The organism is Leifsonia shinshuensis (assembly GCF_013410375.1).
GTDB lineage: Bacteria > Actinomycetota > Actinomycetes > Actinomycetales > Microbacteriaceae > Leifsonia > Leifsonia shinshuensis.
Genome location: NZ_JACCFL010000001.1, coordinates 3201816 through 3315156, shown reverse-complemented (window position 1 = coordinate 3315156; position 113341 = coordinate 3201816). Strand labels below are relative to the sequence as shown.

The 113341-nt window shown below is 69.9% G+C and carries 107 protein-coding genes, 1 tRNA gene and 1 pseudogene (2 of these 109 only partly in view); 75 read left to right on the top strand and 34 right to left on the bottom strand.

The window, feature by feature from the left end:
* The 10 genes from HNR13_RS16100 to HNR13_RS16055 form a co-directional block, all read left to right on the top strand.
* Positions 1-602, top strand: the 3' portion of a protein-coding gene (locus HNR13_RS16100) for an AAA family ATPase (RefSeq protein ID WP_179607401.1). 298 nt of this gene lie to the left of the window's left edge; 602 of the gene's 900 nt are visible here — the last part of the coding sequence; the start codon falls outside the window, past its left edge; the stop codon is at positions 600-602.
* On the top strand, positions 586-1413 hold the full coding sequence (locus HNR13_RS16095) for a segregation/condensation protein A (protein ID WP_179607399.1): 828 nt from the start codon (positions 586-588) through the stop codon (positions 1411-1413). The genes HNR13_RS16100 and HNR13_RS16095 overlap by 17 nt, the downstream gene beginning before the upstream one ends.
* The gene (scpB, locus tag HNR13_RS16090) at positions 1403-2017 is read left to right on the top strand and encodes an SMC-Scp complex subunit ScpB (protein WP_179607397.1); all 615 of its coding nucleotides are present in this window, start codon (positions 1403-1405) and stop codon (positions 2015-2017) included. The genes HNR13_RS16095 and scpB overlap by 11 nt, the downstream gene beginning before the upstream one ends.
* Positions 2007-2771: a pseudouridine synthase gene (locus tag HNR13_RS16085; protein ID WP_179607395.1), complete on the top strand. Its 765-nt coding sequence runs from the start codon at positions 2007-2009 to the stop codon at positions 2769-2771. The genes scpB and HNR13_RS16085 overlap by 11 nt, the downstream gene beginning before the upstream one ends.
* A 115-nt stretch (positions 2772-2886) precedes the next feature.
* Positions 2887-3975 (top strand): prephenate dehydrogenase, encoded by a 1089-nt coding sequence (locus HNR13_RS16080; protein ID WP_179607393.1) that lies wholly within the window; start codon positions 2887-2889, stop codon positions 3973-3975.
* On the top strand, positions 3972-4685 hold the full coding sequence (cmk, locus tag HNR13_RS16075; RefSeq protein WP_179607391.1) for a (d)CMP kinase: 714 nt from the start codon (positions 3972-3974) through the stop codon (positions 4683-4685). Before HNR13_RS16080 ends, cmk begins: the two co-directional genes overlap by 4 nt.
* Positions 4678-6183, top strand: coding sequence for a ribosome biogenesis GTPase Der (gene der, locus HNR13_RS16070; RefSeq protein ID WP_179607389.1), 1506 nt, complete (start codon positions 4678-4680; stop codon positions 6181-6183). The genes cmk and der overlap by 8 nt, the downstream gene beginning before the upstream one ends.
* Positions 6184-6438: 255 nt before the next feature.
* Complete coding sequence (locus HNR13_RS16065) at positions 6439-8772, top strand: glycosyltransferase family 2 protein (RefSeq protein WP_179607387.1); 2334 nt, start codon at positions 6439-6441, stop codon at positions 8770-8772.
* Positions 8772-10403, top strand: coding sequence for a chitinase (locus HNR13_RS16060; RefSeq protein ID WP_179607385.1), 1632 nt, complete (start codon positions 8772-8774; stop codon positions 10401-10403). The genes HNR13_RS16065 and HNR13_RS16060 overlap by 1 nt, the downstream gene beginning before the upstream one ends.
* A gap of 234 nt (positions 10404-10637) precedes the next feature.
* A tRNA-Pro gene (locus HNR13_RS16055) sits at positions 10638-10711 on the top strand.
* 1081 nt (positions 10712-11792) lie between these two features.
* Here HNR13_RS16055 and HNR13_RS16050 read toward each other — a convergent pair.
* Entirely contained in the window at positions 11793-12194 is a 402-nt protein-coding gene (locus HNR13_RS16050; protein WP_179607383.1) for an SCO4402 family protein, read from the bottom strand.
* 679 nt (positions 12195-12873) lie between these two features.
* On the opposite strand from HNR13_RS16050, the gene istA (HNR13_RS16045) reads away from it, so the two are divergent.
* Together istA (HNR13_RS16045) and HNR13_RS16040 are read left to right on the top strand one after the other, a co-directional pair.
* Positions 12874-14439 (top strand): IS21 family transposase, encoded by a 1566-nt coding sequence (gene istA / locus HNR13_RS16045; protein WP_179606604.1) that lies wholly within the window; start codon positions 12874-12876, stop codon positions 14437-14439.
* Positions 14436-15185 carry an ATP-binding protein gene (locus HNR13_RS16040; RefSeq protein ID WP_179606606.1) on the top strand — a complete coding sequence of 250 codons (750 nt, stop codon included), beginning with the start codon at positions 14436-14438 and terminating at the stop codon, positions 15183-15185. Before istA (HNR13_RS16045) ends, HNR13_RS16040 begins: the two co-directional genes overlap by 4 nt.
* A 96-nt stretch (positions 15186-15281) precedes the next feature.
* Here HNR13_RS16040 and HNR13_RS16035 read toward each other — a convergent pair whose 3' ends face one another.
* The gene (locus tag HNR13_RS16035) at positions 15282-16163 is read right to left on the bottom strand and encodes a hypothetical protein (protein WP_179607381.1); all 882 of its coding nucleotides are present in this window, start codon (positions 16161-16163) and stop codon (positions 15282-15284) included.
* Between the two features lie 467 nt (positions 16164-16630).
* On the opposite strand from HNR13_RS16035, the gene HNR13_RS16030 reads away from it, so the two are divergent.
* The 3 genes from HNR13_RS16030 (at position 16631) to HNR13_RS16020 (ending at position 18907) form a co-directional block, all read left to right on the top strand.
* Positions 16631-18034, top strand: a complete 1404-nt coding sequence (locus tag HNR13_RS16030) for an SIR2 family protein (RefSeq protein ID WP_179607379.1) — start codon at positions 16631-16633, stop codon at positions 18032-18034.
* A 221-nt stretch (positions 18035-18255) separates the two neighbouring features.
* Positions 18256-18543 (top strand): hypothetical protein, encoded by a 288-nt coding sequence (locus tag HNR13_RS16025; RefSeq protein ID WP_179607377.1) that lies wholly within the window; start codon positions 18256-18258, stop codon positions 18541-18543.
* A 4-nt stretch (positions 18544-18547) separates the two neighbouring features.
* Entirely contained in the window at positions 18548-18907 is a 360-nt protein-coding gene (locus tag HNR13_RS16020) for a hypothetical protein (RefSeq protein WP_179607375.1), read from the top strand.
* Positions 18908-19146: 239 nt separating this feature from the next.
* On the opposite strand, the gene HNR13_RS16015 is transcribed toward HNR13_RS16020, so the two are convergent.
* A complete protein-coding gene (locus HNR13_RS16015; RefSeq protein WP_179607373.1) occupies positions 19147-19341 on the bottom strand; it encodes a hypothetical protein in 195 nt (64 codons plus the stop codon).
* Positions 19342-19526: 185 nt separating this feature from the next.
* Here HNR13_RS16015 and HNR13_RS16010 point away from each other — a divergent pair, with 185 nt between their 5' ends.
* Positions 19527-20021, top strand: coding sequence for a peptidoglycan-binding domain-containing protein (locus HNR13_RS16010; RefSeq protein ID WP_179607371.1), 495 nt, complete (start codon positions 19527-19529; stop codon positions 20019-20021).
* A gap of 111 nt (positions 20022-20132) precedes the next feature.
* On the opposite strand, the gene HNR13_RS16005 is transcribed toward HNR13_RS16010, so the two are convergent.
* The gene (locus HNR13_RS16005) at positions 20133-21302 is read right to left on the bottom strand and encodes an ROK family protein (protein ID WP_179607369.1); all 1170 of its coding nucleotides are present in this window, start codon (positions 21300-21302) and stop codon (positions 20133-20135) included.
* 163 nt (positions 21303-21465) lie between these two features.
* Between HNR13_RS16005 and HNR13_RS16000 the strand changes: the two genes are divergently transcribed.
* The 6 genes from HNR13_RS16000 to HNR13_RS21900 are packed head-to-tail and all read left to right on the top strand — an operon-like array spanning position 21466 to position 27680.
* Entirely contained in the window at positions 21466-22608 is a 1143-nt protein-coding gene (locus tag HNR13_RS16000) for a Gfo/Idh/MocA family protein (protein WP_179607367.1), read from the top strand.
* Positions 22605-23567 carry a sugar phosphate isomerase/epimerase family protein gene (locus HNR13_RS15995; RefSeq protein ID WP_179607365.1) on the top strand — a complete coding sequence of 321 codons (963 nt, stop codon included), beginning with the start codon at positions 22605-22607 and terminating at the stop codon, positions 23565-23567. Before HNR13_RS16000 ends, HNR13_RS15995 begins: the two co-directional genes overlap by 4 nt.
* A 54-nt stretch (positions 23568-23621) precedes the next feature.
* The gene (locus tag HNR13_RS15990; protein ID WP_179607363.1) at positions 23622-24752 is read left to right on the top strand and encodes an extracellular solute-binding protein; all 1131 of its coding nucleotides are present in this window, start codon (positions 23622-23624) and stop codon (positions 24750-24752) included.
* On the top strand, positions 24752-25798 hold the full coding sequence (locus tag HNR13_RS15985; RefSeq protein WP_179607361.1) for an ABC transporter permease: 1047 nt from the start codon (positions 24752-24754) through the stop codon (positions 25796-25798). The genes HNR13_RS15990 and HNR13_RS15985 overlap by 1 nt, the downstream gene beginning before the upstream one ends.
* Positions 25795-26607 carry an ABC transporter permease gene (locus tag HNR13_RS15980; RefSeq protein ID WP_179607359.1) on the top strand — a complete coding sequence of 271 codons (813 nt, stop codon included), beginning with the start codon at positions 25795-25797 and terminating at the stop codon, positions 26605-26607. Before HNR13_RS15985 ends, HNR13_RS15980 begins: the two co-directional genes overlap by 4 nt.
* Positions 26607-27680 carry an ABC transporter ATP-binding protein gene (locus HNR13_RS21900; RefSeq protein WP_179607357.1) on the top strand — a complete coding sequence of 358 codons (1074 nt, stop codon included), beginning with the start codon at positions 26607-26609 and terminating at the stop codon, positions 27678-27680. The genes HNR13_RS15980 and HNR13_RS21900 overlap by 1 nt, the downstream gene beginning before the upstream one ends.
* Positions 27681-27772: 92 nt before the next feature.
* Here HNR13_RS21900 and HNR13_RS15970 read toward each other — a convergent pair whose 3' ends face one another.
* On the bottom strand, positions 27773-29185 hold the full coding sequence (locus HNR13_RS15970; RefSeq protein ID WP_179607355.1) for an MFS transporter: 1413 nt from the start codon (positions 29183-29185) through the stop codon (positions 27773-27775).
* Between the two features lie 24 nt (positions 29186-29209).
* On the opposite strand from HNR13_RS15970, the gene soxR reads away from it, so the two are divergent.
* From soxR to HNR13_RS15955, 3 genes are all read left to right on the top strand, one after another.
* On the top strand, positions 29210-29686 hold the full coding sequence (gene soxR / locus HNR13_RS15965; RefSeq protein ID WP_179607353.1) for a redox-sensitive transcriptional activator SoxR: 477 nt from the start codon (positions 29210-29212) through the stop codon (positions 29684-29686).
* Between the two features lie 129 nt (positions 29687-29815).
* Entirely contained in the window at positions 29816-30199 is a 384-nt protein-coding gene (locus HNR13_RS15960; RefSeq protein WP_179607351.1) for a hypothetical protein, read from the top strand.
* Between the two features lie 37 nt (positions 30200-30236).
* Positions 30237-30542: a DUF4190 domain-containing protein gene (locus tag HNR13_RS15955; protein ID WP_179607349.1), complete on the top strand. Its 306-nt coding sequence runs from the start codon at positions 30237-30239 to the stop codon at positions 30540-30542.
* 189 nt (positions 30543-30731) lie between these two features.
* On the opposite strand, the gene HNR13_RS15950 is transcribed toward HNR13_RS15955, so the two are convergent.
* Positions 30732-32369 (bottom strand): amidohydrolase, encoded by a 1638-nt coding sequence (locus tag HNR13_RS15950; protein WP_179607347.1) that lies wholly within the window; start codon positions 32367-32369, stop codon positions 30732-30734.
* A 140-nt stretch (positions 32370-32509) separates the two neighbouring features.
* Complete coding sequence (locus HNR13_RS15945) at positions 32510-33445, bottom strand: LysR family transcriptional regulator (protein ID WP_179607345.1); 936 nt, start codon at positions 33443-33445, stop codon at positions 32510-32512.
* 159 nt (positions 33446-33604) lie between these two features.
* Here HNR13_RS15945 and HNR13_RS15940 point away from each other — a divergent pair, with 159 nt between their 5' ends.
* Together HNR13_RS15940 and HNR13_RS15935 are read left to right on the top strand one after the other, a co-directional pair.
* Positions 33605-35029, top strand: a complete 1425-nt coding sequence (locus HNR13_RS15940) for a purine-cytosine permease family protein (RefSeq protein WP_179607343.1) — start codon at positions 33605-33607, stop codon at positions 35027-35029.
* Positions 35026-36582 (top strand): GMC family oxidoreductase, encoded by a 1557-nt coding sequence (locus tag HNR13_RS15935; RefSeq protein WP_179607341.1) that lies wholly within the window; start codon positions 35026-35028, stop codon positions 36580-36582. The genes HNR13_RS15940 and HNR13_RS15935 overlap by 4 nt, the downstream gene beginning before the upstream one ends.
* An 861-nt stretch (positions 36583-37443) precedes the next feature.
* Here the strand turns inward: HNR13_RS15935 and HNR13_RS15930 are convergent.
* From HNR13_RS15930 to HNR13_RS15920, 3 genes are read right to left on the bottom strand one after another with little or no spacing between them, the layout of a single operon-like run.
* Positions 37444-38952, bottom strand: a complete 1509-nt coding sequence (locus tag HNR13_RS15930) for an APC family permease (RefSeq protein WP_179607340.1) — start codon at positions 38950-38952, stop codon at positions 37444-37446.
* Positions 38953-38998: 46 nt separating this feature from the next.
* Positions 38999-39847 (bottom strand): HpcH/HpaI aldolase/citrate lyase family protein, encoded by an 849-nt coding sequence (locus tag HNR13_RS15925; protein ID WP_246312791.1) that lies wholly within the window; start codon positions 39845-39847, stop codon positions 38999-39001.
* A 10-nt stretch (positions 39848-39857) separates the two neighbouring features.
* Entirely contained in the window at positions 39858-41384 is a 1527-nt protein-coding gene (locus HNR13_RS15920; RefSeq protein ID WP_179607338.1) for an aldehyde dehydrogenase family protein, read from the bottom strand.
* A 313-nt stretch (positions 41385-41697) separates the two neighbouring features.
* Between HNR13_RS15920 and HNR13_RS15915 the strand changes: the two genes are divergently transcribed.
* From HNR13_RS15915 to HNR13_RS15895, 5 genes are read left to right on the top strand one after another with little or no spacing between them, the layout of a single operon-like run.
* Positions 41698-42975: a flavin-containing monooxygenase gene (locus HNR13_RS15915; protein ID WP_179607336.1), complete on the top strand. Its 1278-nt coding sequence runs from the start codon at positions 41698-41700 to the stop codon at positions 42973-42975.
* A complete protein-coding gene (locus HNR13_RS15910) occupies positions 42975-43415 on the top strand; it encodes a RidA family protein (RefSeq protein WP_179607334.1) in 441 nt (146 codons plus the stop codon). The genes HNR13_RS15915 and HNR13_RS15910 overlap by 1 nt, the downstream gene beginning before the upstream one ends.
* On the top strand, positions 43412-44083 hold the full coding sequence (locus HNR13_RS15905; protein ID WP_179607332.1) for a DUF1028 domain-containing protein: 672 nt from the start codon (positions 43412-43414) through the stop codon (positions 44081-44083). The genes HNR13_RS15910 and HNR13_RS15905 overlap by 4 nt, the downstream gene beginning before the upstream one ends.
* Positions 44076-45221, top strand: a complete 1146-nt coding sequence (locus HNR13_RS15900) for a M20 family metallopeptidase (RefSeq protein WP_179607330.1) — start codon at positions 44076-44078, stop codon at positions 45219-45221. The genes HNR13_RS15905 and HNR13_RS15900 overlap by 8 nt, the downstream gene beginning before the upstream one ends.
* Positions 45218-46612 (top strand): aspartate ammonia-lyase, encoded by a 1395-nt coding sequence (locus HNR13_RS15895; protein WP_179607328.1) that lies wholly within the window; start codon positions 45218-45220, stop codon positions 46610-46612. The genes HNR13_RS15900 and HNR13_RS15895 overlap by 4 nt, the downstream gene beginning before the upstream one ends.
* Positions 46613-46688: 76 nt before the next feature.
* On the opposite strand, the gene HNR13_RS15890 is transcribed toward HNR13_RS15895, so the two are convergent.
* Entirely contained in the window at positions 46689-47321 is a 633-nt protein-coding gene (locus HNR13_RS15890) for a TetR family transcriptional regulator (protein ID WP_179607326.1), read from the bottom strand.
* A 103-nt stretch (positions 47322-47424) separates the two neighbouring features.
* Between HNR13_RS15890 and HNR13_RS15885 the strand changes: the two genes are divergently transcribed.
* Both HNR13_RS15885 and HNR13_RS15880 read left to right on the top strand, forming a co-directional pair.
* Positions 47425-49425 carry a primary-amine oxidase gene (locus tag HNR13_RS15885; RefSeq protein ID WP_179607324.1) on the top strand — a complete coding sequence of 667 codons (2001 nt, stop codon included), beginning with the start codon at positions 47425-47427 and terminating at the stop codon, positions 49423-49425.
* 11 nt (positions 49426-49436) lie between these two features.
* Positions 49437-49973 carry a hypothetical protein gene (locus HNR13_RS15880; protein WP_179607321.1) on the top strand — a complete coding sequence of 179 codons (537 nt, stop codon included), beginning with the start codon at positions 49437-49439 and terminating at the stop codon, positions 49971-49973.
* Between the two features lie 3 nt (positions 49974-49976).
* Here HNR13_RS15880 and HNR13_RS15875 read toward each other — a convergent pair whose 3' ends face one another.
* Positions 49977-50222, bottom strand: coding sequence for a DUF6457 domain-containing protein (locus tag HNR13_RS15875; protein WP_179607319.1), 246 nt, complete (start codon positions 50220-50222; stop codon positions 49977-49979).
* Positions 50222-50794 carry an NTP transferase domain-containing protein gene (gene mobA, locus HNR13_RS15870; RefSeq protein WP_179607317.1) on the bottom strand — a complete coding sequence of 191 codons (573 nt, stop codon included), beginning with the start codon at positions 50792-50794 and terminating at the stop codon, positions 50222-50224. The genes HNR13_RS15875 and mobA overlap by 1 nt, the downstream gene beginning before the upstream one ends.
* Before the next feature lie 80 nt (positions 50795-50874).
* On the opposite strand from mobA, the gene HNR13_RS15865 reads away from it, so the two are divergent.
* Both HNR13_RS15865 and HNR13_RS15860 read left to right on the top strand, forming a co-directional pair.
* Entirely contained in the window at positions 50875-51111 is a 237-nt protein-coding gene (locus tag HNR13_RS15865; RefSeq protein ID WP_179607315.1) for a PLDc N-terminal domain-containing protein, read from the top strand.
* A 503-nt stretch (positions 51112-51614) separates the two neighbouring features.
* Positions 51615-52130, top strand: coding sequence for a phosphoribosylamine--glycine ligase (locus HNR13_RS15860; RefSeq protein WP_179607313.1), 516 nt, complete (start codon positions 51615-51617; stop codon positions 52128-52130).
* A gap of 110 nt (positions 52131-52240) precedes the next feature.
* On the opposite strand, the gene HNR13_RS15855 is transcribed toward HNR13_RS15860, so the two are convergent.
* The 4 genes and pseudogenes from HNR13_RS15855 to HNR13_RS15840 all read right to left on the bottom strand — a co-directional run.
* Entirely contained in the window at positions 52241-52687 is a 447-nt protein-coding gene (locus HNR13_RS15855; RefSeq protein ID WP_179607311.1) for a hypothetical protein, read from the bottom strand.
* Entirely contained in the window at positions 52684-53130 is a 447-nt protein-coding gene (locus HNR13_RS15850; RefSeq protein ID WP_179607309.1) for a helix-turn-helix domain-containing protein, read from the bottom strand. Before HNR13_RS15850 ends, HNR13_RS15855 begins: the two co-directional genes overlap by 4 nt.
* Before the next feature lie 58 nt (positions 53131-53188).
* On the bottom strand, positions 53189-53548 hold the full coding sequence (locus HNR13_RS15845; protein ID WP_179607307.1) for a type II toxin-antitoxin system RelE/ParE family toxin: 360 nt from the start codon (positions 53546-53548) through the stop codon (positions 53189-53191).
* A gap of 181 nt (positions 53549-53729) precedes the next feature.
* Positions 53730-53942, bottom strand: a pseudogene (locus HNR13_RS15840) (tyrosine-type recombinase/integrase); the annotation flags it as partial.
* A 625-nt stretch (positions 53943-54567) separates the two neighbouring features.
* Here HNR13_RS15840 and HNR13_RS15835 point away from each other — a divergent pair.
* The 12 genes from HNR13_RS15835 to HNR13_RS15785 all read left to right on the top strand — a co-directional run bounded on the left by HNR13_RS15835 (position 54568) and on the right by HNR13_RS15785 (position 66286).
* On the top strand, positions 54568-55179 hold the full coding sequence (locus HNR13_RS15835) for a hypothetical protein (RefSeq protein ID WP_179607305.1): 612 nt from the start codon (positions 54568-54570) through the stop codon (positions 55177-55179).
* A gap of 152 nt (positions 55180-55331) precedes the next feature.
* Complete coding sequence (locus HNR13_RS15830) at positions 55332-55691, top strand: hypothetical protein (RefSeq protein WP_179607303.1); 360 nt, start codon at positions 55332-55334, stop codon at positions 55689-55691.
* 891 nt (positions 55692-56582) lie between these two features.
* On the top strand, positions 56583-57266 hold the full coding sequence (locus tag HNR13_RS21315) for a type I restriction enzyme HsdR N-terminal domain-containing protein (RefSeq protein WP_218881244.1): 684 nt from the start codon (positions 56583-56585) through the stop codon (positions 57264-57266).
* Positions 57233-57796, top strand: coding sequence for an N-6 DNA methylase (locus tag HNR13_RS21310; RefSeq protein ID WP_218881243.1), 564 nt, complete (start codon positions 57233-57235; stop codon positions 57794-57796). Before HNR13_RS21315 ends, HNR13_RS21310 begins: the two co-directional genes overlap by 34 nt.
* A 120-nt stretch (positions 57797-57916) precedes the next feature.
* Positions 57917-59482, top strand: a complete 1566-nt coding sequence (istA, locus tag HNR13_RS15820; protein ID WP_179606604.1) for an IS21 family transposase — start codon at positions 57917-57919, stop codon at positions 59480-59482.
* Positions 59479-60228, top strand: coding sequence for an ATP-binding protein (locus tag HNR13_RS15815; protein ID WP_179606606.1), 750 nt, complete (start codon positions 59479-59481; stop codon positions 60226-60228). The genes istA (HNR13_RS15820) and HNR13_RS15815 overlap by 4 nt, the downstream gene beginning before the upstream one ends.
* Before the next feature lie 99 nt (positions 60229-60327).
* Complete coding sequence (locus tag HNR13_RS15810; protein ID WP_179607301.1) at positions 60328-61209, top strand: N-6 DNA methylase; 882 nt, start codon at positions 60328-60330, stop codon at positions 61207-61209.
* Between the two features lie 182 nt (positions 61210-61391).
* Entirely contained in the window at positions 61392-62669 is a 1278-nt protein-coding gene (locus HNR13_RS15805) for a restriction endonuclease subunit S domain-containing protein (RefSeq protein ID WP_179607299.1), read from the top strand.
* 71 nt (positions 62670-62740) lie between these two features.
* Positions 62741-63055: a hypothetical protein gene (locus HNR13_RS15800; protein WP_179607297.1), complete on the top strand. Its 315-nt coding sequence runs from the start codon at positions 62741-62743 to the stop codon at positions 63053-63055.
* Between the two features lie 279 nt (positions 63056-63334).
* The gene (locus HNR13_RS15795) at positions 63335-63757 is read left to right on the top strand and encodes a hypothetical protein (protein WP_179607295.1); all 423 of its coding nucleotides are present in this window, start codon (positions 63335-63337) and stop codon (positions 63755-63757) included.
* A 161-nt stretch (positions 63758-63918) separates the two neighbouring features.
* A complete protein-coding gene (locus HNR13_RS15790; protein ID WP_179607293.1) occupies positions 63919-64515 on the top strand; it encodes a PadR family transcriptional regulator in 597 nt (198 codons plus the stop codon).
* Positions 64516-64519: 4 nt separating this feature from the next.
* Complete coding sequence (locus tag HNR13_RS15785) at positions 64520-66286, top strand: AarF/UbiB family protein (RefSeq protein WP_179607291.1); 1767 nt, start codon at positions 64520-64522, stop codon at positions 66284-66286.
* Positions 66287-66317: 31 nt separating this feature from the next.
* On the opposite strand, the gene HNR13_RS15780 is transcribed toward HNR13_RS15785, so the two are convergent.
* The gene (locus HNR13_RS15780; protein WP_343063583.1) at positions 66318-67163 is read right to left on the bottom strand and encodes an SDR family NAD(P)-dependent oxidoreductase; all 846 of its coding nucleotides are present in this window, start codon (positions 67161-67163) and stop codon (positions 66318-66320) included.
* A 106-nt stretch (positions 67164-67269) separates the two neighbouring features.
* On the opposite strand from HNR13_RS15780, the gene HNR13_RS15775 reads away from it, so the two are divergent.
* Entirely contained in the window at positions 67270-69603 is a 2334-nt protein-coding gene (locus HNR13_RS15775; protein WP_179607288.1) for a glycoside hydrolase family 5 protein, read from the top strand.
* A 24-nt stretch (positions 69604-69627) separates the two neighbouring features.
* Here HNR13_RS15775 and HNR13_RS15770 read toward each other — a convergent pair whose 3' ends face one another.
* Complete coding sequence (locus tag HNR13_RS15770) at positions 69628-69936, bottom strand: hypothetical protein (RefSeq protein ID WP_179607286.1); 309 nt, start codon at positions 69934-69936, stop codon at positions 69628-69630.
* Between the two features lie 302 nt (positions 69937-70238).
* On the opposite strand from HNR13_RS15770, the gene HNR13_RS15765 reads away from it, so the two are divergent.
* A complete protein-coding gene (locus HNR13_RS15765; RefSeq protein ID WP_246312788.1) occupies positions 70239-70496 on the top strand; it encodes a hypothetical protein in 258 nt (85 codons plus the stop codon).
* A gap of 56 nt (positions 70497-70552) precedes the next feature.
* Here the strand turns inward: HNR13_RS15765 and HNR13_RS15760 are convergent, their stop codons facing one another.
* Genes HNR13_RS15760 through HNR13_RS15745 form a run of 4 tightly spaced genes read right to left on the bottom strand, consistent with a single transcriptional unit; the run spans position 70553 to position 74034 of the window.
* Positions 70553-70846 (bottom strand): hypothetical protein, encoded by a 294-nt coding sequence (locus tag HNR13_RS15760; protein ID WP_179607284.1) that lies wholly within the window; start codon positions 70844-70846, stop codon positions 70553-70555.
* 38 nt (positions 70847-70884) lie between these two features.
* Positions 70885-71121: a hypothetical protein gene (locus tag HNR13_RS15755; RefSeq protein WP_179607282.1), complete on the bottom strand. Its 237-nt coding sequence runs from the start codon at positions 71119-71121 to the stop codon at positions 70885-70887.
* A gap of 27 nt (positions 71122-71148) precedes the next feature.
* The gene (locus HNR13_RS15750; RefSeq protein WP_179607281.1) at positions 71149-72501 is read right to left on the bottom strand and encodes a M20/M25/M40 family metallo-hydrolase; all 1353 of its coding nucleotides are present in this window, start codon (positions 72499-72501) and stop codon (positions 71149-71151) included.
* A 42-nt stretch (positions 72502-72543) separates the two neighbouring features.
* On the bottom strand, positions 72544-74034 hold the full coding sequence (locus tag HNR13_RS15745) for an anaerobic C4-dicarboxylate transporter family protein (protein WP_179607279.1): 1491 nt from the start codon (positions 74032-74034) through the stop codon (positions 72544-72546).
* A 198-nt stretch (positions 74035-74232) separates the two neighbouring features.
* Between HNR13_RS15745 and HNR13_RS15740 the strand changes: the two genes are divergently transcribed.
* Together HNR13_RS15740 and HNR13_RS15735 are read left to right on the top strand one after the other, a co-directional pair.
* Positions 74233-74613, top strand: coding sequence for an SHOCT domain-containing protein (locus tag HNR13_RS15740; protein ID WP_179607277.1), 381 nt, complete (start codon positions 74233-74235; stop codon positions 74611-74613).
* A gap of 180 nt (positions 74614-74793) precedes the next feature.
* The gene (locus HNR13_RS15735) at positions 74794-76086 is read left to right on the top strand and encodes an APC family permease (protein WP_179607275.1); all 1293 of its coding nucleotides are present in this window, start codon (positions 74794-74796) and stop codon (positions 76084-76086) included.
* A gap of 106 nt (positions 76087-76192) precedes the next feature.
* Here HNR13_RS15735 and HNR13_RS15730 read toward each other — a convergent pair whose 3' ends face one another.
* Entirely contained in the window at positions 76193-76867 is a 675-nt protein-coding gene (locus HNR13_RS15730; RefSeq protein WP_179607273.1) for a TetR/AcrR family transcriptional regulator C-terminal domain-containing protein, read from the bottom strand.
* An 86-nt stretch (positions 76868-76953) separates the two neighbouring features.
* On the opposite strand from HNR13_RS15730, the gene HNR13_RS15725 reads away from it, so the two are divergent.
* The 9 genes from HNR13_RS15725 to HNR13_RS15685 all read left to right on the top strand — a co-directional run bounded on the left by HNR13_RS15725 (position 76954) and on the right by HNR13_RS15685 (position 89794).
* The gene (locus tag HNR13_RS15725; protein ID WP_246312787.1) at positions 76954-78696 is read left to right on the top strand and encodes an amidohydrolase; all 1743 of its coding nucleotides are present in this window, start codon (positions 76954-76956) and stop codon (positions 78694-78696) included.
* Positions 78697-78734: 38 nt separating this feature from the next.
* The gene (locus HNR13_RS15720) at positions 78735-80384 is read left to right on the top strand and encodes an ABC transporter substrate-binding protein (protein WP_179607271.1); all 1650 of its coding nucleotides are present in this window, start codon (positions 78735-78737) and stop codon (positions 80382-80384) included.
* Entirely contained in the window at positions 80371-81339 is a 969-nt protein-coding gene (locus tag HNR13_RS15715; RefSeq protein ID WP_179607269.1) for an ABC transporter permease, read from the top strand. The genes HNR13_RS15720 and HNR13_RS15715 overlap by 14 nt, the downstream gene beginning before the upstream one ends.
* On the top strand, positions 81336-82202 hold the full coding sequence (locus HNR13_RS15710) for an ABC transporter permease (protein WP_179607267.1): 867 nt from the start codon (positions 81336-81338) through the stop codon (positions 82200-82202). The genes HNR13_RS15715 and HNR13_RS15710 overlap by 4 nt, the downstream gene beginning before the upstream one ends.
* Positions 82199-83821, top strand: a complete 1623-nt coding sequence (locus HNR13_RS15705; protein ID WP_179607265.1) for a dipeptide ABC transporter ATP-binding protein — start codon at positions 82199-82201, stop codon at positions 83819-83821. Before HNR13_RS15710 ends, HNR13_RS15705 begins: the two co-directional genes overlap by 4 nt.
* Before the next feature lie 41 nt (positions 83822-83862).
* A complete protein-coding gene (locus HNR13_RS15700; RefSeq protein WP_179607263.1) occupies positions 83863-85284 on the top strand; it encodes an NAD(P)/FAD-dependent oxidoreductase in 1422 nt (473 codons plus the stop codon).
* Between the two features lie 95 nt (positions 85285-85379).
* Positions 85380-86747, top strand: coding sequence for an NAD-dependent succinate-semialdehyde dehydrogenase (locus HNR13_RS15695; protein ID WP_179607261.1), 1368 nt, complete (start codon positions 85380-85382; stop codon positions 86745-86747).
* 113 nt (positions 86748-86860) lie between these two features.
* Positions 86861-88798 carry an alpha/beta hydrolase gene (locus tag HNR13_RS15690; protein ID WP_179607259.1) on the top strand — a complete coding sequence of 646 codons (1938 nt, stop codon included), beginning with the start codon at positions 86861-86863 and terminating at the stop codon, positions 88796-88798.
* 33 nt (positions 88799-88831) lie between these two features.
* Entirely contained in the window at positions 88832-89794 is a 963-nt protein-coding gene (locus HNR13_RS15685; RefSeq protein ID WP_179607257.1) for a PrsW family intramembrane metalloprotease, read from the top strand.
* Positions 89795-89843: 49 nt separating this feature from the next.
* Here HNR13_RS15685 and HNR13_RS15680 read toward each other — a convergent pair whose 3' ends face one another.
* From HNR13_RS15680 to HNR13_RS15665, 4 genes are all read right to left on the bottom strand, one after another.
* Positions 89844-90059, bottom strand: coding sequence for a hypothetical protein (locus HNR13_RS15680; protein ID WP_179607255.1), 216 nt, complete (start codon positions 90057-90059; stop codon positions 89844-89846).
* Between the two features lie 90 nt (positions 90060-90149).
* The gene (locus HNR13_RS15675; protein ID WP_179607253.1) at positions 90150-90992 is read right to left on the bottom strand and encodes a helix-turn-helix domain-containing protein; all 843 of its coding nucleotides are present in this window, start codon (positions 90990-90992) and stop codon (positions 90150-90152) included.
* A gap of 67 nt (positions 90993-91059) precedes the next feature.
* Positions 91060-92028, bottom strand: a complete 969-nt coding sequence (locus tag HNR13_RS15670) for an RNA polymerase sigma-70 factor (protein WP_179607251.1) — start codon at positions 92026-92028, stop codon at positions 91060-91062.
* Entirely contained in the window at positions 92025-92957 is a 933-nt protein-coding gene (locus tag HNR13_RS15665; RefSeq protein WP_179607249.1) for an NAD-dependent epimerase/dehydratase family protein, read from the bottom strand. Before HNR13_RS15665 ends, HNR13_RS15670 begins: the two co-directional genes overlap by 4 nt.
* Before the next feature lie 153 nt (positions 92958-93110).
* On the opposite strand from HNR13_RS15665, the gene HNR13_RS15660 reads away from it, so the two are divergent.
* The 5 genes from HNR13_RS15660 (at position 93111) to HNR13_RS15640 (ending at position 97716) form a co-directional block, all read left to right on the top strand.
* Positions 93111-93311: a hypothetical protein gene (locus HNR13_RS15660; protein WP_179607247.1), complete on the top strand. Its 201-nt coding sequence runs from the start codon at positions 93111-93113 to the stop codon at positions 93309-93311.
* A 48-nt stretch (positions 93312-93359) separates the two neighbouring features.
* Positions 93360-93956, top strand: coding sequence for a YdeI/OmpD-associated family protein (locus HNR13_RS15655; RefSeq protein WP_179607245.1), 597 nt, complete (start codon positions 93360-93362; stop codon positions 93954-93956).
* 67 nt (positions 93957-94023) lie between these two features.
* Complete coding sequence (locus HNR13_RS15650) at positions 94024-95094, top strand: hypothetical protein (RefSeq protein ID WP_179607243.1); 1071 nt, start codon at positions 94024-94026, stop codon at positions 95092-95094.
* Between the two features lie 33 nt (positions 95095-95127).
* A complete protein-coding gene (locus HNR13_RS15645) occupies positions 95128-95739 on the top strand; it encodes a GNAT family N-acetyltransferase (protein WP_179607241.1) in 612 nt (203 codons plus the stop codon).
* A 105-nt stretch (positions 95740-95844) separates the two neighbouring features.
* On the top strand, positions 95845-97716 hold the full coding sequence (locus tag HNR13_RS15640) for an alkyl/aryl-sulfatase (protein ID WP_179607240.1): 1872 nt from the start codon (positions 95845-95847) through the stop codon (positions 97714-97716).
* Positions 97717-97752: 36 nt separating this feature from the next.
* Here the strand turns inward: HNR13_RS15640 and HNR13_RS15635 are convergent, their stop codons facing one another.
* Together HNR13_RS15635 and HNR13_RS15630 are read right to left on the bottom strand one after the other, a co-directional pair.
* A complete protein-coding gene (locus tag HNR13_RS15635) occupies positions 97753-100371 on the bottom strand; it encodes a DUF4062 domain-containing protein (RefSeq protein ID WP_179607238.1) in 2619 nt (872 codons plus the stop codon).
* A gap of 83 nt (positions 100372-100454) precedes the next feature.
* Complete coding sequence (locus tag HNR13_RS15630) at positions 100455-101405, bottom strand: DUF1996 domain-containing protein (protein ID WP_179607236.1); 951 nt, start codon at positions 101403-101405, stop codon at positions 100455-100457.
* A gap of 110 nt (positions 101406-101515) precedes the next feature.
* Here HNR13_RS15630 and HNR13_RS15625 point away from each other — a divergent pair, with 110 nt between their 5' ends.
* The 3 genes from HNR13_RS15625 to HNR13_RS15615 are packed head-to-tail and all read left to right on the top strand — an operon-like array spanning position 101516 to position 104540.
* On the top strand, positions 101516-102202 hold the full coding sequence (locus HNR13_RS15625; protein WP_343063581.1) for a response regulator transcription factor: 687 nt from the start codon (positions 101516-101518) through the stop codon (positions 102200-102202).
* A gap of 5 nt (positions 102203-102207) precedes the next feature.
* A complete protein-coding gene (locus tag HNR13_RS15620) occupies positions 102208-103560 on the top strand; it encodes an ATP-binding protein (protein ID WP_179607234.1) in 1353 nt (450 codons plus the stop codon).
* Positions 103561-103595: 35 nt separating this feature from the next.
* Positions 103596-104540 (top strand): DUF5666 domain-containing protein, encoded by a 945-nt coding sequence (locus tag HNR13_RS15615; RefSeq protein ID WP_179607233.1) that lies wholly within the window; start codon positions 103596-103598, stop codon positions 104538-104540.
* A 92-nt stretch (positions 104541-104632) separates the two neighbouring features.
* On the opposite strand, the gene HNR13_RS15610 is transcribed toward HNR13_RS15615, so the two are convergent.
* From HNR13_RS15610 to HNR13_RS15595, 4 genes are read right to left on the bottom strand one after another with little or no spacing between them, the layout of a single operon-like run.
* A complete protein-coding gene (locus HNR13_RS15610; RefSeq protein ID WP_179607230.1) occupies positions 104633-105853 on the bottom strand; it encodes an OmpA family protein in 1221 nt (406 codons plus the stop codon).
* Positions 105850-106938 carry a hypothetical protein gene (locus HNR13_RS15605; protein ID WP_246312785.1) on the bottom strand — a complete coding sequence of 363 codons (1089 nt, stop codon included), beginning with the start codon at positions 106936-106938 and terminating at the stop codon, positions 105850-105852. The genes HNR13_RS15610 and HNR13_RS15605 overlap by 4 nt, the downstream gene beginning before the upstream one ends.
* Before the next feature lie 10 nt (positions 106939-106948).
* Positions 106949-107302: a hypothetical protein gene (locus HNR13_RS15600; protein WP_179607228.1), complete on the bottom strand. Its 354-nt coding sequence runs from the start codon at positions 107300-107302 to the stop codon at positions 106949-106951.
* Positions 107289-108044 (bottom strand): hypothetical protein, encoded by a 756-nt coding sequence (locus HNR13_RS15595; protein WP_179607227.1) that lies wholly within the window; start codon positions 108042-108044, stop codon positions 107289-107291. Before HNR13_RS15595 ends, HNR13_RS15600 begins: the two co-directional genes overlap by 14 nt.
* Before the next feature lie 146 nt (positions 108045-108190).
* Between HNR13_RS15595 and HNR13_RS15590 the strand changes: the two genes are divergently transcribed.
* From HNR13_RS15590 to HNR13_RS15565, 6 genes are all read left to right on the top strand, one after another.
* Positions 108191-108991, top strand: coding sequence for an ABC transporter ATP-binding protein (locus tag HNR13_RS15590; RefSeq protein ID WP_179607225.1), 801 nt, complete (start codon positions 108191-108193; stop codon positions 108989-108991).
* Positions 108992-109074: 83 nt separating this feature from the next.
* Complete coding sequence (locus HNR13_RS15585) at positions 109075-109851, top strand: alpha/beta fold hydrolase (protein ID WP_179607223.1); 777 nt, start codon at positions 109075-109077, stop codon at positions 109849-109851.
* Between the two features lie 81 nt (positions 109852-109932).
* A complete protein-coding gene (locus HNR13_RS15580) occupies positions 109933-110598 on the top strand; it encodes a response regulator transcription factor (protein WP_179607221.1) in 666 nt (221 codons plus the stop codon).
* Between the two features lies 1 nt (position 110599).
* Positions 110600-111832 (top strand): sensor histidine kinase, encoded by a 1233-nt coding sequence (locus tag HNR13_RS15575; protein WP_179607219.1) that lies wholly within the window; start codon positions 110600-110602, stop codon positions 111830-111832.
* Positions 111833-111915: 83 nt separating this feature from the next.
* Positions 111916-113004, top strand: coding sequence for a peptidoglycan-binding domain-containing protein (locus tag HNR13_RS15570; protein ID WP_179607217.1), 1089 nt, complete (start codon positions 111916-111918; stop codon positions 113002-113004).
* Positions 112995-113341, top strand: the 5' portion of a protein-coding gene (locus tag HNR13_RS15565) for an ABC transporter ATP-binding protein (protein ID WP_179607215.1). Its footprint extends 256 nt past the window's final position; the window shows 347 of its 603 coding nt (coding positions 1-347); it begins with the start codon at positions 112995-112997; its stop codon lies beyond the right edge, outside the window. Before HNR13_RS15570 ends, HNR13_RS15565 begins: the two co-directional genes overlap by 10 nt.

Genomic DNA, 113341 nt, shown 5'->3' with positions numbered 1-113341 from the left:
CGACGATCTACGACCTGCTGCTGAACCGCCACGCGGACGTGCAGGAGGCCATCCAGACCACCGGCGTCCCCGGGCTCGACATCATCCCGGCGAACATCGACCTCTCCGCCGCCGAGGTGCACCTGGTCAACGAGGTGGCGCGCGAGCAGATCCTCGCCGGCGTGCTGCGCAAGGTGTCGGCCGACTACGACGTCATCCTCATCGACTGCCAGCCGTCGCTCGGCATCCTCACCGTCAATGCGCTCACCGCCAGCCACGGGGTGCTCATCCCGCTCGAGTGCGAGTACTTCGCGCTCCGCGGCGTCGCCCTGCTGATCGAGACCATCGACAAGGTCCGCGAGCGGCTGAACCCGGCCATCGAGCTCGACGGCATCCTCGCCACGATGTACGACTCCCGCACGCTGCACTCGCGCGAGGTGCTGGAGCGCGTCGTCGACGCGTTCGGCGACCGCGTGCTGGAGACGGTGATCTCGCGCACGGTGAAGTTCCCTGACGCCTCCGTCGCGGCGACGCCGATCACGCAGTTCGCGCCGGAGCACCAGGCGGCGGAGGCCTACCGCCAGCTGGCGAGGGAACTGATCTTCCGTGGCGCCGTCGCCTGAGCCGCCGCTGGATCAGGACACCGCGGACGACGGCGGCTTCCGCGTCGCCGTCGGCTCGTTCGAGGGCCCGTTCGACCTGCTGCTCTCACTGATCTCCAAGCACGAGCTGGACATCACCGAGATCTCGCTGAGCCGCGTCACCGACGAGTTCATCGCCTACCTGCGCCGGCTGGACGCGGACGAGAGCCTGGACGAGGCGAGCGAGTTCCTGCTCGTCGCGGCGACGCTCCTCGACCTCAAGATCGCCGGACTGCTGCCGCAGGGCGAGCTGGTCGACGCCGAGGATGTGGCGCTGCTGGAGGCCCGCGACCTGTTGTTCGCGCGGCTGCTGCAGTACCGCGCGTTCCAGGAGGCGTCGACGTGGTTCGCTGCGCATCTCGACGCGGAGAGTGCGCGGCATGCGCGGTCGGTGCGGCTGGAGGACAAGTACCGCCAGCGCACGCCCGAGCTGGTCTGGACGCTGACCGCCGAGGATTTCGCGGCGCTCGCGACGCTGGCGATGACGCCGCGGGAGATCCCCGTCGTGGGACTCGACCATCTGCACGCGCCGCTGGTGAGCATCCGCGAGCAGGCCGCCGTCGTGGTCGGCATGCTGCGCGCGGGCGAGCCGCTGTCGTTCCGGCAGCTGGTGGCCGGGGCGGAGCAGAAGGGCGTCGTGATCGCGCGCTTCCTCGCCGTCCTGGAGCTGTACCGGCACGCGGCGATCGCGTTCGAGCAGCTGGAGCCGCTCGGCGAGCTGACGCTGCGCTGGACGGCCGAGCACTGGTCGGAGGAGAACCTGTCGAACCTGGGAGCGGATTATGACGGTTGACGGAACCGAGCTGGAGACCGAGCCGGCCGGCGTCGAGGACGCGCAGATCGAGCGCGCGCTGGAGGCCATCCTCATGGTCGCCGACGAGCCGATGAGCCTGGTGACGCTCGCCACCGCGGTGGGGGCGCCGGTGAAGCGCGTCCGCGCGGCGGTCGACGCGCTGGTGGCGGACTTCGACGGCGAGGCCGGACCGGACGGCACGCCCGGTGTGCGCCGCGGCTTCGAGCTGCGGGAGGTCGGCGGCGGCTGGCGCGTGTACGTGCGGCCGGAGTTCGACGCGGTCGTGTCGGGCTACGTCCTCCAGCAGAACCCGACCCGGCTGTCGCAGGCGGCGCTGGAGACGCTGGCGGTGATCGCGTACAAGCAGCCGATCAGCCGCGGGGCGATCGCGTCCATCCGGGCCGTGAACGTGGACTCGGTGGTCCGCACCCTGCTCGGCCGCGGGCTCATCACAGAGCTGTTCACCGACAGCGAGACCGGCGCCATCAACTACGGCACCACCGACCTGCTGCTCACCCAGCTCGGCATCAACTCCATCGAGGAGCTGCCGAAGATCTCCCCGCTGCTGGCGGACGGCGCGGACGGGTTCGACGATGTCCGGTGACGGCGGGAACGGCGGCGCGGCCGCGCAGGGCGAACGCCTCCAGAAGGTCATGGCCGCCGCCGGGGTGGCCTCCCGTCGCGTCTCGGAGGACCTGATCGTCGCCGGCCGCGTGACGGTGAACGGCCAGGTCGTCACCGAGCTCGGCCGCCGCGTCGACCCGGCGACCGACCGGGTGGCCGTCGACGGCACCGCGGTGCAGCTCGACACCTCGCGGCGCTACGTGATGCTCAACAAGCCGGTCGGCGTGGTCAGCTCGATGCGCGACGAGCAGGGCCGGCCCGACCTGTCGCGCTTCACGGCGGACTACCCCGAGCGCCTGTTCAACGTGGGCCGCCTGGACGCCGAGACCTCCGGCCTCCTGATCCTGACGAACGACGGCGAGCTCGCGCACGTGCTCGCGCACCCCAGCTTCGGCGTGACCAAGACCTACATCGCACGGGTCCGCGGCACGGTGACCCCGCAGACGATCGCCCGCCTCACCAGGGGCGTCGAGCTGGAGGATGGCCCGATCTCGGCCGACAAGGCCCGGCTGCTGCAGTCGCGCTCGGGCGGCGGCGACAGCCTCGTGGAGATCACGCTGCACTCCGGGCGCAACCGGATCGTCCGCCGCATGATGGCGGAGGTCGGCCACCCGGTGATCGAGCTGGTGCGCCGCCAGTTCGGCCCGCTGCACCTTGGGACCCTGAAGGTCGGCGCGATGCGGGACCTCACCAAGGAGGAGCTGGGCGCGCTGCTGACGATCTCGCGGCAATAACAGGAGACTCGGCCTGATCATCCTGCCGGAGCGCCTTCCGAAGGAGGCCCCGCGGCGCGTCGGCGCCGAACTCCTGCGGCAGGAGGGGGGATTCGCGCCCGACTAAGGTGGATCCGTGACTGATTCCGCCTCCCGCCTCGCCGGTCCCGTCCGAGTGGTCGGTGCGGGGCTGCTCGGGGCGTCCGTCGGGCTGGGGCTGCGCGCCCGCGGCGTGGACGTGCTGCTCGCCGACGCCTCTCCCGCCCACCTGCGCCTCGCCGCCGACTACGGCGCGGGGAGGCCGGACGACGGGGGAGTGGAGCCGGCGCTGATCGTCGTGGCGGTGCCGCCGGACCTGGTGTCGCGCGTCGTCGCCGAGGAGCTGGCCGCGCATCCCGCCGCCGTCGTCACCGACGTCGCCAGCGTGAAGGGTCAGCCGCTCGCCGAGCTGCAGGAGGCTGGCGTCGACCTGTCCCGCTACGTCGGGTCGCATCCGCTCGCCGGCCGGGAGCGCGGCGGCCCCAGCGCCGCCCGTGCTGACCTGTTCATCGGCCGCCCCTGGGTGGTCGCCGCCCGGCCGGAGAACGCCCGCGCGTCGGTCAACCTGGTGGAGGCGCTCATCCTCGACCTCGGCGCCACTCCGGTCGAGATGGCGGCCGACGACCACGACGCCGCGGTCGCGCTCGTCTCGCACACACCCCAGATCGTCTCGTCGCTGATGGCGAAACGGCTCGCGGCCTCCACCGACGCCGCGCTCGGCCTCGCCGGCCAGGGCGTGCGCGACGTGACGCGCATCGCCGGCAGCGAGCCGGAGCTGTGGGTGCAGATCCTCGGCGCGAACGCGCCCGCCATCGTCTCGATCCTGCGCGCCTACCGCGACGACCTCGACCGGATGCTCGCGGCGCTGGACGACGTGGACGCCGTGGGCGCCCGGCGCACCATCGCGGAGGAGATCGCTGGCGGCAACGTCGGCGTCGCCCGCCTGCCGGGCAAGCACGGCCAGGACAAGCGGTTCTCCAGCCTCGTCGTCATGGTGGACGACCGGCCGGGTGAGCTCGCGCGCCTCCTCGCCGAGCTCGGCGAGCTGGACGTGAACCTGGAGGACCTGCGCCTGGAGCACTCGCCGGGCGCCGCCTTCGGCCTGGCCGAGATCGCCGTTCTCCCCGAGGTGTGGCAGCGCACCGTCGACGACCTGACCGACCGCGGCTGGAGGATCGCCGGATGACCGACCCGATCGACCCCACCAACACCGCCGACCGCACCGCAGGCCTTCCGATCGTCGTGGCCGTCGACGGCCCCGCCGGGAGCGGCAAGTCCTCCGTCTCGAAGGCCGCGGCCCGCAAGCTGGGCTGGTCGTACCTCGACACCGGCGCCGCATACCGCGCCCTGAGCTGGTTCGTCGTGCAGCGCCGGCTCGACCCCACCGACTCCGACGCCGTCATCGACGCGTTACCCGACTTCGACTACCGGATCGGGACGCACCCGGACACTTACCACGTGTTCGTCGGCGACCACGACGTCACCGACGTCATCCGCGAGCCGGAGGTGACCGCTGTGGTCAGCGCGATCGCGCGCGTCCCGGAGGTGCGCGCGTTCCTGACCGGGCTGTTCCGCGCGATCATCGCGCACGGCGAGAAGCGCGGCATCGTCGTGGAGGGCCGCGACATCACGACCGTGGTCTGCCCCGATGCGCCGGTGCGCATCCTGCTCACCGCCGACGAGCAGGTTAGAATGGCCAGGCGTTCTGCCGAGCTGACCGGCCATTCCGCCGCCCACGTCGGTGAGGCCCTCCGCAGACGCGACGCGGCCGACTCCCGGGTCGTGGACTTCATGAACGCCGCGGACGGCGTGATCACCGTCGACTCCACCGACCTCGACTTCGACCAGACCGTCGACGCGGTCATCGCGGTCGTACAGAAAGAGACCCATGTCTGACATCGAGAACGAGCCCACCGGCGCCGACGACCTGGTCGAGCGCCTCGCGGACCTGGATGAGAACCTCGCGGTGCAGCGCGCCGCCGCCCTCCGCAGCGGTCTGGAGGAGTACGAGCTCGACGACACCGACCTCGACCTCCTCGGCGCTGTCACCGAGGACCCCGACGCGATCACCTACCTGCCCGCTCTGCCGGTGCTGGCCATCGTCGGCCGCCCGAACGTCGGCAAGTCGGCACTCGTCAACCGCATCCTGGGCCGCCGCGAGGCCGTCGTGGAGGACACCCCCGGTGTCACGCGGGACCGCGTGTCGTACCACGCGGAGTGGAACGGCCGCCGCTTCACCGTCGTGGACACCGGCGGCTGGGAGCCCGACGCCCGTGGCATCGACGCGTCCGTGGCCGCGCAGGCGGAGGTCGCGATCGACCTCGCCGACGCGGTGCTGTTCGTCGTGGACGCGACCGTCGGTGCGACTTCCACCGACGAGCACGTGGTCCGGTTGCTGCGCAAGACGAAGAAGCCGGTGTTCCTCGCGGCCAACAAGGTGGACGACGCCCGCCAGGAGCCGTACGCGACCGAGCTCTGGTCGCTCGGCCTCGGCGAGCCGTGGCCGGTCTCCGCACTTCACGGCCGCGGTGTGGCCGACCTGCTGGACGAGATCCTGAAGGCGCTGCCGGAGGTCTCCAAGGTCGCCAAGCAGGAGGTCGGCGGTCCGCGTCGCGTGGCCATCGTCGGCCGCCCGAACGTGGGCAAGTCCTCGCTGCTGAACAAGGCGGCGGGGGAGGAGCGCGTGGTCGTCAACGAGCTCGCCGGCACCACTCGCGACCCGGTGGACGAGCAGGTCGAGCTGGGCGGCAAGGTGTGGCGCTTCGTCGACACCGCCGGCATCCGCCGCCGCGTGCACCTGCAGCAGGGCGCCGACTTCTACGCGTCGCTGCGCACCTCCACGGCGCTGGAGAAGGCGGAGGTCGCGGTCGTCGTCCTCGACGTGTCCGAGCCGATCAGCGAGCAGGACGTGCGCATCATCGACCTCGTGCTGGAGTCCGGCCGCGCGCTCGTCCTCGCCTTCAACAAGTGGGACCTCCTGGACGACGACCGCCGCCGCTACCTGGAGCGCGAGATCGAGCAGGACCTCGCGCACGTCTCCTGGGCTCCGCGCGTCAACATCTCGGCGCGCACCGGCCGCCACCTGGAGAAGCTGGTGCCCGCGCTGGAGCTGGCGCTGGAGTCGTGGGACACCCGCATCCCGACCGGCAAGTTCAACGCGTTCCTCGCCGAGCTCACCGCGGCGCACCCGCACCCGGTGCGCGGCGGCAAGCAGCCGCGCATCCTGTTCGGCACGCAGGCGAGCAGCCGGCCGCCGACATTCGTGGTGTTCACCACGGGCTTCCTCGACCCGGGCTACCGGCGCTACATCATCCGGCGCCTCCGCGAGGTCTACGGCTTCGAGGGCAGCCCGATCGTGCTCAACATGCGCGTGCGCGAGAAGCGCAAGCGCTGACCTCCCGAGTACGCCGATAATCGGTTAGAAACCGCCGAGTACGCAGATTCTCTGCGTACTCGGCGGTTTCTCGTCAAGGGGGCGCGCCGGATTTTCGGGTGGACCGACGGGTCCAGGTCACCCCCAGTCAGGGGGCGACCCGGATGGGGGTATTTGTACCCCGGTCTGTCCTCACTAATGTGGACGACTGAGAGAGCTACCCGACCGCGCTACCCGAAGGCGCGGGCTCTCGTCATCGAGGACGCATACCCGACCATGAGTTCTACAAGTTCATACACGCCTGCCCGGAAACGACAGTGGGGCGCCGAGCGCCGCACCGAACCACTGCCCACGGTCCACCCGAAGCCCTCAGACCGGAAGATCACCTGGAGCCGCGTCGCCATCGTCGCGACCATCGTCTTCTGGGCGATCTACGTCGTGACGACGATCATCCGCCAGTTCCTCGTGCTCGGCACGCAGGACTTCCGGTTCACGATGGAGGCCATCGGCTACACCGTCGTCGTCACCTTCCTCACCTTCTCCGCGCTGATGTACCTGGTCGCCCGTCAGGGCGCGCTGCAGCGCTTCCAGAAGCACGTGCGCGTTCCGCGCGCCGAGCTCGACCGGCACTTCGCCCAGCACCAGCCGTCCATCACGGTGCTCGTGCCCTCCTACGCGGAGGAGCCGGAGGTCGTCCGGATGACCCTGCTGTCGGCCGCGCTGCAGGAGTTCCCCTCCATGCGCGTCGTGCTGCTGGTCGACGACAACCCGAACCCGACCGACCCGGCCACCGCCGAGCGGCTGAACGCCACCCGCGCCCTCGCCGACAGCATCACCGGCCAGCTCGCCGAGCCGCGGTTCCGGTTCACCGACGCGCTGCTGCGCTTCGAGCTGGGCGACGAGCGCGCCTTCGCCGACGACGAGACCGCGCTCGAACTGGCGGACCACTACCGCTGGGCGGCCGAGTGGCTGTACGCCCAGGCGGACGCGCACGGCATCGAGGACCACGTGGACGTCTTCTTCGCCGACCAGGTGCTCCGCGCCCTCGGCGACGAGCTGGCGCTCACCGCGGAGGCCGTGACGGCCGCCGTCGGCGAGGGCGCCGCGCTCACCAGCGAGCGCGTGGCCCAGCTGTACCGCCGGCTCGCCTGGACGTTCGACGCCGAGCTGATGGTGTTCGAGCGAAAGAAGTGGGCGTCCCTCTCCCACGAGGCCAACAAGGCGATGAACCTCAACGCCTACATCGGCCTGATGGGCGGCACCTACCGCGTCGAGGAGACGCCGGACGGCCCCATCCTCAACCCCGTCCCGGCCGGTTCGCGCCGGCCCGGCGACATCGAGATCCCGGACAGCGACTTCCTGCTGACCCTGGACGCCGACTCCATCCTGCTGCGCGAGTACTGCCTGCGGCTGACCTACTTCCTGCAGCAGCCGGGCAACGCCCGCGTCGCCGTGACGCAGACCCCGTACTCGTCGTTCCGCGGCGCCGGCACCCGCATCGAGCGCCTCGCCGGCGCGACGACCGACATCCAGCACATCCTGCACCAGGGCAAGAGCTTCTACGGCGCGACCTTCTGGGTGGGCGCGAACGCGGTCATCCGCAAGCGCGCGCTGGAGGACATCGTCGAGACGGAGTGGGTCGGCGGCTTCGAGGTGCGCCGGTACATCCAGGACCGCACCGTCATCGAGGACACCGAGTCGAGCATCGACCTCGGCACCCACGGCTGGACGCTCGTGAACTACCCGGAGCGGCTCAGCTACTCCGCCACCCCGCCGGACTTCGGCTCGCTGATCGTGCAGCGCCGCCGGTGGGCGAACGGCGGCCTCCTCATCCTGCCGAAGCTGTGGAAGCAGGTCCGTGAGCGCAAGCGCCGCGGCGAGACCGTCTCGCGCATCGAGCTGCTGCTGCGGGTCAACTACATGGCCTCGATCTGCTGGGCGAGCTTCGGCCTGGTGTTCCTGCTGGCGTACCCGTACGACGGCCGGCTGCTCAGCCCGATGGTGCTGCTGGCCGCGCTGCCGTACTTCATCAGCCAGGCGAGCGACCTCCGCTACGCCGGGTACAAGGGCACCGACATCTTCCGGATCTACGGCTTCAACCTGATCTTGCTGCCGGTGAACCTGGCCGGTGTGCTCAAGTCGATCCAGCAGTCGCTGACCGGCAAGAAGATCCCGTTCGCCCGCACGCCGAAGGTGAAGAACCGCACCGCGTCGCCGCTGCTCTACGTGCTCGCGCCGCTCGCGATCATCGCGTTCTCGCTGTTCACGCTGTGGCGCGACTGGAACGCGCACAACTGGGGCAACGCCGCGTTCGCCGCGTTCAACGCGACCCTGGCGATCTGGTCGCTGGTCGCCTACATCGGCGTCTGGAACACGATCGTGGACATCTGGCTCGGCCTGACCAAGCCGCTGTACGTCGAGAAGAAGCACAAGCGCGCCGCCCCGGCGACCGCGCCGGCGACCGAGTCGATCGACTGGCGCTCCGTGCTCTACCACGGCCACGCCGGCGGCGAGGTGCCGCACTTCGAGCGCACCGCGGTGCGGGACGACGTCCCGCTGGACACGCCCACGGTCGACGGCACCGTCGACGGCGAGCGGCAGGCCGCCTGATGTCGCGCAAGGACAGGAAGGCCGCCTCCGCGCAGGCCGCGCAGGCCGCCGCGACCGACCGGCTGCAGGCCCCCGAGTCGGACTCCGGCCGCCGGCTGTCGCCGTGGCGGGTGATCGGCGCCGCCCTCGTCGCGGTGGTCGTCGTCTCGGCCGGTGTCGTCGGCTTCCAGTGGTGGAGCGCTCGCGCGTCGGTGGACGTGAAGCCGTGGTTCGCCTCCTTCGTGGACGTCACCGCGACCCCGAAGTACGGGTTCGAGAACCTGGGCGCGACCTCCACCAAGGACGCCGTGCTCTCGTTCATCGTCTCCGACCAGACCAACCCGTGCACGCCGTCGTGGGGCGGCGCCTACACGATGGACCAGGCGCGCGGCTCGCTCGACCTGGACCGCCGGATCGCCCGCCTGCAGCAGCAGGGCGGCACTGTCGCGGTGTCGTTCGGCGGCCAGCGGAACGAGGAGCTCGCGGTCGGCTGCACCGACCCGACCGAGCTGAAGAACGCCTACGCCGCGGTCGTCGACCGGTACAAGGTCGGCACCGTCGACCTGGACCTGGAGGGCGACGGCCTCGTGAACGCGGACGCGACGGCCCGCCGTGCGACCGCCATCCACGACCTCCAGCAGGAGCGCCGCGCCTCCGGCAAGAACCTCGCGGTCTGGCTGACGCTCCCGGTGTCGCCCACCGGCCTGACCTTGGATGGCACCAACGCCGTCGCGGCCATGCTGAAGGCGAAGGTCGACCTCGCCGGCGTCAACCTGATGACCATGGACTTCGGCAACGCCAAGGACGAGGGCAAGTCGATGGCCGCGACCGCCGAGGCCGCGCTGACCGCCGCCCAGAAGCAGCTCGGCGTGCTCTACGACCGGGCGGGAACGCACCAGTCCGACCCGAGCCTGTGGGCGAAGATCGGCGCCACCCCGATGATCGGCCAGAACGACGACGAGGGCCAGGTGTTCGGCCTCGCCGACGCCCGGACGCTGAACGCGTGGGCGGTCTCCACGGGGATCGGCCGGATGTCGATGTGGTCGGCCAACCGCGACAAGACCTGCGGCTCCAACTACGTGGACACGAGTGTGGTGTCGGACGCGTGCAGCGGCGTGAACCAGGGCAAGGAGACCTTCGCGGGCCTCCTGTCGAAGGGCTTCGACGGCCGCATCGCGCTGGGGGAGGGGGCCGTCACCACGGCCGAGCCGACCTCCGCGGCGGAGGCCGACGACCCCGCGCACTCCCCGTACCCGATCTGGAGCACGAGCAGCTCGTACCTCAAGGGCACCAAGGTCACCTGGCACCACAACGTGTACCAGGCCAAGTGGTGGACCAAGGGCGACGTGCCGGACAACCCCGTGCTGAACGCGTGGGAGACCCCTTGGGAGCTGGTCGGCCCGGTGCTGCCCGGCGAGACCCCGATCCCGCAGCCGACGCTGCCGCCGGGGACGTACCCGAACTGGAGCGGTGAGACCGCCTACGACAAGGGCGCCCGCATCCTGTTCGACGGCGTCCCGTTCGAGGCCAAGTGGTGGACGAAGGGCGACAGCCCGGAGGCCGCCAGCGCCAACCCCGACTCGTCCCCCTGGGCCCCGCTCACCCAGGACGAGATCGACACGATCTTGGGCGGCGGCACCGCCCAGAAGTGACTCGGCGGCGGGATGCTGCCGGTTCGCGCATCCCGTCGCCGACCCCACCTGGACGCACCGCTGCGGGGCGGGAGGTCCGGGCGTCGCGTCGCGCCTCCTCGTCGGGAGGCAGGCCGCGCGGCGCTGTGTCGGCGGGGCTTGTGGCTTTCGGGTTGGTCACGACGGGCCCCGCCGACACGCTAAGATAGTCGAGTTGTCTTGCTTGGCGCTCTCACGGCCTGGGCGGGACAGCAACGGGCTGTGGCGCAGTTTGGTAGCGCACTTGACTGGGGGTCAAGGGGTCGCAGGTTCAAATCCTGTCAGCCCGACGTTCTGAAAAAGCCGGAGGGCACGAAGGTCGCAACGCGACCACGTGCCCTCCGGCTTTTTCAGAACTCGCTGCTGACTATTGGGGTCCCCGCCCGCGAGGGGCCCCGGGCGCCGACCCGAGCGCAGCGAGGGCCGGCGTCTGGGGGAGCGGGTGGGGCGCAGCCTGGCCAGCACAACAATGGGCCCGGCCTGTAGCCGGGTCCCCTTGTGTCGTTCATTCGGGCGATGTGTGAGCGAAATGAGCTCAACGTCCCTCCGCGCTGCCCAGAAATGTTGCCGGGTGAAGCCTGGCTGCACGTCAACCCTCGTGAAAACTCCCGCACGCTCGGCAGCTTGTGCCAGTCGATCTACCTGCAGCCGTGTCTTCACGTCCGTCAAACTTCTGAAAACCCGTGGATCGGACTCTAGGCCAACATCACCGGCGACGATCACAATGTCTACGCCTCCGACCGTCCGAACCTCCCAACCGCCGAATTCAAACGTGTCCACCAACCTGCGTGTGCCCAGTACTTCAGTTCCGGTCGACTTCACCTCTCAGGCTCTGAACGGTAACGAATATTCGAACTTGATAGCGCGAACAAGAGCATCTGCAGCTCGTTCAAATGCGATGGGAGAGGACTCAACTTCGTCGTATCCCCCTCCACCGATTCGAAGCGTCCCAGGAGGGCACTCCAAAGTGGCCGCGTTCTTCGCAAGGGACTCGAAAGTAGCCCGCGCGAACTCTTCCGGTAGTCCTGCCACCAACTGCTGCCCTAGAAGGCTCACACAGGTTCGAGGGGCTCCGTTGGTGAGCGGGCCCGACGACCCTACCTCTAGCGAGAGACCTGACCTTCCGGGCAGAAATTCGCCCACAATTAGTGCTCGCGGCAGCACGCCGCTTCCCGTACGCATGACCTCGATAGTGGCCGAGAACGGGGATGTGACGACCATGCGACGAGTTGGCAGTGATGTAGTAGTCCAGCGGCACGTATTGAATGCTGCCGTTGGCTCAGCCATCGCGGTTGCTACCCGCCAGGGCCCTTCCTCGAAGATCACAGTGCTCACGGTAGGCCCCATGCTTTGCGCCAGTTGATCGACACTTCAGTTGTTTAGGATCATGGCCGAAAGCGCTAGCTGCGCTGCACCAACAACCTGCGGCCAGTTCGGGTGCGCCAGATAAGCCGAATCGGGTGAGTCCTTCAGCTGATCGATGATCGGCCCAAGGTATCTGTCCAGAAGTTTCAGGCGATCAACTTCGATACCTGATACAAGTACGAATCCAATAGAGTTCTCAGCGTTTGGAAGGTGAAGGTCATCGTCGTACAGGGTGTGCACTGCTGCGGAAAAGTCGTCGTACGCCCCGGAATTCTGTACATGGCCCCAAACCTGATTCTGGTATTCCGTGTCGGAAAGCGCAGCCAAGGCGTGAACGACTTCTGCCCGCATTTGGGGGTATTGAACGTTTGAGCTCACTTGGTGTGCCACTCCTGCCACTTCAGCCACTCATCCAATGGGATATGGGCGAGATCAGGTGCATCCTTAATGCTGGTGTTAGACGGTAACGGAAAGCCGTTTCTTCCTACAACCTGGCCATTGAATCTGACCACGGCGTGATCCCCTTTGGTAGCGCACTTGACTGGGGGTCAAGGGGTCGCAGGTTCAAATCCTGTCAGCCCGACGTTCTGAAAAAGCCGGAGGGCACGAAGGTCGCAACGCGACCACGTGCCCTCCGGCTTTTTCAGAACTCGCTGCTGACTACTGGGGTCCCCGCCCGCGAGGGGCCCCGGGCGCCGACCCGAGCGCAGCGAGGGCCGGCGTCTGGGGGAGCGGGTGGGGCGCAGCCTGGTGAGGGGGGTGGAGAAGCGTTGTCGTGTGTGCCGTCGTCCTGGATCACCCGCGCCTTGCCTTTCGAAATCCGGCGATCGAGCTGAGTAACAAGGAGACTCCGAGGGCGACGAGTGCAGATGAGAGAGCGAGCAAGACGTTTCGCACCTTGTTATTTGCGACTATGGCTGCCTGATTGAATATTCGCTTCTCTGAGCGCCACGAGTATTGGGGTTGAGCGCGACTTGCTCGTGGACGCGATCGCGTTGTTGAGCGCCACCGGATATTGGGGTTCGGCGCCGTCTTTCTAGGCTCCTTCTGCCGCGTGGCTGATCACACGGCAGAAGGAGTAGTTCGGATGGTACGCAGGATCAAGGCGAAGCTGGTGCTGAGGCTTCGCGCGGAGGGGCTCACGGGTCGGCAGATCGCGGCGCAGGGCATGTCCAGGCACTCGGTGACGGCGGTGCTCGACGCCGCTGACCGGGAGGGCATCGGCTGGGACGACATCGTCGAGCTCGAGGAAGCGGACGTGTATGCGCGGCTGTTCCCAGGGCGTGGTGATTACGAGAGTGTTCACGCGCAGCCGGACTGGGACCGGGTGCATCGGGAGCTCGCCCGGGTCGGGGTGACGTTGAAGCTGCTGCATGGTGAGTACGTCGACGCTTGCCGGAGCAAGGGGGAGACGGCGATGGGGTACGACCGATTCTGCAAGTCGTATCAGCGTCACGTGCTGGTGATCGGCGCGTCGTCGCGGGTTGGACACAAGGCGGGGCAGACGGTCGAGGTCGACTGGTCCGGGAAGACGATGCAGCTGACCGATCCGGTCACCGGGCAGCAGACGAGGGTGTACTTGTTCGTCGCGACGCTGCCGTTCTCGAGGTATTCGTTCGTCGAGCCGGCCCTGGATATGAAGCAGGACACCTGGTTGCGCGCGAACGCGGCGATGTTCGACTGGTTCGGGGGCAGCGTCCCGCGGATCGTCCCTGACAACCTGAAGACGGGAGTGATCAAGCACCCCGCTGAGGGCGAGGTCGTGCTCAACGACGCGTATCGGGAGCTCGCCGCGCACTACTCCGCGGCGGTGCTGCCGGGCCGGCTCGCGAAGCCGAAAGACAAGGCGAGCGTCGAGGGCACCGTCGGGAACGTCGCCACCTCGGTGATCGCGACGCTGCGCAACAGGGCTTTCGCGACGCTGTCGGAACTGCGCGTCGCGATCCATGAGCGGGTCACCGCTTACAACGCCGAGCCGTTCCAGAAGCGCGCCGGATCGAGGCTTTCCGTGTTCGAGGCGGAGGAGAAGCCGCTGCTGAGGCCGCTGCCGGCGGTTCCGTTCGAGATCTCCCAGTGGCGCTATGGACGCAAGGTCCAGAAGAACGGGCACGTGGTGTTCGAGCGGAACTTCTACTCCGTCCCCTACGAGCACATCGGCCGGTCCGTCGACCTGCGGATCACGGACAGCACCCTGGAGGTGTTCGCCGGGGACCAGCGGCTCACCAGTCACCTCCTCGCCCCCGCGGGGGTGATCAACGAGTACCGGACGCATGACAGCGACCTGCCCGACGGGCCCCGCTACCAGCAGATGGACCCTCAACGGGCGCGGGAATGGGCGGCGAGGATCGGGGAGAACACCACCACGATCGTGAACCGCATCTTCGAGTCCGTGCCCGTCGATGAGCAGGGCCTGGACGCTGCGCTGGCAGTGCTGCGGATGACGAGACGCTACTCCGCGGCACGGGTCGAGGCGGCGGCCGGCATCGCGCTGCAGTCGCGGGTGAGGTCGCCGCGGTATGCGCATCTGCGACCGATCCTGGAGTCGAACCAGGAGCAGACCGGCAGGCGACAGCCAAGGTTCGAACCGAGTGCTTGGGAGGAACCGGCCGGGTATGTCCGCGGCGCCGACTACTACGCGGGAGGCACCCGATGAGCCGGCTCGATGCGGAGACGAAGCGGAAGCTGCGGGAGATGGGCGTCCCCGCCCTGATCGACGCGTTCGACGTCCAGGACGACACCCTCACCATGGGGTTGGTGTTCGAAGAGCGCATCAAGCTCGCCGTCGACGACGCCCACGCCGCGTTCACCCACTCGAAGGTCGAGGGGCTGATCCGGCGGGCGGGGCTGCGATACCCGAACGCGGACCTGCGCCGCGTCGATCTGCTCGAACAGCGCGGCCTGGACCGGGGTGTGATCGCGCAGCTCGGGACCTGTCAGTTCATCACCCGGCACATGAACGTCGTGTTCCAAGGCTTCACCGGCTCCGGGAAGTCCTACCTCGGGTCCGCGTTGGCGAAACAGGCGTGTCAGCACCGCTACCGGGCGCACTACATCCGCATGCCCGACCTCGAAGAGACCTGGGCCGCCGCGAAAGACCGCCCCGCGGGCAGGGAGAAGTGGCTGCGGAAGTACTCCACGTTCACGCTGCTGGTGATCGACGAGTGGTTGCTCGACCCGCCCACCGACGACGTCCGGTCCATGCTGCTCGAGCTCCTCGAGAGGCGTTACGACGCGACCTCGACGGTGTTCTGCACCCAATACGCGAAGAAGGACTGGCACCAGCGCCTCGGCGGCGGGGTCCATGCCGACGCGATCATGGACCGCATCGTCCACAACACCCTCTGGATCGAGACCGGCGACGTCAACATGCGCGAGCAGACCGCCGCCGCGGCCGGCTGAAACCGGGCCGGTGAGCGTCGCGCCCGCGGGGGTGGCGCTCACCGGCAATACCAGTGGCCCCGAGAGTGAATATCGACTGGCGCTCAACCGCAATAATCAGTGGCGCTCACGACTCCAAATACTCACCTGATCCGTATAGAGGATCGCCGGCGAGAAGTCATCGCCAAATCGGGAGGGTGGCACAGTTGAGGCGAGATCCGGCGCAACTCCCGAACTGAGCTGTGCCTGACCCGTCTCGTCGATGATTTCTCGCTTCTGCCGGAATCCGGTCACAGGGTGCAGTAACCGAGGCTCTCCAGCTTCGGGATGCTCGACGACCATCGACGTGTTCGATTGAAGCGTGCGAACCAGGGGTAGCCGAAGCGCGAAGTAGGGACCAGATGAGGCGGTATTCGGGGCGCTAGGCGTGACGCCCACGCGAATGAGAGGGCGGGTAAAGCCAGTATCCGATGGCCAACTCATTGACAGTAGCTGCTTGACATGGACCATGATCCGAAAGTCGGACCCCTCGGGCTTCGGGAGTCGCGTCAGCTGGTCAGATGCCGGTTTGCCATGGGAGTCATCTAGTTCAACCGCCGCTCCAGATGGGCCGTAAAAGTACACGTGTGCTGGGGAAACTTGCAATCCAAAATCCAGCGAGATGGTCACAGACTTCACCGGAGCGTTGAAATCGAAACAAAGAAGTAGTTCGGCGGGACAGTCCGCGCTTTCAGGCTCGCAGTCAAGCAGTGGTTGATCCATCTGCTTCCTGAGTTCCAGCGCGTACGCCTGCTCTCGCGTCGAAGTTATGTGCGCTTCGGTGACGAGGTCAGCGTTGAGTCGTTTGTGGCTCGAGGATGTAACGGTTATTTGAGAGGCGGGGATGCCCGCGATCTTCGCGCCCTTGTTCGTGGTGGTCGTTGCTGCAGGCGGCTGGAAGTCGCGCTCGTTGTAAATTCCCAGACAGACCGCACCCGCGACGAGTGTCACCAGGCTCACGATGAATCCGAATGCAGGCACTAGCAGCCGTCTACGTGCTGGCCGAGGGCGGGTCTGAAGTACAAGCTGGTCCAACAGCCCGTTGTTTTTGGAGAGCTTGGCCCGGGTTCGTTTCAGGTCTTCACGAAGCTGCTCCAGCGTCTGTACATCGCGATGCTGATCCCGCGTGGACTCCCTTTTCACAGTTCTTGGACCCATGCGTCTGTTATTTCATCTAGTGCGCAGGTACTGGGCTATAGATGCGGGCGATCCGTAAAATAGAAACCTAAGACGATGAGCTATAGATGTGTGTGCAGCCGGAAGAGGCGCCCTGCGGTGTCGCTCATGGCGATAACCCAACGCTCTGCCGCGCCGCACGCCGGCTGGGAGTAATGATCGGCCTTTCTGATTAGAGCGCTTGGAGAGCTATGACTCGCTCGGCGAGCGCGGCGTCTTGGGGAGCGGGCGGGGCGCACTAGGTTGGGCTCATGACGGTTGCGCAGCGCCCACGCCCCGTTTACGTGCTCGGCGCAGGCTTTTCGCGCGCGGTGAGCGCTGCGATGCCTTTGACGGACGAGTTAGGCGCAACGGTCAAGTCGCGCTTACGTGGGCTGATCCTCGAAGACCTCAGCCCCGACATGACGTTCGAGGATTGGCTCAGTTTGCGCGTCGCCGAGCTTCCGTTTCTTCAAGGGTGGGACGTAAGCAGACGCCGCGCTGACGCCGAACGCGTGATCGCTGAGATTGCGTCTGTCCTGGACGAGCGCGTCGCCCAGGCGACTTCCGAAGCGTGTCCTGAGTGGTTGATTCAGTTGGTTGGACTGTGGCACGCTGAGCGGGCTGTCGTAATCACATTCAACTACGACACGCTCGTCGAGCGGGCGGTGAATCAAGCCCAGATGGTGGCGATCGAACGGGGCAGGTCCGCGATGGTCTTCGCCGACCAAGTCGTCACACCGGCGCCTCCGGGCCCGCCTGCGTTGATGAGGGCAGACGAAGCCGTTCCGGTGGCGGGGTCATTTACGCTGATGAAATTGCACGGCTCTCTGAACTGGTATTGGTCTGCCGGTGACCCTACGGGCTCGACCCTGACCCGAACGAGGGAACGCGGATTGTTTGGGGCGCAGTCCCTCATCGAAGAGGCCACGGACTTTGGAGGGACACGAACACTAGATCGGTTTCTGATCCCTCCGGTCAGCATCAAGAACGAGTACTACTCGCCATATCTCACGCACACATTGTGGCGCTCGGCTTTTCAAGCACTCCAGAGCGCCGGGCGACTCACCCTGATGGGTTACTCGATGCCCAAGACAGACCAGGTCGGCACTCAGTTGCTAGTGCCAATACCGCCAAGCGCAGCAGTAGAAGTAGTAGACGTCGGGCCGGGTGAGCCGGATGACCGAATGTCCCTGATTAGCAGGGCGTCGCGACTCAACGGTAGTAACCCGCTCTCCTGGTCAGGCCCCAGTTGTCTGCCGGCGTACGTGGCCCACCGCGTTGGAGACGCCGCAGCCGGACTAAGAATGGAACTTCAGGGCGGGGACCTAGAGAACGTCTTGGTCGCCTTCCCGGTTGGAAAGGGATTGAACGCGACGCCGACTCTCTTCACTCTCGTCGATGCCCACGAGGGCGAGCTTCAAGTCGCCGACTTGGACAACAACGGCATCAACCGGTCAGAAATGCCACCGATCGAGATGTCGCTTCAGATCCAGCCCCGCGGGCGATATTCGCTCGAGCAGTTCATGACGGTGGGTCGGTTGCGAAGCTACCTAGCCGCTGGACATAGGCCGATGATTCGATCTGCATATGGTCGTTCGTCTGCGGTCGGCGCTGAGGCCCTGAGAATTGGTCCGTGGGATCTGACAGTTCTCGCTCACATCCCTCTGAGCTGAGCGCCGATGCGCAGCCTACGGCGAGATTCTGACCGACAGTTTCGCAAACGACGTGCTTCGGATGCTCAGCGGCATCGGGCTCGCCGACTACTACCCGCAACTGGGGCAGCCCGACCAGGTCGTTGCTATCTCCCTGCGCGGGCTGCGCCCCTGAATCCCGTGCACCTCGCCGCCGTGGGGGCGTAGCCTTGCGCTCGCCGGTTCTCTGAGGGGTGGTTGCCATGGATTCGGACCCGTCGGTCTTGTCGATCCGTTCGAGCGGGTCCGTCCTGTCGATCGGCTCGAAGAACTCGGTGCTGTCGATCGGCAGTGTCGGCTCGGCGCTGTCGATCGGGTCGATCGGATCCTTCGCCTCCGTGCTCTCCATCGGTTCCGCGCTGTCCATTGTGGGGATCCTGTCGTGGCTGTCGATCGCGTCCGTGATGACCTCACGCCGGAACGCCCTCCGCCGCGCGGCGGCTCGCCCACTGCGTGTCGCACCTCTCGCCCGATCCCGCGGCGTACAGTGACCCCGTGACCGACGACACCCCCATCGCCTACACCGCCCTCCAGAAGGGCACTCCGGTCTTCACCGCCGACGGCGCTGAGATCGGGAGGGTGGAGCATGTGCTGCAGGACAGCACGATCGACCTGTTCGACGGCCTCGCCGTGAAGACCTCGGCGGGCCTGCGCTTCGTGGATGCGGACGTCGTGGGGCGGATCACGCCGAGCGCCGTGCACACCAGCCTGACGGACGACGACGCGGCCGCGCTGCCGAAACCGCAGGGGAACGAGGTGCTCGACGCCGATCCGGAGGAGTACGACGGCAACGGGCTGAGCGCCTGGTGGGGGCGCACGTTCATGCGCGAGCACTGGATGCGGCGGAAGGGCTAGGCTCCCGTCCCTCGGCGCGGCGGAGGGCGCGAAAGCGGCGCCGGAGCAACTTCCTTGGGGAGGGTTCCTACTGCCGACGCCGCTGAAGAATCGTGACGTACCGGTTCCCAGACTCGGCTAAGAAACGACGCGGCTAAGAAACGACGCGGCGAGCACGCGGATCCCGAGCGTGCGGATCCCGAGCGATGGCATCCACGGTAACGGACGCTCGCACCGGCGGGGGAGGACGATCGGGGCCGCTACTCCTGGAACACCCCGAGCATCCGCTCCCGGTTGTCGCCGAGGGCCCGCTCGCAGCCGGACACGCAGTGCACATCCTGCGGGGCCGTGCGGAAGCCGGCCTGGCCCGGCGTGCCGAGCATCTTCACCGTGCCGTTCATGCGCTTGCCGCAGACGGGGCAGTCCGCCGTCCGCAGCTCGATTCTGATCGCCATGCGTCCACGGTATGCCCCCCGTTCGCGGGACACCGGCGGCCACGCGGAGGAGTCCCGGACCCGGGACGGAGGCCGCGCGCCCTTGCCGTAGACAGGGCGGTCTGGGATGCTGCTCGCAGCATCCCGGCGCGAACCTGTTCGCTCGGTCGGGCGGAGCCGGGCGCGCCTGAACGAGAGGAGCGATCATGTCGAATCCAGGACAGCCGACCGTGCAGGAGGGCGACACCGGCGACGCCGTCAAGCGCGCGCAACGAGCGGTGCGGCGCACGCCGAACCTCGGCATCGTCGTCGACGGGATCTTCGGGCCGGCGACGAAGGCCGCGATCGTCGACTTCCAGAGCGGCGCCGGCGTCGTGCCGGACGGGATCGTGGGGCCGCTCACCTGGGCGGCCCTGCCGGACGGCGGGCCGATGCCGGTGCTGAGCGAAGGGTCGACGGGCGCGGTCGTGTCCAGCCTCCAGACCGTCCTCACCAACGGCGCCGACCAGTGGGGCGGCGTCACCCCGGGCGGGATCGATGGGATCTTCGGTCCGCACACCCGCGCCTCGGTGGAGGCCTTCCAGGGCTGGGGTCACGTCACAGTGGACGGCGTGGTCGGCGACCAGACCTGGAGCGTCTCGCTCGCCGCGGCCAGCGCGACGCTGGAGACGGCGGTGGGGCTGGGGTACGTCGTCTCCTGAAGGAAGACGCGCCGAAATCTCCTCCCGAACGGCGTCCGGAAGGAGATCGAGCGCGTGTCGGGCCCCGACCTCCTGCGGGACGCGAGCGCGGAAGCGGGCGCGTGAGCGTGGCTAGCTGGCGGCCTCCTCGGGGGTGGGCGGCGCCGGGATGCGGGCGCGTCCGATCGTGGCGACCCCGGCCGGCCTGAACAGCTGCTCGCCGAGCGACTCGATGCACATGCGCAGGCAGCCGGTGAGGACGCTCGCGTCGCCGTACTGCGAGCCGCGCAGCCGGGTCTCGATGGGCCGGTCGTTGGTGGCGAGCTTCCGCTCGAGCGCGGGGATGAGGAGGTCCTGCAGGGTGCCGAGCGAGCCGCCCAGGATGATCTCCTCCGGCGCCAGCAGCCACGCGATCAGGGTGACGCCGGTGCTGAGCGCGCTCGCCAGGCGGTCGACCTCCTCCAGCGCGTGCGGCTCGCCCGCGCGGGCCGCGGTCACCAGCGCCCAGGTCGCCGCGTGGCCGGGCGCCAGCTCGTCGTCGAGGTCCACGAGCAGCGGGCTGACCAGGTCGTGCAAGCCCAGGTCGCGCGCCCAGCTGACCTCGCCGGCCGCGCCGTCGCGGCCGCGGTACAGCTCGTTGCGCAGCACCAGACCGATACCGATGCGCTCGCTGTCCGAGAAGATGTAGGCGAAGTCCTGCACCTCGCCGTCGCGCGACCACTTCTCGCCGAGGGCGGCGATCTTCGCGTCGTTCTCGACCCGCACCGGGCAGTCGAACAGCTCGCCGACGGCGTCGCGCAGGGAGAAGCCGGTCCACTCGGGCATGGTCATCGGGAGGTCGACCATCCCGTCGTCGCGGACGATGCCGGGGGTGGAGACGGTGACGGCGACGACAGCCGACCGCTCGACGCCGGCCTCGGCCAGCACGCGCGTCACGCAGTCGTCCAGCAGGCTGAGGCGCTGGGCCCGGGAGGTCTTGATCGGCAGCGGCACCCGCAGGTCGCCGAGGATGGTGGTCGCCAGGTCGGCGACCGTGGCGTGGATCTGGCCGGCCTCCAGCTGCAGCGCGACGACGCACGCGGCGTCGTACCGGAACGCGAACGAGCGCGCGGGGCGCCCGACCGTCCGGGTGTCGGGGGAGGCCGCGGCCAGCTCGACGACCCAGCCGGATTCCATCAGGTCGTCGAGGATCAGCTCGATGGTCCGGCGGGACAGGCCGGACTCCTGCTGTAGCGCGGTCATCTTCGCCGGACCGGTGCGGTACAGGATGCCGAGCGTGCTGGCGGCGTTGCGCTGCCGCATCTCCGAATGATCCATGTCTGGTCTACCCCTTCGTGCCAGTGCCTGATCTTACGCGAGAAAAAATAGTTTTGCTATTACCGCGCATAATTGCTAACGTTCCCGTTCAACAGCGGAAAGCGACTGTGCTTCCTCCGCCGAGAGCTTCGAAGAAGAAGGGTGAGCGTTGACTGTTCAGAAAGACCGGATCGGTGTCGGCATCGTCGGCTGCGGCAACATCTCCGGTGCGTACTTCCGCGGGCTGGAGCGGTTCGACGGCCTCCGGATCGTCGGCTGCACGGACCTGAGCCAGGAGCTCGCACAGGCGGCGGGGGAGCGCTACGGCGTCCCCGTCTTCGCGAGCGTCGAGGAGCTGGCCGCGGCGGAGGGCGTCGACATCCTGGTCAACCTCACCCCGCCGCTGGCGCACGAGAGCGTCACCCGCGCCCTGCTCGCGACGGGCAAGCACGTGTTCACCGAGAAGCCGCTCACGGCCTCCTTCGCCACGGCGGCTCCGCTGGTGGCCGAGGCCCGCGAGCGCGGCGTGCTCTTCGGCTCCGCGCCGGACACGTTCCTGGGCTCGGCGGGTCAGACCGCCCGCGCCGCCGTGGACGAGGGCCTGATCGGCGAGGTGATCGGCGCGAGCGCCTTCGTCACGCACAGCAAGGCCGAGCTCTGGCACCCGGACCCGACCTTCCTCTTCATCCCCGGCGGCGGCCCGGCGCTCGACATGGGCCCCTACTACATCGCCGCGCTGGTCAACCTGCTCGGCCCGGTGGCCAGCGTGTCCGCCCGCGCCCGGATCGGCAGCACCGTCCGCCCGGTCTCCACCCCGGAGCGGCGGGTGGAGTCCATCGACGTGACCATCCCGACGCACGCCTCGGCGACGCTGGACTTCGCCTCCGGCGCGATCGGCACGGTGCTCGCGAGCTTCGACGTCTGGGATCACAACCTCCCGTTCATCGAGCTGTACGGCTCGAAGGGCACGCTGAGCGTCCCCGACCCCAACAACTACGACGACGCGGTTCGCGTGCGCCTGCATGGAGAAGGGGAGTGGCGCGAGCTGCCTCCCGTCATCGACGGCTTCACCGACGGTCTCCTGGAGGAACTGCTTCCGCTGCGCGGCCCCGGCGTCGCCGACCTCGCCGCCGCGCTGACGGGCGAGCCGCACCGCACCAGCGCCGACTTCGCCCTGCACGTGCTGGAGGTGCTCGACGCGATCGCGAACGGCACCGACGGCGTCCACACCCTGACCACCACCTGCGAGCGCCCCGCCCCATCCACGGGGACCTGGCGCTCGGCATCCCTCGAGGAGACCGCGATCGCATGACCGCCAGCACCGCAACCACCACCCGCGCCTTCGGCGTCGACCTGATCACCTTCTTCGACCCGGGCTTCTGGGGCCTCACCGGCAGCGCGGAGCTGGAGGCCCTCGCCGCCGCCGAGCCGCGCCGCGTCTGGGACACCATCCTCGACGCCCTGCAGGAAGCCGGCGTGACGGAACTGGAGATGACCTTCCCGCCCGCCGACCGCCTCACCGCGATCGCCGCCTACGGTTCCGTCGAGGCCTTCGCCGCCGAGCTGGAGCGCCGCGGCCTCTCGGTGGTCAGCGCCTACTTCGCCGAGATCGAACACGCGGAGGATGTCACCGATCCGGCCACGCGCGCCGCCATCCTCGCCGCGGCGGAGACCGAGGCCGCCTTCCTCGCCGGGATCGGCGCGTCCTACCTGGTCGCAGGGCTCCCGATGCGCCGCAACAACGCGGAGGGCGACGGGCTCGCCCCCGTGGACCTCGCCACGGCGCTGCCGATCGCCGGCATCGCCAACGAGGTCGGCGCGATCACCGCCCGGCACGGCGTGACGCTCGCGCTGCACACCGAGAGCCACTCGGTGTTCTGGACGCCGCGGGATGTCGACCTGTTCCTGCTGCTGACCGATCCGTTCCTCGTCGCGTTCTGCCCGGACACCGGCCACATCGTGCTCGGCGGGGGAGACCCGGTGCAGCTCGTCTCGCGCCACCGCGAACGCGTCGTCATCGCGCACTGGAAGGACGCCGCGGGCGCCTTCCGCGAGAACGCGCTCGTGGACGAGGGCATCTGGGAGCGGCACCGCCCGTACTTCCGCGCGGCCGGCCAGGGCATCGTCGACTGGCCCGCGTTCGCGGCCACTCTCGCGGAGATCGGCTACGAAGGCGGCATCCTGCTGGAACTCGACGCCGCCTCCGATCCGGTCGGGCAGCTCATCGCGGCGCGCAACTACCTGGAGGACGCCACCGCCGGCATCCTCTGACCGACCTCCACCGCCACGAGTGGATCCATGCACCAACAACAAGGAGAGAATGACGTGAAAGACTCACGCAGCACCAAAGGGCAACGGCGCCGCTCCATCGCGCGTCGGACCACCATCGCGGTCGGAGCAGCCGTCGCGGCGGCTGTCGCCCTGACCTCGTGCTCCCTGTCGCCCAGCGCCTCGGGCAGCGACAGCAACACCCTGACCGTCGCGATCTGGAAGGGCTACGGCGCCGACCTGCCCTGGGTCGCGACCGACTTCAAGAAGGAGACCGGGGCCACCCTCAAGTTCCAGTACATCGACTCCGAGTCGAACGAGCTGCAGCTGGTGAGCAAGGCCAACGGCGCGATCGACGTGGCGCTGCCGAACATCCAGTACATCGGGCAGGGCATCGACCAGGGCATCTTCCACGAGCTGGACACCTCCAAGCTGACCAACTACAACGACCTGTACTCCGACTTCTCCGGACGCAAGGAGATCCGCAAGGACGGCAAACTGTACGGCGTCCCGTGGACCTGGGGCAGCACCGGGCTGTTCTTCGACGGCAGCAAGGTGACGCCGACGCCCGACTCGCTCAGCGTGCTCTGGGACCCGAAGTACAAGGGACAGATCGCCCTGATCGACGACGCCACCGTGCTCGTCCCGATCACGGCCATGTACCTCGGCGAGGACCCGCAGAACCCGGACATGGCGAAGGTCACCCCGGCCCTGCAGAAGCTGAAGGACAACGCGAAGCTGCTGTACTCGTCGACCGACGACCTCGCCAAGGGCATCGCCAGCGGCGCCATCGTCGCAGGGATCGCGAACTCGGACGGCATCGGCGGCCTGGTCGCCGGCAACGCGCCCGGCACGGCGAACTTCAGGTACGAGATCACCAAGGAGGGCGCGGTCGGCTGGATCGACAACTGGGCGATTGCGGCCAAGACCAAGAACCTCGACCTCGCGTACAAGTGGCTCAACTACATGACCGGCAAGGACTTCCTGACCAAGTGGGCGAACACTCCCGCCGACTCCTCGCCCGCCCCGGCGAACAAGTCGGTCGTCGCGTCGCTCGAACCGGCCACCCTGGACCGCCTCCAGGCGAACCCCGACAAGATCTCGAGCCTCGCGCTGCAGCTCCCGCAGCCCGCGGACCGGCTCCAGTCGTGGGTCGACGCCTGGACGCAGGTGAAAGCCGGCTCCTGATGACCACCGCCCCGCTGTCTCTGGCCCGCCGTCCCCGGCGGCGGGCCAGAGGGGCCCTGGGCACGGGCTTCCTGCTCACCCCCGGCGGCCTCCTGCTCGTCCTGTTCGCCCTGCTCCCGCTGGTGGCGCTGCTGATCATCGGGTTCACGAACGGCTCCGGCAGCCTGACCGTCGAGAACTTCGCCGAGATGTTCTCGAGCCCGGTGTACATGTCGTTGCTGGGCCGGACGCTGCTGATCGCGTTCGGCGTGACGGTGGTGAGCATCGCGCTGGCGTGGCCGGCGGCGTGGGCGCTGGCCCGGTACACCAGCCCGCGGGTGAAGCCGTTGATCCTCGGATTCGTCATCATCCCCTACATCACCTCGCAGTTGCTGCTGATCTACGGGTTCGTCAGCCTGATCCAGGCCGGTGGTCCGGTGATGTCGCTGCTGTCGGCGATCGGGCTGGCGGACCCGCAGGCGTCGATCATGTACACCCCGGCGGCGAACATCCTGATGCTGGTGCAGGAGTCGATCCCGACGGCGATCCTGGTGATGTATTCGGCGTCGGAGCAGATCAGCGGCTCCGTGCTGGAGGCCTCCCGCACGCTGGGCGCGTCGAAGGGCTTCGTGTTCACCCGGGTGATCTGGCCGCTGTCGACCGCGATGATCGGGGTGAACTTCGCCCTCACCTTCGTCCAGACCGTCGGCGCGTTCGCCGAGCCCGCCATCCTCGGCGGGCCGAACGGGCAGATGCTCGGCAACACCATCTCGGCCCAGCTGTCGGCGGGCGTGCACCAGCAGTTCGCAGTGGCGATGTCGCTGGTCCTGCTGGTGACGTCGCTCGCCATCGTCGGCGGGGTTACGGGGCTGCTCACCTGGTCGCGCAACGCCCTGTCCGGTGTGTCGAAGGCGGGTCGTCCGAAGGCCGAGCGTGTGCTCGCGCAGGCGCGGCTCGCGGAGGACGCGCTGACCACCCAGGACGCCCTCGCGAACCACGAGGTCGTCTCGACGGCCGCCCCCACGGCGGCCTCCACGGCCTCCCCTACGGAAGGAGCGCTCCGATGAAGACCGCCGTGCTGCCCCGGATCATGAAGGTCTGGCTCTACGTGCTCCTGGTCATCCTGGCGCTGCCGCTCCTGGCCATGACGGCGCTGAGCCTCAACCAGTCCCGGTACGGGACGTTCCCGTTCCACTTCACCTTCGACTGGTACGCCAACCTGGCCAACGACCAGGCGCTGGTGGACGCGCTGCTCACCAGCCTCAACCTGGCCACGCAGGCGACCATCGCCGCGGTGATCGTCGGCACCCTGCTCTCGCTGGGGATGGCGCGCGCCCGGGTCTTCATCACGGCCCCGATCAACAGCCTGCTGCTGGCGCTGCTGACCGTCCCGGCGCTGATCCTCGCCGCCGGGTTCGTCGTCGTCTTCGGCTGGCTGGGCCTGGGGTCCAGCACGATCGGGCTGATCCTCGCGTCGATCGTGACTTCGCTGCCGTTCGTGGTGCTGATCGTCTCGGGCCGCCTCCGCGACCTGAACCCGCACTACGCCGAAGCCGCGCACTCGCTCGGCGCCGGGCCGGTGCGGACGTTCCTCACCGTGACCGTCCCCCTCATCGGGCCGTCGATCATCGCGGGCGGTCTGCTGGCGTTCGTGATCACGTTCAACAACTTCGCGATCCAGTTGTTTCTGGCGCCGATCGGGGTGTCGACGTTGCCGGTGCAGATCTATTCGATGGTGCGGTTGGGGGTGACGCCGGATGTGGATGCGTTGGCGACGATCATCATCCTCTCCACGGTGTTGCTGGTGGTCATCCTGAATTGGTTGTCCGGTAACGCCGCCAAGCTCTTCACGACTTCTACGAACAAAGGAAACTGATGGCCGAGCTCACTGTGATGGGTGTGTCCAAGACGTTCAACGGCACCCGGGTGCTGGAACCGTTGGAGTTGCGGGTCGGTGATGGCCGGTTCTGCTGCATGCTGGGCTCCTCCGGGTCCGGTAAGTCGACGCTGCTGCGGATCATCGCCGGGTTGGAGGACCCGGATGGCGGGTCGATCCGGGTGGGGTCGCGGGAGGTGACCCGGGTGTCGGTGGAGAAACGCAACATCGGGTTCGTGTTCCAGAACTACGCCCTGTTCCCGCACCTGAGCGTGCTCTCCAACGTGATGTATGGGCTGCGGGCCCGGCGCACCCCACGCGCGGCGGCGAAGCGGAAGGCGGAGGAGATGCTCGGGTTGGTGGGGTTGGGCGACTTCGGGGGTCGTTCCCCGGCCCAGCTCTCCGGCGGGCAGCAGCAACGCGTCGCCCTCGCCCGGGCGCTGGTGACCAGCCCGGATCTGCTGCTGCTGGATGAGCCGTTGTCGGCTTTGGATAAGAAGATCCGGGGGGAGATGCAGCGCGAGCTCAAACGCATCCACCGGGAGACCGGGTTGACCACGATCATGGTCACCCACGACCAGGAGGAGGCGATGGACCTGGGCGATCAGGTGATGATGCTGGACCACGGGGTGGTCCAGCAGAACGACACCCCCGAAGCGATGTACCGGGCGCCGGGGAACCGGTTCGTCGCCCAGTTCCTCGGCGGGCAGTCCCTGGGCACCGGCATCGTCCACGGTTCCGGCCCGACCGCGACCGTGGAGATCGGCGGCCTGTCGCTGACCACGTCGCAAGACGACCTCCGTCACGGCGACCGGGTGGATGTGCTGGTCATGGCCGAACGCGTCCGCATCCTGCCCGAGGACGCCGCGACCACGGCGGGGTCGGCTTCGGGTGTGCTGGGCGCGCTGGACTTCTTCGGCCCGTTCGCCCGCGCGGAGATCATCGCCGGCGACCTCCGCATCCCCGTCACCATGCTCTCCCAAGCCGCCGACGCCCTCACCCCCGGCCAACACGTCCACTTCACCATCGCCCCCGAAGGCCTCCACGCCTTCACCCAGACGCACGCCGCCTGACCCCCGCCATCGCTTCCTCACTTTCTCCCGCAACACACCCTGCGGTCGCGGGAGAAAGTGAGGAACGGATGGCGGCGGCGCGATCGGCACCGTCACCGCCGGAACGATCGTGCCCGCCGGTTCCGTCGCAATCCGGTGAAGGCCACCGCCACGCCCGCGGCGACGATGACCGCAAGCCCGGTCGCCATCACCTGAGGAGCTGCGGCTCCCGCGATCCGTGTGGAGAGCAGCAGCCCGCACACGGACGTGAACACGGTGTTGCTGAGCAGTTGAACGACGCTGATGCCGGCAGACGCTTGTGCGGACTCTCCCTCGTCGCGGCCGGTCGACATCGCCGCCACGGCCAAATGCGGGAACGCCATTCCCACGCCGGCGCCGATCGCCATCAGCGCTGGGAGCCACCACAGCATCCCGAATCCACTCGTCGGCGGCGTCACGGCCAGAGCGACGAAACCGGCGAGGGTCACGACCGGGCCGACGGTGCGCACAGTGCGCTTGGTGCGCTCGCTCGCGACGGAAGCGCTCAGGAACTGGGCGGTCGTCCAGCCGACGGAGGGAACGGCTCCGAGATACCCTGCCGCGAACGGCGGCAGGCCGCCGAGGGTCTGACCGAAGAGGGGGATGAACGCCTCGATCATCACCGACCCGGCCAGTACCGCGACGAGGAGGTAGATCCAGCGCAGATCGGACCCGCGCAGATACGTCGCGCGCGGCAGGAGGCTCGTCTTCGAGCGTGCATCGACGATGACGAACATCCCGAGCAGGACAACGCTCGCGGCGAACCAGCCCAGTCGCGCCGGACCGTCGAAGAGGGCTGCGGCACTGAACCCGGATACCGCGAGCAGGACGATCAGGAGCGAGGGGACCGCGATCGAGCCGCGGTGGCTGCCTCCACCGCTCCGGCCACCGCCGGCGGTCTTCACGGACCTCTGCGCTTGGAGAGCCAGCGCGAGGGCGATACCCGCCAGAAGGACGAACGGCAGGCGCCACACGTCGGCCGTACCGAAGAGGCCGCCGACCGCAGGGCCCGCGATGCCGCCGACTCCCCACATCGCGGAGACAAGGGCGGTGGCTCGCCCCCAGAGCTCCGCGGGAAGCGTGATGCTGACCGCCACATAAGCGAGAGCCGAGAGCAATCCGCCGCCGAATCCCTCGGCCGCCCGACCGGCCACGATGACCTCCATCGTCGGCGACACGGCGATGAGGACGGACCCCGCGGCGAAGACGAGGAAGCCGAGCAGGTACGACGCACGGATGCCGAACCGCGAAGCCAACGCGCTCGCGCTGGCGGAGCCGACGATGGACGCGGCGAGGAACGCGGTGTTCACCCACGCATACAGGCGGTCTCCGTGCAGCTGTTCGGTCATCGCAGGCAGCACCGCACCGGTGATGTACGTCGTGATCGCGTAGAGCGCGATGCTGCCGCTGAGGACGATGACGATGCGTCCGTTCGCGCCCCTGAAGAGCGCCCGCCAGGAAGGAGCCGATGTTGTCTGGGTGGTCATGTCTGTCAGCGTAGGATCTCAACTATGGTTGAGATCAAACGGCCCAAGCCGACGGACCTTCTCACCATCGGGGAGGTCGTCAGGCGAACCGGAGTCAGCGCCTCCGCGCTGCATTTCTACGAACGCAAGGGCCTGATCCACACCCAGCGGACGCCGGGCGGCACCCGCCTGTATCCACGGCACATGGAACGCCGGATCGCGATCATCCAGGTGGCCAAGCGGCTCGGAATCCCGCTCAGCGAGGTAGCGGAGCAGTTCGAGTCCCTTCCCCGCGACCGGATGCCTTCACTCCGGGACTGGAACCGCCTCAACGAGCACTGGCGCGCGAAACTCACCGCCCGTCAGCGTGAGCTGGAACGCCTGCAGAGCGAGATGAGCCAGTGCATCGGTTGCGGGTGCGTCTCCCTCAGTGTGTGCCTCGTCATGAACCCCGGCGACGTCCTCGGGAAAGACGGCCAAGGCGCCAGGCGCCTGCCGCCCTTCGTCGACGAAATGGGATGACCGCGCTGAGCCAGACAGCAGTACCCCCGCTGGGCCAGCGGGATGCGGAAGCATTCGTCCCCCGATAGAGTGTCCCCGTCGCACCCTTCAGGTGACCAACCCCCGCCCCGAGAACCCGAGGAATCCACCATGGCGTCCGCCCACGACTTCTTCCTGCTCGGCGACCACGAGGCCGCCAAGCAACTCGTCACCTCCGCGCTCCAGGCCGAGGGCTTCACCGTCACGACGACCCCGTCCGGTGGTCTGCTCGCCAAGCGCGGCAGCGCCGCCCGAACGTTCTGGCTGGGTGCGATGGCGGGCAAGAACTTCCAGGTGTCCTTCCTCGTCGACTTCATGGTCGATCAGCAGGGCCGCCTGGTCGCGCGCCTGAACCGCAACATGGTGTCAGGGGCGTTGAAGGGCGGAGCGATCGGCGCCGCCAAAACGGACACGGCGTTCCAGGAGACTGCCAACGCCATCGCTGCCGCCGCCCACCCCGCCGGCATCCTCGGCGACAGCATCTCCCAGAACTAGCCACCTCACCCACCCCACAGATCGGAGTCACCTCACCATGACCGACCAGAACCCGAACGCCTACCCACCGGCCGCGCCTGCCTATGCCCCGTACCCGGCGCAGAAGAGCGGCACCAACGTGTTGGCGATCATCGCCCTCGTCGGCGCGTTCGTCTTCCCGCTCGCCGGTGTGATCTGTGGGCACATCGCCCTCGGTCAGATCAAGCGCACCGGCGAAAGCGGCCGAGGCCTCGCGATCGCCGGCCTCGTCATCGGCTACGTCTACATCGCCTTCGTCGTGCTCTTCACCGTCCTGACGATCGTGTTCGCCGCTTCAGCCGGGTACTCCAGCTCCTCCTACTGACCGGCACCCTCGAAGCCCCGGCGCCGCGCCCCGCCATTACCCTCGCGCGGACGCCGGGGCTTTTCACTGAGAGCCGCCGACCTCGGCCTCGTCCGCGAACAGCCCGCTGCGCTCGCTGACGAACGATATCGTCGATATGTCGCCGTTCCCGCCGCGATAAGCGACATTCCGGCGCGGATCGCGTGACGGCTACGCGCGGTGGACGGTGCGGCCGCCGACGACGGTTTCGACGACGGTCGCGGTGTCCAGGCCGCGTCCGTCCGAGATGTCGCGGTCGAGGAGCACGAGGTCGGCGGCGAAGCCCGGCGCGAGCCGGCCTGTGGTGTCCTCCAGCCGCCCGACCCAGGCGGCGGTTCCGGTGTACGCGTCGAGGACGGTCACGAACGGCAGTGCCTCGGCGGCGAGCAGCGGTTCGGTGAGCGCCTGCCCGGTGGCGTGCGGGTCGGTGGAGGGCGCCAGCCGGGTCGTACCGGTGTGCATCGCCCAGAGCGGGTTCGGGGCGGACACCGGCCAGTCGCTGCCGCCGACGATGCGGGCGCCGTGCCGCCGCAGCGACTCGAACGGGAAGTGCCTGCCCGCGCGGTCGTGGCCCATCATCGGCAGCTTCCGCTCCACGATCTCGGTGTCGGTGCGCGCCCAGAGCAGCTGCGCGTTCGCGGTCACGTCCAGCGCCGCGAAGCGGTCGAAGTCGGCCGGGTCCACCACGTCGAGGTGGGCGAGCTGGTGGCGCCCGCCGTCCGGCCCGTTGACGGCGCGCGCGTGCTCGACCGCGTCCAGGCATTCCCGCACGGCCCGGTCGCCCACGGCGTGCAGGTGCACGTCGAATTCGCGCGCGTCCAGCTCGGCCACGATCGTCTTCAGCAGCTCCGGCGGGACGAAGGAGTCGCCGCGCTCTCCCGAGCCGTCGGCGTAGTCCTCCAGCAGGGCGCCGGTGTGGTTCTCGATGACGCCGTCCTGCATGATCTTGACGACGCCGGCCGTCACGCCGGGGACCTCCGCCGCACGCGACCGCCGCGCGACCAGCTCGTCCACCTGCTCGAGCCCGCGATCCCGGTCCCACCACTGGCAGAGCACCACGCGCGCGGTCAGGTCGCCGTGCGACGCGAGGGCGAGGTAGCTGTCGAAGGAGTCCGGCCCGAGCTCGCTCGTGCCGACGGCGGCGTCGTGCCAGGTGGTGATCCCGACGGAGTGCAGGCGCTGCTGCGCGGACAGGATCGCCTCCTCCAGGAAACCGGGCGGGGGCGGCGGCGTGATCGCCGCGAGCGCCTGGACCGCGGTGTCGAGCAGCACACCCGTCAGCCGCCCGGCGTCGTCGCGCACGAACCGGCCGCCGAGCGGATCGGCCACGTCGTCGCCGACGCCCGCGGCCTCCAGCGCCCGGGAGTTCACCCAGACGCCGTGACCGTCGTGGCTGGTGAGGATGACCGGCCGGTCGGGCACGATGTCGTCGAGCAGCTCCCGGGTGGGGAAGCCGCCGGGGAAGACGTCGCCGTACCAGCCGACGCCGACGATGACGCCGAGCTCGGGATGAGCGGCGGCGTACTCTGCGATGACCCGGCGGTAGGCGGCGGCGTCGTGCACCGGCATGAGGTCGATGCCGAGCAGCGAGCTGCCGGCCATCGGCGGGTGAACGTGCGTGTCGTGGAAGCCGGGGAGCAGGGAGCCGCCCGCGGCGTCCCGCACCTCCGTGTCCGCGTCGCGCAGCGCGGCGAGCTCGTCGTCCGTGCCCACGGCCGCGATCAGGCCGTCCCGCACCAGCACGCCGCCGTCTCGCCAGACCCCGTCCCCGAGGTACAGGCGGGCGTTCGTGAAGTGCAGACTCGTCATCGGCGTCCCTTTCGCGTATCCGACCAGTCTCGACGCACGGTCTGGATCACGCAAATAGTTTCGGCTGGATCAGTTCATCATCCATGCAGATGTGTGATGCGCCTGAAACCTGCCCGAAATCCGGAAGCCTCCTCGACCCCTCAGGACCGCAGCGGCTCCGGGTTCAGCGCCTCCGCTACCACCTGGGCCGCGATGTCGCTCACCGCGCGCGCCCGCGCGGTCGCCCGCACCGAGCGCATCGCCGCGAGCACCACGGGCAGGGCTGGGACGCTGTCCGCGATCGGCAGCGCGGCCACCCGCTCGCCGTCGTAGCTGAAGTCGTGCCGCGGCCGCTGGTTGAGGATCGAGAAGCCGTGACCGTGCGCGACGAACGCGCGCACGGTCTCGTAGTTGAGCGAGCGGTGCCGGATCTCCGGCTGGAGCCCGGCGCCGGCGAGGATGCCGAGGAAGTACTCCCGGCTGTGCGGCAGGTCGAGCAGGATCATCGGCTCGCGCGACAGCTCGCGCAGGAAGACCTGCGGCGAGGACGCCAGCGGGTGGTCGGCCGGCAGGATCACGTGCGGGGGAGCGTCGGAGAGCACGGCGGTGCGGATGTCGTTGCCGAAGCCGAAGTCGTAGCCGATCAGCAGTTCGACCCGGCCGCTGCGCAGCGCCGCCCTGGCGCCGTCGGTGTCCAGCTCGTCCACCTCGATGTCGAGGTAGGGGTGCTCCGCCCGCACGCGGCTGACGATCGCCGGGAGGATGAAGGGCGCGAGCGTGACGAAGCAGCCGATCCGGATGGTGCCGCGGACCTGGTTGTCGATCCCGCGCGCGGTGTCGAGCGCCTCCTCCAGGTTGAGCAACAGCGCCCGCGCGTCGCCGAGGAACTGCTGCCCGGCCGGCGTGAGGGTCAGTCCGCGCGAGCGCTGCCGGATGAAGAGCTGCGCGCCGACCTGCTGCTCCAGCTGCGCGATGGCGGACGAGACGGCGGACTGGGCGACGAAGAGCTCCTCGGCCGCGCGGGTCATCGAGAGGTGCGTCGCTGCCTCGATGAAGTAGCGGAGCTGCGCGAGCGTGACGTCGGGCTTCTTGCTCATGGCCGGCCTCCGTCGGTCCGCCGATGTGACGGCTGTGTTTCGGTCCTGTTACTCACGGCGCTGTATCTCGCGAAGTGATGCAGTGCTTCAGGCAACCTTACTTGATAGATGCCGCCGGAGAGCAGAAGCTTCTATCCAATCGACGACGAGGAGCACATCATGACCACAGAGGTCCGCACGGACGCCCTCGGCGTCGAGACCCGCACCATCGACTACATCCCGGAGAACGAGCGGCACGGCAAGGCGCGCAACCTCTTCACGATCTGGTTCGGCGGCAACATCATGATGCTGTCGATCGCGACCGGGCTCCTCGCCACCGCCGTGTACGGCCTTCCGATCTGGGCGGCGATCGTGGCTCTCATCGTCGGCAACCTGATCGGCGGCGTCGTGATGGCGCTGCACGCCGCGCAGGGCCCGCAGATGGGCGTGCCGCAGATGCTGCAGACCCGGGCGCAGTTCGGGTCGTACGGCAGCCTCCTGGTCGTCGTGATCGTGGTCGGGATGTACGTGGCGTTCTTCGCCTCGAACGTGATCCTGGGCGGGCAGGCGCTCGACTCCCTCGCGCATCTGGGCACGTTCTGGTCAACCGTGATCGTCGGCCTGATCAGTGTATTCGGCGCCGTCTTCGGCTATCGGCTGCTGCACGTCTTCGGCACGGTGATGAGCGTCGTCGCCGGCCTCACCATCGCCATCGTCTTCATCTACATCTTCGCCGCGGGCACTCTCCCGGCGAGCGCCATCAGCTACGGCTCGGTGACCGCCACCGGCATCATGGGCACCATCTCCGTCGCGGCGCTCTGGCAGATCGCCTACGCGCCGTACGTGTCGGACTACACCCGCTACATGCCGAAGGACACCGGCGTGCGGGCCGCGTTCTGGGCGACCTTCGCCGGCTGCGTGGCCGGGTCGGTCATCCCGATGGTGCTCGGCTCCATCGTCGGCGCGGCGTTCCCGAAGGACGACGTGGCGACCGGGCTCAGCGCCCTCATCCCCGGGATCGCGGGGCTCGCGATGCTGGTGTTCGGTGTCGGCATCAGCGTCAGCAACGGGATGAACCTCTACTGCGGCAGCCTCGCCATCATCACGATCGGGCAGACGCTGTTCCCGAAGTGGATCCCGCGGGCCGTCACGCGTGGGGCGATCGCGGTCATCCTCTTCCTGGTCGCGCTCGTGCTCGGCTTCGCGTTCTCGGCCAACTTCCTGGTCAACCTGTCGAACCTGATGATCCTGCTGCTGTGCGTCCTCATCCCGTGGACCGCCGTCAACCTGGTCGACTACTACGCGGTCAAGCACGGCAAGTACGACATCGCCTCGCTGTTCCGCCAGGACGGCGGCATCTACGGCCGGGTCAACCGCAACGCGGTGATCTGCTACGTGCTGGGCATCCTCATCCAGCTGCCGTTCATCAACACGGCGTTCTACACCGGCCCGATCGCGACCGCGCTCGGCGGCGTCGACATCTCCTGGATCGTCGGCCTGGCCGTGATCTGCCCGCTCTACTACGCGCTCATGAAGTGGGCGCCGTCGAAGGCGCCCGCCGTGGCCGCCGCCTCCCTCACCACCCCCGTCGCAGGAGCAGAATGACCCTCCGTCCAGCAGCCCAGCCCGCCGCCGAGTACGACTACGTCGTGGTCGGCGGCGGCACGGCGGGCGCCATCGTCGCCGCCCGCCTCTCCGAGCATCCGGGTGCCACGGTCGCCCTCCTGGAGTGGGGACCCAGCGACCGCGACGAGGGCCGGGCCCGCGAGATTCGGCGCTGGGAGGAGATGATCGAGAGCGAGTACGACCTCGACTACCGCAGCGTCCCGCAGGAGCGCGGCAACTCCGCCATCCGGCAGTCCCGCATGCGCATCCTCGGCGGCTGCTCGACCGCGAACACGATGATCGCGTGGCGGCCGCTCGCCGCTGACCTCGATGAGTGGGTGGAGGCCGGGGCCGCCGGCTGGGACGCCGCGAGCTTCCAGCCCTACTTCGACCGGCTCGCCATCCCGGTGCATCCCGTCGCCGCCGCGGACCGCAACCCGTTCGTCGCCGACGTGGTCGCCTCCGCCGTGACGGCGCTCGGCCTCCCGCTGCAGGAGCGCTGGAACGACGGCCGCACGGACACGCTGGCACGCGGCGCCGGGTTCTTCGAGGTCGGCTACGACCCGGAGACGAACGTGCGCGGGTCGAGCTCCATCCACTACCTGCACGAGGTGATGGACTCGCGCCCGGCGCTCGAGGTCATCACCGGGGCGCGGGCCTCGCGGATCGTGGTGGAGGCCGGCCGCGCCGTCGCCGTGCACTACAGCGACGAGTCGGGCGCTCTGCACGAGGTCCGCGCCCGCCGCGAGATCGTGCTCGCCTGCGGCGCCATCGACACCCCGCGGCTGCTGCTGCTCTCCGGGATCGGGCCGTCATCGGTGCTGTCGGCGGCGGGCGTAACCCTGGTGCACGACCTGCCCGGGGTGGGCGAGAACCTCCAGGACCACGCCGAGGGCCTGGTCGTTTGGGAGGCCGTGGCGCCTCCGCCCAGGGTGTCCGCCTCCGGCTGGGACGCCGGCGCGATGGTCGGCGTGGACGGCGACCCGACGAAGCCGGACGTCCTCATGCACTTCCCTGTGGAGCCGGTGGTCGACCACCCGCGCGCCCGCGGCGTCTCGTTCCCGGAGTCCATCGTCGCGATCGCGCCGAACGTGGCCAAGCCGCACAGCCGCGGCCGCGTCACCATCGCTTCCGCCGACCCGGACGAGCCGCCGGTGATCGACTACCGCTACTTCACGGACGCGGACGGGCACGACGAGCGGATGCTGGTGGCCGGGGTGCGGCTCGCCCGCGAGATCGCGGCGGCCGAGCCGATGCGCAGCCACCTGGTGCGGGAGGTCTTCCCCGGTCCCGACGTGCAGACGGACGAGGAGCTGTCTGCCGTGCAGCGCGACATCCACCAGACGGTGTACCACGTGAGTGGGACGTGCCGGATGGGCGCGGCCGACGACGAGCTCGCGGTGGTCGACCCGGAGCTGCGGGTGCGCGGGATCGACGGGCTCCGCATCGCGGACGCGTCGGTGTTCCCGACCCTCACGTCGGTGAACCCGGTCATCACGGTGATGATGGTGGCGGAGCGGGCGGCAGAGCTGGTGGCGGCCGTCCCGGCCTGACGCGTTCCTCGGGCGCAGCTAACGGAGGACATCCCAGCCATTCCGGCCGGGATCTCCTCCGTTGCCTGCGTTGGAGCGGCGTGTCGCCCCGGATGTCCTCCGTTACCGACCGCTGTCGCCCGCGGAGGACATCCCCCGCCTGCGGCCCCCAAACGCAGCGAACGGAGGAGTTCCCGGCAGCTGCGACCGGTATCTCCTCCGTTCCCTGCGCGCGGCCGGCGTGTCGGCCCGGATGTCCTCCCTGCCGACCGCTGTCACTCGCGGAGGACATCCACCACCTGCGGCCCCCGAAAAGCAGCGAACGGAGTAGTTCCCGGCACCTGGGACCAGTATCTCCTCCGTTTCCTGCGTGTGGCCGGCGTGTTGGCCTGGATGTCCTCCGTTGGACCACAGCTAACGGAGGAGATACCGGCCACCGGAGTCGGGATGTCCTCCGTTCCCTGCGCGCGTCCGGCGTGTCGGCCTGGATGTCGTCCTTTGCCCACCGGCGTCGGGACGGAGGACACCGAGCCGCCGGAACGCAGTGAACGCAGGAGATCCCGGTGACAGTGACCGGATCTACTCCGTTGCCTGCGCTGGGCCCGCCTGGCCGGATGTCCTCTGCTGGCGACGGATGTCGCAACGGAGGACATCCACCGCTCGCCGGCGCCGAACCGCGGCTGACGGAGGTGATCCCAGCCACCGCCACCGGGAAGTCCTCCGTTCCCTGCGCGTGGCCGGCCTGTCGGCCCGGATGTCCTCCGGTGCCGACCGGTGTCGGGAACGGAGGAGATCGGCTTGCCGCGGCCCCGGAAACGCAGTGAACGGAGGAGATCCCGGCCGGGTGGGCCGGGATCTCCTCCGTTCGCGACGGCGCGCGCCTCAGTCGCGCACCGGCTCCAGCAGCACCTCCGGCCCCGGGTCGACGCGCCGGTCGCGGGACCGCTGCCAGAAGTACCCGGCCAGCGCCAGCACGGTGATCACGATCAGCGTCCCCACCGTGAACCCTTCGAAGGTGGGCCGGTCGACGCCCCAGGTGGAGAGGAAGTCGTACTTCACCCCGAGCAGTCCCTCCAGCGTCCCCGGGAAGACCGCGACCCACGACCCGAGCAGCACCCACGCGTAGATCACCACGACGGCGGTCCACAGCCCGGCGCGGCCTCCCGGCACGCGGAACGGGCGCTCGACGTCCGGGTACTTCTTACGCAGCCGCACGATCGACGGGAAGATCACCAGGTACGACAGCAGCAGGGTGGAGATCGCGACCGTCAGCACCACCGTGAACACCGCCGCCGTGCTGCCCTTGAGCAGCAGCGTCGCCGCGATGCAGAAGACGGTGGCCACGATCCCGGAGAGCAGGTTCATCCGCACCGGGGTGCCGAACCGCTTGGAGAAGACGCCGAAGTAGCGGAAGAACGCACCGTCCGCGCCCGCGGCGGCCTGAACGCGGTCGGAGGCGATCATCCACGCGCTCGCCTGGGTCAGCACCACGAACACGAACAGCAGCGCGGCGATGAACATCACCGGGCCGGTCGCGATGCCGTAGACGGAGAAGACCTCCTTGAAGGCGTCGAGGAGGCCGCTGGCGCCCTGCACCTTGTTGGCCGGCAGCACGGCCAGGATCGCGAAGATGGGCACGAGGTAGCAGAGGATCGAGATGATGCCGGAGGACGTGATCGCCCGCGGGACGTCGCGCTGCGGGTTGCGCATCTCCTCGGCCGCGCCGTTCGGCGCCTCGAAGCCGACGACCGCGAAGAGGATGACCGGCGTCACGGCGAGGAACCCGCCGAGCGTCGGCGAGAAGGCCCCGGCGGCGTACCCGTGCACGCCGTTCTTCATCGCGTAGACGGCCACGGTGACGACGAACACCACCAGCAGCAGAATCTTGATGATCGCGCCGGCCGCGACGATGTGCTTGCCGTACTGGAGGCCGATGATCGCCGTGCCGATCGCCAGCCAGATGAACACCAGCTTGAACACGATGTCCCCGGCGCTGCCCTCCGGCAGCGGGGCGATGTACGCGCCCCAGGTCGCGGCGGAGATGAACACCAGCGAGCCGCCCATCCAGAGCGGGTTGGTGATCCAGTAGAACAGCGTCGCGATCGCCGCGGTCAGCTTGCCGAACGCCAGCCGGACCCAGACGAAGGGTCCGCCCTCGTCGTGGAAGGTGCTGCCGAGCTCGGAGATCACCAGGGCGTACGGGAAGAGGAAGGTGATGCCGATCACGGCGGTCCAGGTGAACGCCTCGGCGCCGCCTCCCGCTGCGATCTGCGCGACCGTGTCGATGGAGATGACCGCGCTGATCGACAGGAAGACGATGTCGAGCCGGCCGAGCGTCTTGCGGAAATGCTGGGTGCGGATGTTCGAGGTCTGGAGCTTGGTATCGGTCATCGGGGACTCCTTCGTCCTTGCATTCTCTCGGGTGGGAGTGGGTGGGTTACGACGCACGGAAGGCACGATCGAGCTCGAGGATCCTCTCGGCGCGGCCGAGCCGGGGGAGGTCGCTGCCGTCGCGGACGACACGGCCGTTCGCCTCGAACTCGTCGAGGAAGCCGCCGGCCCAGGACACGTCCTCGGCCGACGGCGCCATCACCTCGTTGACGATGCCGACCTGCGTCTCGCGCAGGCACAGCCGTCCGGTGAGGCCGAGCGCGGCAGCGGACTGCGACTGCTCGGTGACGATCGGCGCGCCGTCGAGAACCGACGGCCCGTCGATCGGTCCGGGGAGGCCGCCGACGCGGCTGGCCACGACCAGCCGCGAGCGCGGGTAGGCCAGGGCGACCTCCTTGTTGGCGACGCCGGTGTCGCGGCGGTAGTCGCCGCTGCCGAACGCCAGCCGGAAGACGCCTGGCGCGCGGGCGATCAGCGCCGCGTTCTCGACGCCGAGGGCGGACTCGATCAGCGCGACGACCGGCGTCGCGCCGCCCAGCCGCTCCGCCGTCTCGGTGACGTGGGCCGCCTCCTCGGTCTTGGCGAGCACGACGCCGAGCAGCCCGGGGAGGCCGCGCAGCCGGTCCACATCTCCGGCCCAGAAGGCCGAGGTGCGGTCGTTGACGCGCACCCAGGCCTCGCCGCCGGACTCCAGGAACCGTGCGACGCGCTCCCGCTCGACCTCCTTGCGGGACGCGTCGATCGCATCCTCCAGGTCGATGACGACCGCATCGGCCTGCGAGCCCGCGACCGCGACGGCGTCGAGCCGGGAGGCCGCGATGAGCAGCCAGGAGCGCGCGACCTCCGGCGGCACGCGGCCAGCGCTCCGCGCACCAGCGTCCAGCTGCATCGTCATCGCCGGCCTCCTACGCGTGCTGGAACCACGTGGTCTTCAGGCCCACGTAGTTGTCGATGGCGTGCCGGGAGAGGTCGCGGCCGAAGCCGGACTGCTTGAACCCGCCGAACGGGGTGGTGGAGCCGAGCGCGTCCACCGTGTTCACCGAGACGGTGCCGGCGACCAGCCGCTCGGACACCCGGTGGGCGCGGGAGAGGCTGGAGGTCCAGAGCGACGCGGCGAGGCCGTAGTCGGTCGCGTTCGCGGCGCGCACGGCGTCGTCCTCGTGGTCGAAGGCCTGGACGACGACCAGCGGGCCGAAGACCTCTTCGCGGTGCAGCGCGTGCGACAGCGGGAGGCCGGCGACGATCGCCGGGTCGATGAAGGCCGTGGAGCCGTCCCGGCCGATCCGCTCGCCGCCGATCAGCTCGCCGTCGCGGGCCGCCGCCTCGATCGCCGCGGCGACGCCGTCGGCGTGCGACTCGGAGACGAGCGCGCCATTGCCGCTTGCCGGGTCGAGCGGGTCGCCCGAGCGGTAGGCCTCGGCGGCCGTCGTGAGCAGCCCGACGAACTCGTCGTAGACGGGACGCTCGACGAAGATGCGGGAGTTGGCGGAGCAGACCTCGCCCTGGTTGTAGAAGGCGCCGAACGCGGCCTTCTCGGCGGCCAGCGCCAGGTCCTCCACGTCGGCGAAGATCAGGTTCGAGCTCTTGCCGCCGGCTTCGAGACTCAGCCGCTTCATGTTCGACTCGCCCGCATAGGTCAACAGCTTCTTCGCGACCGCGGTGGAGCCGGTGAAGGTGAGCGCGTCGACGTCCGGGTGGAGGCCGAGCGCCCGGCCGATCACCGAGCCGGGGCCGGGGACGACGTTGAGCACACCCGCCGGGATGCCGGCCTCCAGCGCCAGCTCGCCGAGGCGGAGCGCGGTCAGGCTGGTGGTCTCGGCGGGCTTCAGCACGACGCTGTTGCCGGCGACCAGTGCGGGCGCGAGCTTCCAGGCGGCGATGTCGAGCGGGTAGTTCCAGGGGACGATGGCGGCGACCACGCCGAGCGCGACGCGGCTGACGATGGCGGTCGAGCCCGGCGGAGTGGAGGGGACTTCGTCCGTGAGCTTGTCGGCGAGCTCTCCGTACCAGCGGAAGGTCGCCGCGGTGCCGGGCACGTCGACCGTGCTGGTCTGCGACAGCGGCTTGCCCATGTCGAGGGATTCGAGGAGGGCGAGCTCGTCGCCGTTCCGCTCGATGAGGTCGGCGAGGCGGCGCAGGACGGCGCCGCGGTCGGCGGCGTCGCGGCGGCTCCAGACGCCGGACTCGAAGGCGGCGCGGGCCGCGGCCACGGCGCGGTCGACGTCGGCGGCGCCGCCCTTGGCGACCTCTGCGAGAGCCGCGCCGGTGGCCGGGTTGATGGTGACGAACGTCTCGCCCGACGCCGAGGGGACGCGGTCGCCGGCGATGACGGCGCGGCCGTCGATGCGGGCGGTCAGCTCGGGGGCCGCCAGTCGCGGTGCGCCCTCCGGGGTGGCCGCGGCCGCCGGGCTGGTCGTGGTCTCGAGCGTCATGCGGGGCTCTCCTCCGTTCGCCACGGCCGGGAACCTCCCGCCGTGGTCTTCGCAGAGTACGCACGTCGTGTGCATCGAAACGAGCGTTGAAAAGCGTTGAAGTGCATCGCGCGAAGTGATGAAGCAGCGTTCGGCTCAGTGCGCGGCGATCCCGAAATGGGAAGTTCACGCGCGCGAAACGCACGCGAAGCATCACTTCAGCTGATCCAATTCTCCGATTCTCATTGTTTTACAGATTCGCCGGGACCTGCTGACAATGGCCAGACATCCGCGGAGCACACCGACCGCTCACGGATCAGCGAAGGAGATCAGCATGTCGAGCCAGGAAATCGAGGTCCTCGTCGTCGGCGCGGGACAGGCCGGTGTGGCGATGAGCGCCCACCTGACCGAGCGCGGCATCCCGCATCTCGTGCTGGAGCGCGGCCGCATCGCCGAGCGCTGGCGCTCGGGCCGCTGGGACTCCCTCGTCGCCAACGGCCCCGCCTGGCACGACCGCTTCCCCGGACTGGAGTTCGACGACGTCGACCCGGACGGCTTCGCCCCCAAGGAGCGCGTCGCCGACTACTTCGTCGCCTACGCCGCGATGACGAACGCGCCGATCCGCAGCGGGGTGGAGGTGCTGTCGGTCCGCCGCAACGACGGCGCTCCCGGGTTCCGGGTGGAGACCACCGACGGCTCCTACACGGCCCGCTACGTCGTCGCCGCGACCGGCCCGTTCCAGAAGCCGGTCATCCCCACCGTCATCCCGGCCGACGCGGGCGTCGAGCAGCTGCACTCCAGCGACTACCGCAACCCCGCCCAGCTCCCGGAGGGCGGCGTGCTCGTCGTCGGCGCCGGCTCCTCCGGCGTGCAGATCGCCGACGAGCTGCGCCGCGCCGGCCGCCAGGTGCACCTCTCCGTCGGCCCGCACGACCGGCCGCCGCGCCGCTACCGCGGCCGTGACAACGTGTGGTGGCTGGGCGTCCTCGGCAAGTGGGAGGCCTCCGCCCCCGCCGCCGGCGCCGAGCACGTGACCATCGCGGTCAGCGGCGCCCGCGGCGGCCGCACCGTCGACTTCCGCGAGCTCGCCGAGAGCGGCATCACGCTCGTCGGCCGCACGCAGGACTACGCCGACGGGGTGATCCGGTTCGGCGGTGACCTGGCCGCCAACATCCACGCCGGCGACGCCAACTACCTCTCCGTGCTCGACGAGGCGGACGCCTACATCGAGCGCAACGGCCTCGACCTCCCCGAGGAGCCGGAGGCGCGCATCCTCGGCCCCGACCCCGCGTGCGTGACCGACCCCGTCACCGAGCTCGACCTCGCCGCCGCGGGCATCACCTCCATCGTCTGGGCGACCGGCTTCGGCGTCGACTACGGCTGGCTGCAGGTGGACGCCCTGGACGCGGCGGGCCGGCCCGTGCACCAGCGCGGCGTCTCCGCCGAGCGCGGCGTCTACTTCCTGGGCCTGCCGTGGCAGTCGCGCCGCGGCTCCAGCTTCATCTGGGGCGTCTGGCACGACGCCGGCTACATCGCCGACCAGATCCAGATCCAGCGCACCTACCTGTCGTACGAGAACGCCGCGGTCGCGGCGGAAGGAGCAGCCGTCTGATGCCGACCCACACCCGCATCCGCCCGTTCAACACCAAGGACACCTACCCCGAGCAGAACCTCGACAACGACCTCTGCCAGGCCGTCGTCGCGAACGGCGTCGTCTACCTGCGCGGCCAGATCGGCCAGGACCTGGAGACCCGCGAGTCGGTCGGCGTCGGCGACGTCGAGGCGCAGGCCGAGAAGGCGATGGCGAACATCGCGATGCTGCTGGAGGAGGCCGGATCGAGCCTCGAGGACATCGTCAAGGTGGTCATCTACATCATCGACCCGCGCTACCGGGAGGCCGTCTACCGGGTCGTGGGGCGCTGGCTGAAGGGCGTCTTCCCGGTCTCCACCGGCATCGTGGTGTCCGCGCTGGCACGGCCGGAGTGGCTGGTCGAGATCGACGCGACGGCGGTCATCAGCTCGCCGGCCGCCGAGGCGGGAGGTGCCGCATGACCTTCTCCATCCTCGCCGTCGACGACACCGGGGCGATCGGCTCGGCCATCTGCTCCTCGTCGCCCGCGGTCGCCGCCCGCTGCGTGAACCTCGCTGACGGGGTCGGCGGCGCGCACTCCCAGAACATCACCGACCCCCGGCTCGGCCCGCAGCTCATCAACGGGCTGCGCGACGGCCGGCCGGTGGAGGAGGTGCTGGCGTGGGTCGTGGACTCCACGCCGGACATCGACTACCGGCAGCTCCTCGTGATCGACCGCGAGGGTCGCTCGGCCATCCACTCCGGCTCGCACGTGCTCGGCCACCACGGCCAGGCGCAGTCGCCGCACGCGGTCGCCGCGGGCAACATGCTCGCCCGCGACGACGTGCCGCAGCTCATGGTGGACGCGTTCGAGGCGTCCTCCGGCGAGCTGGAGGTGCGGCTGCTGGCCGCGCTCCAGGCCGCGATCGCCGCGGGCGGCGAGGAGGGTCCGGTGCACTCGGCCGGCGTCGCGGTCGTGCGCGACGCCGGCTGGCGGGTCACCGATCTCCGCGTGGACTGGGCGGACAACCCGGTCGAGCTGCTGGGGGAGATCCTGGTGGAGACCTGGCTGCCGCAGCGGGACGCATACGTGACGCGCGGGCTGATGCCGGCCGGCGCGCCGAGTTATGGAGTGCCGGGGGATGAGTGACGTCGCGGTCGCAACGACGGCGCTGAAGGACCGCGTCCGCGCGCTCGTCGACGCGGACCTCCCGTCGCTCGTGGCCCTCTCCGAGGCCCTGCACGCCGACCCCGAGACCGCCTGGAACGAGCACCGCGCCAGCGCCCGCCTGCAGGAGGCGCTGGCCTCCCACGGCTTCGCCGTGACGCCCGCCTACCTCGGCCTGGACACCGCGTTCCTGGCCACCGCCGGCTCCGGTCCGGTGCGGATCGGCGTGTGCGCCGAGTACGACGCGCTCCCCGGCCTCGGCCACGCCTGCGGTCACAACCTGATCGCCGCGATCGCGGTCGGCGTCGCCGGTGCTCTTGCTGCGCTGGTCGATGAGCTCGGCATCACCGTCGAGGTCTACGGCACCCCGGCCGAGGAGGGCGGCGGCGGCAAGATCGAGCTGCTCGACCGCGGTGCGTTCGCCGGGCTCGACCTCGCGCTCATGGCGCACCCCGGGCCCGTGGACGTCGCCGAGGCCCGCCCGTTCGCGGTCGCGCACTCGCACATCCGCTACGATGGCAAGGCCGCCCACGCCGGGGCGTACCCGGAGGAGGGCGTCAACGCCAACGACGCCTTCGTGGTCGCGCAGGTCGCCATCGGCCTGCTGCGTCAGCAGCTGCCACACTCGGCGCGCGTCCACGGCATCCAGACCGTCGGCGGCCAGGCGCCCAACGCCATCCCGGACCGCACGGAGGGCCGCTGGTACGTCCGCGCCGAGACGCTGGCGGAGCTGGAGCGGATCGAGCAGAAGGTGAACCGCTGCTTCGAGGCCGGCGCGCTGGCCTCCGGGACGACGCTCACGATCACCCCGGAGAGCAAGCCGTACTCGGAGTTCCGCAACGACGAGCGGGCGCTCGCGTTCTACCGCGCCAACGCGGAGGTGCTGGGAAGGGTCTTCGACGGGAGCTCCGCCGCCGGCCGGATGAACCGCGCCTCCACCGACATGGGCAACGTGTCGCAGGTCGTCCCGGCCATCCACCCCTACATCGGCGTCGGCAGCCTCCCGGCCACCAACCACCAGCCCGAGTTCGCCGCCGCGTGCGTGGGTCCGCTCGCGGAGAAGGCGCTCCGGGACGCCGCGGTCGCTCTCGCCCAGACCGTCGTGGACGTCGTGTCGTGACCGCCACCCGCACCGAGCACGACTCGCTCGGCCCGGTCGAGGTCCCGGCCGACGCCTACTGGGGCGCGAACACGCAGCGCGCCGTCGAGAACTTCCCGATCTCCGGGCGCGGGATCGGGACGTATCCCGAGCTCGTGACCGCGCTCGCGCTGGTCAAGCAGGCGGCCGCCCGGGCGAACGCCGAGATCGGCGTACTGGAGCCGTCCGTCGCGTCCGTGATCGACGAGGCGTGCCAGGACATCGCGGAGGGCGCTCTGCACGATCAGTTCGTGGTCGACCTCATCCAGGGCGGCGCCGGCACCTCCACGAACATGAACGCGAACGAGGTGATCGCGAACCGCGCGCTCGAACGACTCGGGCTTCCGCGCGGGAGGTACGACGTCATCCACCCGCTGGACCACGTCAACCGCAGCCAGAGCACCAACGACGTGTATCCGACCGCGGTGAAGGTCGCGCTCACGATCGGTCTGCGGAGGCTGATCGCCGAGCACGCGCTGCTCGCGGCGGCGTTCCGCGCCAAGGGGGTGGAGTTCCGCGACCACGTGAAGATCGGCCGCACCCAGCTGCAGGACGCCGTCCCGATGACGCTCGGCCAGGAGTTCACGGCGTTCGCGGTGACGATGGACGAGGACAACCTCCGGCTGACCGAGACCATCCCGCTGCTCGGCGAGATCAACCTCGGCGCGACCGCGATCGGCACGGGGATCACCGCGTCGCCCGGCTACGCGGCCGCGGTCGTGCGGCACCTGGCCGCTCTGACCGGGCTGCCGCTCGTGACCGCGACCGACCTGATCGAGGCGACCTCCGACACCGGGGTCTTCATGCTCGTCTCGGCGGCGCTCAAGCGCGCCGCGATCAAGCTGTCGAAGATCTCCTCCGACCTGCGGCTGCTGTCCAGCGGCCCGCAGTTCGGTTTCGGCGAGTTGCACCTGCCGCCGCGCCAGGCGGGCTCCTCGATCATGCCGGGCAAGGTCAACCCGGTCATCCCGGAGGTGGTCAACCAGGTTGCGTTCGCGATCGCGGGCGCCGACGTGTCGATCACCATGGCCGCCGACAACGGCCAGCTCCAGCTCAACGCTTTCGAGCCGGTGATCGCCAACGCGCTGCTGCAGGGCCTGACCTGGCTGACGAATGCGTGCCGCACGCTGCGGGTGAACTGCGTGGACGGCATCCAGGCGGACGCCGAGCTGCTGCGCACCCGCGTCGCGTCCTCGGTCGGCCTGGTGACGGCCCTGACGCCGCGGATCGGTTACACGACCGCCGCGCAGATCGCCCACGAGGCCCTGGAGACCGGGGGAGACGTGCGCGCCGCCATCGTCGGCCGCGGCCTCCTGACCGCCGAGGAGTACGACGCCATCACCGACCCCCGCGCCCTCACCGGCGCCCGCTGAGCCGCCCCTCCATCGCTCCCGGAGTTGTGTACGCTCCCGCCCGGTGTGTCGCGTGCACAACTCCGGGGACGATCGATCAGTCCGCCCACTCCCGCAGCGTCCGCGCGGCGGGGGACTCGGCGTCGCCCAGCCACGGCAGCACGACGATCGCGAACGTCGCGCGCACCTCGTCGACGTCGTCCTCCGCCGACTCCGCCGCCCAGATCACCTGCTCGCCCGCGTAGACCGAGTCGAGCAGGCGCACCAGCGGCTCGATCGGGGTGGCCGGCACGAGGTCGCCGTCGGCCACCGCCTCCGCCAGCGCCGTGCGCGTCAGCTCGGTGAACTCCCGGGGTCGGCCGAACGCCGAGCGCGGGTCGGAGCCCGCGTGCACCTGGCCCCAGAACGCCACCACCACCCGCGCCTCCTCGCGGGTCACCGCGGAGGTCGGCAGGATCTCGTCCGCGATCGCGAGCAGGGCGGCGAGTCCGCGCGCGTCGGCGGTGCGCGCCGCGATCCGCTCGAGCGTGCGGTCGATTCCCCGCTGGGCCGCTGCCTCCGCGATCTCCTCGATCGAGTCGAAGTAGTGCCAGAGCGTGCCGGGGACCACGCCGAGATCGGCCGCCACCGACCGTCCGTGGGTCCCGGCGACGCCGGCGCGCGCGAGGACGCGCAGGTAGGCGTCCACGATGTCGCGGCGGCGCTGGTCGTGATCGACGATCTTGGGCACGCACCCCATCTTGCACGATCGTTCGCCCGGGCCTCTTCCCATCCGGGGATTTTGACGCTACAGTCAATAACCATCGGATTCCACCGACGAAGGAGTTTCTGGAATGTCCCTCACGATCCCCACCGCGACCTCCCACCCGCTCGCCGCGCTCACCGGAGCCGAGATCGACCGCGCCCGCGAGGTGTTCACCGAGGCCGGGCTCGTGACCGAGCACACCCGCTTCACCTACGTGCTGCTGCGCGAGCCGCACAAGCGCGACGTCCTCGACCCGGACCGCGCGGCCGCGCTGCACCGCGAGGTGGAGACCCTGCTGCTCGACTTCTCGACCGGCGCCGTCACGCAGGCCGTCGCCGACCTCACCGACGGCGTCGTCGTCCACACCCGCGAGCTGGACCCGGTCACCGAGGGCACCGCGCCCGTGCTGGACGAGGAGTTCGGCCTGGTCGACGAGATCGTGAAGGCCGACCCTGCCTGGATCGCCGCCCTCGCCCGGCGCGGTGTCCACGACATCGACAAGGTCCGCACCTGCCCGCTGACCGCCGGGCACTTCGACTACGACGACGAGGAGGGCCGCCGGATGTTCCGCGTGCTCGCCTTCTTCCAGGCCGACGAGGCCGACCTGCCCTGGGCGCACCCGATCGACGGCATCGTCGCCCACGTCGACACCCTCTCCCGCTCGGTGATCCGCCTGGTCGAGACCCCGATCGACAGCGTGCCGAAGGAGTCCGGCGACTACCTGGACCCCGAGATCACCGGCCCGCTGCGCACATCGCTGAAGCCGATCGAGATCACCCAGCCGGAGGGCGTCAGCTTCGAGTACCGGGACGGCGTGCTGAGCTGGGAGAACTGGGACCTCCGCGTCGGCTTCAACGGCCGCGAGGGGCTCACCCTCCACGACGTCGCGTTCACCTACCAGCAGGAGCGCCGCCCGATCATGTACCGGGCGTCCATCTCGGAGATGGTCGTCAACTACGCCGACCCGACGCCCATCCACGGCTGGCAGAACTACTACGACGCCGGCGAGTACCAGTTCGGCCGCCTCGCCAACTCGCTGGAGCTCGGCTGCGACTGTCTCGGCGACATCTTCTACCTGGACGCCGTGGTCGCCGACGACTTCTGCCGCCCGCGCACGATCAAGAACGCGATCTGCATCCACGAGGAGGACTACGGCATCCTCTGGAAGCACACCGACGAGTTCACCCACACCTCGGAGGCCCGCCGCCAGCGCCGCCTGGTCGTCTCCTTCTTCACGACCGTCGGCAACTACGACTACGGCTTCTACTTCTACTTCTACCTGGACGGCACGTTCGAGGTGGAGGCCAAGGCGACCGGCATCGTCTTCACCGGCGCCCACGACGGCGGCGACGACCCGTACTCCACCCCGCTCGCGCCCGGCCTCGGAGCGCCCGTGCACCAGCACATGTTCTGCGCCCGCCTCGACATGACCGTGGACGGCGTCGACAACGCGGTCGACGAGATCGACGTCGCACGCGTGCCGATCTCGGAGGGCAACCCGTGGGGGAGCGCGATCGGCCGGACCATCACCCGCCTGTCGTCGGAGTCCTCCGCCGTCCGGGACGCCGACGGCTCGGTGGGCCGGGTCTGGTCCATCAGCAGCGCCTCCCGCCGCAACCGCGTCGGCCGCCCGACCAGCTACGTCCTGCACCCGTCGTCGGAGCCGGTGCTGTTCTCGGCGGACGAGGCGCACCAGCGCCGCCGCGCCGGCTTCGCCGCGCACCACCTGTGGGTGACGCAGTACGAGCCGTCCGAGCTGTGGGCGGCCGGGTACGCGGTGAACCTGCACCCGGGCGGCGCCGGCCTCCCCGCGTACGTCGCGCAGGACCGCCCGCTCGACGGCGAGGACATCGTGGTCTGGCACACCTTCGGCCTCACTCACTTCCCGCGCCTGGAGGACTGGCCGATCATGCCGGTCGACTACGCCGGGTTCACGCTCAAGCCGTACGGGTTCTTCGACCGGAACCCCACCCTGGATCTGCCGCGGTCGGCGTCGGCGTCCTGCCACACGACTGCTGCTTCCGGTGCCGCTGCCTCTGATGCCGCCGCGTCCGGTCCCTGCGGCGCCGATTGCACCTGCGGTCACTGATGATGCTCGACGTGGGCGCACTCGGAGCCTCCACGGTCTCCGCGTGCTGCCTGCTCGGCTCGCCCCGGCCGGTGCGCGTGTGGGTGTCGGCCGGGCTGATGGTGCTCGCGATGGCGGGATGCGTGCTGAGCGCTGCCGTGCCGGGGATCGGGTTGCTGTCCATCCTGCTGTCCCTGGCGTCGGCGGGCTTCGCGCTGCAGCGCCGGGCGGGACGGGTCGCGCCGATGAGCCTGCACCGCGCGCTCGGCGGGGTGACGATGGCGGCGCTGGTAGCGATGTCGCTGGGGATGTCGCGGGGCGGCGCGTCGGCGTCGGCAGCGTCGTCGGCGCATGCGCACGGAGTGTCGCTCGGGGCGATCGCGGTCGCGTTCGTGGCCGGGTATGTCGCGTACAGCGTGTGGTTGCTGGTGACGATGGTGCGTGCGGGTCAGCGGCCGGGTGAAGACCCCGGCCCCGCTGTCGCGCATCGCCGCGGGGCCCGCGGGCTGCTGGAACTCGGCGAGGTCGCCGGGATGGCGGTCGGCGTGCTGCTGATGGCGGTGATGTAGGGCTCAGTCCCCGCCCTGCTCGACCTCCGCGATCGCGACCCGCAACTCCCGCGCCACATCCTCCAGCGGCCGCCCGGACGCCACGGCCATCCCGGCGATGTAGGCCGTGAGCGGCGCCGCCGGCCGCGTCACGCCGTGCGCGGCGTCCCGCGCCAGGTCGAGCAGCGCGGACACGTCGCCCGGCTCCAGGCTCACCCCGAGCCGTCTGGCGGCGGCGCCGGCCCACGCGTCGAGTTCCTGCGGTTCCATCAGAGTCGCTCCTTCAGTCGTTCGAGGTCGTGCTGTTCGTCGATGTCCGCGACCGCGTCGCGGTGGGCGGGGACGATCGGGAGGCCGAGGTGGCCGATCAGCGCGCGGGCAGGTCGCCCGGCCGTGGCGCCGGTCGCGTCGAGCTCCGCGAGCTGGGCGCGGAGAGCGGCGACCGGGACGCGCGCGAGCAACCACTGCACGTTCCCGTCGCCGTCTGCCAGGACGCCCGCGTCGATGGCGTGCAGCGCTGCGATCGTGTTGCGCGGCCGCGCAAGATCGGCTGAGACGATCAGCGTCTCGGAGGCCTCGGCGGGCAGCGCCGCGACGCCCGCCGCGATCCCCGCGCACGGCCCACCCCACCGCGGGTACTCGGACACGGTCACGACCCCGCGCGGCACCGTCTCGTTCGTCGCGGACACCAGGACGACCGTCGCGCAGCCGCTGACGGCCTCCATCGTCCGCTGCAGCAGCGTGCGCCCGCCGACCTCCGCGAGCAGCTTGTCACTGCCGAAGCGCGTCGAGCGCCCGCCGGCGATGACGATGGCGGCAGGCGGCGGGGGAGTGAGGGCCACGACTCCAGCCTGCCACGGTCTCGCGGGCGACACGACCTGTCCGGACATGCCGTTCCCGACCGTTCGGTATCGTTCTGGACATGCTCTATGGACTCACCGGCTGGCACGTGATGATCGTGCTCTCGCTCTGGATCGTGCCGTTCGTGCTGTGGCTGATCGCGCTCGTGCAGATCGCGAAGTCGAAGGCCGCGGCAGGGGCGGTGGTCGCGTGGGTGGTGATCGTGACGCTGATTCCGGTGGTGGGGGCGATTCTGTGGTTCGTGGTCGGGCGGCGGGCGGTCAGGGATGGTTTTTCTGCGGGGGATGAAACGGCCTGACCGGAGCGGGCTCGGCTACTTGAGGGCCCTGGATCGGGATGGGCCTCGATGGGACGGTTGCGAGCGCGGGACTGGCCATTCGCGTGCGCGGACGTGGGATCAGCCGTTCGCGCGCTTGGTCGACAGAAATACTCGAGCTTTCGAGTCCCTCCAGGGGCACTTTTCGGGTGGGGTGAAAATGCTGGTCAGTGGCTCAATTCTTCCATCGGATCACATTGCTGCTCACCGTATTGCCCACAATTTGCCCACACTGACGCCACAAGAACGATCCGCGGGAGCGTGTGAGTGTGATTTCGGTCCCGTCCTGCTCGAGTGGATCGAGGCAATCGAAGGGTCCCAGGGTTCGACCGCGGGCGCGTATTAGCAAGGCAGCACTCCCTGGATGGCATGGTTCGCGATGGTTGCTGCGCCGTGGAGCGGATTAAGGCACCTGCATGGCTATGCAATCAAGCTAAGCACCGTGTCGCGGTTTCGAAGTCGGCAGCCGACGCTAGCTTCAAGTGGTGTCCGAAATCGCGTTGCTTGTTTCTGTCTTCAGCCTTTGCGTTGCGGCCCTGTCTCTGGGTTGGCAGATCGCTCTTTGGCTCCTCGGAGGGCGCCGGGTGAGTATCCAACTGCGTCACGGGGTGCTGGGCGATGGAGGTATCGCAGCCGGCCCGGTGGGGAACGGGAAGGCTAACGACATCTCTTCAATGCGACATCAGGTGTTCGTGGGTCCGGAGGTTGTCGGAGTCGACGTGATCAACGTGGGGCGTCTCCCGCTGACCGTGAGCGAGTACAGCTTGAGGGTGAAGGGCGGTCAATTTAGTTTCGTCCCCCACGGAGAGGTGATCGGTCGCCCGCTGCCATTTCGGCTTGAGCCCGGAGAATCCGAGACCTGGTACGTGGATGCGGCTGATGCTCGAGCGCTCGCTCGAGTGCACCGCGACATGGGCAAGCGGGTCGCGGAAGTCTTCATGGCGGTGAAACTAGGTACTCGCGAGGAGAAGCGAACCAAGCAAACGCTTGCGCTTCTCTGAGCGACGGTGACATTAATGCATCGCGTGGCTCGCTGGTGTGCTGTGAAGGCGCCGGCTTGGGGCGCGGCGCTTAGCCAGTCGGGCGGCGTTCCCCGCGACGGTTCTCGCCTCTACTCGTTCGAGTCGTCTGGCGATGTCTCGGCCGCCAGATTGAGCTGGCCAGCACGAAGCAGGGGAATTGTGAGGTTTGGCTGGCGAAGTCGGCCACTCATGTCCGAGATGATCTCGCGCAAGAAGGGGTATACAGTCATGACCCCAATTCGCTCGGCGAATTCAATAACGACGTCCTCAGCGATGTCCAAATCGTCGTCGTGCCGGAACTGGGTACCCGCGGTCGCCTCGTACCTCGCCTCTCGCACGTCGATAGTGATTGTCATTCGCACTTCAATGGCGTCGCTGTTTCGGCCAGCGAGGACCTGTGTAGTCTGCCGAACGTCATCGTCCTCCATGTCCTCATGGGGTTCAGACAGGACTTCTCCCGAGAATGAAAGGAAACGAACGTCTGCGATGTCGCCATGCTGGAGGAGTTCAGAAATCTCTGTAATGACCAAACTCACGCCGCCGTTCCTGCCGCGACTGGCCGAAAGTTAGCGACGTTGACCGGTTCGCTTCGGAACGTCTTCCAGGTGCTTGTCTGGGGCGGCTCGACGACCCGGAGGCCGCCTGAATGATTCACCCTCAGTGACACCCAGTCCGGCTTTTCGCTGTGGTAGGCCTTGCCCGCGGGGGTGATTTCGATGTCAATTTCGGCACCAACGGCGTGCGCGTAGCGCAGGATCGTTGAGAATCGCGCGTCTGAAGCCAGGTTCTCTAGTTCCGAAACGGCCGACTGTTGCGTCCCCATACGCTTTGCAACTTCTTTTTGCTTGAGGCCGGCCTCTTCCCGGCACGCGACGAGGCCGTTGATGACGTCTTCGTAGATGCGCGCGGACTCACGGGCTTTCTTGGCGACGACCGAGTCGTCTGCGTATCCCAAATCGCGCAGCAGATTGATTCCCATGGATGGCTCCCTGCTATTCGGTCAAATCTATTTTGACCGATACTGGATAATGCTAACGCTACTGCCGTGAGCGGTGTTCCTTCAAGCGCCCTTCTGCGGTGTCCGTCCAGCTGGGGTCCAGCTTGTTTGTCTTCTTAGCGCCGATATATAGCGCCACAAACCGATCGCCGGTCCGCGCGTACAACAGCCGATACCAGCGGTTGTCGTAATTTACCCGCAGTTCCCATACATCGCCTCGAACGGGGCCACACTCGCCCGGCTTGGCCGTACCCTTCTGGACACGCTCCATCGCGCGCTCAAGCTTCCCGACTGCGTAAGAACTTGCCTTGAGTTTGCGTAGTTCCTTCAGAACGTATGCGTCGTCGCGGGCGGAGAGGGCGTAATCCCACTGACTGAGATCAACCTCGTCGTCAGGCAAGTCCCCTCCTTCCGCAGTCGTACGTTATGTTGTCGGCTCATCGATGCTATCCGGATGCACAGACAACGCCAAGAAATCTGCTTCAGCGACGATTGGGACTTCGAGGATTCCGCATTTCGGTCACGGGCTTTGATCGACTCGTCCAAGTGCTCGTACTCCCTGCGGGTGGTCTTGGAGCGGGTCAGCCGCCCCAAAGGCTTCCCCCACTTTCAGATAGCACGCGCTCATTGAGCCGGTCGGCGACGGCCGCTAGATCGTCCTCAAAGAGATCCGCATACGTGTCGAGCGTCATCGCGGCCGACTTGTGCCCAAGCATGCGTTGAAGCGCCTTGACGTTGGCGCCGGCGCTCACGGCAAGGGTGGCGGCGGTGTGTTTGAGGTCGTGCGGGGTCATATGGTTGGATACGGCCGCAAGCACAGACCTCTACCGGATGAAGCCGAGGGCTAAGCCGATTCCGGTTGGGAACCCGGAGGGGCAGCGAGCCGGGCCAGATTCACGAAGGGCACGCATGCTGTCTCCGCAGTGAGCGCCCCCAGCCACCCGATTGGGGTGGCCGGGTCGGCTGCGATTGCCCACACATCCGTCACGTACTCGCTGACGGTCTCCACGCAGTCCATCTTCTCCGCGGGAGTCGGGTTGGAGGACCCTTCTATACCCACGAGTCCGCCTTGCAGTTCTGGGGCCATTTTGCTGGCGTCGATGATGAATACCCGCATCTCACTCACTCCCAAGGTCGATCGTTTTGAGTGCCTTTCCGGCGGGTGATCGAGAGCGAGTGGGAGGCGCGCAGTGCCGGGACCGTGGAGTACCGGGGGAGCGCGCGGAGGAGGATACGCCGCGAAAGCCCGGCACGGAGCACCGGGAGCGAGCTACGATCGGGCGGCGGAAAGGCCCTCAAACCTCGAGAAGGCAGCGCCGCAAGCGGCGTCCTCGCCTGCGCGCTTGTGGTCTCACTCAGGCGTGTCGGAACGTTGCGGATTGGGGGCGCTGCTCGTCAGGGTCGGACCCTCCAGCTAGGGTGACGATCATGGAAAGCGGACTTGTGATTGCGCTCGTCGGCCTTGGCGGGACAGTGTTTGGTGCTCTCATCGGGGCGGTGGCGACCGCCGGCCTTGCAGCCCGCAACACGTGGAAGGTCGAGAGGCGAGCAGCCGTTCGCAGTGCAGCCGACGAGCTACTCACGGCCCTGGGCGCGGTTCGAGAGCTGGCGCGACGCTCGTTGCCGGTGAACTCGATCGAAAGCGCAGACGTCTCAACGGCTATGACTGTTTGGGGTGATGCTGCGCTCAGGAGTGAAGGTCACCTCTCTTCGGATGCGACCCACGTGGGACGCAGTGTTGTCGATGCACTTGCGGAGCACGTTGGCATTGCGGCGCGCGCTCACCGCGACCCGAGGTGGGGCTCTTCTCCGCTTGGCGCCCTCACTGAGGACGGCCGCGACACCGCGATTGCTTATATCGACCATGTCAGCGCCTGGGTCATCCGTAGCAAACAGAAGGGCAGCTGGCTTCCCGCACCCAAGCGTTATCACATGTGGGTCCGCGGGTATGAGCGAATGCGGTCTGAGCCGATGCCCAGCCGCCTGGACTGGCTAACGAGTCGACTTCATAGCGAGCGTTCAGCGAATTAGCCGACCCAGCGCAGGCTACTGTTCGCGGCCGATTTCTGTGCTGATAGCGCCGCTAGCCGCACTCTGACACCCGTCATCGCGCGATGCACGTTTGGGGATCCTTCCGAGCGTCGGCCGCGATTCGGAGTGGAGCAGCTGCCTATGATGTCGCCGTGTCCCGTGACTTCACCGCCGAGGAACAAATACTTCTTCGCTTTCTAACTGCTGGCGAGGGTCCGATAGCGACGCTCGCGCGAGTACAGGTTGACGCAGCCAAGTTCCTTGATTACTGGGGTTTGGGTGATCAAAGCTTCGAGATCGAGCCAGCGCAGGGTGTTCCTCCACTTCCAACCGGAGATGGAATCTACGAGCCCTCAGATAAGTACTTCACCTTGGCGTCAGACGAACAAGGTGGCTTGATGCTGTGGGTCAAATCTGGCTTGATCACTTCGCTTGAGGTCTATTGGTATGGGGACCAGATACCGAGACTGCCCTTGCCCGATGAGGTCGCAGACACGCCAAACCTTCGCTGAGACGCCTCGACTACGCGAGACGGTCGATCAACAGGACATCCGGGGGCTCAGTGCCCGCTCGCGGGGCATGCGTGACGCCTCGAGCCGCCGATTCCCGCAAGGCCCGCCCGCAAATGCGGCCGGTTGTGGTGCCTCAACGCAATTTGCGGAACATGCTTACCGGTCACACCCGCGCATCCTTTAGGCCGCATCATCGAACCGCGCATCGCAACGAGCTCCGGGACCGATAACCGCTCCAGGTCGGGGCACGAAACTTCATGCTCGAGACGTTCACACCGGGCCAGCGAGGGTCGTTCCACTTAAGTGCCTACGTGCATTTGCTTTTCCTTTTAATCCTCCTTCCTCGCCTTGGGTCTCTATATCTGGCCTTACCTGTCTCCCCTTGTTCCTCTCGTGTTGTCTTCCGTAGTCCTTGGTTTCTTTTTCATTCGGGTCTATTCCCTTTCGTTCTCGCCCTCAGCGGATCGGGGTTAAACTGCCAGACTGCATCGAAAGAAACCCGTCGGGGACGTGGTCTTTCAGTAATCTCGGGTAGACCGCCGAATCCCCCAGAACCGGTTGACGGGTGGGACCGCTCGACAATGCGTGGTCGGCAACCGGTGGCTTCCGGTCACCGCTAAGCGTTCTGCTACCGGCGCACAACCCGGATCAGATTCGTGACTACGCCGCTTACCGTCACAGTCGTGTACCTAGCTTCGCCAAGCAACACGCATTCGGAAACTCGCGCAGCGCGTTCGTGAAATAGTTGAACTACTGGGCTGCCTAAAGGCGTGCATCGTGCCGACAGAGCACCCTTTCGCCAACGAGGCCTGTTCGAACCGCAGCAGAATTGGCGACACGCACGGCACCAGGAGTATGTCCAGATGCGGTGCTCGCGTGGGGCAAGATGGAGTGCCCACCCCGGACCAGAAGCCGCACATCCGCAGTGATGAGAACGAGAGAAACTTCGTGAGTATCCAGACCATTGCCCCACACGGCGGCTTCGCCATTGTCCCTCCGGGCAAGGTCCTCGACTACATCGATGGTGTAACGCTCCGGCAGGACACTCCAGAGGAGTATGTCCGTCAGGAGATCCTAAAATCCCTCGTACGCGAGTATGGCTATGACAAAGCAGACATCCGTGTCGAGTTCCCGATCAAGTTCGGCAGCCGTCGCGTTCGCGTCGACATCGTCGTATTCCCCCCAGGGCTGAAGGCCACCGAGCAGACCCAGTCGAGCGCCTGGCTCATTATCGAGTGCAAGAACGACAAAGTGCGGCCGTCGATGAAGAAAGACGGCGTCGAGCAGATGCTCAGCTACATGGCTGCTTGTCCGAACGTTGAGGTCGGCATGTGGACCAATGGCGAGGACATGTCCAGCTATGCATTCGAGGTGGACGCCTCTGGAAAGCGGATCGAGGTAGAGATCCCTGATATCCCGCACAGCGGAGATACCGCCGATGCAGGCACGCCCCGATTCGACCAACTCCGGCCCGCGGCGTCGGACTCGTTGCTGTTCGCATTTCGCCGCGCGCACAGCTACACATCGCAGGCAACCAGGGCATGCAGAAGCCCGAAGCGTTCTGGGAGTTGCTAAAGCTCATCTTCTGCAAGATTCAGGACGAACGCGACTCGGCCTCGCCACAGTTCTATGCCACGCCTAAAGAGCGTCAGAACATGACGGGCCTGATGCGCTGCGCGAGCCGTATAGGGAAGCTCTTCGAGACCGTCGTGAGGCAGTACCCGCAGATCTTCAAACCGACCGAGCAGATCGAGCTCGAACCGAAGGTACTCGCGTACATCGTCACCCAGTTGCAGATGTTCTCGCTCCTCGATTCGGATGTCGACGTCAAGGGCAAGGCGTATGAGGAAGTCGTCGGCTCGAACCTCCGCGGGGATCGCGGTGAGTTCTTCACGCCGCGCAACGTCTGCAACATGATGGTCAACATGCTGGACCCGAGCGATAGGGACCTTATCCTCGACCCCGCGCGTGGCACAGGGGGCTTCCTCATTGCCGCAATGAACCACGTTCTCGCGTCGCTCAAACGAGATGTCCGCGAGTCCGGCCGTAGCCGCCAGCTCCAGGTGAATATTCGCTTCTCTGAGCGCCACGAGTATTGGGGTTGAGCGCGACTTGCTCGTGGACGCGATCGCGTTGTTGAGCGCCACCGGATATTGGGGTTCGGCGCCGTCTTTCTAGGCTCCTTCTGCCGCGTGGCTGATCACACGGCAGAAGGAGTAGTTCGGATGGTACGCAGGATCAAGGCGAAGCTGGTGCTGAGGCTTCGCGCGGAGGGGCTCACGGGTCGGCAGATCGCGGCGCAGGGCATGTCCAGGCACTCGGTGACGGCGGTGCTCGACGCCGCTGACCGGGAGGGCATCGGCTGGGACGACATCGTCGAGCTCGAGGAAGCGGACGTGTATGCGCGGCTGTTCCCAGGGCGTGGTGATTACGAGAGTGTTCACGCGCAGCCGGACTGGGACCGGGTGCATCGGGAGCTCGCCCGGGTCGGGGTGACGTTGAAGCTGCTGCATGGTGAGTACGTCGACGCTTGCCGGAGCAAGGGGGAGACGGCGATGGGGTACGACCGATTCTGCAAGTCGTATCAGCGTCACGTGCTGGTGATCGGCGCGTCGTCGCGGGTTGGACACAAGGCGGGGCAGACGGTCGAGGTCGACTGGTCCGGGAAGACGATGCAGCTGACCGATCCGGTCACCGGGCAGCAGACGAGGGTGTACTTGTTCGTCGCGACGCTGCCGTTCTCGAGGTATTCGTTCGTCGAGCCGGCCCTGGATATGAAGCAGGACACCTGGTTGCGCGCGAACGCGGCGATGTTCGACTGGTTCGGGGGCAGCGTCCCGCGGATCGTCCCTGACAACCTGAAGACGGGAGTGATCAAGCACCCCGCTGAGGGCGAGGTCGTGCTCAACGACGCGTATCGGGAGCTCGCCGCGCACTACTCCGCGGCGGTGCTGCCGGGCCGGCTCGCGAAGCCGAAAGACAAGGCGAGCGTCGAGGGCACCGTCGGGAACGTCGCCACCTCGGTGATCGCGACGCTGCGCAACAGGGCTTTCGCGACGCTGTCGGAACTGCGCGTCGCGATCCATGAGCGGGTCACCGCTTACAACGCCGAGCCGTTCCAGAAGCGCGCCGGATCGAGGCTTTCCGTGTTCGAGGCGGAGGAGAAGCCGCTGCTGAGGCCGCTGCCGGCGGTTCCGTTCGAGATCTCCCAGTGGCGCTATGGACGCAAGGTCCAGAAGAACGGGCACGTGGTGTTCGAGCGGAACTTCTACTCCGTCCCCTACGAGCACATCGGCCGGTCCGTCGACCTGCGGATCACGGACAGCACCCTGGAGGTGTTCGCCGGGGACCAGCGGCTCACCAGTCACCTCCTCGCCCCCGCGGGGGTGATCAACGAGTACCGGACGCATGACAGCGACCTGCCCGACGGGCCCCGCTACCAGCAGATGGACCCTCAACGGGCGCGGGAATGGGCGGCGAGGATCGGGGAGAACACCACCACGATCGTGAACCGCATCTTCGAGTCCGTGCCCGTCGATGAGCAGGGCCTGGACGCTGCGCTGGCAGTGCTGCGGATGACGAGACGCTACTCCGCGGCACGGGTCGAGGCGGCGGCCGGCATCGCGCTGCAGTCGCGGGTGAGGTCGCCGCGGTATGCGCATCTGCGACCGATCCTGGAGTCGAACCAGGAGCAGACCGGCAGGCGACAGCCAAGGTTCGAACCGAGTGCTTGGGAGGAACCGGCCGGGTATGTCCGCGGCGCCGACTACTACGCGGGAGGCACCCGATGAGCCGGCTCGATGCGGAGACGAAGCGGAAGCTGCGGGAGATGGGCGTCCCCGCCCTGATCGACGCGTTCGACGTCCAGGACGACACCCTCACCATGGGGTTGGTGTTCGAAGAGCGCATCAAGCTCGCCGTCGACGACGCCCACGCCGCGTTCACCCACTCGAAGGTCGAGGGGCTGATCCGGCGGGCGGGGCTGCGATACCCGAACGCGGACCTGCGCCGCGTCGATCTGCTCGAACAGCGCGGCCTGGACCGGGGTGTGATCGCGCAGCTCGGGACCTGTCAGTTCATCACCCGGCACATGAACGTCGTGTTCCAAGGCTTCACCGGCTCCGGGAAGTCCTACCTCGGGTCCGCGTTGGCGAAACAGGCGTGTCAGCACCGCTACCGGGCGCACTACATCCGCATGCCCGACCTCGAAGAGACCTGGGCCGCCGCGAAAGACCGCCCCGCGGGCAGGGAGAAGTGGCTGCGGAAGTACTCCACGTTCACGCTGCTGGTGATCGACGAGTGGTTGCTCGACCCGCCCACCGACGACGTCCGGTCCATGCTGCTCGAGCTCCTCGAGAGGCGTTACGACGCGACCTCGACGGTGTTCTGCACCCAATACGCGAAGAAGGACTGGCACCAGCGCCTCGGCGGCGGGGTCCATGCCGACGCGATCATGGACCGCATCGTCCACAACACCCTCTGGATCGAGACCGGCGACGTCAACATGCGCGAGCAGACCGCCGCCGCGGCCGGCTGAAACCGGGCCGGTGAGCGTCGCGCCCGCGGGGGTGGCGCTCACCGGCAATACCAGTGGCCCCGAGAGTGAATATCGACTGGCGCTCAACCGCAATAATCAGTGGCGCTCACGACTCCAAATACTCACCAGGACGAGACGCTTCGGGACCGCAAAAAGTTCTTCCTCGAAAACAAGCTCGTAGGCCTGGACTTCAACCCGAATCTCGTGCGCGCGACCAAGATGAACATGGTCATGAACAACGACGGCTCCGGGGGACTCTTCCAGGCGAACTCACTCGACAACCCGACCCGATGGACCGAAGACCTGCGGCACCGTGACCTCATCGGGTCGGTAGACGTCATCCTCACGAACCCACCCTTCGGGTCGAAGATTCCCATCGATGAGCCCGCGATCCTCGAACAGTTCGATCTCGGCCACCAATGGGATTATGACGAGGAGCAGGACGTCTGGGTGAAGACCACAAAGACGACCTCACGGCCGCCGGAGATCCTGTTCATCGAGCGTTGCATCCAACTCTTGAAGCCCGGCACGGGACGGGCCGCCCTTGTGCTCCCGGACGGCATCCTCGGAAGTCCCGGGCTCGGTTTCGTGCGGCAGTGGATCCTGACGTACGCCACTGTGCTCGCATCGGTCGACTTGCACGCGGACACCTTCCAGCCGGGCACCAGCGTTCAGACGTCTGTGCTCGTCCTACAGCGCAAGTCTGAACAACAGGTTCGAGATGAAATTGCGGCCGGTCGGATCAAGGATTACGACATCTTCATGGCCATCTGCGACCACATTGGCCACGACAAGCGTGGAAACGCAGTCTTCATGCGCGACGAACAGGGCTACGAGATCGTACGGGAGACCGAGGACGCAGTCACGACCGCGGCGGACGGCGACGATGGTGAGCAGAAGCACCTTGCCAAAGAGAGAGTGGTCGACGACAACACGCAGGCGATCGCTGAGGAGTTCCGGGCATGGCTCAAAACCCTCTGAGGCAGGATCTAGCGGCCCAGCCTGACAGCGGTGATGTCGCGCCTCCGGTCCTGTGGGCTCTAGTGGACTCCCGGGTTCTCACTCGTGGTGACCGCCGACTCGAGGCATCCACGTTCCTGACCGATGGGTATGGACTCCGTCAGGGGTTGGAGGTCGTGCCGTCGACCCGGCCGATGTCCCAAATGGCAGACGTGTGGCAGCCGTTGCGACTCAAGGGTTTTCAGGTCGACCCCGGGAAGGGACTCCCGTTCCTGTCGGCAGGGCAGGTCTTTGAGAGCCAGCCCCGCGTGCGAAAGTGGCTCGCCGCCGCGATGGTCCCGCGTTCCGAGACTCGCTACCTGCAACCTGACTGGATCATGATGTCCTGCTCTGGCGAGGTGGGACGAGTGACCGCGGTCTACGATGAGCACCTCAACAAGGTGATCACCCACGACTTGCTACGCATCGTGCCTCGTGACCCTGCCGACTACGGCTGGCTCTATGCCTACATGAAGACGCCGACCTTCTTCGCCATTGCTCGAAGCTCCCAGTACGGTCACATGATCAAGCACCTGGAGCCAGATCATGTCCTCCGAATGCCCGTCGCGATGCCCGACGTCGAGATTCGAAGTCGGATCGGGCGCGACGCGGAACACGCACTCCGCATGCGACGGTCGGCCCGGAAGCTTCAGGCACAGGCCGATGAGATCTACGCCGCAACGATCAACCCAAGTGGCGTACCGGTCGATGACTCGGTCTCCTCCACGGTGCGCGCATCGAGCCTCGTCGCGGGGCGTCGCCGGCTGGAGGGGCAGTTCCACCGGGCCGATGTGCTGAAAGTCGAGGAGCTGGTCAGGGCCGCAAGCAAAACCGTGCAGCCGTTGTACGAGGTGGTGAAATCCGTGACTATGTCGAATCGCTTCAAGCGCTATTTCGGCGACAACGGTACGACCTATCGCTCTGCGAGCGAACTGTTCGATGTGAACCCGGCCGTTACGAAGCGGATCCATGCTGGATTACTGGAAAATGCCGATACCTACATGCTTCGCCCAGGCGAGATGATCATGGCCCGGTCAGGACAAACCTATGGACTCCTTGGCAGAACGATGGTCCTCAACGAGAACCACGAGGGAAGCTTCGGGAGCGAAGACTTGATTCGCATCGTCCCCGACGAGTCAAAGGCGCGAACCGGCTACCTCCACACCGTTCTCAACCACGTTCAGTATGGGCGGCCTCGAGTGGTGAGATTCGCGTCCGGTACCTCCGTGCCGCATCTGGACCCGCCGGACATTCGCGAAGTACTGATTCCGCGTTTCGACTCTGCGCGGGAGGACGAAATTGCCGACCTCAGCGAGGAAGCCACTCGGCTCGCAGCGGAAGCCGACCGACTGGAGACTGCAGCTGTGAAGGCTGCGGACGATGCCATAGCTGCCCTTACGGGGCGACACGGATCGCTGCACTTAGTGGGCAACGACAAGTGAGAGCCCGTCCGGACCTTCGCGATGGGTCAGTGCCCATTGCCCGCTTGGTCTCGGAATGACAGGATTCACCGATGGGCATCTTTGACTCCATTTCCCGCGCATTCGGCGGCCTAAGCTCGCTGTCCGATGCGGAGCTCGAAGAGAAGCGCGAGGCGCTTCGGCTGCGTTATGTGGCCAGCCGAGATGTCGACGAGGCGACAGAGCTCTACAACGAGTTGTACCGCTACGACGATGAGATGACGCGTCGCGCGAATGAGGCCTGCGCCCGCGACAATCCGGACGCAACCACCAGGTACCGCGAGCACGGCTTCCGAACGACAATTCGCGTAGCTACATTTCACAACCGGCGGCGTTCGACTGATGCAGTAACGTTAGAGATGCCCTGATACATCAAGAATTCTAGCTTTCAACAGGGCGGAATTTGCCCACAATTTGCCCACAATCGAGTGAGTTCCTATGTGATCGCAGTCATCCCAATGGGGTCGAAAAGCGCGGAATTCCGCGGTTTTTGGCGTCACGCAGACGGTGCTTAAAAGGTGGTCGCAGTTCTCGAGTCCCTCCAGTGTTTTGACGCACGGGAAATGCGTGCGCGATCCTCCTGCGTCTGGCGCGAGGCGCCCTTTACGCTCGCGCGTTGACTGCTTAGTCGATGGCAGGCTGGACGCATGCGGCGCGAGATCACGAGCCTCGACTTCGAGACCACGGGGATCGTCCTCGATCCGGTCACTCAAGTCGAGTTGACCATCCCCGCGTTCAGCAATGCTGACTCGACCGTTGTCCGCGAGGCGAAGCGGGGCTCGGGGGAGTTGCGCCGCGTCAGGTTCTTTCCGGATCACGGCCATCGCTGGCCCCTCTGGGACTCGTCCGTTGGGTACACCGCCGGCCCCGAGGATTTCGGCCTGAGCGGCGAACTCACTCAGGCCCTTCGCCACTGGTGCGACGAGTGGGAGCTTGCGGTCGGCGCGGGAGAGCCGTGGAAGGATCCAGTCGCGCAGCGGGCGTGGGAGGAGCGTGGCGACCTGCTCGCTCTGCGGCTTGCAGAGGAGGTCTGGGACTTCGCGATCGTTCACGCGGAGCACCGCGACTAGGTGATGTCCGGGATGACGGGCAATGCTGTCACTTCGAGTGGTCAGCAGACGTTGCGATCGGACGGGAATGATGCGATCAGCTTTTCTCGCCAACCCCTCCTACTTTTAGCGCGAACGATATATCGTTAACTATCGTTACCGACTCACCGAGGAGGAACATCATGAGCGGAACATTCGCCGGCGGCGGAGGCTGGGGCAACATGAGCCCGGACGGCCTTTTTCAGGCCTTCGATCAGCTGCGGTCGCAGTTCGAGAAGAAGGTGAACACGCGGATGGGGCGCGGTGACGTGCGCTCCGCCGTGCTCGCGCTGCTCGCCGAGAAGCCCATGCACGGGTATCAGATCATCCGGGAGATCGAGGAGCGCAGCGGCGGGAGCTGGAAACCGTCGGCCGGGTCCGTCTACCCGACCCTTCAGTTGCTCGCGGATGAGGGGCTCATCACGGCTGAGGAGTCCAACGGGCGCAAGACCTACGCGCTCACCGAGGAGGGCCGCGCGGCCGCCGAGGAGGCCGGGCCGGCGCCGTGGGCTCCCGACCAGAAGAGCGAGAGCACCGGGACGCCGTGGGGTCCGGGGAACTGGAGCGGCGGGCACAATCCGTTCGACTCCGAGCTGGCCAAGGCGGGGGTCTCGCTCGCGCAGGCGGCCGCTCAGGTGCGGCGCACGGGCACGCCCGAGCAGATCAAGGAGGCCGCGGCGGTCCTCGACGAGGCGCGGCGGAAGCTGTACTCGATCCTCGCCCAGGACGCCCAGGACTGAGCGGGTGGCGGCGCCCGACGCGGCCGGATCAGGCGCGACGACGACACCAGGCACGGACAGCAGGACACCGGCGGCAGCGGGCTCGAGGAAGACTCGGGCCCGCTACCGCCGCATCCTGCGCTTCGCCGCGGCCAACCTCATCCACATCTGGTGGTACGACCTCTTCCTGCCGCGCATCGGGCTCTGGCGCCTCAGCGAACGCGGGCGCACCAAACGGCTGACCGCGTTCGCCCGGCGCTTCCACGACCTCGCGGTCGAGCTCGGCGGGCTGATGATCAAGGTCGGGCAGTTCCTCTCCTCCCGGCTCGACATCCTGCCTCCCGAGATCACCAAGGAGCTCGAAGGGCTGCAGGACGAGGTCCCGGCCGTCCCGTTCGACGCGATCCGACGGTTGGCCGAAGAAGAGCTCGGGATGCCGCTGGACCGCGTGTTCGACAGCATCGACCCCGTTCCGGTCGCGGCGGCCTCCCTCGGGCAGGCGCACCGGGCGCGGCTCGCCGCGCAGGACCGTGAGGACACCGGGCTGGACACGGTCGTCGTGAAGGTCCAGCGGCCGGGGATCGACGCGATCGTCGACGTCGACCTGGCGGCGCTGCGGCGGGTGGGCGGCTGGCTGAAGCGGGTCCGCGTGGTCGCAGACCGGGTGGACATGCCGGCGCTGGTGGAGGAGTTCGCGGCGACCAGCCTGGAGGAGATCGACTACCTCCACGAGGCCAGGAGCGCGGCACGGTTCGCGGAGGACTTCGCCCACGACCCGCGCGTGGCGGTGCCGGAGGTCGTCTGGGAGCGGACCACGCGGCGCGTTCTCACGCTCGAAGACGTGACGGCGGTCAAGATCACCGACGTGGTCGCGCTGCGGGCGGCGGGAATCGACCCGGCGCACGTGGCGCCGGTGTTCGCCTCCGTCATGTTCGACCAGCTGTTCACGAACGGGTTCTTCCACGCCGACCCGCACCCGGGCAACATCTTCGTCACGCCGCGCGTGGCGCAGCCCGGCGACGGGATGGACGCGACCACGGCGCACCCGTGGAAGCTCACGTTCATCGACTTCGGGATGATGGGGGAGGTCCCCGACAGCACGCGCCGCGGCCTCCGCAAACTCCTCATCGCGGCGGCGGCCCGCGACGGCAAAGGGCTCGTCGACGCGATGCGCGAGGTCGGCGTGCTGCTGCCCACCTCCGACACCAGCGAGCTGGAACGGGCCATGACGCAGCTGTTCGCGCGCTTCGGCGGGATGGGCTTCGCCGAGCTGAAGGAGGTCGACCAGCGGGAGTTCCGCGAGTTCGCCACCCAGTTCGGCGACGTGATCCGGTCGCTGCCGTTCCAGCTGCCGGAGCACTTTCTGCTCATCATCCGTGCGATGTCGCTGACCTCCGGGGTGAGCAGCGCGCTCGACCCGGCCTTCAACCTGTGGGACTCGATCGAGCCCTACGCGACGCAGCTGCTGCGCGACGAGAGCGGCAACCTGGTGCGGGATGCCCTCACCGAGGCCAGGTCCATCGCGGGCGTGGCGGTGCGGCTGCCGAAGCGTCTCGACAATGTCATCAACCGCATCGAAGAGGGCAACCTGTCGGTCAAGACCCCGGCGCTCGACCAGCGGATCAGCCGGCTCGAACGCGTCACCCGGCGGCTGATCGCCGCGGTGCTGTTCAGCGGGTTCCTCGTCGCGGGCGCGGTGCTGCTGCCGACCGTGCAGGCGTTCGGGATCGTGCTGATGAGCGTGTCGGCGCTGCCGCTAATCTACGTGCTGATCGGCGGCCGCCGGCGATAGCGGCCCAGCGGCCGACGGTCGGCCGGCGGAGTCAGGCGCCGGTCACCCAGTGCCGCGTCACCGCCTGCACGTGCGCGCCGTCCAAGTCCGCCAGCTTCACGCCGACGAACCGCTGCGCGGCCTCCGACGTCTGCACCCGGGCGGCCGGCTGCGGAACGCTCAGCGTCTCGACGATCACCTCGGCCACGCCGTCCGGCGTCTGCGCGGCGGACGGGTCGAAGGCGGCGGCGGTGCGCGCCAGGTAGGCGTTCAGCGCGCCCTCGTACGGCGTCCCGGCCACGGCCGGCGCCTCCTGCGCGCGCACGTTCGCGACGAACTCGGTCGTCACGGCGCCGGGCTCGATGACGCTGACACTCACGCCGACGGTCGCGGCGACCGGGGTCAGCGACTCCATGAAGCCCTCGACGGCGAACTTCGCCGCGCAGTACGCCTCGTTGAACGGCTGGCCCACGACCCCGCCGACGCTCGACACGGTGACGATCCGGCCGCCGCTCTCGCGCAGCAGCGGCAGCGCCGCCTTGGTGACCGCGACGACGCCGAAGAAGTTGACCTCCATCACGGCCCGCACGGCCTCGACGGACTCCAGCTCGACGGTGCCGAGGTGCCCGGCGCCCGCGTTGTTGAGCAGGGCGTCGAGGCGGCCGTAGGTCGCGCGGATGTGCTCGAAACAGGCCGCGATGGACGCCGGCGACGTCACATCCAGCGGCTGGAGGTCGAGCGTGACCCCCGCGGCCGAGGCCGCCTCCTGCAGCGCGGAGGCCTTGCCGAGGTCGCGCATGGTGGCCACCACGGTGAACCCGTGGCGGGCGGCGGCGACCGCGGTCGCCAGGCCGATACCGGAGGACGTTCCGGTGACGAGAAGAATCGATTCGGTCACGGTGTCATCCTGCCACCCCATCCGGCTTGACACTGAGTGCCGAATCATTCATTCTGTCCAGGCTGCCAACGCCGGTATGCACTTGCACTTGTCACGATGGAGTGTCATGAAGTCGGTTCGCCGTCCTCTCGTCGCGGTGTCCGCCGCACTGGTCCTGGTCGTCCTCCAGGCCGTCCTCGACCCGACCGGACTGCTCGCCCTCGTCGGCTGGTCCGGGGCTCTCCCGTCGACCGCGGGCGTGTGGTCGTACGCTCCGTACGCCGTCTTCCTCCCCGTCCTGCTCGGCATGACCTGGTGGACGGCGCTGCGGGCGGGGGAGCGGTACTGGACGCTCGTGGCCGGGATCGTCCTGGCGGTGCTGCTCGCGCAGGCGGCGGCGTGCCTGGTCATGACGGGGAACCCCGCGGTCAGCGCGTGGGCGGCGGGCTACGTGACGGCGAAGGCGGTCCCGGCTGCGCTGATCGTCGCGGCCGTCGCCCGCTGGTTCGGCGGCCCGACCCGGCGGGTGGTGCACCGCTGCGGGCCGCCGTGGATCCCCGCGGCACTGTTCGCCGCCGCGGCTCCGCTGCTCGCGGGAGTCTGGTGGACCAGCGCCGCCTACGCCCCCGGCGTCCCGGTGGCGCGGCCGGACCGCGGGCCGCTGTCGGTGATCGTCGCGGTGCTGCTGATCGCTCTCGCCACCGCGCTGATCCTGAACCCGCTGCGGCGTCGCGTCCCCGGCGTGCTCGGCGGCTGGCTCGCGGCGCTGGTCGCGGGCGGTCTGGTCGGCGTCGTGCAGGCGATCGTCGCGTTCGCCGTCGACGGCGGGCTCGACGGGGACCTCTGGCCCGGGATGGCGGCCTACGTGGCCATCGCCGACGGGCTGTCGTTCGGCGCGTGCCTGGGCTGGGTCGTCGGGGTCGGCGCGCTCGTCGTGGAACGCATCCCCGCCGCCGGGCGCGTGCGGGTGGCGCAGGCGGCGGCTGCGGCGATCGTCGCGATCGCGGTGGCGGTCGCGGTCGTGGTGCCCTCCGGGACCTCGGCGTCGGCGTCCGCCGCCGGAGCGGGCGAGGCGCCCGCCGGGTTCCTCCGCGCCTCCGGGAGGGTCATCACCGACGGCCGCGGCGACCAGGTGCTGCTGCGCGGGGTCAACGTGAACCAGCTCGTCGACTTCTACCAGCCGACGAAAGGCGTCGCGACAACGCGCCCGCTGACCGAGGCCGACTTCGCCGGGATCGCGGCGCAGGGCTTCAACGTGGTGCGGCTCAACCTGTCCTGGTCGACGCTCGAACCGCAGCGCGGGACGCTGTCGGGCTCGTACCTGTCGACGATCAAGCAGGCCGTCGGCTGGGCGGGCGAGCACGGCCTCTACATCGTCCTCGACATGCACCAGGACGGCTGGTGGAAGGGCGCGACGACCTCCGGAACGGACTGCCGGCCCGGCACCGACCCGATGTGGGGCTACGACGGCGCCCCGGCCTGGGCGACGACCACCGACGGAGCGCCGCGCTGCCAGTTCACCGGCCGCGACATCTCCCCGGCAGGCGACCGCGCGTTCCAGAACTTCTACTTCGACACCTCCGGGGTGCAGTCCGCGCTCGTGGCGACGTGGGGGAAGCTCGCCGCGGAGTTCCGGGACGACCCGACGGTGGCCGGCTACGACCTCCTCAACGAGCCGGGCTTCGGCGAGACGGCGCCGGTCACGACGTCGTACCTGCTCGGCCGGTTCTACGACCGGGCGATCGGGGCGATCCGCGCGGCCGGGTCGCAGCAGCTCGTCGTGGTGGAGCCGAGCATCCTCTGGTCCGGGCTCGGCTTCGACAGCGGGCCGACGCCGGGCTTCACGACCGACCGGAACATCGTCTTCTCACCGCACCTCTACGCCGAGTCGATCACGATGGACCGCTCGCTCGGCCTCCCGCCGATCGTCGGCATCGACCGGCAGTTCACGCTCGCGCAGCGGGTCGCCGACGAGTACGGTGCGCCGCTGTGGTCGGGGGAGTACGGCTACTGGGGCGACACCGCCGACGTGGACGCCCGGCTCGCCCGCTACGCGCAGGCCGAGGACGCGGCCCGGCTCGGCGGCGCCTACTGGGTGTGGAAGCAGGCCTGCGGCGACCCGCAGAACGGGACCGGCCCGACCGGGAACGGCCTGATGGTGCAGGACTGCGCGACCGGAGGCGACGCCCCGCCGCGCGATGACCTCCTCGGCGTCCTCGGCCGGGCCTATCCGCGCTCGGCGCCGGGGACCGTCACCATGCTCACCGCGAAAGGCGCCGACCTGCTCCTGACCGGCCAAGCGACGCAGCTGAGCTGCGGGCTGGAGGTGTGGGTGCCGGGAGCGGCCGAGCCGCACGTGCACTCGACCGGGCTCACGAAGGTGCAGGCGGTCGCGGCTCCGGGCGGCTGGCTGGTGCGCGGGTGCGCCGCGGGGCGGTACACGCTCAATACGAACAGCTGAGGCGGCGCGGCCGGCGCCCAGGCCTCAGTGCTCCGGCAGCGTCACGCGGGAACCGTCGCGGGTGAACCCGCGGGTCGCCTCGTCGTAGGTCGTGTGCGAGCGCTTCGGCGACGAGTCGGCGGGCGGCGGGACCTCGGTGTGCTCCAGGGCGCGGAGCACGAGGGTCTCGACGAGGTGGGACGCCGTGGTGTGGCGGTGGAGGGCGATCCGCACGAGCGCCGCGTACTCCGGCTCGTTCAGATGCAGCTTGAGGGGGATCCCTCCTGGCACGGCGCCGGGGCCGAGGACGGTCGGGCCGGTTGCGGTCGGGCCGGTGGCATTGGCTTCGCTCATGACCGGATTGTGCATCCAGCGGGACCGTCTTGGCTATTCCCGGGATTTTGTCCCCCGGGACTCCCCGCGCCATGTCTTGCCGCGCTCACGGCGACTGGTGCATCATGCCGCCACGGGGGGAGCCGGAAGGTCATCCCTGAGCGTCGCAACCCGAGTCCGGGTGAGCGGCGGCGACCAGAGAGGTGCCGGAGATGACCGAGACTCGAGCGACCGTCGACATGCTCGTCATCGACGCGGCGACGGTCCACGCCCGGGAGCTGACGAGTTAGCCCGGCAGCGCGGGCGACGGCAGGGGTCACGTCATGGGCGACGCGAACGACAGCTTCGTCGCGGTCTTCCTGTACCCCGACGAGTCGGTCGAGAGCTTCAGCAGGCGCCTCCCGATCGTCGGCGCCCGGCCTCCCGCGGTGATCCGTGCGGCGGCGGCGTTCGAGGGGGCGGCGGCGGTCGACGTCTTCCGGCTGGCCGACGCCAGCGCGTGGCCGGAGGCGGCGGCCTACCTCTACGAGGGGACCGTGCCGGGGACCGTGTGGAGGACGGCGACGGCGTCGAGCAGGTGACCACGCCGGACGACTGAAGCGGACGACTGAGGCCGCGCGCCGGCGGCGCCGCCCGGTCAGCGCGGCGTGTACTCGTACACGACCGCCGACCAGTGGTTCTCCAGCTCGTCCCAGGCCGAGTCGTCCATGTAGGCCAGCCGGAACTGCAGGTTGAGCACCGGCCCGAGCACCTCCAGCACGTCGGGCCGGAACGGCAGCTCCGGCGGCAGCCCGATCCCGAAGCTGTGGATGACGCTGTCGTCGGCGGCGCGCAGCCAGACGCCCCAGCCGCGGTCGAGCGGCATCGCGACGACCCGGAAGACGTGCGCGGGGTCGTAGTCGGCGGGGAGCGCGTCCGGGAGGTCCGTCATGCGACCAAACTACACACCCGCGCGGCCACCGCGACCCGTCACCGCGTCACCCCGTGGCGCTCGGGGCTCAGCTCCAGCTGCTCCGGGACGGCCTCCGGCGACCGGTCGCGGCGCACCTCCGCGACCCCGGCGCAGAACGCGCACACGGCGGCCGCCAGCAGCACGATCAGGCCGTCCACCAGCCGGAGCGTGTCCAGGGCGGCCCCCGGTGTCGTCGCGAGGGCCGCCAGGGCGATCAGCGCGACCGCCCCCGCGAACCTGGCGAGCTCCCGCATCCGCCCGTCCCCGCGTCCTGCGCCGGCCTACATCGCGGCCGCGAACTCACGGATGAAGAGCGTCTGGGTCACGATCATCCGCTCGATCTCGTCCGGGTCGACCGACTCGTCGGAGGCGTGGATGCGCGACTGCTTGGTGTCCTCGGCTCCCCACAGCAGGATCGCAGCGTCGGGCGCGACCTTCTTGAGGGAGGCGACCAGCGGGATGGACGCGCCGCTGCCGATGGACTCGACCTCGCGCCCGTACGCCTCCCGCATGGCGTCCATCGCGGCCGGGATCGCGGGGTGGCTCTCGTCCACCCGGAACGCGTGCCCGACCTTCACCTTCTCCACCTCGACCACGCAGTTCCAGGGCCGCTGCGACCGCAGGTGCGCCATCAGCGCCTCCAGCTGGGCGTCGCCGTCCGAGCCGGGGATGATGCGCATCGACAGCTTCGCGGTCACCGACGGCAGCAGCACGTTCGACGCCTCCGCGGTGTTCGGGAGGTCCATCCCGAGCACGGTCACGGACGGCTTCATCCAGATCCGGTCGGCCAAAGAGCCGGTGCCCAGGAAGTCGACACCGGGGAGGATGGCCGAACCTTCCCGGTACACCGGCTCGTCCATCGCCGCCCCGTCCCAGTGCCCGGAGTCGACGCCGGGGATCACCGTGTCGCCGTTCTCGTCGTGCAGTGTGTCGAGGATGCGGATCATGGCCGTCATCGCGTCCGGCGCCGCCCCGCCGAACTCGCCGGAGTGCACCGGGTTGGCGAGCGTGCGCACGGTGACGGTGCAGGCGACGTCGCCGCGCAGCGCCACCGTGAGGCCGGGCCGGCCGACCTCCTGGCCGCCGATGTCGGCGATGACCGCTGCGTCGCAGGCGAACAGGTCGGGGTTGGCCTCCACGAACGCCTCCAGGTGCGAGATGGTCTCCTCCTCGCCCTCCGACAGCAGGATGACCCGGCACGGGCGGTCGGCGCCCAGCAGCTTCAGCGTCGCGTAGTTGGCGACGAGGCCGGACTTGTCGTCGGCGGCGCCGCGGCCGTAGATCCGGCCGTTCTCCTTGCGCGTGGGCTCCCACGGCGGGGTCGACCAGCCCTGGCTCTCCGGCGCGGGCTGCACGTCGTAGTGCGCGTACAGCAGGACGGTCGGGGCGCCCTCCGGCCCGGGGAGGTCCGCGTAGACGCAGGGGTAGCCGCCCGGCACGTCCAGCAGGCGGACCCCCTCCGCGCCGGCCGACGCGAACAGGTCGACCACGGCCTGGCCCATGCGGTGCACGGGCTCCGGGTCGAAGCCGGGGAAGGCGACGGACGGGATGCGCACGAGGGCGTCGAGCCGTTCGAGCACGTCGGGCATCAGCGCCTTCGCGGCGCCGGCCACCTCGGTTGCGGTGTCGGTCATGATGGAGTTCCTCCGGATGCGACGCGGTACGGCGGACGCCGGTCAGTGGACGACGAGCTGGATGAGCAGGCCGGACGCCACCACGGCGACCCACGAGACCAGCATCGGTATGGTGAAGGAGTGCCAGATCGGCACCTGCGTGAGTTTCGTGGACCCGGTCCTGTCGGTCTCGACGGACGCGATCTGCGAACCGTTGGCCGGGAACAGCCAGACGCCGATCAGAGACGGCCACATCGCGGTGATGACCCCGGGCGCGAGGCCCGCGCTCAGTGCGATCGGGATGAGGGTGTTGGTGGTGGCCGACTGACTGGTGGTCAGGCCGCAGACGATGAACAGGGCGACGGCCAGCAGCAGCGGGTTCGCCTTGATGAGCTCACCCAGCGGCTTGATGATGGTCTCCTCGTTGGCGGAGATGAAGGTGTCGGCCATCCAGGCGATCCCGAACAGCGCGACCGCCGCCACGTAGCCGGCGCGCAGCAGCGGCTGCTCGACCACCAGCGACGGCTTGACCCGCCGCACCAGGATGATGACCAGCGCGACGGTGAACATCACCATCTCGATCACGGTCGCCATCGGGATCGGCTGCGGCTTGCCCTCCGCGTCCGGGAACGCCGGGCGCAGCGACGGGAACAGGCCGAGCAGCACCACGAGGAGGGTGCCCACGACGAAGATGTACGCGGCGGTTGCTCCTCCCGGCGGGACCGGGTGCTCGATGGCGGACGCCTCCTCCTTGGAGAGCCGGCCGGCGCCGCGCGGCGGCTTGGTGGCGACGGCGGTGGGCGCCGCGCCCTGCTCGCCGGCGCCGGCGTCGCCGGCGTCGCCGGCGGTCGCCGTCGCGGGCGCCGCGCGGCCGACCTGCTGCTCGTAGCGGCGCTCCAGCGCGGCGGGGACCTCGACCGTCCCGTCCTCCACCCGCTTGAGGAACACCGGGTCGCTGAGCAGCTCCTTGCCGACCCGCTGCTGCACGAACGAGGTCACGATGCAGGCGACGATCGCCGAGGGGATGGTGATGGCCAGCACCTGGGGGAGGCCGAAGCCCTTTGACTCCATCAGCACCAGGTAGGCGGCCATCGCCGCGGACACCGGGCTCGCCGTGATCCCGAGGCCCGAAGTGACAGTGGAGGCCGCGAGCGCCCGCTCCGGCCGCTGGCCGTTGCGGTACGCCGTCTCGTAGATGACCGGGATCAGCGCGAAGAAGATGTTCGAGGTGCCGGACGGCACGGTGAAGACGAACGCGACCAGCGGCGCCACATAGGTGAGGCGTCTCGGGTTGCGCTGGATGATCTTCGACGCGATGGACACCAGGTAGTCGATGCCGCCCGCGGCCTGCATCGCGCTGGACGCCGTGATGACGGCGATGATGATGAAGAAGGCGTCGATCGGCGGCGAACCGGGCGGCAGCCGGAAGACGAAGACGAGGACCGCGGTCCCGACGACCCCCCAGAGGCCGAGACCGATCCCACCGGTCCTGACCCCCAGCACGATCGCGCCGATGACGACGCAGCCCTGGATGATGACCAAGGCGATTTCCATGATCGACCTCCCCGCGTGGTCTGTGCTCGGCCACAGGATGCATCACCGGTTCCGAGTTGGGCAGGGGGCAAACCCTTCGAATTGTCTCCGATTCCGAAGTTTTCGAAACGCGCGAAAACAGGTGTAGCCAGAGGCATCCGCGCGGAGTTAGATTCCCGTCGCCGGTAAGAGGGCCGGCACTGGAGGGGAGGATGCGAAATGAGCAACTTCTGGAGTTACGTCTGGCTGTTCTTCTGGTGCTTCGCGTTCGTCGCCTACCTGTTCGCGCTGTTCGCGATCATCGGCGACCTGTTCCGTGATCACACGCTCAACGGGTGGTGGAAGGCCGTGTGGATCATCTTCCTGATCTTCGTGCCGTTCCTCACCGCGCTGATCTATCTGATCGCACGCGGACGCGGGATGGCGGAGCGCAACATGAAGGAGGCCGTCGACACGCAGGCCGCGGTGGACGCCCACATCCGCGAGGTCACCTCGACCGCCAGCCCGGCCGACGAGATCGCCAAGGCCCAGGCGCTCCTGGACGCGGGGGCGATCTCCCCGGAGGAGTTCGCCCACCTGAAGGCGCGCGCACTCGCCTGACCACCCGGGCGACTCGTCGCCCGTCCACCGGCTCCGGGTGCCGCAGCGGTTCAACCCCGATGCGCAGCGGCACCCGCTGCAGGGGCGCCGCGCGCCGGCGCGTCACGGGGCGCCGGCGCCGGGGCCGATCGGGAACGGGAGCCGGCGGGAGCGGGATCCAGCGGGAGGGGAGGGACCGGCATGACCGCAACACCCGGCACCAAGCGCATGACGGTGCTGCAGGCGACCTACATCGGCGTCGGGTCGATGGTGGGCGCGGGGATCTTCGCGCTCCTCGGCGCCGCGGGGGCGGTCGCCGGCGCCGCCGTCTGGCTCTCGTTCCTGATCGCGGGGATCATCGCCCTGCTGCAGGGCTACTCGTTCGCGAAGCTCGGCGCGAAGTACCCGTCCGGCGGCGGCATCCTCACCTTCCTCTCGAAGGGCTACGGGGAGGGCCACGTCGCCGGGATCGGTGCTTGGCTGTTCTTCACGGCGGGATCGATCGTGGTCGCGATGATCGCGTCGTCGTTCGGCAGCTATGCAAGCTCCGTCGTCGCGCACGACGACCCCACCTGGGCGAAGGTCCTCGGCGTGCTGCTCATCCTGGTGATGAGCGGGCTCAACACCATCGGCTCGGCGGCGGTCGCGCGCGTGCAGTCGGTGATCGTGAGCGTCGTGCTCGTCATCCTCGTGCTGTTCGCGGTCGTGACGATCGCCACCTGGAACCCGGCGCTCCTCGCACCCTCCGGTTACCCGGGCTGGACGCACATCATCTCGAGCGTGGCGCTGACCTTCTTCGCGTTCCTCGGCTTCGGCGTCATCACCTTCACGGCGAAGGACCTCCCGAACCCGGCCCGGCAGCTCCCGCGGGCCATCTACTTCGCGCTGCTGATCGCCACCACGGTGTACGTCGCCGTGTCGCTCGGCGTCTTCGGGACGCTGACAGCGGACGAGGTGGTGAAGTACGGGTCGACGGCGCTCGCCGAGGCGGCCAAGCCGGTGCTCGGCCAGGCGGGCTACGTGCTGATGGTGGTGACGGCGCTGTTCTCGACCACCGGAGCGGTGAACGCGGGGCTGTACCCGTCGATCGGGATGACCCAGCACCTCGCGAGCGTCGGCCAGTTCCCGCCGTTCTTCGGCCGCAAGTGGGGGCCGTTCCCGGCCGGCCTGGTCGTGATGGCTGTGCTGGCGATCCTGCTGGTCTCCTTCTTCAACCTCAACGCGATCGCCTCGATCGGCAGCGCGGTCGCCCTGCTGGTCTTCTCGGCGGTCAGCATCGGCCACCTGCGCATCCGCCGCCAGACCGGCGGCAACATCGTCATCCTGTGGATCGGGCTGCTGGCGACGCTCGGGACGTTCGTGATCTTCAGCACCACGACGCTGGTGAACGAGCCGAAGACGGCGTTCGCGCTGCTGGCGATCCTGGTGCTCGCCGTGGTGATCGACTTCGGGTGGAAGGCGGCCGCGCGGGGGAGGCGGGCGCGGGCGGTGTGACCGCCGTGCCGCGCGGAGACAGGAAGACACGGCTGGTTCTCCTTCCGAAGGGCGTTCGGAAGGAGGCCGCGGGGCGCGGCGCCCGGAATCTCCTGCGGAAGTGGCGTCAGCTTGCCGCCCGCTCCGCTGAGTCGAGGATGGCGTCGACGCCCATGCGGAAGATGTCCTCGTCGCGCAGGTCGCGGAGCTCCGCCGCGACCGAGGCGATGTGGGAGTGGGTGAGCGGGTCGACCAGGAGCGGGCCCTCGAACCAGGCGTTGGTCACGCGGGTGTCGTCGCTCGCCGCCGACGGAGTGGTGCGCCCGCGGGCGATTCCGGCCGCCTCCGACAGGACGTAGGACGCGAACAGGGCATAGTGGCGGACCAGGTCCGAGCCGCTGAGGCCCGCCTCCGCGAACGCCGCCAGGATGTACTCGATCGTCGCCAGCTCCGCCGGGCCGTTCGTGGTGAGGACGGTCGCCTCCAGGGCGATCGCCGGGTACTGCACGAAGGTGTTCAGGGTCGCGCGCGACAGGGCGCGGAGGCGGTCGTCCCACGCGCCGGGGGCGTCCGCCAGCTGTGCGAGCGCCACCGCCTGCACCTCGTCCAGCAGGGCCTTCATCAGGTCGTCCTTGCCACGGAAGTGCCGATAGACGGCGGTCGGGTCGACGCCCAGCGCCGTTCCGAGCGCGCGGATGGAGATCGAGGTGTTGCGCGGGCTCGCGGCGATCTCCAGTCCGGCCTTCACGATCGTCGCACGATCGAGGCGCTTGGAGTGGTCGTGCGTCAACGCTTCAGTCACGCGTCCACCCTAGCCCATGCCAACAGCAATGTCAGCAGTGTTGACATTGGCGTTGAACGTCTTCTAGCATCGGCTCGATCCACTCGATGACGAAGGGAACCGGCGCGATGGCCGACGCAACAGCGAACGTGGTAGACCTGATCCTGACCGGAGGTCAGATCTTCACCGGGACGGGGCAGCCGCTGACCGGCCACGCCGTGCTGATCCGCGACGGGCGGATCCTCGGGATCGTGACCCAGGAGTCCGTCGGGACCCACCGCGGCCCGGCGACCGAGGTGGTCGACCTGGGGGGCGCGCTGCTCAGCCCGGGCTTCCAGGACGCGCACATCCACCCCGTCGGCGGCGGCGTCGAGCTCTTGCAGTGCTCGCTGGCCGACTCGGCCGACGCGGCCGACGCCCTGCGCCGGGTGGCCGAGTACGCGGCCGAGCATCCCGCGACGGATGACGCGAGCGCCTGGATCCTCGGCGGCGGCTGGTCGATGGACCACTTCCCGGGCGGCGCCCCCGCGCGCGGCCTCCTCGACGCGGTCGTGGGCGACCGGCCGGTGCTCGTCGCCAGCCGCGACCACCACAGCCTGTGGGCCAGCACCGCCGCGATCCGGCTCGCCGGGCTCGACGCGAGCACGCCCGACCCGGTGGACGGCCGCATCGAGCGGGAGGCCGACGGCTACCCGGCAGGCACGTTCCACGAGGGCGCGGGCGACCTGTTCGACGCGGTCAAGCCGGACATCGACGCCGACCTCGCCTACGCCGGACTGCTGCGCGCCCAGAGCGAGCTGCTGAAGCTCGGCGTCACCGGCTGGCAGGACGCCATGATCGGCGTCGTCGCCTCGATGCCCGCCAACCTCCCCGCCTACCGCCGCGCACTGGAGGAGGACACCCTCATCGCGCACGTCCGCGGCGCGCAGTGGTGGCTGCGCGACACCGGCGCGGAGCAGATCGACGCGATCGTGCGGCGCCGCGACGAGTTCGAGGCTCTGGACGACGACCGCTTCTCGCTCGGCACGGTCAAGATCATGGTCGACGGCGTCGCCGAGAACTTCACGGCGGCGATGAAGTCGCCCTACCTGGACGCGCACGGCCATGAGACCGCCAACTCCGGGCTGTCGTTCATCGACCCGGAGCGGCTGGCCGAGTACGTCACGGAGCTCGACCGGCTCGGCTTCCAGGTGCACTTCCACGCGCTCGGCGACCGCGCGGTGCAGGAGGCCCTGGACGCGGTCGAGGCCGCCCGCGACGCCAACGGCGAGAGCGACGGCCGGCACCACCTCGCCCACCTCCAGGTGGTGTCGGAGGAGGACGCGACCCGCTTCCCGCAGCTGGGCGCCGTCGCCAACCTGCAGGCGCTCTGGGCCTGCCACGAGACCCAGCTCGACGAGCTGACGCTGCCGTTCCTCCAGGACGGCCTGGAAGCCCGGCAGTACCCGTTCGGCGACCTCGACCGGGCCGGCGCCCGGCTGGCCGCCGGCAGCGACTGGCCGGTGTCGAGCGCGGACCCGATCGCGGCCATCCACATCGCCGTCAACCGGGTCTCCCCGGGATCGGCCGACGCCCCGCTCGGGGGAGAGCGGCAACGGCTCGACCTCGCCACCGCGTTCGCCGCCTACACCTCGGGCTCAGCGTACGTGAACCACCGCGACCACGACACCGGCACCATCGCCCCCGGCTACCGCGCCGACCTGGTCGTGATCGAGCCGAACCCGTTCGCGGTGCCGGCCGACCGCATCCACGAGAGCACGGTCGTCTCCACCTGGGTCGGCGGCGTGCCCGTCTACGTCCGCGATCAGCCGGACACCGCGATCGCCGCCGCCGCCACCGCCTCCGTCTGACCCGACCCCCACCCCCACCTGCACAGGAGGATCACGCAATGCCTCGACACCGCACCCGACACCGTCTCGTCCTCGCGACGGCGGCCGTCCTCGCCACCGGGCTCGCGCTCGCCGCGTGCTCGCCCGCCGGCTCCGGCGCCTCATCGTCCGGCGCCCACCCGGCCTACCGGCTCACCGCGCAGACCCCGGCCCCCTCGGGCGACATCGACTCGTTCACCTGGGTCTCGTACGCGGAGCCGTACTCGCTCGACTACGCTTACGCGTTCGACTACTCCGACAACCAGGTGCTCTCCAACGTCTGCGAGTCGATGCTGCGCCTGAACCCGGACTACACGATCTCCGCAGGGCTCGCCGAGTCGTACAGCAACCCGACACCGACGACCTGGGTGTACGAGATGCGGCCGGGCGTCACCTTCCACGACGGCACCCCGATGACCGCCGCAGACGCGGTCGCGTCGATGCGCCGCCACCTCGACCCCGCGGTGGGATCGTCGTGGTTCTCCGTGTACCAGAATGTCGCGTCGATCGACCAGACCGGCCCGATGGAGGTCACGGTCACCCTGACCAAGCCGGACTCGCAGTTCAACCTCGGCATCAGCGGCGCCGCCGGCGTCGTGGAGTCCGCCGCGACGCTCGCCGCGAAGGGCAAGAACTACGGCAACTCGACCGGGCTGGTCAACTGCACAGGGCCGTTCGAGCTCACCTCGTGGAAGTCGGGCGAGTCGGTGACCCTGACCCGCTACGACAAGTACTGGGATACGAAGCTGAAGGCCAAGGCCGGCAAGGTCACCATCCTCTTCATGACCGACCCGAATGCGCGCGTGAACGCGCTGACCTCCGGCCAGGTCGACGGCGGCTGGATGGTGCCGACCGAGGCCATCCAGAAGCTGAACTCGACCAGCGCGGGGAAGCTCTACTTCGGCCTCAACACCGCGGTCGGCAGCCTGATCGTCGGCAACCTGAAGGGCGCGCTCGGCGACCTGAACGTCCGCAAGGCGCTGCTGATGGCGATGGACCGGCAGGGGATCGTGGACGCCGCGGTGAAGGGCTACGGCTCGGTGACCAGCGCGCTGACCACCGAGTCGGTGTGGGGCGAGGCCTCCGATGCGACCAGGAAGGCCGCGTTCTCCGGTCTCGACTCCTACACGTACGACGTCGCGGCGGCGAAGAAGCTGGTCGAGAAGGCCGGGGCCACCGGCAAGACGATCACCATCCGCACCGCTCCGATGGGCGCCGACTTCAGTGTCGTCGCTCAGGCCACGGCCGCGGCCGCGGAGTCGATCGGGCTGAAGGCGAAGATCCAGACGATGACGCCCGACTCGTACACGACGCTGTTCTCCGACCCGACGGCGCGCCAGGGCGTCGACCTGTTCTACACCTCCTGGTACCTCTCCACCCCGGACCCGCTGGAGATGTACGGCGTGCTGCGCACCGGCCAGTTCAGCAACTACGGCAACTGGTCCGACCCGCAGTTCGACGCGCTCGTCGACCAGGCGGTCGCCATCGCCGACCCGAAGGCGCGCGCCGAGAAGTCGGTCGAGCTCCAGAAGATCGCGAACCAGCAGCTCCCGTGGCTGCCGCTCTTCCAGGGCCCGATGACGGTGTTCGTCGGCAAGAAGATCACCGGGGTGGCGCCGTCCGTGGCGTTCCTCTACTACCCGTGGGCGGCCACGCTTGGCGCACGGTAGGGCGGCCGCGCGGCGGGTCGCGGGCAAGCTCGGCTCGCTCCTGCTGACGCTGTTCCTCGCCTCGCTCCTGGTCTTCTTCTCCCGGTTCCTGGTGCCGGGGAACCCGTTGAGCTTCCTCCTCCGGGGGCGCAAGCCGTCCCCGGAGGCGGTGGCCCAGGTCACCGCCGAGTTCGGCCTGAACCTGCCGCCCTGGCAGCAGTACCTCAACTGGCTCGGCGGGATGCTGCACGGCGACTTCGGCCGCTCGCTGCAGTACCGGCAGTCGGTCGCCACGGTCATTGGCGACCGGCTGCCGGTGACCCTCGGGCTCGTGGTGATGGCGGGGCTGATGATCACCGTCGTCGGCCTCGTCGCCGGCACGGTCGCCGCGCTCAACCGCGGCAGGATCGCCGACCGGGCGACCCTGACCCTGCTGACCGTGCTGGGGGCCATCCCGTCGTTCGTCGGGTCCATCGTGCTGATCGCGGTCTTCGCCGTGCAGCTCGGCTGGTTCCCCGCGTTCGGCTCGGGGACCGGCTTCCTGGACATGGCCTACCACCTGGTGCTCCCGTCGATCGCGCTGGCGATCGTCTTCGTGGTTCTGATCGGAAAGGTGACGCGCATGTCGATGGTCGAGCAGCTCGGCCGCGAGCACGTGGAGGTCGCGACCAGTCGCGGCCTGAAGCGCGCCACGGTCGTCCGCCGCCACGTCTTCCGCAATGCGGTCGGGCCGATCCTGACGGTCAGCGGCATGCTGGTCGCCGGGCTGCTGGTGGCGACCTCCATCGTGGAGTCGGCGTTCGGCATCTCGGGCATGGGATCGCTGCTGGTGCAGTCGGTCGACCGGCTCGACTTCCCGGTCGTCCAGGCGATCGTGCTGTTCGTGGTCACCGCGTTCATCGTGGTGAACGCGATCGTGGACCTCCTGGAGCCGGTCATCGACCCGCGCGCGGCGGCCGGGGAGGCCGGACGATGAGCGCGCCCACCCCGACCCTCGCGCTGAAGGTGATGCGCTCGACCGTGCGGAAGCCGGCGCGGCTCGGCTTCACGGTGTCGCTCGTCGTGCTCGCGGTGATCGCGCTCGCGGCGGTCTTCGCCCCGTTCATCGCGCCCTACGATCCCGACCACGTCGACTTCTCCGCCGTCTACGCGAACCCGAGCCCCGCGCACTGGCTCGGCGCCGACGCCCTCGGCCGGGACACCCTCAGCCGGATGATCTTCGGCGCTCGCACGGCGCTGCTCGGCCCGCTGCTGGTCGTCATCGCCTCCACGCTGCTCGGCATCGTCCTCGGGCTCGTCGCCGGCTGGCGGGGAGGCTGGCTCGACGCCACGCTCGCCCGCGTCTTCGACGTGCTGTTCGCGTTCCCGTCGCTGCTGATCGCGATCATGGCGGTCGCGCTGTTCGGCAAAGGACTCGTGGCGCCGGTGATCGCGATGAGCATCGCGTACTCGCCGTTCGTGGCGCGGCTGACCCGCCAGCTGGTCGCGACCGAGCGGACCCGGCCGTACGTCTCGGCGTACCGGGTGCAGGGGTTCGCCGGATCGTGGATCGCCGTCCGACGGGTGCTGCCCAACGTCGCGCCGACCGTCGGCGCGCAGTCCACGCTGAACTTCGGCTACGTGCTCGCCGAGCTCGCGGGCCTCTCGTTCCTCGGCCTCGGCGTGCAGGCGCCCACGGCCGACTGGGGCGCGATGATCAACGAGGCCCAGGCCGGGGTCGCCGGCGGGTACTTCCTGCCCGCGATCGTGCCCGCCGTGGCCGTGGTGATCGTGGTCGTCGCCGTGAACGTGATCGGCGAGGAGCTCTCGGACCGGATCGGTGGAAGGAACCTCCCATGACCCTGCTCGAGATCTCCGGGCTGACCCTCGACCTGCCACCCGCCGCGAAGGGCGCGACGGGCCGGCGGCTGCTCGACGGTATCGACCTCGCGGTCGCCCACGGGGAAACCGTCGGGCTGGTGGGGGAGTCGGGCTCCGGCAAATCCCTCACCTCGCGCACCGTGCTCGGCCTCCTGCCCGAGCGGGCGGAGACCACCGGCTCGGTGCGGCTCGACGGCACGGACGTGCTGACCGCGAGCCGCCCGGAGCTGCGGAGGCTGCGCCTCACGACCGCCGCGATGGTCTTCCAGGACCCGCGCGCCGGGATCAACCCGATGCGCACGATCGGCGACCACCTCACCGAAGCCCTGCGGCTCGGTGAGGGACGCCCGGCCGCCGAGGCCCGGGCCCGCGCCGTCGAGCTGCTGGAGGCGGTGCACCTGCCGCATCCCGAGCAGCACCTGCGGCAGTACCCGCACGAGTTCTCCGGCGGGATGCTGCAGCGCGTGATGATCGCCGGCGCCCTCGCCGGCTCGCCGAAGCTGCTGGTCTGCGACGAGCCGACCACGGCACTGGACGTGACGACGCAGGCGCAGATCCTCGACGTCCTCGCCGAGCAGCGCGACCGGAGAGCGATGGGGATGCTGTTCATCACCCACGACCTGACCCTCGCCGCCGCCTTCTGCGACCGCGTCTACGTGATGCGCGAGGGGAAGGTCGTCGAGCAGGGCACGGCCTCCCGCGTGCTCCACCAGCCGGTGAACCCGTACACGCAGCGGCTGGTCGCGGCGACGCCCACCATCGAGGTGACCGGGGACGAGCCGCGCGAGCGCGCGGCGGACGGCCGGGCGCCCGTGCTCGACGTGCACGACCTGGCGAAGACCTACCAGGTGCGCGGCCGCGGTCCCGTGCGCGCCGTGACGGGAGCCTCCATCGCGATCCCGGCCGGCGAGGCGCTGGGCGTCGTGGGGGAGTCCGGGTCGGGCAAGTCGACGCTGGCCCGGATGATCGTCGGCCTCGAGCAGTCCGACTCCGGGACGGTCGAGATCGACGGCGTCGCCCAGGCCGGGCGGCCGCGCACACGCGCCGACCGGCTGCAGCACGCGCGCCGGGTGCAGATGGTGTTCCAGGACCCGTACCTCTCGCTCGACCCGCGGATGACCGCGGGCCGTGCGGTCGAGGACGCGCTGCGCCTGCACCACCCGGGCCTCGGCACGGCGGGCGCCCGCGCGCAGGTGCTCGAACTCCTCGGCCAGGTCGGCCTCGTGGAGGCGCACGCCCAGGCGCTGCCGCGCACGCTGTCCGGCGGCCAGCGGCAGCGCGTCGCGATCGCCCGGGCGCTCGCGATCGAGCCGGCGCTGCTCGTCATGGACGAGGCCACCAGCGCCCTCGACGTCTCGGTGCAGGCGCAGGTGCTCGACCTGGTCGCCGACCTCCGGCGCGAACGCGGGCTGACCGTGCTGTTCATCAGCCACAACCTGGGCGTCGTACGCACGGTCTGCGAGCGGACGGTGGTGATGCGCTCGGGCGAGATCGTCGAGGCCGGCGCGACCGTCGACCTGCTCTCCGACCCGCATCACGAGTACACCCGCCTGCTGCTCGACTCGGTGCCGCGGGCGGAGCCCGACCCGGTCGCCTGAGCGGCCGCACCTTCTCTATCCATCCCTTCGACAGGAGCTCCATGCCCCACACGACCGTCTTCGAACGGCACGCCCCCTCCGCCTCCGCCATCGCACACCTCCTGGAGGGCAGCGAGCACGGCTCGTTCTGGATCGCCGACGCCCCGAGCGCCCGGCGCCCCGCCGTCGAGGAGCCGCTCCGCGCCGACCTCGCGGTCGTGGGCGGCGGCTACCTCGGCCTCTGGGCCGCGCTGCTCGCCAAGCGGGAGCACCCCGGGCGGCGGGTGGTGCTGCTGGAGGCCGAGCGGATCGGCTGGGCGGCCTCCGGGCGCAACGGCGGCTTCTGCGAGGCCAGCCTCACGCACGGCGAGGTCAACGGCCGCGGCCGGTTCCCGAAGGAGTTCGACCGCCTCCAGCAGCTCGGCCGGGAGAACCTCGACGCCATCGAGACCACGCTCACCGAGCTGCACGTGGACGCCGACTTCGAGCGCACCGGGCTGCTGAACGTCGCGGTCGAGCCGCACCAGGTGGCCTGGGCGGAGGAGGCGGCGGCCGACGGCGACGGCGCGTTCCTCGACGCCGAGGCCGTGCGCGCCGAGGTGGACTCGCCGACCTACCTCGCCGGCGTCTGGAACCGCCGCGACGCCGCCCTCGTGCACCCGGCCAAGCTGGCCCGCGGGCTCGCGGACGCGTGCGAGGCGCTCGGCGTCGAGTTCTACGAGGGCTCGCCGGTGGGCGGCGTGCTGACCGACGGCTCCGGCCCGGTGCGCCTGCCGGTCAACGGCACGGTCGTGACGGCCGACCGCGTCGTGCTGGCGACCAACGTGTTCCCGTCGCTGCTGAAGCGCAACCGGCTGATGACCGTCCCGGTCTACGACTACGTGCTGATGACCGAGCCGCTGAGCGACGCCCAGCTGGCGGACATCGGCTGGAGCAACCGCCAGGGCCTCAGCGACATGGCCAACCAGTTCCACTACTACCGGCTCTCGAAGGACAACCGGCTGCTGTTCGGCGGCTACGACGCCGTCTACCACTACGGCCGCCGAGTGGAGCCGGGCTACGAGGAGCGCCGCGCGACCTTCGAGCGGCTGGCCGGGCACCTGCTGACGACCTTCCCGCAGCTGGAAGGGATCCGGGCGACGCACCGCTGGGCCGGCGCGATCGACACCTGCAGCCGGTTCTGCGCGTTCTACGGCACCGCGCGCAAGGGCCGGGTCGCCTACGCGAGCGGCTTCACCGGGCTCGGCGTCGGCAGCACCCGGTTCGCCGCGCGCGTGCTGCTCGACCTCCTGGGCGGCACGCCGACCGAGCTGACCGAGCTGCGGATGGTGCGCAGCAAGCCGACCCCGTTCCCGCCGGAGCCGCTGGCCAGCACCGGGATCAACCTGAGCCGGTGGGCGCTGAACCGGGCCGACCACAACGAAGGACGCCGCAACGTCCTCCAGAAGACCCTCGACGCGGTCGGGCTCGGCTTCGACTCGTAGCGCGAGCCGACACCGGACCCGTAGTGTCTTCCTGAGGGCTTTCTGCCCCGATCACCCAGGGCCACGACCCCGTCACTGTAGGAATAAGGAGCAACATGAGCTACGCCGTGACCAATCCCGCCACGGGCGAGACGGTCAAGACCTTCGACACCATCACCGACGCCGGCCTCGAGGCCGCGATCGCGTCGGCCGACAACGCGTACCGCACCTGGTCGAAGACGACCACGGTGGAGGAGCGCGCGGCCCTGGTGCGCCGCGTCGGGGAGCTGCACGTGGAGCGCCGGCAGGAGCTGGCCGACATCATCGTGCGCGAGATGGGCAAGCCGGTGGAGCAGGCGCTCGGCGAGGTCGACTTCGCCGGGGCGATCTACGAGTACTACGCCGACAACGCGTCGGAGTTCCTGAAGGACGAGCCGATCCAGCTGCTCGACGGCACCGGCTCGGCGGTCGTCCGCCGCTCGGCGCTGGGCGTGCTGCTCGGTGTCATGCCGTGGAACTTCCCGTACTACCAGGTCGCCCGCTTCGCCGGCCCGAACCTGATCATCGGCAACACCATCCTGCTCAAGCACGCCGAGCAGTGCCCGGAGTCGGCCGCCGCGATCGAGCGGATCTTCCTGGACGCGGGCTTCCCGGAGGGCGCGTACGTCAACATCTACGCCTCGCACGACCAGATCGAGAAGGTCATCGCCGACCCGCGCGTGCAGGGCGTCTCGCTGACCGGCTCGGAGCGCGCGGGCGCCGCGGTCGCCGAGATCGCCGGCCGCAACCTCAAGAAGGTCGTGCTGGAGCTGGGCGGGTCCGACCCGTTCATCCTGCTCTCGACCGACGACCTGGACGCCACCGTGCAGAACGCCGTCGACGCCCGCCTCGACAACAGCGGCCAGTCCTGCAACGCGGCCAAGCGCTTCGTGGTCGCGGACGAGCTGTACGACTCGTTCCTGGAGAAGTTCACCGCCAAGCTCGCCGAGGTGGAGGCCACCGACCCGACCAGCGCGTCCTCGGCTCTCGGCCCGCTCTCGTCGCTGAAGGCGGCGGAGGGCCTGGACGAGCAGGTCAAGCGCGCCGTCGCCAACGGCGCGACCCTGGTGCGCGGCGGCGGCCGCAACGGCGCGTTCTTCGAGACGACGGTGCTGACCGACGTGACCCCGGACAACCCGGCCTCCAAGGAGGAGTTCTTCGGACCCGTCGCGCAGGTGTTCCGCGCGAAGGACGAGGCGGACGCCGTGCGCATCGCGAACGACACCCCGTTCGGGCTCGGCTCCTACCTCTACACGACCGACGAGGAGCAGGCCCTCCGGGTCGCCGACCAGATCGAGGCCGGCATGGTCTTCGTGAACGTCGTGCTCGCCGACGGCGCGGAGCTGCCCTTCGGCGGCGTGAAGCGCTCCGGCTCGGGCCGCGAGCTCGGCCGCTTCGGCGCCGACGAGTTCGTGAACAAGAAGCTCATCCGCATCGGCGGCTGATCCTCTCGCTGTCAGGACGGCCGGTCGCCTTCGGGCGGCCGGCCGTCTGCGTCCGGCCGACGGTAGACCGCGCGGTCTTGACACTTCCTCACGATCGGCGGGACGCTGTCCCCGTGCAAGAGCTGCCGATCGTCTACTGCCGCGGGTATGCCGGCCCGACCAGCCAGATCGACTCCACGGTCAACGATCCCTTCTACGGCTTCAATGAGGGCGCCACCCACACCCGGGTCAACGGCGACGGCGACCCGATGTTCTACCAGTTCGAGGGGCCGCTGCTGCGGCTGCTGGGGGAGCGCGCCTACCAGGTGCTGGTGCGCGGCAGCCAGAAGGAGCTGCTGGCGACGGCCGCCGACGGCTCGCTGCCGCAGAAGTCCATCTGGATCCACCGCTTCTACGACGAGGCCGCCACCACCTACGCCGCTCCGGCGCCGCGCTCGGGCAACCTCTTCGACCGGGCGATCACCTGGACGGAGGACCTGGTCCGCGAGCACGCCCAGGCGCAGGGCTTCGACATCGAGCAGGCGGCGCGCGAGCTCTACGACCTCGTGCTGATGGTGCGCGAGAAGACCGGCGCTCCGAAGGTGTTCCTGGTCGCCCACTCGATGGGCGGCCTGGTCGCGCGCTGCATGATGCAGAAGGTGTGCGAGGAGGACGGCCGCATCCCGGCGAAGGAGCTCGTCGCCAAGTTCTGCACCTACGCGACGCCGCACGGCGGGATCGTGTTCACCGGCGCCCTGCTCAACTGGCTCATGGAGACGTTCGGCCCTGCCGGTTCGGACATCTTCTCGCCGCCGAAGATGTACGGCTACCTGACGCCGGGCAAGAAATTCGGCGACAGGCCGATCGGGGTGGCGTGGGACCCGCGCGTCATCCCGCCCTCGGTGTTCGACGTGGACGACGTGTTCTGCATCATCGGCACCGACCAGAACGACTTCACCCTGGCGAAGCTCGGCGTCGGGCCGCGCAGCGACGGGCTGGTGCTCATCGAGAACGCCTACGTGAAGGGCGCGCACCGGGCGTTCGTCTACAAGTCGCACTCGGGGCCGTACGGCGAGGTCAACTCCGAGGAGGGCTACCAGAACCTGTCGCGCTTCCTGTTCGGGCACTGGTCCGTTCAGGTGGAGCTGAGCAACCTGCCGCCGGCGTCGGTCGTGGCCGCGCAACCGGACGTCGCCTGGCAGGCCGACCTCCAGCTCGCGATCCGCGGGCTGTCGGTGCTCATCACGGAGCAGAAGGCGGTGCACTACAACCCGGTGCAGCTGAACTCCGAGATCGCGCAGCACGCGCCGGGCTCGCCGGGCGAGGACTCGGTGGACGCGCCGATCCCGCTGGTGGGGACGTTCCTGTTCTCCAAGGAACCGCCCGCCGACCTCCCGCCGACGCAGGTGACTCCGGGGGTGGGGGATGCGCCTTCACCCGCGGTGGCGGCGCCAACCGCTGCGTCCGCTCCCGCCTCCGCGCCCGCTCCCGCCCGCGAGGGCTGGTGGCACCGGTTCGTGGACTCCGTCGGCGGCGAGCACGAGCAGGCGGCCCCGGTGGACGTCCCGCTGGAGAACCCGCTCGACCCGACGATCCCGGCGGTCGCGGCGCAGGCGGTCTCGGCGGTCGCGGACGACCTCGCCGCGGGTGCGGGCGCCGATGCGGGCGCGGCTCCAGCCGGCGGTGCTGCGAGCGACTACGCGCGGCTCAGCCAGGACCTCTCCCGCTACGCCCTGACGCTGCGCGTCTACCAGGTCATCACCCGGAACGGCGTCTTCGACTTCTCCAGCAACCTGGAGCAGGTCGGCGACTGGCAGGACGTGCTCATCGTCGACATCGGCCGCTCCGCCGACGGCCGGTTCGGCGCGTGGACGGGCTGGAACAGCGCCGTCCCGGGTGCGATCAACCAGCTCGGCCAGATGGCGGACGCGCTCGCGCTCACCCCGGACCCGCAGGACCCGAACGTCATCCGCGCCGTCCTGGACCTCCCGCCGGCGGCGCGCGCCCTCCCGGTCTTCGGCCCGGCGGCGCAACTCGCGTTCACGATCGTCAACCGGGACGCGAAAGGCTAGGCCGTCCGCCGAGCCGCTGATACGGTCGGCGGCATGACCACCGCAGCAGCCCCGGGCGTCGAGGACCGCGATCATCCGCACCATCACCACGGCTGGTGGTGGAAGACCCTCCTCGCCGGTTTCGGGCTGTGGATCATCACGATCGTCGTCACCGCGGTCACCGGGAACACCAACCTCGTCCCGACGCTCATCCTGCTGGGCAGCTTCCTGGTGCCGTTCTGCGTCGTGCTGTTCGCGATCGAGCGGGTGACCGGGTCGATCAGCACGCTGCAGCTCATCCTCGCGTTCTTCGTCGGCGGCATCTTCGGCGTGCTCGGCGCCTCCCTGCTGGAGGCCGACCTCCACCAGAGCTTCTGGGTCTACGGCCTGGTCGGGCTGATCGAGGAGTTCGTCAAGGTGGCTCTGCTGGTGATCTTCGGCTGGCGGACCGTCCCGAAGACCGCCAAGCAGGGTGCGCTGCTGGGCGCGACGATCGGCGCGGGCTTCGCGGCGTTCGAGTCGGCGGGCTACGCCTTCAACGCGGCCATCACCGCCCGCGGCATCGACCTGGTCTCGCTGTTGCAGACCGAGCTGGTGCGCGCCATCCTCGCGCCCGTCGGTCATGTGTTGTGGACGGCGATCCTCGGCGCGGTGATCTTCGGTGCGGCCGGCGGCGGCCGGCGGTTCCGGTGGTCGTGGTGGATCCTGCTGACCTACGCGTGCGTGTCGCTGCTGCACGCGGCGTGGGATTCGGCGGCCGACGTCGCGTCGTTCTTCGCCGTGCTGTTCAACGCGGAGGCGGTGCGGGAGCTGCAGGCCGGGTCGCTCCAGCAGAGCACGGCGAACCAGGTGGAGGCGGTCGCGACGGTCCTCTACATCGTCGGGCTGGCGGTCGTGTCGGCGGCGGGGATCGTCACGCTGTGGCTGGTGCTGCGGCACTACCGCCGCGCGAAGGCGGCGGCCGCCCCGGTGGCTGCCGCTGGCGCGGGTGAGGCGGGTCCGGGCGCGATCGAGTAGGCGGCGCGGCGCAGTCGCCGGTGCCGTGGAGTAGCCGGCGCGGCGTGCGCTACGCGTGTCCGGCCATGAGGTCCTCCGGCTTCGCTTTCGGCAGCGGCGGAGTCAGGTCGACCCTGCTGTCGGCGAGGCGCTCGGCCTGCTTCCTGGCGCGCTCCCGCGCCGCCTCGTCGACCTTGTCGGCCCTGCGCAGCGCCTCGTCGACCGCCTTCACGGCGCGCTTGTACGCCTTCTTGGCCTTCTTCTCCAGCTTCTTCCTCTTGCCCATGCCCCGACCGTCCCACCGGATCGCCGGAACCTCAACCGCTTCCCACGCGCCGCACAGCAGGCGGTGGCCGCGCTCTCCGCGTCGCGCCGGTCAGGCGTGGTGGTCGGGCGCCGAGATCGGTCCGGGCCGGTCGGCGTACGTCCGCCCGGTGACCACGAGCCGGAGGATGGCCGGCGCCACGTCGTAGCGCTCGGAGAGCTCGGTGAGCGAGGTGCCGGCGGCGAACGCCTCGCGGATGCCGCGGACCTCGTCGTCGCCGAGCCGGCGCCGGTGGGCTTCGGCGATCGGGCCGCCGTGCCCGGCGTGGCTGCTGCCGCGCACGATGAGGCTGACGCGCTGCTGGCTGGTGCCGAACCGGCGGGCGATCTCCGTCTGCGACACTCCGGCGCTGTGCAGGCGGCGCATCTGGACGACCTCGTCGTCCTCGCCGGTCGCCTCCGCCACCCCGGTCGTCGCACCGCGCACGACCGAGGCGATCGTCCAGTGCGAGACGCCGAAGCTCTCGGCGATCGCGTGGCGGTCCTCCCCGCCGGCGAGCCGCGCGCGGATCTGCGCCACCTGCTCGACGGTCAGCGGCCGGGCGCGCGTCGCCGCCGTGCTGGTGAGCGGTCCGCCGACGTCGGCGAAGGCGCGGCCGGACGCGATGTTGGACACCATCTGGTGCGAGATCCCGTAGCGCGCCGACACCTCCGCGCGCGGCGTCCCCGCCGCGACCGCCTCCCGGATGGCGACGACCTCGGCGCTGGTCACCTTGCGCGCCTTGCCGGGGATGATCGGGCCGCCGGCGTCCTGCCGCGACCGGCCGGTGACCAGGCTCGACACGGTGTTCTGGCGCACGCCGTACTCGGCGGCGAGCTGCACCTGCCTGGCGCCCGCGGCGTACTTCTCGCGCAGCTCGCGCACCTGCGCGTCGGTGAGCGGGACGGAGGCCATGAGCCGAGGGTATCGGTGGCGGCGGGCGGGCGGAACCGCCCACATTCCCGGCGGGCCGCTCACCGGCTCAGTCGCGGACGACCCGCTTGGCCAGCGGCGGCAGCGGGTCGCCTCCCGCGGCGAGGCGGGCGCGGTTGGCGTCCCGCAGCACCGCCCAGGCGTCGGCGACCGGCCCGACGTGCGCGAGCTTGTCCGGGTTGAGGACGCTGCGGATGGTCTGGACGCCGCCGCCGGCGATCTCGAGCACCAGCGTGTTCACCACCCGGCCGTCGCGGTCGCGGAACACCGCGCCCGGCTGGCCGTTGACCTCGTGCCGTTCGAACGTCCCCCCGATCGCGGCGAACGGTCCCGCGATGGCGACCAGCACCTCCGCCACGGTGTCGGCGCCGACGATCCGCCGCGCCCACTGCGGCGCCTTCCCTCCGCCGTCGCCGACCATGTCGACGTCGGCGAGGAGCAGCGACCGCAGCGCCGCGACATCGCCGGCCCGGAACGCGTCGAAGAAGCGGGCGGCGAGGTCCTCGCGCTCGGCGCGGTCGGCGTCGAAGCGCGGCCGCCCCGCCTCCATGTGCCGCCGGGCGCGCACGGCGAGCTGACGGCAGGCCGCCTCCGACCGCCCGACCGCGGCGGCGATCTCCGGGAAGTCGAAGGCGAACACCTCGCGCAGGACGAAGACGGCGCGCTCCAGCGGGGTGAGGCGTTCCAGCAGCAGGAGGGCGGCCATCGACAGCGAGTCGGCCAGCTCCGCGGAGCGCTCGGGGTCCTCGTACGGGTCGGACAGCAGCGGCTCGGGGAACCACGGCCCGACGTACGCCTCCCGGCGGACCCGGGCGGACGAGAGCACGTCGATGGACACCCGGGTGACGACGGTCGACAGGTAGGCCTTGACCGAGACCGGCTCAACGCCGGCCGCCTCGTAGCGCAGCCAGGTCTCCTGCACGGCGTCCTCCGCCTCAGTCACGCTGCCGAGGATGCGGTACGCGATCGAGAAGAGCAGCGGGCGCAGCTCCTGGAAGGTCTCGTCGGCGCCGGTCACGACAGCCCCTCCGCGAAGCCCTGCCGCCAGGACGGGTACCGCAGCCGCCAGCCGAGCTCGCGCTTGGCCTTGGCGTTGGAGAATCCGCGCCCCTCCGTCATCATCATGACCGCCTGCTCGCCCGCCGCGATCCGCGCGATCCACACCGGGACCCGCAACGGCGGCTTGGCCCCGGCGACCTCGGCTAGGTAGGGGAGCCACTCGTTCGCGGGGGCCGGGTCGTCGTCCACGATGTCGTACACGCCCCTCGCGCCCAGCTCCAGCGCCAGCACCGTCGCCGACGCCGCGTCGTCCAGATGGATCCAGGAGCTGTAGCCCTGGGCGCGGCCGACGAGCGGATACTGCCGCCTGCGCACCATCTCCACCTGGTCGTCGGTTGCACCGGGACCGTAGAGCGCCCCGTAGCGCAGCACCGTGCCGCCGTAGCCGGTGACCGCATCCTCCACGTGCTTCATCGCCGCCATCACCGGCTCGGTCGCGGTGCCCGTGAACGGGTCGAGCGGGTCCTCCTCGGTCTTCACCCAGCCGCCCTCGCGGAGGCCGTTCCAGCTCGCGTAGCCCTGCGCGAGGAAGCGGGTCACGCCCTGCGCCTGGGCGGCGGCGAGCAGGTGGTCGGTGCCCTCCACCCGCAGCCGGTTGGTGCCCGCGAACCACCGATCGGGGTGCTTGATGTCGGGCTTTCCGGCGTGCACCGGGTTGATCGCCGTCATCTGGTGGATGATCGCCTCCGGCTCCGCGGACGCCACTGCGCGGCCGACCGAGGCGGCGTCCAGCCCGTCCATCACGACCCCCTCCGCGCCCATCGCCTCGATCATGGCGACCTTCTCCGCCTTCGTCGTCGTCGCGGTCACAGTATGACCGCGCTCCACCAGCTGCGGCACCAGCCGCCGCCCGAGCACCCCGCTCCCACCTGCCACGAGAACACGCATCACAGCCACCTTCCTCGATCGTCGATCGCTTTCGCACCGTTGTCACCCCCTCAGACGGGACGGCGGCCGCGGTTGTGACATCGGCGGGCGGCTCACCGTGTAGCCGCTGCGCCCTCCCGCGGCTACGCTGGCGGCGAGCGGAGGGAGGCGGCGATGAGCGACAACGGCCGCGGCCGGGTGGTCGTGCAGTCCGCCCAGTGGGGATTCTTCTTCTTCATCGCCTACATCGGCGCGGCGGTCTACTTCGTGTCGGTCTCCGACGGCAGCTTCTGGGGCGTCGTGCTCGGGCTGCTCCAGGCGATCGTCTGGCCGGCGTACGTCGTGTACCACGTGCTGGTGCTGCTGCACGTGTGAGGAGAGGGTGGCGTGTCGGGTGTCGGCGGCACCCCGTACGATGACCGCATGACGACGCAGGACGCGACCTCCGCCGCGACCGAGCTGATCGTCGCCGACGCCGCGGCGTGGCGGGCCTGGCTCGACGCCAACGAGGACGCCTCGGACGGGGTGTGGCTCGTGCTCGCGAAGAAGGGCACGACCGATCCCACGTCGCTCAGCTATGCGGAGGCGGTGGACGAGGCGCTGTGCAGCGGGTGGATCGACGGGCAGAAGCGCAGCCGCGACGCCGGCACGTTCGTGGAGCGGTTCACGCCGCGGCGGCCCGCGTCGCTGTGGTCGCAGCGCAACATCGGGCTGGTGGAGGCGCTGATCGCCGAGGGCCGGATGCGGCCGCGTGGCCACGCCGAGATCCAGCGCGCCAAGGCCGACGGCCGCTGGGAGCGGGCGTACGCCGGGTCGAGCACCGCCGAGGTCCCCGAGGACCTCGCCGCCGCGCTGGAGGTGTCCGCCGCCGCGGCCGCGACCTTCGCGACGCTCAACGCGGCCAACCGCTACTCGGTCATCCACCGCATCATCACCGCGCCGAGCGCCACCAGCCGCGGCAACCGGCTCGCCAAGCTGGTCACGATGCTGGAGGCGGGCGACACCCCGCACCCGCAGTAGCGCAGGCACCGGCGACACCCGAACCGGGGAGCATCGAGGGGCGGCCCCGCGCCCCTAGGATCGCTCTGTGACCGACGCCGCGCCGCCGCGGACCCAGTACGAGCTGGTTCCCGGGATGACCGCCTACCGAATGAACGCCATCATGGCCCGGCTGCTGATCGGGGTGTACGTGGTCAGCGGCGCCTGCGTGGTCTGGTATGCGTTCGGGATCGCGGCGGGGACGGCCTCCGACCGATTGCCTCTGTTCGTGATCGTCGTCGCGCTGCCGCTCGCCTGGGGGATCGCGAACTTCCTGCTCGTGCAGCGACGGGATGCCGCCGAGAACGCGGCCGGCTACACGACCCGTGCGGGCGTCCTGCACCAGTACGACCAGGTCGACCCGGTGTCCGGGGTCGTCATCCGGCGCGCCGGCTCGGCCGTGCTCACCAAGCCGGAGCGGCGGTCGCGCGACGGTGCGGGGTCGCCCGGCCTGTCCGCGGGTGCGGTCCTCAACGGCGGGTCCACGGGAGACCTGCGCTTCGAGGAGACGGCCCCGGCGAAGAGCCGTCTGCTCCTGGTGGTTCTGGGTGTCGTCGTCGTCGTGCTGCTGGTGTTCGGCATCCCGATCGTCGTGACCGCGTCGAAGGGCGGGGACGTCGGATTCCCGATCGTGGTCGTGCTGCCGGTCCTCGCCTTCGTGGCCGTCGTCGTGGCGCTCAACTTCGGCGGCCTGGCGCTCCGCGCGCGCGTGCGGAAGAACGCCGTGGCCCGCATTCGTCCCGACGCGTTCGTCTTCCTCAGCCGGCGCACGTCCGAGCTCGAAGATGCGCTGGAGGCGTGGGCCGGCAGATACGGCACACTCCCACAGACGATGGCGGTGTCCGTCGGTCCGGCCGGCGTCGAGCTGTGGCGCCGATCGGCCGACGAACCGCGGGTCGCGTTCCCGTGGAGCGCGATCGACCACGTCCACCCGGGCAGGCTGCTCGTGCCCGCGAACAGGACCGAAGTCAGCGCGCGCACGATCCACATCTTCCTCGGCGACGGCTCGCGTCTGGACGCGCCGCTCCCCGTCTACGGCGCGCACGGGATCACGTTCGCGGGCGCCGGCGATGCCAACGCCGTCCTCGACGCCTTCCGCCGGTACACGACGGTCGCCTGACCCTCCGGCGCCCGCCCCCGCTACAGTTCCCCTATGGACGCACGCACCGCCCGCCCCGACGACGTGGACGCGATCACCACCACGATCGCGCTGGCGTTCCGCAACGACCCGGTCTGGGGTCCCGCGCTCGTCGCAGCCGACGGCGGCACCGACCACCTCCTGCCGTTCTGGCGGTACTTCGTCGAGGGCGCCGTCGGGCACGGGACCGTCTCGATCCTGGGCGGGCCCGCCGGGGAGGTCGCGACCGTCGCGGTGTGGGTGCCGCCGGGCGTGGACGAGCTCACCGCCGAGCAGGAGAGCGGCGTCGACGCGCTGATGGCCGCGACGCTCACGCCCGAGCGCTACGCCGCCTACCAGCAGCTGTGGACGCTCTTCGAGGACGCGCATCCCCACGAGCCCGCGCACATGTACCTCACCCTGCTCGCGACGCATCCGGACCACCGCGGGCGGGGGATCGGGCAGCGGCTGCTGGCGGAGGATCTCGCCCGCTTCGACGCGGAGGGCCTGCCCGCCTACCTGGAGTCCACCAACCCGGCGAACGACCACCGGTACGCGCGCGCGGGGTTCCGGCCGGTGGGCGGTTTCCGCTCCGTGATCGACGGCGCCCAGGTCACCACGATGTGGCGGGATCCCGTGCGGCCGTGACTGCTATCGGGTCTTGACGCCCCGGTCGTCACTGAGGAACGCTCGGCGGTAACGGCGCGACCGTGATCCGCACGGTCCCGAAGGCGCGACCCGCAGGAGACCCGCATGAAGCAGAACGACCCGACCCCGTCCATCGCCGACGCCAACCGCGCTCTGCTCGACACCCTGCCCTTCGCCGACACCGCCGACTTCGAGGACGCGGAGCGCGGGTTCCTCGGCACGCTCGATGACCCGGTGATCCGCGACGATGACGGGAAGCCGGTCTGGGACGCCTCCAGCTACGACTTCGTCGACGGCGACGCGCCGGCGACGGTCAACCCGAGCCTGTGGCGGCAGTCGAAGCTGGTCGCCAGGCACGGGCTGTTCGAGGTGGTCGAGGGGATCTACCAGGTGCGCGGCCTCGACCTCTCCGTGATGTCGTTCATCGAGTCCGACACCGGGGTAATCCTGGTCGACCCGCTCATCTCGCGGGAGACCGCCGCCGCCGCGCTCGCGCTCTACCGGAAGCACCGCGGCGACCGCCCGGTCGTCGCCGTGATCTTCAGCCACAGCCACATCGACCACTTCGGCGGCGTGCTCGGGGTGGTCGAGAGTGCGGACCTGGAGGCCAGGCGCGTGCAGATCGTCGCGCCGCACGGCTTCCTGGAGCACGCGATCGCCGAGAACGTCTACGCGGGCACCGCGATGGCCCGGCGCGCCGGCTACATGTACGGTGCTGCCCTGGACCGCGGTCCGGCCGGCCAGGTCGGCGCCGGGCTCGGCCAGACCACCTCCACGGGAAACACCGGGATCCTCGTGCCGACCCTCGACGTGCGGGAGACGGGCGAGCGGCACACCTTCGACGGGGTCGAGATCGAGTTCCAGCTGGCGCCGGGGACGGAGGCGCCGTCGGAGATGCACTTCCACATCCCGCGCTACCGCGCGCTGTGCATGGCCGAGAACGCCACCCACAACCTGCACAACCTGCTGACCCTGCGCGGCGGGGTCGTCCGCGACCCGCACGTCTGGTCGAAGTACCTGACGGAGGCGATCGAACGCTACGCGGACGCGTCGGACGTGCTGTTCGCCTCCCACCACTGGCCGACCTGGGGAACCGAGCGCATCCGGCACTTCCTCGGCGTGCAGCGCGACCTCTACGGCTACCTGCACGACCAGACCCTGCGCTACATCAACCAGGGCTTCACCGGCGCCGAGATCGCCGAGGTCTTCGAGCTGCCGCCCGCGCTGGTGGCCGAGTGGAGCACGCACGGCTACTACGGGTCGGTGTCGCACAACGTGAAGGCGATCTACCAGCGCTACATGGGCTGGTTCGACGGCAACCCGGCCCGGCTCTGGCCGCACCCGCCGCAGGCGCTCGCGGAACGCTACGTGGCCGCGATCGGCGGCGTGGACCGGGTCGTGGAGCTCGCGCAGGAGGCGTACGACGCCGGCGACTTCCGCTGGGCGGCGACGCTGCTGGACCACGCGGTGTTCGCCGAGCCGGGGAACGACGCGGCGAAGGCCCTGTACGCCGACACGCTGGAGCAGCTCGCCTACGGGTCGGAGAACGGCACCTGGCGCAACTTCTTCCTCTCGGGGGCGACGGAGCTGCGTGAGGGGAACTTCGGCACCCCGACGACCGCGAACGCGCCGGCGATCCTCCTCCAGCTCTCGCCCGAGCAGCTGTTCGACGCCGTCGCCATCCGGGTGAACGGCCCGAAGGCGTGGGACCTCGACCTGGCGTTCGACATCACGCTGACGGATCTGGGGCGCAGCTTCCACCTGACCCTGCGCAACGGCGTCCTCATCTACGTCGAGCGGGAGCCGTCCGGCGACGCGCCGCTGCACCTCACGCTCAGCAAGCCGCGGCTGCTGACGCTCGTCGGCGGCGACACGGAGTCGGACGGGCTCACGGTGGACGGGGACCTCGGCGTGCTGCGGTCGCTCGTCGGCGTGCTGGACCAGGACGACCCCGACTTCGACATCGTGGTGCCCTGACCCGGGGAGTGCGGCGCCGGGGGAGTGCGGCGCGGGTCAGCTCGTGCTGTCCGGCTCGCTCCTTCCTTCGGCCAGCGCGTCGGCGACGGCCTGCTCGACGGTCAGTTCGCGCCCGACCGCGATGGCCGCCGTGACCTGGGCGGCGTGCGGACCGGAGAGCAGCTCGTCCAGGTAGCGCTGGTGGAAGGTGAACGTCGGCCCGTTGTGGAGGCCGCTGCGCTCGCGCAGCGCCTGCGCGGCTCCGGCCAGCTCGCCGGCGCGCTGCTCGTCGTGGGAGAGCGCTGCGACGGCCACCATCCCCTCCAGCCCGTACGCGATCCCCTCCGGGTGCCCGACGGCCGCCGAGATCGTGACGCTCAGCGCGAAGTCCGCGCGCGCGGCCGCGACGTCGCCGAGCATGAGCTCGGTCCAGCCGAGATGGTATGACGCGATGCGCTGGCCGACGCGGTCGCCCGACCGGTTGGTGAGCGAGAGGCTGTCGGCGAAGTGGCGCTGCGCCTCCCCCGGGTCGCCCTCGCGCAGCGCGACCCGGCCCAGGAGCACGAGCGCCATCGACTCGCCCCAGACGCTGCCGGTCGAGCGGTAGAGCGCGAGCGCGGCCTCCATCACCTGCCGGGCGCGCGCGGTGTCCGGCGCGTCGCCGGCGAGCAGCGCGAGGGCCAGCGAGATGGAGGCGATCCCCTCGCCGTTGGCGTCGCCGGTGCGGCGGAACAGCTCGATGCTCTCGGTGAGGTCGGCGGCGACGCTGCCGTCCGGGTCCTTCCAGAACATGATGGTGCGGCTGAAGTAGAGCGCGATGGCGCGGGTGTGCGGGTCGAGCTCGTCGCCGGAGGCCAGCGCCTCCTCCATCCAGGTGCGCACCTCGCCGAGGAGGCCGGTGACCCACCAGTATAGGTAGAGGCTGAAGGCGAGGCGGGCGGCGCGATCCCAGTCGTGGCCGTCGAGCAGGAACCGCTCGGCCGCGCGGAGGTTGTCGCGCTCGTCGCCGAGCCGCTGCATCCACCGCCGCTGGCCAGGTCCCCGGAGGTCGTCCTCGGCGTCGTCGCCGAGCGCGAGGAAGTAGCGGGCGTGCGCGTCGCGCACTGCAGGCTGCTCGCCGCTGAGCGCGAGCTGCTCGCGGGCGTACTCGCGCACGATCGCCTGCATGGAGAACCGGGGACGGTCGTCGCTGTCGTGCTGCCCGACCAGGCTGCTGTCCACGAGGGCGGCGAGGTTCTCCAGGACGTCGCCGTCGGCCGGGTCGGCGCTCTCACCGGGTGCTCGCGCCCCGACGAATTCGGCCGCCTCCAGGGTGAAGCCGCCCTCGAAGACGCCCAGCCGGGCGAGCAGGCGCCGCTGGGCGTCGTCCAGGAGCTGCGTGCTCCACTCGATGGTGCGGCGGATGGTCTGCTGGCGCGCGGGGAGGTCGCGGGCGCCGCCGACCAGCACCGACAGCCGCCGGTCGAGCCGCTCGAGGAGCTCGGCGGGGGAGAGCACGCGCACGCGGGCGGCGGCGAGCTCGATCGCGAGCGGCGCCCCGTCGAGGGCCGCGCAGACCCGCCGGACCGCCGCCTCGTTGTCCTGCGTGATCTCGAAGTCCGGCTTGACGGCGTGCGCGCGCTCCACGAACAGGTCCACGGCCTGCTCGTCGGCGAGCGGGCCGACGTCGTAGCTCTGCTCGCCGCCGATGCGCAGCAGCACCCGGCTGGTCACCAGGATGGCGAGCTCGGGCGCGGCGGCCAGCAGCGCGGTGAGGAAGGGTGCGGCGTCCAGCACCTGCTCGAAGTTGTCGAGCACCAGCAGGATGTCGCGCTCGCGGAGGGCGGTCGCCAGGTTCTCCATGATGGGGGCGTCCCCGGTGTCGCGGACGCCGAGGGCCTGGGCGATCCGGCTGGGCACGCGTTCCGGATCGTGGACGGCGGACAGGTCCACGAAGACCGAGCCGTCCTCGAAGTCCGGCGCCGCCGCGCGCGCCGCGGCGATCGCCAGCCGGCTCTTGCCGATCCCGCCCGGGCCGACGAGCGTCACGAACCGGGTGCCGCTCGCGAGCATCCCCTGCAGCTCGGCGATGTCGGCTTCCCGCCCGACCAGCCCGGTGAGGGGAACGGGCAGCCGGACCGGGTCGGCGACGGCGGGGTCCGGGCCCGACCGCCCTGGCGCGGGGCCGGCCGGTGCGTGCTCGTGAGGCGGCGCCGGCCTGCTCTGGTCGAACCGCTCGGCGAGGAGGACGGCCAGGTCGGCCTCCACCAGCTTCGCGAGCTCGGCGGCGGTCTCGAAGTACTTGTAGGCGGCGCGGTCGTCGTCCCTGATGCGGTTCAGCAGGCCGGTGAGCCGCTCGTCGCGGTGGTCGGACGCCTTGACGTAGAGCAGCCGGGGGACGTCGTCCGGGCAGAGGTTGTACTCGTCCTCCAGGCCGGAGACCTCTTCGTCCGGCGCCAGCCAGCCGTAGCGCTCCCAGTACAGCCCGAGGAAGACGTCGGACTGCTGGAGGTAGGCGCGGTACAGCTCGCGCGGCGGGTGCGGCCGGGCGCCGAGCTCGAACATCACCGGGGCGAGGTGGAGGCGTTCGATGGCGGTCCGGGCGGCGCGACGTTCGGCGGCGAGCTCCTGCAGGGTGGAGGAGACGAAGATGCGTAATCGTTGATCGGGTGTCCGGATTACATGAGGTTGGCTCATGTAGTGTCATTGTGTTGCGTTCGTATGGAAATGTACAGGGGAGGGACGCGGATTTCGTTCCCGTTCCCGCCGGGAGGTGCGGTTTACGGTGCTTTTCCGCCCTGCGGCGTCGCGTCTGCTCCCTTCACCGGTCCGCAGCGCACCTGGGCCGTGTCGCAGGCGGCGACGTCCGCGTCCATCCGGCTCTGCTGCCAGCCGCTGACGAAGTCGGCGTGGCCGGTGACCGGCGGCCCCTGCGTCTGCGGTCCTGTGGAGAGCGTGATCCCGGCGCCGCTGGCGGTCGGATACGTCACGTGGACGACGAGCTGCGGGATGTGCACGGGATGGGAGGCCGGGCATCCCGCGGCGGTCGCGTAGACCGCGCCGGAGCGGTCGCGGCCGTCCATGGTGCGGCCGTCCCAGCAGTCTGGGAAGGCGATGACCAGGCGGAGCTGCGAGCCGGCCGGGCAGTCGTGCGGCAGGGCCGCCTTCCCCGGCCGGGGGTCCGTGGCCGTCGTCGTGCAGGTCCAGTCCACGATCGAGGTGCTCTGCGGTGCCGTCGCAATCTCGTTGCCGGCGATCAGGCTGATGCCCTCCGGCATGGTGCGGGTGGACGCCGCGACGGCCGGGGGCGTGCGCCAGTACAGCAGCGTGCGCTGCGGCACGAGGGCCCGGCCGTCCTGATAGACGACCGGAGTCCAGTACGCCGATGCGTCGGCGGAGGTCGTGCAGGTCGTCGAGCCGGCCCGCAGCATCGCCGCCGTGGAGGAGGCGTCGACCGCGGGGTTGCCGAAGAAGTCGTGCTGCATCGACATGCCGGTCATGCCCGGCATCATGATCGGATCGTTCGGCGCCGTGAGCGAGCGCGTGCAGGTGTCGGTGAAGATGCCGGGGTTCGCGCCTCCCGCTGGGAACCCCGTGGTGATCACGCGCGGCGGGGCGGACGAGGCGACCGTCGCCGCCGTCGCGGCCGCGGCGCCGGCGGCCAGGACGAGGGCCGCGCCGAAGGCGATCAGCAGGGCGGCCGGGCTGCGGAGGCGGGAGAGGCGGGACATGGTGCGAGTCAACGCGCGGCGTGTTCGGCCGATGAGAGGGGAATGTAAGGAAACGGTAAGGCCGCGGTGAAATCGGGTGGCGCGGGCTGTGGACCGGCGAAGATGGTCTGGTGAGTGAGGAGAGAGGGCTGGTGCTCGTCGTGGAGGACGAGGCCGCCATCGTCGAGCTGGAGCGGCTCTACCTGTCCGGCGCCGGCTTCGGCGTCCACGTCGAGGGCGACGGGCGGGAGGCGCTGGCCGCGGTGGAGCGGCTGCGGCCCGCCGCGATCGTGCTCGACGTCGGGATCCCGGGCCTGGACGGCATCGAGGTCTGCCGCGCCCTCCGCGCCCGTGACGACTGGACGCCCGTGATCTTCGTGACCGCCCGCGACGACGAGGTCGACCGCGTGCTGGGCCTGGAGCTGGGCGCCGACGACTACCTCACCAAGCCGTTCTCACCGCGCGAGCTCGTCGCGCGGGTCAAGGGGATGGTGCGTCGCGCGGCCGGGCCGGTCGCCGCCCCGACGCGCACCGTGGGCGGGGTGCGGATCGACGGGGCACGTCGGCGCGTGGACACCGACGCGGGCCGGGTGGAGCTGACGGCGACCGAGTTCGACCTCCTCGACCGCCTGATGAGCCAGCCCGGCCGGGTCTTCACGCGCGAGCAGCTGCTCTCGTCGGTGTGGGGCGTGGCCGACTACAGCAGCAGCAGGACGGTCGACGTCCACATCGCGCAGCTGCGCGTCAAGCTCGGCGACGCGGCCGGGATCGTGCGCACCGTCCGCGGGGTCGGCTACAGCGTCGCGGACGAGGGTTGACCGGGGTGGCGGCGCGCAGGCGGCTGCTCGGCTCGCTCAGCGCACGGTTCGTGCTGGTGACGTTCGCGGTGGCCCTGATCGCCGTGCTCGTCACCGCGCTCGTGGCCGTCCAGGTGGTGCAGACGGTCGAGCAGGACCAGGCGCGCCAGCAGCTCCGCGCCCAGGCGGCGGCGCTGGTGGCCTCCGGGCGCGCGGCGGAGGGCCGGGTCGGCGTGGTCGGCGACCGCTTCGCCGTCGTCTCGCCGGACGGCACGGTCACCGGGGCCGCGCGCGGCTCCGTGAGCCCGGAGGTGGTACGGAAGCTCCACGCCGGCAAGACGGTGTCGGCGAACACGACGCTGAACGGCAAGGACGCGGTGCTCGTCGGCATCCCCGGCGCGAACGGCGGCGGGATCGTCGGGGTCCGCAAGGTCGCCGACATCGCGGCGGGCGACGCGCAACTGCTGCGCGGCATCGCCCTCGCGCTCGCCGTCGGCCTCGCGGTCGCCACCGCCGCAGGCGTCCTGCTCGCGCGCCTGCTCGGCCGGCCGCTGCGCCGGCTGGCGGAGAGCGCGAGAAGCCTGGCCGGCGGGTGGCGCCGGGTCCCGATCGAGACGCAGCCGGTCGCGGAGATCGAGGACATCGCCCAGGCGCTGCGCACGCTCGACACCGCGCTGGCGACCAGTGAGGACCGGCAGCGCGAGTTCCTGCTGTCGGTCTCGCACGAGATCCGCACCCCGCTGACGGCCATCCGCGGGTACGCCGAGGCGCTCGCCGACGGCGTGATCCCGCCCGGCGACGTCGCGGAGGCCGGGCGGACGCTGTCCGCGGAGGCGGAGCGGCTGCGGAGGTTCCTCGACGACCTCCTCGAGCTCGCCCGGCTGGAGGCCGACGAGTTCACCATCGTGCCGCAGCACTTCGACGCCCGGGACACCGTGACGGGCGTGGTGCGGGCGTGGTCGGGTGCGGCGGGAGGTGCGGACGTCGGACTGCGCTCCGAGCTGCCGGACCAGCCGATCCCGGTGCTCACCGACGAGATGCGGCTCCGGCAGGTCCTCGACGGGCTGGTCGAGAACGCGCTGCGCGTCGCCCCGGCCGGCTCGGAGATCGTCATCACCGGAGGCCGCCCGCGTCCCGGCGTCGTGGACCTCGCCGTGCGGGACCGCGGGCCGGGACTGACCCCCGAGGACGCCTCCGTGGCGTTCGACCGCGGCGCACTGCACGCCCGCTACCGCGGCGCGAGGCCGGTCGGCACCGGCCTCGGCCTCTCGATCGCCCAGACCCTGGTCGGCCGTCTCGGCGGCGGAATCCAGGCGAATCCCGTGGAGGGCGGCGGCGCCGAGTTCCGGGTGACTTTACCGTCCTCTGACAATTCGTGAGCATCGCCCTGATCTCCGCCTGACACGGTGGAGGCATGAACACGAACGACGCCGACACGGGTGCCGATACGAACGCCGACAACGGCTCCGCGGGCGACGCGGGGGACGCCGGACGGAGGGACGACGCCGTGGGGGCGGACGGAGCCACGGAGGCAGCGGGCGCACGGGGCGCCGAGCACTCCGGGGGCGAGGGGTACTCCGGAGGACCGGGGGACGGTGGACAGGGGGACGCGCAGAGCGTCGGCGACGACCACCCGACCGAGCCGCTGCCGTGGTGGATGGTGCGGCCGGAGGCGCAGGGCGACGTGACGGAGCCGCTCCCGGAGGCGCAGGGCGACGTGACCGAGCCGCTTCCGGCGGTCGCAGCCGGCGGAGCGGGCGCCGCGCGGGGCACGCCCACGGCAGCGGCCCCCGCCGGGAACGCTGCCCCCGCAGCGGAGACCGCAGCGCCGACCGCGACCGGGCCGGGGAGGGCGGTCACGGACGCGATGAAGTCGGCCGGCCAACCCCGCGGATCGTTCGTGCGCCGGCATGCGCTCGGGCTCTCCCTGGCGGCCGCGGCGCTCGCGATCATCGCGGTCGCCGGCGGGACGGCGTGGGGCGTGTCGGCGGCGGTCAGCGGCTCGGACGCCGCGGCCCCCGCAGCGATGAGCACGGCCGCCCACGCCAAGAAGGGCACGGGCGCGGCAAAGCAGAAGCACACCCGCGCGGCGGTCGGCACCGTCACGGCCATCTCCGGCGGCACCTGGACGATCCGGTCCGCGGCCGGCGCGACCGTCACCGTGACCGTCGGCTCCTCGACCGCCTTCGGCACCGCGAAGCAGCCGGCAACCGCCTCCTCGTTCGCCGTCGGCGACCGCATCGGCGTGATCGGGACCCGCAGCGGCGACACGGTCACCGCCACCCGCATCGTTCACCTCGCGGCGGGGAAGCGCGGCGGCGGCTCCACCTCGACGGCGACAGCCGGCCCGAACGCGTGAACCGTTCTGTCGGTAACGCGGGCCCCTGATCCGCCGCTCGTCGGCGGCTCAGGCTCCCGACGTCGGGCGCCCACGCCTCCCCGCCGGAGCGCTCACCCGCAGAGCGAGACGCCCGCGGAGGTCAGGATCACCGAGCGGTTCTGCTCGGCGAGGGCGTCGGAGTAGGAGCCGGAGGCGTCCGTCTCGCTCTGCCAGCCGCACCACTGGAAGCCCACGCCGGCCGTCGCCAGCTTCGCCTCCGGGACGCCGAGGGCCACGAGTGCCGCCTTCACCGCGTTCGCGCGCCGCAACGACAGCGCTGTGTCGGCGGTGTTGTTCGTGGCCTGGTCCTTGGACGCCGTGCCGGTGATCGTGATGACGCCGCTGCTCTGCTCGATCGACGGCGCCAGCGTGGACAGGAGCTGCTGGGCGGCGGAGGGGTCCGAGAACGTCGCGGTGTCCTTGACGAAGTGGAGGTCGCTGTTGCGGATGACGACCGGGTGCGACCAGTCCGTCTTGGTCGCCACGGCCTCCACCGGCACGGGAGTGACGGCCGGCAGCCCCGCCGCGGCCGGGCCCGAGGCCGGCTCGGGGAGCAGCGAGAGCGTTCCTCCGGCGGCCTTCACGACCGCGGTCCAGATGGCGGCCAGGTTGCTGCGCGCCGGTACGGTCAGCGGCTGCTGGGCGCCCGCGGTGTCCCCGAGGCCGGACCAGTAGACCGTGACGCCCTTGAGGTCCGTCGGGAGCAGGTTCCGCGAGCGCAGGTCGGAGACCACCTGGGCCGGATCGGCGTAGAGCAGGCCGCTGCCGGCGAAGTTCAGCGGGTCGGCGGTCTGCAGGCCGCTGCCGATGACCAGGACGCCCATCGGGTGGTCGCCCAGGTCGCGGGCGGCCTGGCCGATCGCCCCGAGGAAGTCCACCTCCGGGGTCGCGGCCTTGAGCCCGGCCAGGTAGGCGCCGATCTGGGTGAGCTTGGTGCGCTGGTCGTTCTGGCAGACGATCGCGTCCTGCGCGGTCGAGCCGAGCGACGTCGTGCCCATCGTCTGCGGCGTCCCCGACGGGACGACGACCGTCACGCTGCCGTTGGTGGCCCCGACCGCCTTCAGCTGGGCGGTCGCGCTGGCGGGCACGGTGATCGCCGGGGCGTTCGCCGTGCTGCCGGCCACGACGCCGAGGTTCCGCTTGTTCGACTGGTCGCAGGCCTGGCCGGCGGCCGTCGCCGAGGTGCAGGCGGCGAGGCCGGCCCCGGCGGCGAGCACGGCAGCAACCGCGACCGCGGTGCGGAGCGACCGGGCACGGGGACGCCGGACGCTCACGCCACGAGCGGCCCTCATCGGTCGTACTCCGTCGCCGGCGGCCAGGTCGGCGCGGGCTCCTGCGACGGCAGCGGGCCGCGGTACGCCGGTGCGTCCGGGACCGCGCCTGCTCCGGTGCCGTCGACGAGCTGGGCTTCGGCGGACATCGGTGCGTCGAACGAGGTCGGCGCGCCGGACTCGATCGACTCGGCAGGTGACGCGGGTCCGACGGATGCCATGGGCATGCCCGGCGACATCGGCGCACCGGCCGACATCGGTGCCGCCGGTGCGGGCTCCGCCGCCTCCACGATCCTCCGGGCGCGGAGCTCGCGGATGAGCTGGCTGGTGCTCTCCGGGTCGCGCTCCCGCTGGGCCAGGCGCGTGGCGAGGCGGGCGCGGATGACGTCGACACGGGAGTGGAAGGTCACGCGGGCGCCGGTGTAGCGCACCGCGTCGTGCGCGTCGAGCTGTGCGGCGTGGCGGGCGGCCTCCTCCGCCTTCACGGCCTCGGCGAGCAGCCGGTCGCGATGCGTGCGCAGCTTCGCCACGTGGGCGTGCGCCTTCTCCCGCGCGGTCAGCAGCGGCCGCGTCGTGAGCCACGCCACCACGAAGCTGATCGTCCCCGACGTCGCCAGGACGCCCAGCATGAGGAACGCCATGATCGTGTCGGGGGCGGTCCAGGAGAACGCCGGGGTCGTCGTGGTGGTCCCGCCGCCGACCAGGCCGGTGAGGCCTCCCGCGCTGGCCGCGTCCATGCCGGCCTTGATCCGCGCGACCGTGATCGCACCCAGCAGCGCGCCCCAGACCAGCAGCAGCGCGACCGAGACGGCGATCCAGCCGCGGGACATCACCCGTGCCTGCACCCGGCGCAGCAGGATCGCCGCCACGTGCGGCAGCGACACGACGGCGAGCGAGATCCCCAGCGTGATGACGTACATCTGCAGGCCGATCGAGCCGTACTGGCTGTCGTTGCGCAGCAGCAGGGTGAGCGCCTGGGCGAGCAGGATGTAGTCGACGGCGAGCATGGCCAGCAGCAGCACGTAGACCAGGACGTGCGCCGCGGGCGACAGGTGGCCGACGCTCGGACGGACGCGCGGCGGCTTGGTGACGATGTCTCTCGGCATGCGGGTCCTCCTAGGCGTAATTGTGGAACTCGGGGTCGCCGCCGGCGAGCTTGGCGTCCAGGCGGGCGGCGTCGTCCTCGGCGCGGCGGATGTCCGCCTCTGTCCGCTCCAGCGAGTGCCGGACCAGCTCCAGCCGGGACTGCGCCTCGGCCAGCCGGGCCGAGCACTCGGCGACGTTGCGGGTGCGCTGGCGCTCCAGGTCGGCGACGCCCGCCCGCTCGAACGCGGCCAGCTCGTGCTCGAACACCTCGAGCGTCTCCACGTCGACGGCGTGCCGCATCCGGCGCAGCCGCCAGAGCAGCCGCCAGCGCAGCCCGGCGGTCGACGGCACACGGTATTCGGTGATCCGGTCACGATTGCGCATCGGTGCTCCTCGATTCGGTGGCCTGTGGTGCGGTGGCCTGTGGTGCGGTGGCCTGTGGTGCGGAAGACAATGCTGCGTCGCCGCCGTACGGCTGCGCCGACCCGGCGGGATGCCAGCGGTCGACCGACGTCTCCCGGCCGGCCAGCGAGTCCGCCCTCCGCAGCGCCGGAGCCCGCACCGGGACCGGCCGCGGCGACAGCGCCCGCAGGTAGGCGCCCCAGTAGACGGCGATCTTCTCGTCCGCCCGGTCGAAGTGCCGGGTGGCCCGCAGCCGCGCGGCGGTGAAGCGGGCGTGGATGCGGGCGCTCAGCTGCTCCGCCCTGGCGTTCCGGACGGCGATGCGGCGGCGCAGCCTGCGCAGCTCCTGGTACGCGACGCCCTCGCCCTCGGCGATGCGGGAGGCGTCGCGGTCCGCGGGCGGGAGGGCGTCGAGCCGGTCGTCGTAGGCGTCCAGGTCGGCGGAGAGCGCCTGCGCCAGCTCGCGCTGCTCGGCGAGGTCGCGGCGGGAGCGGGCGAGGAAGCGCTGCTCCTCCCGGTGGGCGTACGCGTTGGCGCGCGCCTGGAGGGCGGCCACCGTCGGTGTCGGTTCGCCGCCGGGGACGGGCTCGCCGTGCTGGTCGGCGGCGGTCGCGGCGTTCTGCGCGCGCATCGCCTCGGCGTCGCTGCGCGCCTGACGCTCCAGCCGGCGTCGGGTGAGCGGTCCGACTCTGAGCGGCTGCGCGCCGAGCAACGGGGTCCCCATAGCGGGGGAGCGTACGAAGCGTTGCTGAGCGCCGGCTACGCATCAGGTGACGAAGTGCCGTACGAGACCGAACCGTGACCTGTGCTCCGGCGATGCGGGACCGCGCCCGGACGCGGCCGGATGCCGGGACACGGCAGGATGGAGGCATGGAGACGGTGCTCGAACTGCGCGATGTGACCTTCCGGCGCGAGGGGCGCCACATCCTGGAGGACATCGGCTTCCGGGTCCGCGCGGGCGAGCACTGGGCGCTGCTCGGGCCGAACGGCGCGGGCAAGAGCACGGTCCTCGGCTTCTGCGGCGCCGTCGCGTTCCCCACCTCCGGCACCGTCGACGTGCTCGGCAGGCGGCTCGGCCGCGTCGAACTGCAGGAGCTCCGCCGGCACATCGGCCACGTGAACCCGCGGCACCCGGTGCGGTCGCCGCTCACGGTGACGGAGGTCGTCCTCACCGGGATCACCGGCACCCTGGAACCGCCGATGCGCTGGGAGCCGGCCGCGGCGGAGGTCGCCCGCGCCCGGGAGCTCATCGTCGCCATCGGGCTCGACGACCGCCGCGACGCCCGCTGGCCGACCCTCTCGCAGGGCGAGCGCGGCCGCGCGCTGATCGCCCGGGCGCTCGTCTCCGAACCGCACCTGCTGCTCCTGGACGAGCCGACCACCGGGCTGGACGTCGCGGCCCGCGAGCAGCTCCTGGAGACGATCGACGGACTCTCCGTCGCGGTCCCCGATCTCGCCAGCGTGCTCGTCACGCACCACCTGGAGGAGCTGCCGGAGACCACATCGCACGCCCTGCTGCTCTCGCACGGCCGAATCGTCGCGGCCGGCCCGATCGAGGAGGCCGTGACGACCGAGACGGTGACCGCCGCCTTCGAGCACCCGATCCGGGTGGAGCGCGCCGACGGCCGCTGGAGCGCGCGGGCCGTCCGGAGCGAGCGCAGCCCGGCGTGAGCGCAGCGCGTCCCGACCGCGTCGCGTGACCGCTCGGCGCAGGTCGTGATGCTCGCCGTCGCCCGGCGCTAGACTCGCTCGTCGTGCCCCCTCTCGCCTCCGCCGACGACGGTGTCCCGATCGCCTTCGAGGAGCACGGGACCGGCGTCCCGCTGCTCCTGATCGCCGGGCAGGCCACGGGGATGCACGGCTGGGGTCCGTTCGCGGACGCGCTGGCGGAGGATCATCGCGTCATCGTCTTCGACCATCGCGGCATCGGCGCCAGCGGCGCCGGCGACCCGGCCGGCTACAGCACGCGCCAGTTCGCCGACGACGCGCTGGCGGTCCTCGACGAGGCCGGCGTCGCCGCCGCGCACGTCGTCGGGCACTCGATGGGCGGGCGCGTCGCGCAGTGGCTGGCGGCCGAGCACCCGTCACGGGTCCGCAGGCTCGTGCTCATCGGCACGACCGCGAGCGACCGCGCGGGCGGCACGGCCGACCGGCGCGATCCGCGCGTGGTCGCGGACCTGCTGAGCGGCGACCGGGCGCGGATGCTGCCGCTGTTCTTCGACGCGGACTGGGCGGCCGCGCACCCGCAGGCCGTGACCGGCTTCTTCGACCGGGTCGCGTCGCGGGAGGCGCTGCGCGGGCACTTCGCCGCGAGCCGCGACCACGACGCCCGCGCGGCGCTGGGCCGGATCCGCGCGGAGACGCTGGTGATCCACGGACGGGAGGACGCGCTCACGCCCGTCGCCCACGCGCGGCTGCTCGCCGACGGGATCCCGCGGGCGCGGCTGCTGGAGCTGGACGCCCGGCACGGCCTGCACCTGGACACGCCGGAGGTCCTGGCCGCGGTGCGCGCCTTCCTCGCGCTCCGCTGAGGGTCGGGTGTGAGGTGTGACGAGCTGAGCATCTAGTATCGAATACGCAGCAGGGAGGCGTGCAAGACGAGGGGGACGAAGATGCCGAATGCCGGAACCCGGTTGCTCGTTGCGGAGGACGAGGCTCCTCTCGCGGATCTCTTGAGCAGAGGGCTCGCGAGCGAGGGCTATCACGTCGACGTCGTGCATGACGGCGCGAGCGCGCTGACGTTCCTCGAACAGGGCAACTACGACGTGCTGCTGCTCGACCGCGACCTGCCGATCCTTCACGGCGACATCGTGGCTCGATCGCTGCGGGACTCCGGGAGCTCCGTCCGCGTGCTGATGCTCACGGCGGCTGCCGAGAGTGCGGACCAGATCGCCGGCCTCGAGCTCGGCGCGGACGACTATCTCGCCAAGCCGTTCGACTATGACGTGCTGCTCGCCCGTCTCCGGGCCCTCACCCGTCGGCTCACCGGCCGGGAGGGCGGCTACCGACGCGGCGGACTCCGCCTCTCGCCGGGGGCGCATCTCGCCTGGTGCGACGAGCAGCCGGTGCATCTGCGGCCCAAGGAGTTCGCCGTGCTCGCCGAGCTCCTCCGTGCGAACGGCGACGCCGTCGGCCTGGTCGCACTGCTCGACGCGGGCTGGGGCTCCGACGTGGACGTGGACGAGGCGGTCGTGAAGACCGTCGTGCACTCGCTCCGCAAGAAGGTCGGTGCTTCGCGGATCGTGACGGTGCACGGCGTGGGCTACCGGATCGCCTGAGATGCGGAGACTCTGGCAGCGGTTGGGGTATCGTCGGCAGCTCGCCGTCACCACCGGCGGGATCGTGCTGGCGGGCGGCGCGATCCTGCTCATCACCCAGTACCTCGTGCTCCAGCGACTCCTCGCAGAGGCGGTGACCGAGCAGAACCGACAGGCCGAATCCTCGCGCAGCAGCGCCGGCCTCGAATCGGCCGAGGACCCACCGGCGTCCCCGCTCATCACGCACGGTCCGCGCTGGACCCAGGAGGATCCGGTCGTCTCGGAGGTTCTCGCGGGCATGCTGTGGTGGTCCGGGTTCATCCTGGCCCTCGCGACAGCCGTCGCGATCGTCGGCTCGAGGCTGGTGTCCAAGGCTCCGTTCAGACGGATCGCGTCGGTGACGAGCGCGACCAACGCGATCACCGAGCGCGACCTCTCGAAGCGGCTGCACCTGGACGGTCCGGACGATGAGATCACGCGGCTCGGTTCGGCGATCGACGCGATGGTGGAACGTCTCGAGGGAGCGTTCCTGCGGCAGGAGGCGTTCATCGCGAACGCGTCGCATGAGCTCCGCACGCCGCTCACCACCGCACGGGTGGCTCTGCAGCTCGCCATCCGCGAGCAGCGGGTGCCCGCCGACCTGCGACCCGACATCGACAGGATCTTCGCGGCCAACCGCCGGCTGGAGGAGCTTGTCGACGCGCTTCTCATCGTCGCCCAGGGACGCGCGCTCGCCGACCTGCCTCGCAGCCCTGTCGAGCTCGCTGCCCTGATCCGGCGTACGGTCGCCGACTGCGCGGACCCGGCCGCACGCCGGGAGCTGGCGGTGAGCTGCGAGCTCCCGTCCGCCCCTGTGACCGTCACCGGCAATCCGTCGCTCCTCCAGTCTCTGGTGGCGAACCTCGTCGGGAACGCGATCCGGCACAACGTCGATCGAGGCTTCGTGCGAATCCGCGTGTCCGCGGACCATGAACGCGTCGACCTCGTTGTGGAGAACTCCGGCCCCATCGAACTGACGGCCGAGCAGGTCGCCCACCTCAGCGAGCCGTTCCACCGCGGCGACCGCTCGCGACTGCGCCCCGACGACGGGGGCGACGCGGGAAGCGGACTCGGGCTGACCCTCGTGGAGAGCATCGCCACCCTGCACGGCGGCGCGGTCTCCCTCACAGCGCGGAGAGGCGGCGGGCTGACGGCGGCGGTCGCGCTGCCGACGAGCCCACGCCGGGCGCCCGAGGGCGAGGTAACAGCGAGGTGACATTTCGCGTTACCGGAGGGTGACCACCGTCCGGGCAGGCTGATCGTGGCATCGCGACCGCGGTGCGAAGAGGAGCCTTCCGGATGCACGACTCGACGCAGCAGGTCGAGCGCGGGACCGCAGACGTCGTCCCCGCAGCTCGCAGGAGGATCGACGCCGCGGTCGTGCTCGTGTGTGTCGCGGTCGCCGCCGTGGTGGGCGCCGTCGTCGCGTTCTCGCTGTACCGTCCGGTTCCCGCCTCCCTCGCGACCGCGGCGGCGCCGGTGACCGTTCCGCTCGTCCCCGAGCAATTGGCCGACACACGTTCGGTGAACCTGGCAGTGGAGCTCGGTGAGCCGGCGTCGTTGTCGGCCCCGCTGAGCGGGACCGTGACCGGATCCGCCTGCGCGCCCGGATCCGCCCTGGCGTCGGGACAGCGCACCTTCACGATCGACCAGAGCCCGATCGTGAACCTGCACACGGAGACCCCGCTGTGGCGGGACCTGTCCGTCGGAGCGAAGGGCGCAGACGTCGAAGCCCTCCAGCGCGAACTCGCCCGGCTGGGCCACGATGTCGCGGAGACCGGGCGCTTCGATCGGCGCACCTGGGCCGCCTGGGACCGGCTGGTCGAGCAGGCGGGCGGGGAGACCGAGTACGGAACGTTCGCGTTGTCCCAGGCCATGTGGCTGCCCGCGGCCGAAGTGACCGCCGCGGCGTGCCCCGTCCAGCTCGGTCAGGTCGTCGAGAGGGGCACTGCCGTGGCGACGCTCCCCAGTGCCCTGCTCTCCGGTGCGGTGAAGAGCTACCCCGCGGGTCTCGTGCCCGGAGCGCGCAAGCTCGTGGTCGACTCCACCGACGTCGAGATCGATCGGAACGGCCGGCTCACGGTCGACGGTGTTGCAGCGCTCTCGGCTACGGATGCTCTCGCGCGCTATGCGCAGTCTCCCGACGACGAAGCCCTGCAGGCCGAGCTCGTCCTGGTGGCGCCGGTGACGGTCTATCCGGTCCCGCCCTCGGCGGTCGCGATGACGGGGGAGAAGACAGGATGTCTCCAGCCGACCAGCGGCGCGCCCGTCCCGGTCACGGTCGTCTCCTCCAAGCTGGGGCGGTCCTACGTGACGTTCGAATCCGATTCCGGCCCGGTCGCCGATGAGGCCCTGGCCCGTCCGGAGCGGAGTCTGACATGCACGTGACGCTCCGCGAGCTCGGACACCGTTTCGGCTCGGGGTCGCCCCTCTTCGAGGGTGTCTCCGCGACGCTCGAACCCGGCCGGGTCTACGCGCTCACCGGACCGTCCGGGTCCGGGAAGTCGACGCTGCTGGGAATGCTCGCCGGCTGGATCACGCCGACGGCGGGCGAGGTCGTCCGCGAGGATGTCGAGCGAGTCGGCTGGGTCTTCCAGAACCCGCACGGCGTCGCACGACGCAGCGCACTCGATCATGTCGTGCTCCCGCTCATCGCGCGGGGATCGACGAGATCCGATGCCGAGACGTCGGCGCGCGCGCTGCTCGCCCGTTTCGGCCTCGGTCC

Excerpts from the sequence above, each read along its gene's own strand:
- HNR13_RS21310 (WP_218881243.1), top strand. The coding sequence starts at position 57,233 with ATGCAGAAGCCCGAAGCGTTCTGGGAGTTGCTAAAGCTCATCTTCTGC.
- HNR13_RS15800 (WP_179607297.1), top strand. The coding sequence starts at position 62,741 with ATGGGCATCTTTGACTCCATTTCCCGCGCATTCGGCGGCCTAAGCTCG.
- HNR13_RS16065 (WP_179607387.1), top strand. The coding sequence starts at position 6,439 with ATGAGTTCTACAAGTTCATACACGCCTGCCCGGAAACGACAGTGGGGC.
- HNR13_RS15615 (WP_179607233.1), top strand. The coding sequence starts at position 103,596 with ATGAACACGAACGACGCCGACACGGGTGCCGATACGAACGCCGACAAC.
- HNR13_RS15660 (WP_179607247.1), top strand. The coding sequence starts at position 93,111 with ATGAGCGACAACGGCCGCGGCCGGGTGGTCGTGCAGTCCGCCCAGTGG.
- HNR13_RS21900 (WP_179607357.1), top strand. The coding sequence starts at position 26,607 with ATGGCCGAGCTCACTGTGATGGGTGTGTCCAAGACGTTCAACGGCACC.
- istA (WP_179606604.1), top strand. The coding sequence starts at position 57,917 with ATGGTACGCAGGATCAAGGCGAAGCTGGTGCTGAGGCTTCGCGCGGAG.
- HNR13_RS15645 (WP_179607241.1), top strand. The coding sequence starts at position 95,128 with ATGGACGCACGCACCGCCCGCCCCGACGACGTGGACGCGATCACCACC.
- HNR13_RS15795 (WP_179607295.1), top strand. The coding sequence starts at position 63,335 with ATGCGGCGCGAGATCACGAGCCTCGACTTCGAGACCACGGGGATCGTC.
- HNR13_RS15955 (WP_179607349.1), top strand. The coding sequence starts at position 30,237 with ATGACCGACCAGAACCCGAACGCCTACCCACCGGCCGCGCCTGCCTAT.
- HNR13_RS15655 (WP_179607245.1), top strand. The coding sequence starts at position 93,360 with ATGACGACGCAGGACGCGACCTCCGCCGCGACCGAGCTGATCGTCGCC.
- HNR13_RS16010 (WP_179607371.1), top strand. The coding sequence starts at position 19,527 with ATGTCGAATCCAGGACAGCCGACCGTGCAGGAGGGCGACACCGGCGAC.
- HNR13_RS15995 (WP_179607365.1), top strand. The coding sequence starts at position 22,605 with ATGACCGCCAGCACCGCAACCACCACCCGCGCCTTCGGCGTCGACCTG.
- HNR13_RS15875 (WP_179607319.1), bottom strand. The coding sequence starts at position 50,222 with ATGGAACCGCAGGAACTCGACGCGTGGGCCGGCGCCGCCGCCAGACGG.
- cmk (WP_179607391.1), top strand. The coding sequence starts at position 3,972 with ATGACCGACCCGATCGACCCCACCAACACCGCCGACCGCACCGCAGGC.
- HNR13_RS16025 (WP_179607377.1), top strand. The coding sequence starts at position 18,256 with ATGGATTCGGACCCGTCGGTCTTGTCGATCCGTTCGAGCGGGTCCGTC.
- HNR13_RS15640 (WP_179607240.1), top strand. The coding sequence starts at position 95,845 with ATGAAGCAGAACGACCCGACCCCGTCCATCGCCGACGCCAACCGCGCT.
- HNR13_RS15775 (WP_179607288.1), top strand. The coding sequence starts at position 67,270 with ATGAAGTCGGTTCGCCGTCCTCTCGTCGCGGTGTCCGCCGCACTGGTC.
- HNR13_RS15735 (WP_179607275.1), top strand. The coding sequence starts at position 74,794 with ATGACCGCAACACCCGGCACCAAGCGCATGACGGTGCTGCAGGCGACC.
- HNR13_RS15635 (WP_179607238.1), bottom strand. The coding sequence starts at position 100,371 with ATGAGCCAACCTCATGTAATCCGGACACCCGATCAACGATTACGCATC.
- HNR13_RS15580 (WP_179607221.1), top strand. The coding sequence starts at position 109,933 with ATGCCGAATGCCGGAACCCGGTTGCTCGTTGCGGAGGACGAGGCTCCT.
- HNR13_RS15935 (WP_179607341.1), top strand. The coding sequence starts at position 35,026 with ATGACCCTCCGTCCAGCAGCCCAGCCCGCCGCCGAGTACGACTACGTC.
- HNR13_RS16030 (WP_179607379.1), top strand. The coding sequence starts at position 16,631 with ATGACGGTTGCGCAGCGCCCACGCCCCGTTTACGTGCTCGGCGCAGGC.
- HNR13_RS15610 (WP_179607230.1), bottom strand. The coding sequence starts at position 105,853 with ATGAGGGCCGCTCGTGGCGTGAGCGTCCGGCGTCCCCGTGCCCGGTCG.
- HNR13_RS15760 (WP_179607284.1), bottom strand. The coding sequence starts at position 70,846 with ATGACGGACCTCCCGGACGCGCTCCCCGCCGACTACGACCCCGCGCAC.
- HNR13_RS15740 (WP_179607277.1), top strand. The coding sequence starts at position 74,233 with ATGAGCAACTTCTGGAGTTACGTCTGGCTGTTCTTCTGGTGCTTCGCG.
- HNR13_RS15675 (WP_179607253.1), bottom strand. The coding sequence starts at position 90,992 with ATGGCCTCCGTCCCGCTCACCGACGCGCAGGTGCGCGAGCTGCGCGAG.
- HNR13_RS16005 (WP_179607369.1), bottom strand. The coding sequence starts at position 21,302 with ATGCGGCAGCGCAACGCCGCCAGCACGCTCGGCATCCTGTACCGCACC.
- HNR13_RS15790 (WP_179607293.1), top strand. The coding sequence starts at position 63,919 with ATGAGCGGAACATTCGCCGGCGGCGGAGGCTGGGGCAACATGAGCCCG.
- HNR13_RS15920 (WP_179607338.1), bottom strand. The coding sequence starts at position 41,384 with ATGACGCTCGAGACCACGACCAGCCCGGCGGCCGCGGCCACCCCGGAG.
- HNR13_RS15930 (WP_179607340.1), bottom strand. The coding sequence starts at position 38,952 with ATGACCGATACCAAGCTCCAGACCTCGAACATCCGCACCCAGCATTTC.
- HNR13_RS15750 (WP_179607281.1), bottom strand. The coding sequence starts at position 72,501 with ATGACCGACACCGCAACCGAGGTGGCCGGCGCCGCGAAGGCGCTGATG.
- scpB (WP_179607397.1), top strand. The coding sequence starts at position 1,403 with ATGACGGTTGACGGAACCGAGCTGGAGACCGAGCCGGCCGGCGTCGAG.
- HNR13_RS15865 (WP_179607315.1), top strand. The coding sequence starts at position 50,875 with ATGCTCTATGGACTCACCGGCTGGCACGTGATGATCGTGCTCTCGCTC.
- HNR13_RS15745 (WP_179607279.1), bottom strand. The coding sequence starts at position 74,034 with ATGGAAATCGCCTTGGTCATCATCCAGGGCTGCGTCGTCATCGGCGCG.
- HNR13_RS15770 (WP_179607286.1), bottom strand. The coding sequence starts at position 69,936 with ATGAGCGAAGCCAATGCCACCGGCCCGACCGCAACCGGCCCGACCGTC.
- HNR13_RS15570 (WP_179607217.1), top strand. The coding sequence starts at position 111,916 with ATGCACGACTCGACGCAGCAGGTCGAGCGCGGGACCGCAGACGTCGTC.
- HNR13_RS15925 (WP_246312791.1), bottom strand. The coding sequence starts at position 39,847 with ATGACGATGCAGCTGGACGCTGGTGCGCGGAGCGCTGGCCGCGTGCCG.
- HNR13_RS15590 (WP_179607225.1), top strand. The coding sequence starts at position 108,191 with ATGGAGACGGTGCTCGAACTGCGCGATGTGACCTTCCGGCGCGAGGGG.
- HNR13_RS15755 (WP_179607282.1), bottom strand. The coding sequence starts at position 71,121 with ATGCGGGAGCTCGCCAGGTTCGCGGGGGCGGTCGCGCTGATCGCCCTG.
- HNR13_RS16015 (WP_179607373.1), bottom strand. The coding sequence starts at position 19,341 with ATGGCGATCAGAATCGAGCTGCGGACGGCGGACTGCCCCGTCTGCGGC.
- HNR13_RS15950 (WP_179607347.1), bottom strand. The coding sequence starts at position 32,369 with ATGACGAGTCTGCACTTCACGAACGCCCGCCTGTACCTCGGGGACGGG.
- der (WP_179607389.1), top strand. The coding sequence starts at position 4,678 with ATGTCTGACATCGAGAACGAGCCCACCGGCGCCGACGACCTGGTCGAG.
- HNR13_RS15665 (WP_179607249.1), bottom strand. The coding sequence starts at position 92,957 with ATGCGTGTTCTCGTGGCAGGTGGGAGCGGGGTGCTCGGGCGGCGGCTG.
- HNR13_RS15980 (WP_179607359.1), top strand. The coding sequence starts at position 25,795 with ATGAAGACCGCCGTGCTGCCCCGGATCATGAAGGTCTGGCTCTACGTG.
- HNR13_RS16085 (WP_179607395.1), top strand. The coding sequence starts at position 2,007 with ATGTCCGGTGACGGCGGGAACGGCGGCGCGGCCGCGCAGGGCGAACGC.
- HNR13_RS15985 (WP_179607361.1), top strand. The coding sequence starts at position 24,752 with ATGACCACCGCCCCGCTGTCTCTGGCCCGCCGTCCCCGGCGGCGGGCC.
- istA (WP_179606604.1), top strand. The coding sequence starts at position 12,874 with ATGGTACGCAGGATCAAGGCGAAGCTGGTGCTGAGGCTTCGCGCGGAG.
- HNR13_RS16040 (WP_179606606.1), top strand. The coding sequence starts at position 14,436 with ATGAGCCGGCTCGATGCGGAGACGAAGCGGAAGCTGCGGGAGATGGGC.
- HNR13_RS15960 (WP_179607351.1), top strand. The coding sequence starts at position 29,816 with ATGGCGTCCGCCCACGACTTCTTCCTGCTCGGCGACCACGAGGCCGCC.
- HNR13_RS15710 (WP_179607267.1), top strand. The coding sequence starts at position 81,336 with ATGAGCGCGCCCACCCCGACCCTCGCGCTGAAGGTGATGCGCTCGACC.
- HNR13_RS15695 (WP_179607261.1), top strand. The coding sequence starts at position 85,380 with ATGAGCTACGCCGTGACCAATCCCGCCACGGGCGAGACGGTCAAGACC.
- HNR13_RS15815 (WP_179606606.1), top strand. The coding sequence starts at position 59,479 with ATGAGCCGGCTCGATGCGGAGACGAAGCGGAAGCTGCGGGAGATGGGC.
- HNR13_RS15765 (WP_246312788.1), top strand. The coding sequence starts at position 70,239 with ATGGGCGACGCGAACGACAGCTTCGTCGCGGTCTTCCTGTACCCCGAC.
- HNR13_RS15805 (WP_179607299.1), top strand. The coding sequence starts at position 61,392 with ATGGCAGACGTGTGGCAGCCGTTGCGACTCAAGGGTTTTCAGGTCGAC.
- HNR13_RS15725 (WP_246312787.1), top strand. The coding sequence starts at position 76,954 with ATGACGAAGGGAACCGGCGCGATGGCCGACGCAACAGCGAACGTGGTA.
- HNR13_RS15905 (WP_179607332.1), top strand. The coding sequence starts at position 43,412 with ATGACCTTCTCCATCCTCGCCGTCGACGACACCGGGGCGATCGGCTCG.
- HNR13_RS15575 (WP_179607219.1), top strand. The coding sequence starts at position 110,600 with ATGCGGAGACTCTGGCAGCGGTTGGGGTATCGTCGGCAGCTCGCCGTC.
- HNR13_RS15915 (WP_179607336.1), top strand. The coding sequence starts at position 41,698 with ATGTCGAGCCAGGAAATCGAGGTCCTCGTCGTCGGCGCGGGACAGGCC.
- HNR13_RS16060 (WP_179607385.1), top strand. The coding sequence starts at position 8,772 with ATGTCGCGCAAGGACAGGAAGGCCGCCTCCGCGCAGGCCGCGCAGGCC.
- HNR13_RS15600 (WP_179607228.1), bottom strand. The coding sequence starts at position 107,302 with ATGCGCAATCGTGACCGGATCACCGAATACCGTGTGCCGTCGACCGCC.
- HNR13_RS15720 (WP_179607271.1), top strand. The coding sequence starts at position 78,735 with ATGCCTCGACACCGCACCCGACACCGTCTCGTCCTCGCGACGGCGGCC.
- HNR13_RS15940 (WP_179607343.1), top strand. The coding sequence starts at position 33,605 with ATGACCACAGAGGTCCGCACGGACGCCCTCGGCGTCGAGACCCGCACC.
- HNR13_RS15595 (WP_179607227.1), bottom strand. The coding sequence starts at position 108,044 with ATGGGGACCCCGTTGCTCGGCGCGCAGCCGCTCAGAGTCGGACCGCTC.
- HNR13_RS15910 (WP_179607334.1), top strand. The coding sequence starts at position 42,975 with ATGCCGACCCACACCCGCATCCGCCCGTTCAACACCAAGGACACCTAC.
- soxR (WP_179607353.1), top strand. The coding sequence starts at position 29,210 with ATGGTTGAGATCAAACGGCCCAAGCCGACGGACCTTCTCACCATCGGG.
- HNR13_RS15945 (WP_179607345.1), bottom strand. The coding sequence starts at position 33,445 with ATGAGCAAGAAGCCCGACGTCACGCTCGCGCAGCTCCGCTACTTCATC.
- HNR13_RS15685 (WP_179607257.1), top strand. The coding sequence starts at position 88,832 with ATGACCACCGCAGCAGCCCCGGGCGTCGAGGACCGCGATCATCCGCAC.
- HNR13_RS15885 (WP_179607324.1), top strand. The coding sequence starts at position 47,425 with ATGTCCCTCACGATCCCCACCGCGACCTCCCACCCGCTCGCCGCGCTC.
- HNR13_RS15705 (WP_179607265.1), top strand. The coding sequence starts at position 82,199 with ATGACCCTGCTCGAGATCTCCGGGCTGACCCTCGACCTGCCACCCGCC.
- HNR13_RS15605 (WP_246312785.1), bottom strand. The coding sequence starts at position 106,938 with ATGCCGAGAGACATCGTCACCAAGCCGCCGCGCGTCCGTCCGAGCGTC.
- HNR13_RS15630 (WP_179607236.1), bottom strand. The coding sequence starts at position 101,405 with ATGTCCCGCCTCTCCCGCCTCCGCAGCCCGGCCGCCCTGCTGATCGCC.
- HNR13_RS15680 (WP_179607255.1), bottom strand. The coding sequence starts at position 90,059 with ATGGGCAAGAGGAAGAAGCTGGAGAAGAAGGCCAAGAAGGCGTACAAG.
- HNR13_RS15850 (WP_179607309.1), bottom strand. The coding sequence starts at position 53,130 with ATGGGAATCAATCTGCTGCGCGATTTGGGATACGCAGACGACTCGGTC.
- HNR13_RS15700 (WP_179607263.1), top strand. The coding sequence starts at position 83,863 with ATGCCCCACACGACCGTCTTCGAACGGCACGCCCCCTCCGCCTCCGCC.
- HNR13_RS15900 (WP_179607330.1), top strand. The coding sequence starts at position 44,076 with ATGAGTGACGTCGCGGTCGCAACGACGGCGCTGAAGGACCGCGTCCGC.
- HNR13_RS15970 (WP_179607355.1), bottom strand. The coding sequence starts at position 29,185 with ATGACCACCCAGACAACATCGGCTCCTTCCTGGCGGGCGCTCTTCAGG.